The sequence below is a fragment of the Gluconobacter sp. ESL1110 genome, from assembly GCF_058107395.1.
In genome coordinates, this window is record NZ_JBYLUK010000008.1 from 52,376 (window position 1) to 163,140 (window position 110,765).

General features: G+C 55.9%; 119 protein-coding genes, 3 tRNA genes and 2 pseudogenes (2 of these 124 running past the window's edge). 58 read left to right on the forward strand and 66 right to left on the reverse strand.

The genetic code is table 11. The features are described from left to right. Positions 1–98 carry the final stretch of a hypothetical protein gene (locus AC3B6F_RS08815; RefSeq protein ID WP_489824065.1) on the forward strand. The gene continues 220 nt to the left of window position 1, outside the view, so 98 of the gene's 318 nt are visible here — the last part of the coding sequence; the start codon falls outside the window, past its left edge; the stop codon is at positions 96–98. A 169-nt stretch (positions 99–267) separates the two neighbouring features. Continuing rightward, on the forward strand, positions 268–780 hold the full coding sequence (locus tag AC3B6F_RS08820; RefSeq protein ID WP_489824066.1) for a hypothetical protein: 513 nt from the start codon (positions 268–270) through the stop codon (positions 778–780). A 379-nt stretch (positions 781–1,159) separates the two neighbouring features. Here AC3B6F_RS08820 and AC3B6F_RS08825 read toward each other — a convergent pair whose 3' ends face one another. Then, on the reverse strand, positions 1,160–1,495 hold the full coding sequence (locus tag AC3B6F_RS08825; RefSeq protein WP_234931000.1) for a restriction endonuclease: 336 nt from the start codon (positions 1,493–1,495) through the stop codon (positions 1,160–1,162). A 293-nt stretch (positions 1,496–1,788) separates the two neighbouring features. Here AC3B6F_RS08825 and AC3B6F_RS08830 point away from each other — a divergent pair, with 293 nt between their 5' ends. After that, positions 1,789–4,032 (forward strand): hypothetical protein, encoded by a 2,244-nt coding sequence (locus AC3B6F_RS08830; RefSeq protein ID WP_489824067.1) that lies wholly within the window; start codon positions 1,789–1,791, stop codon positions 4,030–4,032. 372 nt (positions 4,033–4,404) lie between these two features. On the opposite strand, the gene AC3B6F_RS08835 is transcribed toward AC3B6F_RS08830, so the two are convergent. The 3 genes from AC3B6F_RS08835 to AC3B6F_RS08845 form a co-directional block, all read right to left on the reverse strand. Then, positions 4,405–4,728 carry a DUF3761 domain-containing protein gene (locus AC3B6F_RS08835; RefSeq protein ID WP_489824068.1) on the reverse strand — a complete coding sequence of 108 codons (324 nt, stop codon included), beginning with the start codon at positions 4,726–4,728 and terminating at the stop codon, positions 4,405–4,407. A 62-nt stretch (positions 4,729–4,790) separates the two neighbouring features. Further along, a complete protein-coding gene (locus AC3B6F_RS08840; protein ID WP_489824069.1) occupies positions 4,791–5,531 on the reverse strand; it encodes a DNA/RNA non-specific endonuclease in 741 nt (246 codons plus the stop codon). A 35-nt stretch (positions 5,532–5,566) separates the two neighbouring features. After that, a complete protein-coding gene (locus AC3B6F_RS08845) occupies positions 5,567–5,872 on the reverse strand; it encodes a hypothetical protein (protein WP_489824070.1) in 306 nt (101 codons plus the stop codon). 149 nt (positions 5,873–6,021) lie between these two features. On the opposite strand from AC3B6F_RS08845, the gene AC3B6F_RS08850 reads away from it, so the two are divergent. Continuing rightward, positions 6,022–6,459: a hypothetical protein gene (locus AC3B6F_RS08850; RefSeq protein WP_489824071.1), complete on the forward strand. Its 438-nt coding sequence runs from the start codon at positions 6,022–6,024 to the stop codon at positions 6,457–6,459. Positions 6,460–6,489: 30 nt separating this feature from the next. Here AC3B6F_RS08850 and AC3B6F_RS08855 read toward each other — a convergent pair whose 3' ends face one another. After that, positions 6,490–6,756: a hypothetical protein gene (locus AC3B6F_RS08855; RefSeq protein WP_489824072.1), complete on the reverse strand. Its 267-nt coding sequence runs from the start codon at positions 6,754–6,756 to the stop codon at positions 6,490–6,492. A gap of 137 nt (positions 6,757–6,893) precedes the next feature. Here AC3B6F_RS08855 and AC3B6F_RS08860 point away from each other — a divergent pair, with 137 nt between their 5' ends. The 16 genes from AC3B6F_RS08860 (at position 6,894) to AC3B6F_RS08935 (ending at position 19,338) form a co-directional block, all read left to right on the forward strand. Continuing rightward, positions 6,894–7,787: a hypothetical protein gene (locus AC3B6F_RS08860; protein WP_489824073.1), complete on the forward strand. Its 894-nt coding sequence runs from the start codon at positions 6,894–6,896 to the stop codon at positions 7,785–7,787. Further along, the gene (locus AC3B6F_RS08865; protein ID WP_429956132.1) at positions 7,784–7,993 is read left to right on the forward strand and encodes an immunoglobulin domain-containing protein; all 210 of its coding nucleotides are present in this window, start codon (positions 7,784–7,786) and stop codon (positions 7,991–7,993) included. The genes AC3B6F_RS08860 and AC3B6F_RS08865 overlap by 4 nt, the downstream gene beginning before the upstream one ends. Continuing rightward, entirely contained in the window at positions 7,990–9,180 is a 1,191-nt protein-coding gene (locus tag AC3B6F_RS08870) for a hypothetical protein (protein ID WP_489824074.1), read from the forward strand. Before AC3B6F_RS08865 ends, AC3B6F_RS08870 begins: the two co-directional genes overlap by 4 nt. Continuing rightward, positions 9,164–9,835 (forward strand): phage baseplate assembly protein V, encoded by a 672-nt coding sequence (locus AC3B6F_RS08875; protein ID WP_489824075.1) that lies wholly within the window; start codon positions 9,164–9,166, stop codon positions 9,833–9,835. The genes AC3B6F_RS08870 and AC3B6F_RS08875 overlap by 17 nt, the downstream gene beginning before the upstream one ends. Next, positions 9,832–10,194 (forward strand): phage tail protein, encoded by a 363-nt coding sequence (locus tag AC3B6F_RS08880; RefSeq protein WP_489824076.1) that lies wholly within the window; start codon positions 9,832–9,834, stop codon positions 10,192–10,194. The genes AC3B6F_RS08875 and AC3B6F_RS08880 overlap by 4 nt, the downstream gene beginning before the upstream one ends. Positions 10,195–10,299: 105 nt before the next feature. Next, a complete protein-coding gene (locus tag AC3B6F_RS08885; RefSeq protein ID WP_489824077.1) occupies positions 10,300–11,439 on the forward strand; it encodes a baseplate J/gp47 family protein in 1,140 nt (379 codons plus the stop codon). Beyond that, positions 11,439–12,047, forward strand: coding sequence for a hypothetical protein (locus AC3B6F_RS08890; RefSeq protein WP_489824078.1), 609 nt, complete (start codon positions 11,439–11,441; stop codon positions 12,045–12,047). Before AC3B6F_RS08885 ends, AC3B6F_RS08890 begins: the two co-directional genes overlap by 1 nt. A gap of 12 nt (positions 12,048–12,059) precedes the next feature. Beyond that, positions 12,060–13,367 (forward strand): glycine-rich domain-containing protein, encoded by a 1,308-nt coding sequence (locus tag AC3B6F_RS08895; protein ID WP_489824079.1) that lies wholly within the window; start codon positions 12,060–12,062, stop codon positions 13,365–13,367. After that, positions 13,367–13,732, forward strand: coding sequence for a hypothetical protein (locus AC3B6F_RS08900; protein ID WP_489824080.1), 366 nt, complete (start codon positions 13,367–13,369; stop codon positions 13,730–13,732). Before AC3B6F_RS08895 ends, AC3B6F_RS08900 begins: the two co-directional genes overlap by 1 nt. Positions 13,733–13,736: 4 nt before the next feature. Continuing rightward, positions 13,737–15,773, forward strand: coding sequence for a hypothetical protein (locus tag AC3B6F_RS08905; RefSeq protein ID WP_489824081.1), 2,037 nt, complete (start codon positions 13,737–13,739; stop codon positions 15,771–15,773). Between the two features lie 276 nt (positions 15,774–16,049). Next, a complete protein-coding gene (locus AC3B6F_RS08910) occupies positions 16,050–16,406 on the forward strand; it encodes a hypothetical protein (protein WP_211568409.1) in 357 nt (118 codons plus the stop codon). A gap of 4 nt (positions 16,407–16,410) precedes the next feature. Then, a complete protein-coding gene (locus AC3B6F_RS08915) occupies positions 16,411–16,920 on the forward strand; it encodes a hypothetical protein (RefSeq protein ID WP_489824082.1) in 510 nt (169 codons plus the stop codon). A gap of 69 nt (positions 16,921–16,989) precedes the next feature. Further along, positions 16,990–17,292 carry a hypothetical protein gene (locus AC3B6F_RS08920; protein ID WP_489824083.1) on the forward strand — a complete coding sequence of 101 codons (303 nt, stop codon included), beginning with the start codon at positions 16,990–16,992 and terminating at the stop codon, positions 17,290–17,292. Between the two features lie 83 nt (positions 17,293–17,375). Next, positions 17,376–17,888, forward strand: a complete 513-nt coding sequence (locus AC3B6F_RS08925; protein ID WP_489824084.1) for a hypothetical protein — start codon at positions 17,376–17,378, stop codon at positions 17,886–17,888. Positions 17,889–17,965: 77 nt separating this feature from the next. After that, positions 17,966–18,724, forward strand: a complete 759-nt coding sequence (locus tag AC3B6F_RS08930) for a C1 family peptidase (protein ID WP_489824085.1) — start codon at positions 17,966–17,968, stop codon at positions 18,722–18,724. Next, the gene (locus tag AC3B6F_RS08935) at positions 18,721–19,338 is read left to right on the forward strand and encodes a hypothetical protein (RefSeq protein ID WP_489824086.1); all 618 of its coding nucleotides are present in this window, start codon (positions 18,721–18,723) and stop codon (positions 19,336–19,338) included. Before AC3B6F_RS08930 ends, AC3B6F_RS08935 begins: the two co-directional genes overlap by 4 nt. A gap of 860 nt (positions 19,339–20,198) precedes the next feature. Here the strand turns inward: AC3B6F_RS08935 and AC3B6F_RS08940 are convergent. From AC3B6F_RS08940 to AC3B6F_RS08950, 3 genes are all read right to left on the reverse strand, one after another. Further along, positions 20,199–21,458 carry a Y-family DNA polymerase gene (locus tag AC3B6F_RS08940; RefSeq protein ID WP_489824087.1) on the reverse strand — a complete coding sequence of 420 codons (1,260 nt, stop codon included), beginning with the start codon at positions 21,456–21,458 and terminating at the stop codon, positions 20,199–20,201. Next, complete coding sequence (locus AC3B6F_RS08945; protein WP_489824088.1) at positions 21,458–21,835, reverse strand: LexA family protein; 378 nt, start codon at positions 21,833–21,835, stop codon at positions 21,458–21,460. Before AC3B6F_RS08945 ends, AC3B6F_RS08940 begins: the two co-directional genes overlap by 1 nt. Positions 21,836–22,401: 566 nt before the next feature. After that, a tRNA-Val gene (locus AC3B6F_RS08950) sits at positions 22,402–22,476 on the reverse strand. A 77-nt stretch (positions 22,477–22,553) separates the two neighbouring features. Between AC3B6F_RS08950 and AC3B6F_RS08955 the strand changes: the two genes are divergently transcribed. The 3 genes from AC3B6F_RS08955 to AC3B6F_RS08965 all read left to right on the forward strand — a co-directional run bounded on the left by AC3B6F_RS08955 (position 22,554) and on the right by AC3B6F_RS08965 (position 25,671). Further along, entirely contained in the window at positions 22,554–23,435 is an 882-nt protein-coding gene (locus tag AC3B6F_RS08955) for an N-formylglutamate amidohydrolase (RefSeq protein ID WP_489824089.1), read from the forward strand. A 111-nt stretch (positions 23,436–23,546) separates the two neighbouring features. After that, a complete protein-coding gene (xylB, locus tag AC3B6F_RS08960; RefSeq protein WP_489824090.1) occupies positions 23,547–25,007 on the forward strand; it encodes a xylulokinase in 1,461 nt (486 codons plus the stop codon). Positions 25,008–25,071: 64 nt separating this feature from the next. Beyond that, positions 25,072–25,671, forward strand: coding sequence for a nucleoside 2-deoxyribosyltransferase (locus tag AC3B6F_RS08965; protein WP_489824091.1), 600 nt, complete (start codon positions 25,072–25,074; stop codon positions 25,669–25,671). Between the two features lie 340 nt (positions 25,672–26,011). Here the strand turns inward: AC3B6F_RS08965 and AC3B6F_RS08970 are convergent, their stop codons facing one another. Beyond that, entirely contained in the window at positions 26,012–27,490 is a 1,479-nt protein-coding gene (locus AC3B6F_RS08970) for an MFS transporter (RefSeq protein ID WP_489824092.1), read from the reverse strand. Between the two features lie 699 nt (positions 27,491–28,189). On the opposite strand from AC3B6F_RS08970, the gene AC3B6F_RS08975 reads away from it, so the two are divergent. Together AC3B6F_RS08975 and AC3B6F_RS08980 are read left to right on the forward strand one after the other, a co-directional pair. Beyond that, positions 28,190–29,023, forward strand: a complete 834-nt coding sequence (locus AC3B6F_RS08975; protein WP_489824093.1) for a GGDEF domain-containing protein — start codon at positions 28,190–28,192, stop codon at positions 29,021–29,023. 22 nt (positions 29,024–29,045) lie between these two features. After that, positions 29,046–29,291, forward strand: a complete 246-nt coding sequence (locus AC3B6F_RS08980) for a diguanylate cyclase (RefSeq protein ID WP_489824498.1) — start codon at positions 29,046–29,048, stop codon at positions 29,289–29,291. Positions 29,292–29,305: 14 nt separating this feature from the next. Here the strand turns inward: AC3B6F_RS08980 and AC3B6F_RS08985 are convergent, their stop codons facing one another. Further along, positions 29,306–29,920: a YitT family protein gene (locus tag AC3B6F_RS08985; RefSeq protein WP_023942366.1), complete on the reverse strand. Its 615-nt coding sequence runs from the start codon at positions 29,918–29,920 to the stop codon at positions 29,306–29,308. A gap of 272 nt (positions 29,921–30,192) precedes the next feature. After that, entirely contained in the window at positions 30,193–30,402 is a 210-nt protein-coding gene (locus AC3B6F_RS08990) for a hypothetical protein (RefSeq protein WP_489824094.1), read from the reverse strand. A gap of 745 nt (positions 30,403–31,147) precedes the next feature. Between AC3B6F_RS08990 and AC3B6F_RS08995 the strand changes: the two genes are divergently transcribed. From AC3B6F_RS08995 to AC3B6F_RS09005, 3 genes are all read left to right on the forward strand, one after another. After that, complete coding sequence (locus tag AC3B6F_RS08995) at positions 31,148–31,423, forward strand: S24 family peptidase (protein ID WP_489824095.1); 276 nt, start codon at positions 31,148–31,150, stop codon at positions 31,421–31,423. A gap of 98 nt (positions 31,424–31,521) precedes the next feature. Then, positions 31,522–31,731: a Y-family DNA polymerase gene (locus AC3B6F_RS09000; protein ID WP_489824096.1), complete on the forward strand. Its 210-nt coding sequence runs from the start codon at positions 31,522–31,524 to the stop codon at positions 31,729–31,731. Continuing rightward, entirely contained in the window at positions 31,680–32,783 is a 1,104-nt protein-coding gene (locus tag AC3B6F_RS09005; RefSeq protein ID WP_489824097.1) for a Y-family DNA polymerase, read from the forward strand. Before AC3B6F_RS09000 ends, AC3B6F_RS09005 begins: the two co-directional genes overlap by 52 nt. Before the next feature lie 95 nt (positions 32,784–32,878). On the opposite strand, the gene AC3B6F_RS09010 is transcribed toward AC3B6F_RS09005, so the two are convergent. The 12 genes from AC3B6F_RS09010 to AC3B6F_RS09065 form a co-directional block, all read right to left on the reverse strand. Continuing rightward, positions 32,879–33,475, reverse strand: coding sequence for a contact-dependent growth inhibition system immunity protein (locus AC3B6F_RS09010; RefSeq protein ID WP_489824098.1), 597 nt, complete (start codon positions 33,473–33,475; stop codon positions 32,879–32,881). Next, positions 33,472–34,785, reverse strand: coding sequence for an endonuclease toxin domain-containing protein (locus AC3B6F_RS09015; RefSeq protein ID WP_489824099.1), 1,314 nt, complete (start codon positions 34,783–34,785; stop codon positions 33,472–33,474). The genes AC3B6F_RS09010 and AC3B6F_RS09015 overlap by 4 nt, the downstream gene beginning before the upstream one ends. 9 nt (positions 34,786–34,794) lie before the next feature. After that, a complete protein-coding gene (locus tag AC3B6F_RS09020) occupies positions 34,795–35,553 on the reverse strand; it encodes a C1 family peptidase (RefSeq protein WP_489824100.1) in 759 nt (252 codons plus the stop codon). Positions 35,554–35,629: 76 nt separating this feature from the next. Next, positions 35,630–36,136: a hypothetical protein gene (locus AC3B6F_RS09025; RefSeq protein ID WP_489824101.1), complete on the reverse strand. Its 507-nt coding sequence runs from the start codon at positions 36,134–36,136 to the stop codon at positions 35,630–35,632. Positions 36,137–36,218: 82 nt separating this feature from the next. Then, entirely contained in the window at positions 36,219–36,521 is a 303-nt protein-coding gene (locus AC3B6F_RS09030; protein ID WP_489824102.1) for a hypothetical protein, read from the reverse strand. A 69-nt stretch (positions 36,522–36,590) separates the two neighbouring features. Further along, on the reverse strand, positions 36,591–37,100 hold the full coding sequence (locus AC3B6F_RS09035; protein ID WP_489824103.1) for a hypothetical protein: 510 nt from the start codon (positions 37,098–37,100) through the stop codon (positions 36,591–36,593). Positions 37,101–37,104: 4 nt separating this feature from the next. Then, positions 37,105–37,461, reverse strand: coding sequence for a hypothetical protein (locus tag AC3B6F_RS09040; protein ID WP_489824104.1), 357 nt, complete (start codon positions 37,459–37,461; stop codon positions 37,105–37,107). 40 nt (positions 37,462–37,501) lie between these two features. Continuing rightward, positions 37,502–39,670 carry a hypothetical protein gene (locus AC3B6F_RS09045; RefSeq protein WP_489824105.1) on the reverse strand — a complete coding sequence of 723 codons (2,169 nt, stop codon included), beginning with the start codon at positions 39,668–39,670 and terminating at the stop codon, positions 37,502–37,504. Between the two features lies 1 nt (position 39,671). Next, a complete protein-coding gene (locus tag AC3B6F_RS09050) occupies positions 39,672–40,082 on the reverse strand; it encodes a hypothetical protein (protein ID WP_489824106.1) in 411 nt (136 codons plus the stop codon). A gap of 466 nt (positions 40,083–40,548) precedes the next feature. After that, a complete protein-coding gene (locus AC3B6F_RS09055; protein WP_489824107.1) occupies positions 40,549–40,782 on the reverse strand; it encodes a hypothetical protein in 234 nt (77 codons plus the stop codon). Between the two features lies 1 nt (position 40,783). Next, positions 40,784–41,527 (reverse strand): hypothetical protein, encoded by a 744-nt coding sequence (locus AC3B6F_RS09060; RefSeq protein ID WP_489824108.1) that lies wholly within the window; start codon positions 41,525–41,527, stop codon positions 40,784–40,786. Between the two features lie 38 nt (positions 41,528–41,565). Continuing rightward, positions 41,566–41,886 (reverse strand): putative phage tail protein, encoded by a 321-nt coding sequence (locus AC3B6F_RS09065; RefSeq protein ID WP_489824109.1) that lies wholly within the window; start codon positions 41,884–41,886, stop codon positions 41,566–41,568. On the opposite strand from AC3B6F_RS09065, the pseudogene AC3B6F_RS09070 reads away from it, so the two are divergent. Next, positions 41,872–42,072: pseudogene (locus tag AC3B6F_RS09070) on the forward strand (DUF4258 domain-containing protein); the annotation flags it as partial. The gene AC3B6F_RS09065 and the pseudogene AC3B6F_RS09070 sit on opposite strands and share 15 nt — an antisense overlap. A gap of 47 nt (positions 42,073–42,119) precedes the next feature. Beyond that, a complete protein-coding gene (locus tag AC3B6F_RS09075; RefSeq protein WP_489824110.1) occupies positions 42,120–42,320 on the forward strand; it encodes a DUF2283 domain-containing protein in 201 nt (66 codons plus the stop codon). Positions 42,321–42,388: 68 nt separating this feature from the next. On the opposite strand, the pseudogene AC3B6F_RS09080 reads toward AC3B6F_RS09075, so the two are convergent. Further along, a pseudogene (locus AC3B6F_RS09080) lies at positions 42,389–42,835 on the reverse strand (phage tail tip lysozyme); the annotation flags it as partial. A 98-nt stretch (positions 42,836–42,933) separates the two neighbouring features. On the opposite strand from AC3B6F_RS09080, the gene AC3B6F_RS09085 reads away from it, so the two are divergent. From AC3B6F_RS09085 to AC3B6F_RS09100, 4 genes are all read left to right on the forward strand, one after another. Next, positions 42,934–43,230 (forward strand): hypothetical protein, encoded by a 297-nt coding sequence (locus tag AC3B6F_RS09085; RefSeq protein WP_489824111.1) that lies wholly within the window; start codon positions 42,934–42,936, stop codon positions 43,228–43,230. Then, entirely contained in the window at positions 43,227–43,397 is a 171-nt protein-coding gene (locus tag AC3B6F_RS09090) for a hypothetical protein (protein WP_489824112.1), read from the forward strand. The genes AC3B6F_RS09085 and AC3B6F_RS09090 overlap by 4 nt, the downstream gene beginning before the upstream one ends. Before the next feature lie 157 nt (positions 43,398–43,554). Continuing rightward, on the forward strand, positions 43,555–44,133 hold the full coding sequence (locus AC3B6F_RS09095; RefSeq protein WP_489824113.1) for a hypothetical protein: 579 nt from the start codon (positions 43,555–43,557) through the stop codon (positions 44,131–44,133). Between the two features lie 295 nt (positions 44,134–44,428). Continuing rightward, complete coding sequence (locus AC3B6F_RS09100; RefSeq protein ID WP_489824114.1) at positions 44,429–44,761, forward strand: tyrosine-type recombinase/integrase; 333 nt, start codon at positions 44,429–44,431, stop codon at positions 44,759–44,761. A 56-nt stretch (positions 44,762–44,817) separates the two neighbouring features. Here the strand turns inward: AC3B6F_RS09100 and AC3B6F_RS09105 are convergent. Continuing rightward, positions 44,818–44,892, reverse strand: a tRNA-Val gene (locus AC3B6F_RS09105). A gap of 122 nt (positions 44,893–45,014) precedes the next feature. Here AC3B6F_RS09105 and AC3B6F_RS09110 point away from each other — a divergent pair. After that, positions 45,015–46,139, forward strand: a complete 1,125-nt coding sequence (locus tag AC3B6F_RS09110) for an acyltransferase family protein (protein ID WP_489824115.1) — start codon at positions 45,015–45,017, stop codon at positions 46,137–46,139. On the opposite strand, the gene AC3B6F_RS09115 is transcribed toward AC3B6F_RS09110, so the two are convergent. Beyond that, positions 46,121–47,995, reverse strand: coding sequence for a hypothetical protein (locus tag AC3B6F_RS09115; protein WP_489824116.1), 1,875 nt, complete (start codon positions 47,993–47,995; stop codon positions 46,121–46,123). The two genes, AC3B6F_RS09110 and AC3B6F_RS09115, sit on opposite strands and share 19 nt — an antisense overlap. An 11-nt stretch (positions 47,996–48,006) precedes the next feature. Beyond that, on the reverse strand, positions 48,007–48,939 hold the full coding sequence (locus AC3B6F_RS09120; protein ID WP_489824117.1) for a mitochondrial fission ELM1 family protein: 933 nt from the start codon (positions 48,937–48,939) through the stop codon (positions 48,007–48,009). A 62-nt stretch (positions 48,940–49,001) separates the two neighbouring features. Here AC3B6F_RS09120 and AC3B6F_RS09125 point away from each other — a divergent pair, with 62 nt between their 5' ends. Continuing rightward, the gene (locus tag AC3B6F_RS09125; RefSeq protein WP_489824118.1) at positions 49,002–50,162 is read left to right on the forward strand and encodes a DEAD/DEAH box helicase; all 1,161 of its coding nucleotides are present in this window, start codon (positions 49,002–49,004) and stop codon (positions 50,160–50,162) included. Here AC3B6F_RS09125 and AC3B6F_RS09130 read toward each other — a convergent pair. Beyond that, positions 50,159–51,223, reverse strand: a complete 1,065-nt coding sequence (locus AC3B6F_RS09130) for a glycosyltransferase family 4 protein (protein ID WP_489824119.1) — start codon at positions 51,221–51,223, stop codon at positions 50,159–50,161. The genes AC3B6F_RS09125 and AC3B6F_RS09130 overlap by 4 nt on opposite strands. Then, complete coding sequence (locus AC3B6F_RS09135) at positions 51,214–52,383, reverse strand: glycosyltransferase family 4 protein (protein ID WP_489824499.1); 1,170 nt, start codon at positions 52,381–52,383, stop codon at positions 51,214–51,216. Before AC3B6F_RS09135 ends, AC3B6F_RS09130 begins: the two co-directional genes overlap by 10 nt. A 205-nt stretch (positions 52,384–52,588) precedes the next feature. Between AC3B6F_RS09135 and argE the strand changes: the two genes are divergently transcribed. Both argE and AC3B6F_RS09145 read left to right on the forward strand, forming a co-directional pair. Next, positions 52,589–53,764: an acetylornithine deacetylase gene (argE, locus tag AC3B6F_RS09140; RefSeq protein WP_489824120.1), complete on the forward strand. Its 1,176-nt coding sequence runs from the start codon at positions 52,589–52,591 to the stop codon at positions 53,762–53,764. Next, entirely contained in the window at positions 53,761–54,810 is a 1,050-nt protein-coding gene (locus AC3B6F_RS09145) for a M14 family metallopeptidase (RefSeq protein ID WP_489824121.1), read from the forward strand. The genes argE and AC3B6F_RS09145 overlap by 4 nt, the downstream gene beginning before the upstream one ends. Here AC3B6F_RS09145 and glyA read toward each other — a convergent pair. Further along, positions 54,807–56,111 carry a serine hydroxymethyltransferase gene (gene glyA, locus AC3B6F_RS09150; RefSeq protein WP_010501708.1) on the reverse strand — a complete coding sequence of 435 codons (1,305 nt, stop codon included), beginning with the start codon at positions 56,109–56,111 and terminating at the stop codon, positions 54,807–54,809. The genes AC3B6F_RS09145 and glyA overlap by 4 nt on opposite strands. 92 nt (positions 56,112–56,203) lie before the next feature. Between glyA and AC3B6F_RS09155 the strand changes: the two genes are divergently transcribed. Genes AC3B6F_RS09155 through AC3B6F_RS09165 form a run of 3 tightly spaced genes read left to right on the forward strand, consistent with a single transcriptional unit; the run spans position 56,204 to position 59,029 of the window. Beyond that, entirely contained in the window at positions 56,204–57,646 is a 1,443-nt protein-coding gene (locus tag AC3B6F_RS09155; RefSeq protein ID WP_489824122.1) for an APC family permease, read from the forward strand. Positions 57,647–57,662: 16 nt separating this feature from the next. Then, positions 57,663–58,661, forward strand: a complete 999-nt coding sequence (gene hemB, locus AC3B6F_RS09160; RefSeq protein WP_167384232.1) for a porphobilinogen synthase — start codon at positions 57,663–57,665, stop codon at positions 58,659–58,661. 56 nt (positions 58,662–58,717) lie between these two features. Further along, complete coding sequence (locus tag AC3B6F_RS09165; protein WP_489824500.1) at positions 58,718–59,029, forward strand: YraN family protein; 312 nt, start codon at positions 58,718–58,720, stop codon at positions 59,027–59,029. A 3-nt stretch (positions 59,030–59,032) separates the two neighbouring features. Here AC3B6F_RS09165 and AC3B6F_RS09170 read toward each other — a convergent pair whose 3' ends face one another. The 9 genes from AC3B6F_RS09170 to purB form a co-directional block, all read right to left on the reverse strand. Continuing rightward, a complete protein-coding gene (locus tag AC3B6F_RS09170; protein ID WP_026017434.1) occupies positions 59,033–59,332 on the reverse strand; it encodes a hypothetical protein in 300 nt (99 codons plus the stop codon). Between the two features lie 191 nt (positions 59,333–59,523). After that, positions 59,524–59,859 carry a Grx4 family monothiol glutaredoxin gene (gene grxD, locus AC3B6F_RS09175; RefSeq protein ID WP_007281919.1) on the reverse strand — a complete coding sequence of 112 codons (336 nt, stop codon included), beginning with the start codon at positions 59,857–59,859 and terminating at the stop codon, positions 59,524–59,526. 89 nt (positions 59,860–59,948) lie between these two features. Continuing rightward, positions 59,949–60,179, reverse strand: coding sequence for a BolA family protein (locus AC3B6F_RS09180; RefSeq protein WP_015074089.1), 231 nt, complete (start codon positions 60,177–60,179; stop codon positions 59,949–59,951). Positions 60,180–60,182: 3 nt separating this feature from the next. Further along, on the reverse strand, positions 60,183–62,387 hold the full coding sequence (purL, locus tag AC3B6F_RS09185; RefSeq protein ID WP_489824123.1) for a phosphoribosylformylglycinamidine synthase subunit PurL: 2,205 nt from the start codon (positions 62,385–62,387) through the stop codon (positions 60,183–60,185). Then, positions 62,384–63,085, reverse strand: coding sequence for a phosphoribosylformylglycinamidine synthase subunit PurQ (purQ, locus tag AC3B6F_RS09190; RefSeq protein ID WP_489824124.1), 702 nt, complete (start codon positions 63,083–63,085; stop codon positions 62,384–62,386). Before purQ ends, purL begins: the two co-directional genes overlap by 4 nt. Then, the gene (locus AC3B6F_RS09195; protein WP_489824125.1) at positions 63,082–63,483 is read right to left on the reverse strand and encodes a Rap1a/Tai family immunity protein; all 402 of its coding nucleotides are present in this window, start codon (positions 63,481–63,483) and stop codon (positions 63,082–63,084) included. The genes purQ and AC3B6F_RS09195 overlap by 4 nt, the downstream gene beginning before the upstream one ends. Next, a complete protein-coding gene (gene purS, locus AC3B6F_RS09200) occupies positions 63,480–63,722 on the reverse strand; it encodes a phosphoribosylformylglycinamidine synthase subunit PurS (protein ID WP_010501728.1) in 243 nt (80 codons plus the stop codon). Before purS ends, AC3B6F_RS09195 begins: the two co-directional genes overlap by 4 nt. Next, a complete protein-coding gene (gene purC / locus AC3B6F_RS09205) occupies positions 63,719–64,483 on the reverse strand; it encodes a phosphoribosylaminoimidazolesuccinocarboxamide synthase (protein WP_010501729.1) in 765 nt (254 codons plus the stop codon). The genes purS and purC overlap by 4 nt, the downstream gene beginning before the upstream one ends. 143 nt (positions 64,484–64,626) lie before the next feature. Then, positions 64,627–65,958: an adenylosuccinate lyase gene (gene purB, locus AC3B6F_RS09210; protein WP_489824126.1), complete on the reverse strand. Its 1,332-nt coding sequence runs from the start codon at positions 65,956–65,958 to the stop codon at positions 64,627–64,629. Positions 65,959–66,048: 90 nt separating this feature from the next. Here purB and AC3B6F_RS09215 point away from each other — a divergent pair, with 90 nt between their 5' ends. From AC3B6F_RS09215 to AC3B6F_RS09225, 3 genes are read left to right on the forward strand one after another with little or no spacing between them, the layout of a single operon-like run. Beyond that, positions 66,049–66,651 (forward strand): YjbE family putative metal transport protein, encoded by a 603-nt coding sequence (locus AC3B6F_RS09215; RefSeq protein ID WP_023942346.1) that lies wholly within the window; start codon positions 66,049–66,051, stop codon positions 66,649–66,651. Continuing rightward, entirely contained in the window at positions 66,632–68,509 is a 1,878-nt protein-coding gene (locus tag AC3B6F_RS09220; RefSeq protein WP_489824127.1) for a lytic transglycosylase domain-containing protein, read from the forward strand. The genes AC3B6F_RS09215 and AC3B6F_RS09220 overlap by 20 nt, the downstream gene beginning before the upstream one ends. Further along, positions 68,496–68,981, forward strand: a complete 486-nt coding sequence (locus AC3B6F_RS09225; RefSeq protein WP_489824128.1) for a CinA family protein — start codon at positions 68,496–68,498, stop codon at positions 68,979–68,981. The genes AC3B6F_RS09220 and AC3B6F_RS09225 overlap by 14 nt, the downstream gene beginning before the upstream one ends. Before the next feature lie 57 nt (positions 68,982–69,038). On the opposite strand, the gene AC3B6F_RS09230 is transcribed toward AC3B6F_RS09225, so the two are convergent. The 12 genes from AC3B6F_RS09230 to AC3B6F_RS09285 all read right to left on the reverse strand — a co-directional run bounded on the left by AC3B6F_RS09230 (position 69,039) and on the right by AC3B6F_RS09285 (position 82,086). Next, a complete protein-coding gene (locus AC3B6F_RS09230; protein WP_010501734.1) occupies positions 69,039–69,353 on the reverse strand; it encodes a hypothetical protein in 315 nt (104 codons plus the stop codon). 93 nt (positions 69,354–69,446) lie between these two features. Next, the gene (locus AC3B6F_RS09235; RefSeq protein ID WP_010501735.1) at positions 69,447–69,920 is read right to left on the reverse strand and encodes a type II toxin-antitoxin system RatA family toxin; all 474 of its coding nucleotides are present in this window, start codon (positions 69,918–69,920) and stop codon (positions 69,447–69,449) included. Beyond that, entirely contained in the window at positions 69,920–70,888 is a 969-nt protein-coding gene (gene lipA, locus AC3B6F_RS09240) for a lipoyl synthase (RefSeq protein WP_489824129.1), read from the reverse strand. Before lipA ends, AC3B6F_RS09235 begins: the two co-directional genes overlap by 1 nt. Positions 70,889–70,892: 4 nt before the next feature. After that, positions 70,893–72,299 carry a dihydrolipoyl dehydrogenase gene (lpdA, locus tag AC3B6F_RS09245; RefSeq protein WP_489824130.1) on the reverse strand — a complete coding sequence of 469 codons (1,407 nt, stop codon included), beginning with the start codon at positions 72,297–72,299 and terminating at the stop codon, positions 70,893–70,895. Positions 72,300–72,302: 3 nt separating this feature from the next. After that, complete coding sequence (locus tag AC3B6F_RS09250; protein WP_489824131.1) at positions 72,303–73,529, reverse strand: pyruvate dehydrogenase complex dihydrolipoamide acetyltransferase; 1,227 nt, start codon at positions 73,527–73,529, stop codon at positions 72,303–72,305. A gap of 6 nt (positions 73,530–73,535) precedes the next feature. Then, complete coding sequence (locus tag AC3B6F_RS09255) at positions 73,536–74,903, reverse strand: pyruvate dehydrogenase complex E1 component subunit beta (RefSeq protein ID WP_415577769.1); 1,368 nt, start codon at positions 74,901–74,903, stop codon at positions 73,536–73,538. Positions 74,904–74,908: 5 nt separating this feature from the next. Beyond that, a complete protein-coding gene (gene pdhA / locus AC3B6F_RS09260; RefSeq protein WP_062025212.1) occupies positions 74,909–75,913 on the reverse strand; it encodes a pyruvate dehydrogenase (acetyl-transferring) E1 component subunit alpha in 1,005 nt (334 codons plus the stop codon). A gap of 170 nt (positions 75,914–76,083) precedes the next feature. Beyond that, complete coding sequence (gene trpC / locus AC3B6F_RS09265; protein WP_034880261.1) at positions 76,084–77,007, reverse strand: indole-3-glycerol phosphate synthase TrpC; 924 nt, start codon at positions 77,005–77,007, stop codon at positions 76,084–76,086. Beyond that, complete coding sequence (gene trpD / locus AC3B6F_RS09270) at positions 77,004–78,095, reverse strand: anthranilate phosphoribosyltransferase (RefSeq protein WP_489824132.1); 1,092 nt, start codon at positions 78,093–78,095, stop codon at positions 77,004–77,006. The genes trpC and trpD overlap by 4 nt, the downstream gene beginning before the upstream one ends. Then, positions 78,092–78,688: an anthranilate synthase component II gene (locus AC3B6F_RS09275; RefSeq protein WP_489824133.1), complete on the reverse strand. Its 597-nt coding sequence runs from the start codon at positions 78,686–78,688 to the stop codon at positions 78,092–78,094. The genes trpD and AC3B6F_RS09275 overlap by 4 nt, the downstream gene beginning before the upstream one ends. A 48-nt stretch (positions 78,689–78,736) precedes the next feature. Then, positions 78,737–80,149: an anthranilate synthase component I gene (gene trpE / locus AC3B6F_RS09280; RefSeq protein WP_489824134.1), complete on the reverse strand. Its 1,413-nt coding sequence runs from the start codon at positions 80,147–80,149 to the stop codon at positions 78,737–78,739. Beyond that, the gene (locus tag AC3B6F_RS09285) at positions 80,149–82,086 is read right to left on the reverse strand and encodes a peptidylprolyl isomerase (protein ID WP_489824135.1); all 1,938 of its coding nucleotides are present in this window, start codon (positions 82,084–82,086) and stop codon (positions 80,149–80,151) included. Before AC3B6F_RS09285 ends, trpE begins: the two co-directional genes overlap by 1 nt. A 123-nt stretch (positions 82,087–82,209) precedes the next feature. Here AC3B6F_RS09285 and tpiA point away from each other — a divergent pair, with 123 nt between their 5' ends. From tpiA to kdsA, 4 genes are all read left to right on the forward strand, one after another. After that, the gene (tpiA, locus tag AC3B6F_RS09290; RefSeq protein ID WP_489824136.1) at positions 82,210–83,010 is read left to right on the forward strand and encodes a triose-phosphate isomerase; all 801 of its coding nucleotides are present in this window, start codon (positions 82,210–82,212) and stop codon (positions 83,008–83,010) included. After that, entirely contained in the window at positions 83,007–83,357 is a 351-nt protein-coding gene (gene secG, locus AC3B6F_RS09295) for a preprotein translocase subunit SecG (protein WP_061510564.1), read from the forward strand. The genes tpiA and secG overlap by 4 nt, the downstream gene beginning before the upstream one ends. Before the next feature lie 62 nt (positions 83,358–83,419). Beyond that, a complete protein-coding gene (gene pyrG / locus AC3B6F_RS09300) occupies positions 83,420–85,051 on the forward strand; it encodes a CTP synthase (RefSeq protein ID WP_015074107.1) in 1,632 nt (543 codons plus the stop codon). Next, positions 85,048–85,872, forward strand: coding sequence for a 3-deoxy-8-phosphooctulonate synthase (kdsA, locus tag AC3B6F_RS09305; protein WP_426066534.1), 825 nt, complete (start codon positions 85,048–85,050; stop codon positions 85,870–85,872). The genes pyrG and kdsA overlap by 4 nt, the downstream gene beginning before the upstream one ends. Here kdsA and AC3B6F_RS09310 read toward each other — a convergent pair. Then, complete coding sequence (locus tag AC3B6F_RS09310) at positions 85,860–86,429, reverse strand: DUF3429 domain-containing protein (protein WP_489824137.1); 570 nt, start codon at positions 86,427–86,429, stop codon at positions 85,860–85,862. The genes kdsA and AC3B6F_RS09310 overlap by 13 nt on opposite strands. A 17-nt stretch (positions 86,430–86,446) precedes the next feature. Between AC3B6F_RS09310 and eno the strand changes: the two genes are divergently transcribed. Both eno and AC3B6F_RS09320 read left to right on the forward strand, forming a co-directional pair. Next, on the forward strand, positions 86,447–87,727 hold the full coding sequence (gene eno / locus AC3B6F_RS09315; RefSeq protein ID WP_015074110.1) for a phosphopyruvate hydratase: 1,281 nt from the start codon (positions 86,447–86,449) through the stop codon (positions 87,725–87,727). A 138-nt stretch (positions 87,728–87,865) separates the two neighbouring features. Next, entirely contained in the window at positions 87,866–88,195 is a 330-nt protein-coding gene (locus tag AC3B6F_RS09320; protein ID WP_034880253.1) for an FtsB family cell division protein, read from the forward strand. A gap of 103 nt (positions 88,196–88,298) precedes the next feature. Here AC3B6F_RS09320 and rpmG read toward each other — a convergent pair whose 3' ends face one another. Then, on the reverse strand, positions 88,299–88,466 hold the full coding sequence (gene rpmG, locus AC3B6F_RS09325; protein ID WP_007281888.1) for a 50S ribosomal protein L33: 168 nt from the start codon (positions 88,464–88,466) through the stop codon (positions 88,299–88,301). Between the two features lie 306 nt (positions 88,467–88,772). On the opposite strand from rpmG, the gene lexA reads away from it, so the two are divergent. Continuing rightward, positions 88,773–89,498 carry a transcriptional repressor LexA gene (lexA, locus tag AC3B6F_RS09330; RefSeq protein ID WP_489824138.1) on the forward strand — a complete coding sequence of 242 codons (726 nt, stop codon included), beginning with the start codon at positions 88,773–88,775 and terminating at the stop codon, positions 89,496–89,498. A gap of 47 nt (positions 89,499–89,545) precedes the next feature. Here lexA and AC3B6F_RS09335 read toward each other — a convergent pair whose 3' ends face one another. The 4 genes from AC3B6F_RS09335 to AC3B6F_RS09350 all read right to left on the reverse strand — a co-directional run bounded on the left by AC3B6F_RS09335 (position 89,546) and on the right by AC3B6F_RS09350 (position 94,206). After that, complete coding sequence (locus AC3B6F_RS09335; protein ID WP_489824139.1) at positions 89,546–90,151, reverse strand: hypothetical protein; 606 nt, start codon at positions 90,149–90,151, stop codon at positions 89,546–89,548. A gap of 101 nt (positions 90,152–90,252) precedes the next feature. Then, the gene (gene pgsA, locus AC3B6F_RS09340; protein ID WP_010501774.1) at positions 90,253–90,855 is read right to left on the reverse strand and encodes a CDP-diacylglycerol--glycerol-3-phosphate 3-phosphatidyltransferase; all 603 of its coding nucleotides are present in this window, start codon (positions 90,853–90,855) and stop codon (positions 90,253–90,255) included. A 108-nt stretch (positions 90,856–90,963) separates the two neighbouring features. Continuing rightward, positions 90,964–92,847, reverse strand: a complete 1,884-nt coding sequence (gene uvrC / locus AC3B6F_RS09345; RefSeq protein ID WP_489824501.1) for an excinuclease ABC subunit UvrC — start codon at positions 92,845–92,847, stop codon at positions 90,964–90,966. Between the two features lie 351 nt (positions 92,848–93,198). Next, positions 93,199–94,206 carry a dipeptidase gene (locus AC3B6F_RS09350; RefSeq protein ID WP_489824140.1) on the reverse strand — a complete coding sequence of 336 codons (1,008 nt, stop codon included), beginning with the start codon at positions 94,204–94,206 and terminating at the stop codon, positions 93,199–93,201. Between the two features lie 80 nt (positions 94,207–94,286). Between AC3B6F_RS09350 and AC3B6F_RS09355 the strand changes: the two genes are divergently transcribed. After that, the gene (locus AC3B6F_RS09355; protein WP_489824502.1) at positions 94,287–95,084 is read left to right on the forward strand and encodes an exodeoxyribonuclease III; all 798 of its coding nucleotides are present in this window, start codon (positions 94,287–94,289) and stop codon (positions 95,082–95,084) included. A gap of 17 nt (positions 95,085–95,101) precedes the next feature. On the opposite strand, the gene AC3B6F_RS09360 is transcribed toward AC3B6F_RS09355, so the two are convergent. After that, positions 95,102–95,836 (reverse strand): response regulator transcription factor, encoded by a 735-nt coding sequence (locus tag AC3B6F_RS09360; RefSeq protein ID WP_010501781.1) that lies wholly within the window; start codon positions 95,834–95,836, stop codon positions 95,102–95,104. 155 nt (positions 95,837–95,991) lie between these two features. Here AC3B6F_RS09360 and AC3B6F_RS09365 point away from each other — a divergent pair, with 155 nt between their 5' ends. Continuing rightward, positions 95,992–96,501 carry a L,D-transpeptidase family protein gene (locus AC3B6F_RS09365; RefSeq protein WP_426066529.1) on the forward strand — a complete coding sequence of 170 codons (510 nt, stop codon included), beginning with the start codon at positions 95,992–95,994 and terminating at the stop codon, positions 96,499–96,501. Here AC3B6F_RS09365 and AC3B6F_RS09370 read toward each other — a convergent pair. Continuing rightward, positions 96,498–98,321, reverse strand: coding sequence for a cation:proton antiporter (locus AC3B6F_RS09370; protein WP_023942319.1), 1,824 nt, complete (start codon positions 98,319–98,321; stop codon positions 96,498–96,500). The two genes, AC3B6F_RS09365 and AC3B6F_RS09370, sit on opposite strands and share 4 nt — an antisense overlap. Positions 98,322–98,419: 98 nt before the next feature. Between AC3B6F_RS09370 and AC3B6F_RS09375 the strand changes: the two genes are divergently transcribed. Then, entirely contained in the window at positions 98,420–98,944 is a 525-nt protein-coding gene (locus AC3B6F_RS09375; RefSeq protein WP_489824141.1) for a GNAT family N-acetyltransferase, read from the forward strand. Here the strand turns inward: AC3B6F_RS09375 and AC3B6F_RS09380 are convergent. The 3 genes from AC3B6F_RS09380 to AC3B6F_RS09390 all read right to left on the reverse strand — a co-directional run bounded on the left by AC3B6F_RS09380 (position 98,892) and on the right by AC3B6F_RS09390 (position 101,993). Beyond that, positions 98,892–100,220, reverse strand: coding sequence for an RsmB/NOP family class I SAM-dependent RNA methyltransferase (locus AC3B6F_RS09380; RefSeq protein ID WP_489824142.1), 1,329 nt, complete (start codon positions 100,218–100,220; stop codon positions 98,892–98,894). The genes AC3B6F_RS09375 and AC3B6F_RS09380 overlap by 53 nt on opposite strands. A gap of 56 nt (positions 100,221–100,276) precedes the next feature. Further along, a complete protein-coding gene (gene guaB, locus AC3B6F_RS09385) occupies positions 100,277–101,770 on the reverse strand; it encodes an IMP dehydrogenase (protein ID WP_489824143.1) in 1,494 nt (497 codons plus the stop codon). Between the two features lie 149 nt (positions 101,771–101,919). After that, positions 101,920–101,993 (reverse strand) — tRNA-Gln (locus tag AC3B6F_RS09390). 157 nt (positions 101,994–102,150) lie between these two features. Between AC3B6F_RS09390 and AC3B6F_RS09395 the strand changes: the two genes are divergently transcribed. The 3 genes from AC3B6F_RS09395 (at position 102,151) to AC3B6F_RS09405 (ending at position 105,512) form a co-directional block, all read left to right on the forward strand. Then, the gene (locus AC3B6F_RS09395; RefSeq protein WP_489824144.1) at positions 102,151–103,275 is read left to right on the forward strand and encodes a Ppx/GppA phosphatase family protein; all 1,125 of its coding nucleotides are present in this window, start codon (positions 102,151–102,153) and stop codon (positions 103,273–103,275) included. Continuing rightward, on the forward strand, positions 103,272–104,072 hold the full coding sequence (locus tag AC3B6F_RS09400; protein WP_489824145.1) for an RlmE family RNA methyltransferase: 801 nt from the start codon (positions 103,272–103,274) through the stop codon (positions 104,070–104,072). Before AC3B6F_RS09395 ends, AC3B6F_RS09400 begins: the two co-directional genes overlap by 4 nt. Positions 104,073–104,156: 84 nt before the next feature. Then, positions 104,157–105,512, forward strand: coding sequence for a sodium:solute symporter family transporter (locus AC3B6F_RS09405; RefSeq protein WP_489824146.1), 1,356 nt, complete (start codon positions 104,157–104,159; stop codon positions 105,510–105,512). Here AC3B6F_RS09405 and AC3B6F_RS09410 read toward each other — a convergent pair. From AC3B6F_RS09410 to hpnD, 4 genes are all read right to left on the reverse strand, one after another. Continuing rightward, on the reverse strand, positions 105,486–106,118 hold the full coding sequence (locus AC3B6F_RS09410; RefSeq protein ID WP_489824147.1) for a hypothetical protein: 633 nt from the start codon (positions 106,116–106,118) through the stop codon (positions 105,486–105,488). The two genes, AC3B6F_RS09405 and AC3B6F_RS09410, sit on opposite strands and share 27 nt — an antisense overlap. After that, positions 106,118–108,073 carry a squalene--hopene cyclase gene (gene shc, locus AC3B6F_RS09415; protein ID WP_489824148.1) on the reverse strand — a complete coding sequence of 652 codons (1,956 nt, stop codon included), beginning with the start codon at positions 108,071–108,073 and terminating at the stop codon, positions 106,118–106,120. Before shc ends, AC3B6F_RS09410 begins: the two co-directional genes overlap by 1 nt. Before the next feature lie 106 nt (positions 108,074–108,179). Next, the gene (gene hpnE, locus AC3B6F_RS09420) at positions 108,180–109,475 is read right to left on the reverse strand and encodes a hydroxysqualene dehydroxylase HpnE (protein ID WP_489824149.1); all 1,296 of its coding nucleotides are present in this window, start codon (positions 109,473–109,475) and stop codon (positions 108,180–108,182) included. 4 nt (positions 109,476–109,479) lie between these two features. Then, the gene (gene hpnD / locus AC3B6F_RS09425) at positions 109,480–110,355 is read right to left on the reverse strand and encodes a presqualene diphosphate synthase HpnD (RefSeq protein WP_489824150.1); all 876 of its coding nucleotides are present in this window, start codon (positions 110,353–110,355) and stop codon (positions 109,480–109,482) included. Between the two features lie 135 nt (positions 110,356–110,490). Between hpnD and AC3B6F_RS09430 the strand changes: the two genes are divergently transcribed. Beyond that, positions 110,491–110,765 carry the 5' portion of a cupin domain-containing protein gene (locus AC3B6F_RS09430; protein WP_426066521.1) on the forward strand. Its footprint extends 169 nt past the window's final position, so the window shows 275 of its 444 coding nt (coding positions 1–275); it begins with the start codon at positions 110,491–110,493; its stop codon lies off the right edge, out of view.

The following is a 110,765-nucleotide window of genomic DNA, read 5'->3' on the forward strand; positions in this document are numbered from 1 at the left end:
TGGCCCGTAAGATCGGAAACACTGGCGTCGTAGAGCTTCAGAAGATTCTTGCTCCTGAAAAGGCCGATGAAGCCGCGAAAGACACGGCAAAAAACTGAGCCGGTCCCCGCTGTTTCAGGAGCTGCTGTTTCTGGCAGACCACGGGATAGCGTGGGACGTGGCTAAAGGCTGGTCCAATGCCCGGAGAATGGCCGCTTGCGTGGCGCTCCGGGAAATGAACGGCGAAGTGTGCGACTGGGACACCATGACATTCCATCGGAGGGGCGGATGAGGCAGTTCAAAGACATTGCTTCGTTTCAGCAGTTCATGCGAGAGCGCGTGCTGCCCTCCCTTCCTAAGGCCGTTCATCGCGGCGTGCAGGATGGCGCGGACCGGATCAAGGTGGAAACGCAAGCACAGCTTGGGCACTATCTGGACGGGCCAGAGAGCGGACTGCCGACTGCCCCGCTTGTTGACAGCACGATTGATGACCGTATTCGCCAGGGATTTACCCCAGACGATCCCGGCTTGCGTACGGGTGACATGCGGGACAGCTACGGCACCCGCGTGTCAGAACCGGCTTTGCGAGTTCACGCTTCTATCGGGTCGGACGACATCAAGGCCGTTGTGTTCGAAATGGGCCGATTGGAGCAGGCCAACTATCAGCCCCCTCGCCCGGAACTATCGGTTGCCGCGCATCGGAATGAGGATCGTGTGGCTCAGGGGGTGGCGAAGGTTATTGTTCGGGTGCTTGAAGGAAGGCCACTACCGAATATGCGCCTTGATGAAGATGAGATTTGAAGGCCTTGCGTCTAAAGCGGAATCCGAGTGTTGGTCATATTCGTTAACAAATAGACATTATTTGTTGCATAGACTCGAAAACCTGTGACCAGAATTGGTTGTCGTCATGAGCGGCAAACAACAAATCAGAGAGTGAACGTCATGAAGAAAAGAATCTTGCTGCTTCAAGTGTTTCTTTTTGCTCTGACTGCGGGCACCCTTATCTCTGCACCCGCTGCGCATGCAGCGGATGAATCTTGTCCTGTGAAACCTTATATCTACATTTGCCCGGAGACTGGAGAGCCGGTCTACCCGCCTGGAAAGCCTCATCCCAATCCCGGATTCTCACAATAAGAGCCCGTATCTTCTCTTAGAAGCCGCCCGCACCGGGCGGCTTTTTTTATGGAGAAGTTTTCAGTTTGACTCCAATACGTGAAGCCATTTGCTCTGCGTGCTTCGTGAACCCTCCGGGGCAGATCACAACGGCATCGTGCGCATTGTAGTAGGCTCTGGCTGCGTAAATCTCTTGAACAGCCCGGTTCCCCGCTCTGCCTCTGTAATTCTTGCATTGGACAGCTACGATCCGGCTCCCATTCCGCACAATCAGATCAGCACCGTGATCCCCCGATGCGGGTGTCGTAGTGACGTGCCAACCTCGAGCGCGGAACGCCGCTGCGCACTCAACTTCGAATGTTAAACCTGAGCGTGTCGCGGCATTGACTGGGCGCGCGCTCATTGGAGCATAAGTTGGCTGCTGACTGCCGTCTTCCCATGCGGAAAGCGCCTTAAAGACCCAAAGTTCGGGGAAATCCGGCCACTTCTGGACCGTAAATTCCGCCCATGTGATCCGGCAAGACCACCACAGTGACTGTAGGGCAATACTCGTAACTGCAACACCTATAGCAATACCCACAAGTGCGATTGCTACGCTGATAGCTGCGGCAATAGCCAGCAGTACAATTAGCCCGGCACCTCCGGCGCTATTTGATCGGTAACGGCGTCTAGCCACGTTTTCTTTCAGGAATCATCATGAGCATCGAAGCCTATCAGATTGGCGTATCCTTTGTCGCGGATGCAACGAAGGTTTCCGGTCCGATTGGCGAAATGCTGCGTGGAATGGATCGTATTCTTGAGCGGCAGAAAGACGTGAACATGGGGTTTGTCTCCATGGTTTCGTCTCTCGGTGGTGCTCGTCGGCTTGCTGGCGGGTTGGCGTCTGATCTGGAGCGGGCCGCCAAAGCCGCTCGGGATGTAGCCTCTGCCTCCGGGCGGTTTCGTCCGGCCCCCGCTGCGTCTGGTGGTGCATCTGACGGTGGAGAGCGTACATCTACGTCCCGCTCCTCCAGCCGTACTTCTGCGGCTGAGATGGCTGCGGCTGCAACCGCTGCGGCTCAGCAAACGAATGCTCGGGGTCAACTGTTACTCCCCGCCCCTGATCTGCGCCTTGCATATGATCCATCGGCCAATATGCGCACGTCTACGGCGGGAATGCCCGGCAACGGTATTCTGGGAGGGCCCGGCATTACTGTTGGGGCTCCATATGGGCCGCTTCCTCCTTCTCGTCCTCAGCGTGGCCTAACTCTCGTTCCTGGCTCAGGATCTGGCGGAGGGGGTATAACCAATCTACCTAATAACGGCTTTGAAATGCCGTTTGATCCCATCCCTGTTGGCTCTGTCTCACTCCCTCGGAATACGAGTCTTGGCAAAGCAGCGACAATTGCGGGTAACATGACGCGCGCCGTAGGGCCGTACGCTGCGTTCGCTGGAATTTACGGTGGGGCTCACGGCATCCACGCCATGTTTCGGCAGGGAGAGGATGTAGGCGACACAGCTGCGATGATGGCGCATGCCTATGGACCCAATGGCCGACTGTGGAGTGACGAGCAGATCAGGCGCGCTCAGGATCTGGCGTTGAACTCTGTTCGGACAGTACCAGGCGCCAGCTATGCGGGAACGCTCGAAATGACCGCGCGTGCCTCTGGCATTACAGCAGACGCGAACGAGGCGCTGGCTTTGACACCAACGCTTGCGCGTGCGGGTCAGATATTCGCAATGCGCGGGGCTGGCCCAAACGCCATTCAGCAGGTCGAGGCAGCAATTCAGTCGGGTGAAATCTCAGGCCTGAATGGTAAGAACGGCGAACTGGACGTCAACAAACTCAACACGTTTATCGACAAATTGTCCCAGACAGCCTTTGCGATGCAGGGCACGTTTGACCTACCTAAGTATTTGACCGGCCTTCGCCAGTATGGCGTTGGTGCCAGTGGGTCCGACATGGACTTTCTGACGGCTCGCCTCCCTTCCATCATGCGGGTTATGCAGGAAAGCCGGGCTGGCACTGCACTGTCTTCACTTGATCAGCTTATGCTGTCGCCCGCGCCGAACACGCGAAATGCGCGATATGCCAAAGAGCAGGCCCGGATTGGTCTGCGTGATGCGAAAGGGAATGTGACCAACCGGGACGAACTGATCCGTGATCCTGCGCAATGGTATTACGACACGCTCGTTCCGGCTCTATCATCCCATGGTTTCACTGATCGCGGATCGGTAATCGCGGAGTTGAGCAATCTTTTCTCTCGTAGCACCGTTCAGAGGCTTGGGGCGTCCCTTTCGGCTGATACAGCGCTGTATTCTCGCGAATACCAGCGGAACCTTGCCCAACAGCAGCAGGGCAATGCGCCCTTGATGGACTATCTGAAGAATGCTCCGGGCGCACAGTTTGCCTCTTTCACAGAGTCATGGCGCGCATTCGAAGCCGTCACATCAACAGCAATGATGACACCTGTAGTGAAGTCCGTTCAGCTAATGACGGGGGCACTTCAGGACATTACATCATACGTCCAGTCTCATCCCGGGGATGTGCGCCAGTTCGGTGATGACGTTCATCTTTTGGTCTCGATTATTACAGGTATCGCAAAGGGAATTGGTGCTGTTTACAGCTATATCCCCGCTCCGCTTCGCCACATGATCGCTGGCGGCGTGGTAGGTGCTGGTGTGGGCGCGGTAGGCGCGAGCGTCGTACCGGGCGCGGGTACGGCCGTCGGTGCGGCGGGGGGATTTGTCGTCGGCTCCGGCCTCGCGGCATTGTCCGACGAAAAGCAATTAGCCAAAGACATCGTGAACAATATTCATGTCTATCTGGACGGAAAGCAGATTGCGACACACACCCAGAAGCTTACGGCAGGCCAAGCGCGGAAAGAAAGCCGCGCCAGCAACGGTATGTATGATTCCTGGGCTGGTATGACGCTGCCGGGGGTTAGTGGGGGACGGTAGAAATGTTTAGCAATCAACATACTTGAAATGTCTGGACGCAACACAATGTGACTAGGAAATAAAATTCCTAGGACTTTCCAATGCTGCTATCTTTTTTCACAGCGAACGGTGGAGCGTTAATTGCTCTCTTATCTGCTCTTTGGTGGGCATTCTCCGCCGTGGCATCCGAGAGAAATTGGGATTATTTCTCGAAAAGGATGAATACTGCAGCTGCATTTGGATCTGGAGCAACCGCGCTTGTTTTGACCATGTCAGATCAAAGCATGCCGTGCTGGATGCACACAGTATTCAATATTCTGATCGTATTCCTTTCGATTACTAGCTGCTTTTTTGCGGGCCACGCCATCTACAAGAAGAACCAGCCTCGCTGACTTATAGCCATTCATCTACGCCACCATGATGCGAGCAAGTCCCGCGATGATGCGTACTGAAACTGTAGGTACCATCGCCGCATTTGGCTGAAGCCCCGGCAGGAACGCGGTTGCCCGTCGTATGGCTTGGGGAGTGGATGCTTTTGCCGTCCACGTTGGTGTAGTGGCCGCCGTCCAGGAGGGTGACGTCTTGGGAGGGTTTTGTCACCTGCGGCTTTGGTTGTGGCGGCTGGAATGCTTGGGCTGTCGGGGTTGTTACGAACAGTCCCGTTGCAATAACAAAAGCGTATAACGACTTATTAACGAAATACCGTAACCGAGACATATTTAGCCCTCCGTAATGGATAGGCTCATTTGTCTTGGATTCGAGTCAATGACCTCGGATAACTACTTTGGCCAACCCTCAATCATTAAATGTTTGTTCTTTTCTGGCGTTATAATGCCGGGAAATGGATTTACGCCGGTAACGCGGATCAGCGCTTCAATAGGCACCTGCCCGCATGTTGGTTGGAAGACGTTTTTGCAGACGATTACCGCGACCGCTCCTTCCGACGGGTCATAAACCGCTTTCCAGATTGAAGTCGGGATACGAACCTTGCTCTGACCTGTTGCGCCGGCATCGCCGCGGAACGCTGGTCCGGTGACGACAAAGACCTCGCCATCTTTGGCGGCCAGGCTGCGCACATCGCGCTCAATTTTGTTCCATAGGCCAGTATTCAGGGCGATGGATTGCGGCACGACGTTTGACAGGGCGTACGTCTCAGCGCGTGAAGCCTTGTCCGGAGCGTCCCCGCTTGGGGTCATGTGACCGCGTGACCAGCCTGAACGTTTGTAGTCCGTCAGTTCGGCGCGCTGGCCAGACGGTAGGCGCAGATCAGCGTGAAAGCTCGCCCTGCCCTGTAATTTCTCTGCTTGTTCAACACCCTCTTCCGTCAAGTGCTCAGCGGACCAAAGGGGTTCTTTGAATTCGAGCGACTGCTGGGTGGCGTAGAACTGATTGCACAGGACCGGGCCTGCATTTGATTGCGTGGGAAGTTGTCCGTTTGGGCTCACGTCGGTGCATGCAGGCGCAGCCAAGGCGGATACGGGCGCAACGGTCAGGAAGGTAAGCAGGAGCGTAAGGCGCATCTGAGCATCTTACACAGTTTCGGGCCGTTGCCATCTCAAGTGAGGTCAGACAGGTCGCACCTCTTGTCGTACTCGTTGATTGCGGCCGTAAGGGCATCAAAGCGGGCGGCCTTCGGCGTTCCGCGAACAGGCTCATTGTCAAAGTACTGTTCGATCTCGCGCAGTGCCCACTCGTAGTCGGCTTCAGTTCGAAGGGAGCGGATACGCTTGACTGCAACCGGGCTCGGGACAACCTGCACGGGTGGCAACATAGCCTGAATGTCAGCGACAGTAAGTTCCGGATTGTCCGCATCCATAGAGATGCCCTGATTGATCAGAGCATCTTCATCATCAGATGGCATGACGATATTATCCTTACGAGACATGGGGCCCTTTCGCGTTTCCTGATCTTTCTCAAATTGATAATACGAATGATCCGGGGCGCAAGACCAAGGGGATAGTGCGACCTCTCCTGCTGGAGTAATAGCGAATAGATGTGTACGCTCACATCATGCGCCTCACTCCTCTCGCCGCCCTGTCGCTTCTTGCTCTGTCTGGATGCGCTGGAATGCACGGCAATCCCCGGCTGAACTGTGATCCGAACCAGATCCAGTGCCAACGAGAATGGGCGCTGTTCAACGCGCATACGAAAAAGGCGCGGATTATGGGAAATCCTGTGTCTGATATTGCCTGTGTCCGGCACAATATGCGCTACGGCGGGGCAAACTGGACCCCTACGAGCTTTACAAGTGCAGCGTCCCAATGCGCCTACTGGCAGTCCGACGACCCCTTGGGAATAACCAACCCGCGCCAGCTCCCGCTCGATCTGCGGGATGATCCGGAATTGCAGCGCATGGCTGAAGACCCGGTCATCAACGATGCGGGGCCAGGGAAAATCTGGGACTACATGCGACGGGATGGCACGTCTACGAACGGATATTATCAGTAGCTACAAGAACTAAAACGCTTTGCGTGCAGCTCATATTTTCTGAAACAGAACGAACTTTTCAGAGCGGATATCTACAAAGTTCGGAATTACTTTGTACCCCCTCTCCCCAGCGAATTTGTCCAAGGCACTTTTATCAATCGCATTGTGTTCGAATGTCAAATGATGCGGACGATCACTTGGAAAAAGATGAGCTAAGATACAGTATTTGAAGGCACCTTCGCCCCGAGTGCCGTCCAGTTCGTCTGCTAAGGCGGCCATAAACATCTCTCGATCATCAGCGGAAAATGAGTTGGTCATCCGATTAATTTCCTTTGCTATTTTGAGTATCAATGAGCGGCAGCGCCTTGGGACTTTGAGCGACTAAATAGGAACGGTCAAAACTCATTGTACTGCCCCTTCCCCTGTACTACGATTCTGCCCTTATCGGAGGCGGCATGAGCAGCACACTTCTCAACATAGAAACGGCACTCAATTACGTTTCCGGCGCGGGCAAAAACACCACGGTCAAGTTGGGGAGTTTGACGCTCAGCGGCCCCGAGGTTCCTGACGCATTACGAGCGGGCGGCGAACAGGTTCTTGTCATCCATAGACTTCCAGGTGGCGACAAGATCATCGACAACGGCGGGAACGATCCTTACCGGCTGTCGCTGACGGGGCGCTTTCAAGGCACGAACGCACTAACCCGCGCACGGTCCGTCGATACGATGCGTCTGGCGGCCAAGACTGTCACGTTCTCCGCTGCTGGCGGAAACTGGCAGGTTCTGATCCGGTCCTACGCGTACACCTACGCCCAAAAAGGGGCGGTCATTCAGTACGAGCTGGAACTGGAGGTTATTCCGTCCGATGCTTCGACCGCGGCATCTGGAACCTCTGCCCTTTCCTCTCTCGTCGGCTCCGGCGTCAATGGCGCACTCAAAACAATCACGAGCACGATTGCGGATGTGTCATCGGTGGCATCCAGCATCACGAGCACAGCCCAGAATGTTATCGGGCAGATCACGCCGATTGCGAACATGATTGGTGTTGGTGGACCACTGGCAAAAGCTCAGGACGCCCTGACAAGCGTATCGGGCATGGCGACGACGGGTGAAAATCTCGCAAACCTGCCGACGGCGCTTTCTGGCACGATTACAGGTTTGCAATCGACTGTTGGTCAGTTGGGCTCTGTCGTTTCTCAGGCGGGCGAGAATCTCGAAAGTATCGGTACGGGCAATGCCGCTTCTTTGCTCGCTATTGCTGGCAATGCTCACCTTGAACTGGGCGCGCTCGAAGCCAGTCAGTCGGCCAGTGTGGCTCTCAAAAATACACAGGCGGTTTCCGGGCAATGAGCAAGACGATTACCGTCACGGCTGGCGACGTCTCGTTGTACCACGTTGCCGGACGCGAACTGTCTGACAGTACGCAGTGGTGGCGCATTGCTCAGGCGAATGGGTTGAGTGATCCGGATCTGTCGTGGCTGACGGGGCCTGTGCCGCTTGTTATTCCGGGCATTGATCCGTCCCTGACGACTGGTCTTCCGGAGGTTACCTCTTGAGCGAGAGTACGATCACGGCTGTTGGGCACCGATCAAGCGGCCCGGTCCGGTCGATCCGGGCACGCCTGCTGGTGAATGGTGTCGAGCATCCGGAGACGCGCGTTGAGCAGGCAAGCTGGAGCCGGACGCGGTATTCGCGGGCCGATACGGCTGATCTGACGCTTGCTGTGGATCGGGTGAAGTTGAATGCTGCCGGGCAGAAGTGGTTCGATCCTGTCACGGCTGATGGGGCACTCCCGCCTGACGTGAAGGTCACGCTTCAGTTGCGAGACGAGACAGTCACGAACGCGACGTGGAAGACGGTGTTTTCAGGGCTTGCTGACCGGGTGCGGTGGTCTCCCACCCAGACGCGGGTTGAGGTTGAGTGTCGGGATATGCTGGCAAAACTGCTTGATCTTCGTGTGCGTGAAGCGTGGATGAACAAGACGGGGCCGGAGGTGATCAAGGCTGTGGCGTCTGCTGCTGGGTTGTCGTCTGATGTGACGTTGTCCGCTGGTATGACCGGGCAGTTCTGGCAGTTGGAGCACAAACGGTCCTCGTCTGCCACGCATCACAAGTTTCAGACGGCCTTTGATCTGGCGCGGTATATTGCGGACGAGTTCGGATGTGACCTCTACGCTGAGGGCGAGACGATTGTGTGCAAACCGGTCGGCTCGCCGTCTGACAGTGGGGCGCATATTCACGCGTTTCATTACAATGATCCGGGGCCCGGTTCTGCGATCCAAGCAGGAGCTCTGAGCCTGACGCTGGAACGGGACTTTCTCACGAGCAAAAATGTGGTCGTGCATGTCATGTCGTGGGATAGCCGGCAGCGGACACGGGCTGAAACGTACTTCTCTGCAGACGGCCACTCACGGACGCTCGCTGAGAACGCTGGCACGCTCTACAGCTATCGATTTCCGGGGCTGCGGCAGGAACAAATTGAACGCAAGGCTGAGGCGATCTATCGGCAGATCATCGCGCATGACCGGACTATCTCTCTCAATATCCCCGGTCGGATCAAGCTTGAACCGCGCCACTTCATGCGGTTTTCAGGCACGGGTAGCACCTGGGATCTGACGGGTAACGATGCATACGCGGTTGATGCCGTGTCCAGCACTTACGGGGCTGATGGGTCGTTCCTGCAGGACGTGACGCTGCGGAACCGTGAAGCCTCGAACGGAGGAAACAGTGACAGCACTGAATGAAGCTCGCCGCGTGGCTGAAGCTGCCGTGGCGCGGATTGGCAAGCCCTGTCATGGCATTGTCACTGCCGTCGATCCGGTTAACCATGCGGTTAAGGTTCTGGTGCAGCCCGATAATACTGAGAGCGGCTGGCTTCCGGTATCGACGATTGCGGCAGGATCTATTCGGATTTGTCGTGTGCCGGACGTGAACGAGCACGTCACGCTTCTGGCGATGGAAGGCGATGCCGAGTATCTGAGCGTAATCGGGGCGCAGTTCGATGCTGTTGTCATGCCGCCTGTATCTCCCGCAACGGGCAAGCCCGCGCAGCCGGGTGAACTGTTAATCCGGACCGGATGTGGCCAGCCGCCTGCCCTGGGGAGCCAGACAGATGGCGCTGCAGATAGTCAGGCGTCGTGGTGGCATATCACAAAGGATGCCATTTATTCGGGCGTTGGCGAGACTGCCGAAACCGTGACCGCCGATGGTCTGACCTGGAAGGCGGGTGACTGCACAGCATCCCTCACCTCGTCTGGTTTTGCGGTCAGTGGTGGCAATATCACGACAGATAAGACTGTGACTGGTGAAGCGGATGTGAAGACTGGCGAGCACTCTCTCAACGGCCACGTCCACACCAACGGGAACGATGGCGGCGATACAGGAGGCCCCGTAGGATGAGTGCTATTTCTCACATTATTGGCGGAGACTTGGCGCTGGATAGCGCGGGTGGCCTTGCAATCGTCGGCACTGCCGAAGAGGCGCGACAGGCGATCCTGAGGCGGCTTTGTACGAACGCGAGCGATTACCCCTGGCATCTCGATTACGGGGTTGGGCTCCCTGCTCGCATCGGCTCTCCAATGCAGGAAAGTGATATTCAGGCAGTCATTCTTGCTCAGTTGCAGCAGGAGAGCGCGGTCGATCAGTCTCAGGCCCCGACGGTCACGATCACGGATCAAGGGTCTGGGCAGTATCTGTGCGTTATCCAGTACGTGGACAAGGAGACACAGACTGTCCAGGGGCTCTCCTTCTCAGCCTGATTTCGCTTGTACTTGTGACACAGACGGCGTACTCCTGATCTATCATTGCCCTCTTTGCGGCAACAAGGCGCTCTTCGGGGCGCCTTTTTAGTTTCTGGCGCCTGTATGTCCCTCAATATCCGTTCGTTTTCAACGACCGTCAGCACGGCTGTGACGGCTGCACAGGCGTCTTGCGCCTCGTTGCTGGATCTATCTGTTGGGACACCTGGACGAGCGCTTCTTGAAAGCGTTTCTGGCGTTGCGCTTTGGCTGCAATATCAGGCCATCCAGATCCTTCTGGTTACACGACTAGCGACGTCTTCCGGGTCTGATGCCGACAGCTTTGTTGCTGATTACGGCATGACACGACTCCCGGGAACGGCTGCAACGGGCTCCGTTATTCTCACGAGTTTTACGCCGTCTCAGTCCTCGGCTGTTGTAGTGCCGGGCGTTCTGGTCCGGACGGTTGCGGGCGTGTCCTACGCAGTTGTGAAGGACAGCTCCGTTTCAACGTGGTCTGATACGTCAGGCGGCTACGTTCGGCCCGTTGGGGCGTCCTCGATCACTGTTCCGGTTCAGGCTGTAACGGCTGGATCATCTGGAAATGTGGCTGTCGGGGCAATTTGCCTGTTGGGCACCAGTGTTTCCGGCATTGATACGGTCACCAATGGCGCAGCGCTTACGAACGGGGCTGATCAGGAAACGGACGCGGAATTGCGCGCTCGCTTTCCGGTCTGGCTGGCCGCGAAAGCGACGGCCAATCGGGCATCCGTTCAGAATGCTGTTGCTGGTGTACAGAACGGCCTGACGCAGGAACTGATTGACGGCTACACACCAGATAACACGTTCACGCCGGGATATTTCACCGTCGTAGCAGACGATGGCTCCGGAACGCCGTCTGATGCTCTTCTGAGCAGTATTTACGACGCAATCTCTGATGTGAAAGCCCTTGGTGTCCAGTACGCGGTTCAGGGTCCGACAGATGTGATTGCAAATGTCTCGCTGACGGTTCTCGTGCCTGTAGGTACGGACGTCTCTGCTGTCACGACGGGTGTTTCAACCGCGATTTCCGCTGACATCACGGCCCGTGCCGTGGGTGCTGGCTACGAATATTCACGCCTCTCCTATCTGGCCTACACGAGCGCTGGCGTGACGGTAAATGGCGTGACGAACGTCCTGCTTAACGGGGCGCAGTCTGATATTGCGGCTTCTCAGAAAACCACAATCCGTCCGGGAACGATCTCGGTCACAGTGAGTGCAACCTAGTGAGTACGGGCGATCAAAGCGATTTCGTTCGTAGGCTGCGGGGATTGCTGCCGCGCGGGTGGTTTCCTGACCCAGTCGCAACAGGCTCGACTGAGCAGGCCCCGGTTCTTGTCGGCATCCTGTCAGGTTTTGGCAGCGCTCTTGCCGGGACGTGGACTCTCCTTCAGCAGGTTCGATCCTCTACCCGCCTGAGCACCTCGACAGGCTCCGTTTTGGATCAGGCTGCCAACGATTTATTCGGTGTTGGCCAGTTCCCGCGAACAAGTGGTGAGGCAGATGCCTCCTATCTGGCGCGCATCGAAGCCGCATTAATTGCCAAGAAAAACACGCGGTCGGCCCTTTCCGCGGCGCTGACTGCCGCTGGAGCTGCTCAGACCCAGATCGTCGAGTGCTGGAACGCTGCGGACTGCGGCGTACTCCTGCCTGCGGGGGCTGCTCGTGGGCTAGGCGGATATGGCGCGCCAGCGCTGCGATATTCGGGACGCCCGGGGCAGTTCTTTCTTGAGACTGCCGTCACGGCTGACGCCCTGTCAGTCGTCCGTAAATCAGTCGTGCAGACCAAGGCAGCCGCTGTCGTCGCCTGGATCCGCAACACCATCCCATCATAATGGAGGCCTGAATTGGATACTCATATCGTTTATCCGGGCCAGATCCCGCAAGATACGGACCTGCTCCTTGCTCAGAAGCTGATGGCGTTGAGCGTTGGTGGTCTAGGTGATGCTCTGTTCGGCCGCACAGTCGCTGCGTGGGGTTTTTCTCCGACGCTAAGTCCGGAAGCTCTGACTGTTTCGATCGACGCGGGTGTTATCCTTGCTTCGGGGCCAATCTTGCCGACTGCGCTTGGCGGCCAAGGCGGTGGCCTCCCTGCTGACGCAACGGTCACGACCAAGCAGTATCTTCTCCCTTCGGCACAGACGCTGACCATCCCTGGAACAGGCGGCACATATACCCTTTATGCGCTGTGTTCGGACGTGGATACGGACAACACACTTCTCCCGTTCTGGAGCGCTGACAATCCCACGCAGACGCAGGCAGGCCCTAACAATGCAGGCACTCAGCTTGCAACGCGGCGGACCTCGCAGGTTGTACTAACGCTGGCACAGAGCGCCCCGGCCGCTCCTGCGAATGGAAGTGTCATTCCGTTGATGACGTTCGCAGTTCCTAGCGGCGCGACGAATGCGTCTGGCGTGACGTATTCCAAGATCGCGGATATGTTCTGGATGACAATTCCTGAGATCCAGAACCTTGTTCTTGCTAATGAGCCGGGCCGCTTTCTTGGGTCGGAGATTATTACGGAAGATGGTTCCTACACGATACCGACTGGTGCAAAACTGCTTAAAGTCATGGGAGTTGCCCCTGGAGGGGCTGGTGGATACGCAGAAGGTGGTGGAAGCACTCAGGGCGCAGTTTCTGCGGGCGGCGCGGGCGGTGCGGGTTCATTTATAGAGTTTGAGATGGACCTAACCAAATTTGCAGGGCTCACTTCTATTCCTTTGACTGTGGGGGTCGCAGGCGTAGCCACGTACACCACCCAATCTGGGTCGGCGACGAACGCGACATTTAATGGGACAGACATTGTTCTTGAGGGGGGGCATGGAGGGTACTACGGCCCCCTGACAACATCCACGGCCGTTAATGCGAGTGGTGCAGGCGGGCAGATCAGTATTGGCTCACAGCTCTACAAGATCAGGCGGCAGGTCAGCGGTGGATTTGGGCAATCTGGTATGGCGCTGAATGGCACGACATGGCCCGCAACCGGCGTTGGAACTCCAATGGGTGGAGGCACCGGCAACGCGGCAGTTGGACGGGGTGGTAGTGGACAGGGCGCCGGGGCGTCTGGTGCTGGTGGAGGCTCGGGTTACGGGCAATCAAATTATCTTGGCGGCGATGGAGCCCCGGGAGCCTGGATCATTGAGGCATATTCCTGATGAGTGATACGACGATAAACAATCTGGTCCCTGTCACTTTGAACGTACTCGCCAAGCAGATCGTGCCTCTCCTTTTGGCTGCGCAGCTTGAAGGGATTAATATCAGCGGCGCTGAGATTGATGGCGTTGCGGTCTCTGACGCCATTTTAGACGCATCGAAAACAGCGTTGGACGGGCAGAAAGACATAGCAAGTGGCGTTGCCGCCCTTTCGGCTGATCTGGGGCTGATGCTGAATGGCGTTGAAGTCATGGGCACATCTACAGATGGCCACCTGCTTATCAAGGCCGATCTGCCAACAACTGACCCCGGCATCTCCGGCGCACTTTGGAACAACGGTCAGTACGTGATGGTATCGGCGGGATAATCCGATGAAAAAGTTATTCCTTTTGGCGGCTGCGGCCACTTTTTTTGTGTCTGGTGTTCGGGCTGCTGACGTTGTTCCAAACCATATCCGGCATCCTCTCCATGCTTCGGCCGTGAAGGCGTTGGCGCCAAAGTCTGTGATTCGCATGGGGGCGACTGCATCAGCAGCGGCCAGCGCGGCTACTCCTGTCCCAACGCTGGCCCCAGGCGGTCTATCTAACGCCAATATAATCGCTGGCCTGTCGTGGTCTGCCCTTTTGGGTGATACCGCCACCTATGCGGATAACTCTGTCCAGCAGGCGGATATTGGCTCCACGGTTGCGGGGCTGGATAGTAATGGAAACGTCACAGCCCCGTTGTCAGACAATGTGATCCACGCCCCTAATACAACACTTGATGGCAAGACTATTACCTGGTGGGGGGCGGCAATCGACGCCAACTCCACGACTGCCGGTGCCGCCGTTCCGAAAACGTGGATTGGTGCGAACACGACCAGTTCAGTGATGGGTGTTGCGCCTTTGGATGCTTCAGGTAACGTTACCGCACCCTTATTGGATAACGTACGCACAGGCGGAAGTGATACAGGAACTGACGTGAGCGCCGCTACTTCACAGGCTTCGGGTGCAACTTCTTCCCGTTCCATTGCCTCACATTTTGGAGATTTCTTAACAGCCACTGACTTTGGGGTTGCGCTTGATGGCTCAGACCAGCAGACAAACCTAAGCACATACCGGGCAAGTCTTACCTCGCCAGGATTTCTGTTTATTCCAAGCGGGAATTTATGGTCTTCTTCTCCGCCAACCGGGGGCTCTGAATACTCGCAAATTTGGTTTACTAACAATTCTCTGTGGTCGGGCACGGCTCCCTTTACGCAATTTTATGAAGGGGCCAATACAAACAACAACAAAGATACTGTTATCTCCAACAATAATGGCGCTTTATACATAAATAGAGCCAATAATGTTGGATCAGATGCAGGCGATCAGCCCGTCATAAAACTGGACTACGGAATATATAGAAGCAATTCCAACTACCACCAAGAGGCCGGAGTGTACTTCAACTGCACTAAAGGGGCGATTAGTACGAAAGAAAGCCATTATTGTATGCAAAGTTTTATGACTTCCGACGCGTATGGCGGTCCTATAGATGCCGCTGCCAATGTGTTCGGGATCAGGAATGCTTTCAGTGACGGTAACGGGCCGAGAAACATGCTTGCTGGCATGAATGTTGGTGTTATCGACAACACAGGATTGAAGTCCAGTGAGTCAGGAGCCATTAACGCTTTTGAGGCTGACCTTTACGCCACTGGTGACGATGATGCTGGCGACTGGCGAACGGTTGGAATGTTCAACCTTGCGCCTTCCTCGGCCGCTGCCAGTGGGTCATCTGTTCGCGCATCTCAGGGAGTAATTATCACCACCCAAGGCAACGCCACGTACGGCAGAGCATTGGCCTTTTACAGTCAGTGGGATACAGCAGGAATTGATTTATCAGTTGGAACGTCTGTCAATAATGCGCCTGCGCTTAGAGTTGGGACAAATAAAACCATTGATTTTAGTGCAAACTCAAAGGTTATGGCATCGGCAGATTCCTCAAATGATCTTTTAATAAACACTAATGGTGCATTTGCATTAAGCATTGGTGCGGATCAATCTCTAAATCCCCAAGGCAATGTTAATATCACAAGTGGGAAATCGATCTTTTTTTCGGGTGGCGAAAGGATAAATGATGCTTCAGGTTCTCTTGTTGTGACAACTTCAAGTAACACGATTGCATTATCTGTTGGACAAGATGGAAATCTGCACACCGATGGGTCTGTTTATGCGTCGGGTGCGTTAAGTGGTTCAATGGTTAAAACATCATCACCATCCAAAACACTTGCGACAATTAAATCTGAAAGCCACTCAGAAGGCGATCAAGTGTGGTGCCATGATTGCATTGTCGGCTCCGAGGTAAGTGGGGCCGGAACAGGTTCTTGGATTGTACTTGGATCGGACGCCACGTGGCGCAATCAAGGGGGCAGCGAGGCAGCAAGTAACTAATGCCGCCGCTAATGCAACAGAGGTTTATACTACGAATACAAAGACCGTTGTGTTGCTCGTGGATGGAACATGGCACCAGATTGCATTAGGGGACGCCCTATAATCCATAATCAGATAATATCTGATTACTCACGGAAACAGGTGGAGGGTTCGAACTGATGTCCTTTGATATCCAATCCAAACTAGACAGCCAGAACAATACTATGGCGAACTAATCCGACAGACAATTTGACTGACACAGCCGCCCGATGAGGCGGTTTTTTATTGGAGGGGCGGATGCCCGATGAAGTGCTTGAGGCACCTGAAACGATCTCCACGCTTCAACGTCGCCTCAGAGCTGCTGAAGATACCGCGCTGCGTCTGGAGACCCGGCTCGATGCCGTTGATGCCAAGCATGATGATCTGAGAGCTGAGCTCAAGGCTGAGCTGCTGGACGTCAGGCGGGAGATTAACCTGATGCGGGACCAAATTCTGATCAGTGTGCAGGATCTCGGAAAAAAGCTGGATGACACGCGCTCGCTTCGTAGCTGGCTGATCGGCGTCCTGGCTGCAGGAGGCGGAAGTGTCGGCGCAGGTGCTGCCGTCTCGTTCTGGCACATTCTCAAGACAACCTATCCGCAGTGGCTGGGATGATGTCATGATAATCAATTCTTCTTACGGCCTTGATCCCGGGCAGGTGAAGCAGTTCATCGTCGTTCCGACACTCACGGCCATGGGTAGCCAGTTCGCAAGTCTTTCGGCCATCAATCTCTGCCTGGGAATTGCCATGGCTGAGAGCCGGTTGCGCTATAAACGCCAAATCACGAACTCCGGCTTCGGTCCGGCTCGCGGACTTCCTCAGATGGAGCCGGAGACCCACGACGACTGCTGGACCAACTGGCTGAATTTCCCGGCTCAGGCTCAGGTTGCGAAGGTTATTCGAAATCTAATTGGCAACCTGGCACCGAATGCAGATCTGATGATCGCCAACGATTCCTATGCGTTCGCATTGGAGCGGATCAAGATCTACCGGGACAAAGAGCCGCTTCCGGCATGGAATGATGCGGCAGGGATGAGCTGGTATCACAAGCGCGTTTATAACACGTCGTCCGGGGCTGCTGATGCAGACGCCAACGTCGTGCATTTCAAGGCCGCGATCGCGGCTTGACCTGATTTCCTGCTTGGTGCGTGCGCTCGACGCTGGCTAAGCCGGATACTCTCTCAAGGAAAACAAGACATGGATCTCTCGACGCTTCTCAGCGCAGTGCCGGACAAGTACGCCCTGTACGTGTCCGCCTTCATTATCCTCTGCAAGCTCGTCACGGTGCTGGTGAAGCCACCGGCCTCCACGTCAAAAGTGGCTTGGCTGTACCAAATCGTCAGCCTGATCGGACTAAACGTGGGCTGGGCAGCCAATCGCCTGCAGGTCGGAAAGACGGGTGTGATGGTGGCTCGGTCTGATGCGGATGAAGCCAAAGCAGCTCTTGCCCAGGCGAATATCCCGCTGGCCTCTCCCAAGCCAACTGACCGCCCTTCCTGACCGGAGGAGGCAGATTTTCCTGCCAGACCGCCCGTCTTTCTTGCCGCCCTATGAGGCGGTTTTTTCATATCTGGAGCTTTTCCATGCGTCTTCGTAATCGCTTCGCCGTTCTCGGTCTTTCCGCCATTCTTCTTGGCTCCACTGCTGCCTGCTCGAATGACGCAGCTAGCGGTACCACGACGTTCGACACATCCGCCCTCAATAAGGATGCCACGGCCATTGCCTATGCGGTGCAGGTCATCGAGACGATGCCCGGTGTAGTCGATCACCTGTCTGACGCCGACAAGGCCAAGTTCGACAACCTGGTCGCTCAGATCAAGAGCGTCACGGCGTCCATTGAAGCCAGTTCAGACGGCTCCATCACTGTCAATACGGGTAAAGACTGGGCCAAGAGCCTTGGCACCGACCTCAATACGCTGCTGACAATCGCGTCTCCGATTGTGTCCGTCTACTACCCGTCCGCGTCCACGTATCTGAGCACGGTTCAGGCGATGATTCCGCTCGTTGAAACGCTCGCGGGCCTGACGGCTGCTCCGTATGCGGCTCCCGTGGATAGCCCAGCCCTGCTGCGGGCCCGCATCTATCAGGGCGTTTAAGTGCTTCAGCCATAACTAACGGCAAAGGGGAGTGGCTTCGGCTGCTCCCCTCTTTTTTTTGTTTCTGGAGCAAGTGAATGACGCTCAAACTCGGAAAAGGTGCTGTTAAGCACGACACACGCACCTACAAACTCGGCCGGGTTCTCGCGGTGCGTCTGCCGGATGTGCCTGCAAGCAAGGACTGGTCGCAGGACGTTCCCTATCAGATGTGGGGCAATGATCGCTTCGGCTGTTGTGCCTTTGCGGCCTATGCGGCTCTGACCGCAACGTGGACGAAGGCAGCTCAGGCGCTTGTCCTTCTGACGACAACGACGGTTCTGTCTGCCTACGCCGAAGTCACCGGGTTCAACCCGCAGACCGGTGCGAACGACAACGGTACGATCCTTCTGGATCAGCTCAATCATTGGCGCACTGCCGGACTTCCGCGTCCGGGCCAGCCGGGACGCGATTACCTGACAGCGTTTGGCGCGATTGCTCCGACGGACGTTCAGGGAATCAAGCGCAGTATTTGCTATCTCGGCGGCGTTCTCGCGGGCGTTCAGGTGCCTCGCGGGTTTATGAACCTCGGTCTTGGCGATACGTGGGATCTGTCGAAACTGTCTGGCACTGATCTGGCCCCGGAAGGCGGCCACGCCATCGCGTTAACCGGCTACACCGCTGCCGGCGTCTTCTTCAATACATGGGGAACGCGGACGTTCATGCCCTGGGCAACGTTCACGCAGATTGCGGATGAGGCATACGGGCTTCTGTCTCGCCAGAACTGGCTTGGTATCCGGGGTTTTTCCCCGAATGGGGAAGAATTCGATTCCCTACTGGCGGAAGTGAGGGCGGCGTGATTTGCGAACTTGCGCAAATTCGCAAGCTGGCGCTTTTCGGGTTCCTGTCCCTCTCTGCCTGTTCGGCCGGGACAAGTGCCCCGACCACGATCAGTGCCGCGATCGCTGGCGTTCAGGCCGATCTAACAAAGGCAGGTGTCGTTAGTGTCTCGGACGTACAGGGCTGGTCGGCAGCACAGATGAGCGCGTTCGATGCCAACGTGCGTGCGCTCCAGTGTTCGCAGAAGACCGCAGATCCGGTCGTGGCCATGATTGCCGGTCCAGTCACGATGAACCTGACAGGCTCGTTCACGCAGTCCGGTTCATTCTCCGTGTCTGCATCCGCCTCAAGTTTTGCCCCTGTTTTTGGCTTGCAGGCCGATGCCTCGCGTATGCATGCGCAGACGCTTTCCCTGCCAGTTCAGTTCGTCCCGCTATCCGCATTGCCGGATGCGGAGATGGGGCGTGCTATCGGATACGCAGGCGACCTCATTAAGCAGCGACAGGACGTGACAGATCGGATTGTCTCGGATCGGGACGCGCTGGCCGCGCATGTCCGGCTGCTCACGTCCGGTTATGATGGGGGCGGCTGTTCTGGTGGTGTGCATCCGTTCGTGGGTATGCGCCGTGAATAATTCTGCTGCGAAGTTAGTTCTCTGATATGGCCAACTTGGGGGGAAGCGGTCCGTCTGCTTTTGGACAAATTTCATTCGAAGAAGACGTTTTGTTGCGATGTTGACACGGCGTCTCGCCCGTAAGAGCATCAGGATTGTTGCAATAGAGCGAGCGGACGCTGAGTAAAATGAAGTTGATCCCGTGCTTGATGACTATTCTAATCCTGCCAAGCAGTGCCGTCTCTCAGACACCCAAGCAGATTTCCTGTAACGCTCGCAGCTGCAATGGAACCTTGTTTGAGGTTTTCAACGCCATACGTACTGAAATGGAGAAACCTGCTCCCCGACTTGCGAATATTTTCTCACCTCCGCTCCAACAGAAGCTTCGGCACGGAGGTGATATAGAGACCAGTATCCGCACACAGGATGCCTATATAATTCGCGGAATCGAAGTACGTCCGTTCACACTTGGGCGGCATGGTATGGTTTATCTTCGCCTGAGTAACCGCGATGAAGGCCGCTGCCTTGAAAGAGACAACGTGGAAAAGTATTATAAATTTACTAATAGAAATATTTTTATAGACGCTGCCGATCCACCGCCCCCGCAAGGCTGGGGGTACAAGAAAAAGTATTCGTCAGCGACTATCTACGTTAGTTTTTCTGACGGGCCGGCCAACTGTGCGAACGGGCTATCTGTTCACTTAGGCGAGTAGTACTCACGTTTGCATCTTTAGATGTAGTGTCCCTCATTCTCTGAGGTAACCTTTGCGGTGAGTTAACCGCCCGGGATTGGCGAATACTAATTGCGCCCAAGAAATTGCGTCGGCTTTGGAGAAGAAAAAGACTACTCATTTACGTCCGACTTGAGGCGAAAGCAGTCTTCACCAACTTCGAGCCCGAACGATCTCATCCAATCGCGTCGTATAGCGGGCAGATAACAATGATGCCCTTGGTGCCCATGTGCGACATAGCCCTGTCGATGATGGCCGTAACGCCCCACTTCCAAACCGCGCGTTGATGGCGTCCATGGCGGCCATTGCTGCGGTGGATGGCTCGGGCGCTCGAGCAGTAAATAAAGCGCCTTGGCCATCTGCTGGCCTAAGATCAGTCAACACAACTCCAGCTTTGAAATACCTGTACCCCGGCAACCAAACGGCCTGAGCCAGATTGGTTGCATGACGGATCAGATCCCGGGTGTCCGAGGTTGGCTCAATGCCCGCGCCTACATGTTTGGCGTACCAAGGATCTCCATTGTGCGGGTTGGTCTGCATAAGGATGGAGAGGTGTGCTGCTTCCAAATGCTCCGCACGCAGCTTTTCTGCTGCTCTGGCAGCATAATGAGCAACAGCTTCACGGATTTCGGGCCATTCCGTGAGTAGCCGACCAAACGTCCGGGTTGATGCAATGCTCTTTCGCGTGGCTGAGATCTCGGACAGGGCCAGGCACGATTGCCCGCGGAGCTCGGCCTGCACGCGGGCTCCGACAACAGTCAGTATGTTGCGGATCGTTTTGGGATCGAGGGCCACGAAATCCGCCACGGTTTCAATGCCCATGGCCCGCAGCTTTTGTGTGGTCTGTTTTCCAATCCCCCAAACCTCATCAATGCTGGTGACGGCGTACCACTCAGCCCGGATATGCGGATCTGTCAGATCACACAGACCCTCCAATCTTGTGTGATCTTTGGCTAGGCCGTTCGCGAGTTTGGCGATCGTTTTGGTCGGGCCCCACCCAACGCAGGTTGGAATTTTAGCCTGCTTCCAGACTGCGTTTTTGATTTCGCGGCATAGTCCGTGAAGATCCCCTGGGAGGCCGGTTAACTCGAGAAACATCTCATCGATCGAATATGGCTCGACAGACGGAACGCGAGACTGAAGAACTTCGTACATGCGCCGCGACATGTCAGCATACAGGGCGTAATTGCTGGAATACCAGACGACCGGCTTTGCCTCGGGACGCTTTCGGGCGAAGTGCCAAGGGTCGCCCATCTTGATACCAAGCGCCTTTGCCTCCCGCGTGCGGGCAATCGCACATCCGTCATTATTGCTGAGAACCACAACAGGCTTACGCTTCAAACCAGGTTCAAATGCACGCTGGCAGGAGCAATAGAACGAGTTTCCATCGATGAGGCCGAAGGTCGGCATCAGACGTCCGTGCGAACTAGACCGGTTGCCACAGCCCAGATTGAGACGTCCGTGTCATCATCAACTTGAACTGGGTGAGCTGCACCAGATGGTCGTAACCACCAACCGTCAGACCTCTGTGTCAGCTCGCACACGCGCAACTCATCACCAACGCTCGCAACGACGACGACACCTGCACGCGGTGCCAAGGCAGAATCAACAACCAAAATATCGCCGTGCTTGATTCCCCTTCCCGACAAGGCATCGCCCTCAACGCGCACCGGGTAACGGCTTGGCTGGCGCAGATCCAGAGCAGCCGCCATCAGGTCGATCGTTCCCTCGATATTGTCCGCCGCTGGGGACGCAAAACCCGTTGTGCGATCGCCTTGATAAGCCATGTTCTCCTCCCGATATAACGGAACAAAAAGAGAACAAAACAGGCCGCGTCAAATGAAATCTGAGAGCGAATAATCTTCTTTGGCGATTTCAGGTAGTTACGATTTCAGCTTTCCGCCGCCGAGAGATCACTGCAACCTGACACCCTCGGCGACTACGCTGCATCGCGTGCAGATACACTGAGGCCACCTGCGGTCATCCCGCAATTAATTATGTCTTTATATTTCTGACGTGTTTGGGAGTGCGAACTATTGAGGATTACTCAATGCTTCGCCTGTCAAGGGATCCTTGACGGCTGAACTTGTAACAAATGCTGATGAGTTGCTGCAGACAAGACCGCCCCGCTGCTGAAGTGTCAGGGTCCTGCGGCGCCCATGGAGTCCCGTGCAATTGATAAGCGATTCGGCCTGATCTCAATTTCTGCACGGATTTTGCACGGATTTCATCGGTGCAACGCGATTCTACATGATAGAGATCGGCGATAAATGGCAGCAGAAAGGATCGGATCGGTTCCGAATTCTCTCTCTAAAAACTGCGATTTTATAAGGAAAATTCTGACCGGATCGGGTGGTGGGCGCAACAGGGATTGAACCTGTGACCCCTACCATGTCAAGGTAGTGCTCTACCGCTGAGCTATGCGCCCCCGATCCGGTGAGGCGGTGTTTAGCTGTATCAGTTCGGGGTGACAACCCCCAAAAATGAAAAAATTGCATTGAGGTTATGACGAGCCTTCCCTCCTATCCTGCTGTTATCATTAAAAAACCTCAGAAAACTGCCATTCCGATTGTGGTTTCCTCTCCCCATTCTGGAGAAAAATATTTCCCTGATTTTCTTCAGATGACCCGATTGTCTTTACGGGAGCTTCAGCAGACAGAAGACAGGTTCGTTGACAGATTGTTTGATTATACCTCTGAGGTGGGCGGTACGCTGCTGACGACAGAATTTCCGCGTGTCTGGTGTGATGTGAACCGGGATTGTCGGGAACTGGATCCGGGAATGTTCCGTCCCGCACTGTCGAGTGAAGGTCTTGTGCAGAGTGCGAAAGTCCGGGCGGGATTTGGTGTTATTCCGCGCTGTGCTTCCCAGGGGCGGCCGATTTACACTCATTGTCTTCCTGTCGAAGAAATTCATCGGCGGCTGCAGTTGGGATGGATTCCTTACCACGAGAGCCTGAGCAGATTACTTGAAGAGCTAAAGCAACAGTTTGGCTTCGTGATTTTGCTGGAGGCACATTCAATGCCACCTCTCCCCCAGAGCCGTGCGTGTGACATGGTGATTGGAGATGTGCATGGAAAATCCTGTTCCCCGCACCTTACGGACATTGTGCAGCAATCTCTGTGTCAGCTTGGATATGAGGTTCGGCGGAATGTTCCTTATGCAGGCGGATACATTACAAGTCATTATGGTCGTCCCCATGAAGGAATACATGCCATCCAGTTGGAGATCTGCCGCTCGCGGTATCTGAATCCTGCGACTTTACAACCATCGCGTGGTTTCCAGCAGGTTCAGAGCGATATGGCGGCCCTTCTGGAGACGCTCTCTCACTTTGTGGAAGACCGTCTATCCTCGCACGCCCCTTCCAGAGTGCAGTCAGCCTCGTGATGGCTTTTCTGTGGCATCCGGAAGATTGGGACAGTCACTTAAAATTGCGGTGAGTAGCAGCCGGAAGTATGCCCTAAAGGCGTGTTTTTGAATCTGAGTTTGGACAAGTGCATGTTTCTGGGAATTGACGTCGGGACATCCGGAATCAAGGCTTTGCTGGTGGATGAAAACCAGCATGAAGTTGCATCCCATACGGAGAGCCTGACGGTGAGCCGGCCTCATGCGGGGTGGAGCGAGCAGGATCCGGAAGACTGGTGGAAAGCCGCTTGTCGCGCCATTGATAAACTGCACGGTCAGCATCCTGAAGCAGTTGCGGCGATCCGTGGCATTGGTCTTTCAGGACAGCAGCATGGCGCGGTTCTGGTTGACGCATCTGGTGAAGTCTTACGCCCGTGTATTCTTTGGAATGATACGCGTGCAGAAGCGGAATGTGCACTCTTTGAGGAACGGTTCCCGCTCAGTCGTGAAGTGACGGGCAATATTGCCATGCCGGGCTTTACCGCTCCAAAGCTGCTCTGGGTAGCACGGCATGAGCCCGAAATTTTTGCCAGAATCCGTCATGTTTTGCTTCCAAAAGCATGGCTGCGGTACCGGATGACTGGCGAGATGATCGAAGACATGTCGGATGCCTCGGGGACGCTCTGGCTGGATGTTGGAAAGCGTGCCTGGTCGGCCGAGGCTTTGAAGGCCACGGGTTTAACGCTGGCCAATATGCCAACTCTCTGTGAAGGAACGGAGCCTGCCGGTGTTCTGAAGGAAGATCTGACGCACCGTTGGGGCATGACGTCTGCGCCTGTATTTGCGGGAAGTGCCGGAGACAATGCTGCCGGAGCGGTAGGCCTTGGCGCTATTCGTAATGGGGATGCTTTCGTTTCTCTGGGGACTTCAGGCGTTGTGTGGGTGACGACTAATGAGTTCAGGCCTGAGCATCAGTCTGCCATTCACGCTTTCTGCCACGCTGTACCGAAAACCTGGCATCAGATGGGGGTGACACTTTCTGCTGCTGCGTCTCTCGCCTGGTGGGCAAAAGTGTGTGGTGTGACGGAACGCGAGCTGTTGGCTGAGTTACCAGAGCGCCCTACCCGCCCATCATCTGTTCTTTTTGCGCCTTACCTGTCCGGAGAGAGAACGCCTCATAATGATGGGACCATCCGGGGCGGATTTGTTGGATTGTCTCATGATACGAGCCGGGCAGAATTGACGCAGGCTGTTCTTGAAGGGGTCGCGTTCTCTTTTCGTGATGCTCTGGAAGGTTTAACGGCTTCCGGGTCCGTAATCACCGAAGCCGATGTAATTGGCGGTGGGTCTCGTAGCCCGTTCTGGATTGCTATTCTTGCTTCGGTTCTTGGTTTGCGGCTGCACAGCCTTGCACATGGGGAGCATGGAGGTGCGTTTGGTGCGGCGCGTTTGGCCCGAATTGCTGCAACGGGTGAAAGTGTGGAGAGTGTGTGCACACCGCCGGAGCGGGTTTCTGCCACTGATCCTGTCCCCGAAATACAGAACGCCTACGATCAAGCCTATAGCCGCTATCGTCGTCTTTATTCTGCTCTTCGGGGAATTCAGGACGCCTGAATGCACCAAACAGGCCGAAAAGAAGATGTTTTGCCTGTGATGCCGGTATGATAATCCCGGTCATATGCAGGCAAAATTTCCTTCCGTTTATCTGGCCGGTGATTTGGTGTTTCGGCCGGATGCGCTCTCCCTTTTTGATCGTCTTAAAGCCATCTGTGCAGAGGTAGGCCTTGAAGGTATCGCCCCTTTTGACGGGCAGGCTGAAGCAAGGCTGATGCCGCCGGGACGCGAGACCATTCTGGCTTTTGTTCGTGCGGATCGCGAACTGATGGATCAATGTGATGGCGGGTTGTTTTGCGTAGATCCATTCCGTCGTTCAGCGGATATGGACCCTGGAACTGCGGTGGAAATTGGCTACATGCACGGTATGGGAAAGCCGATGGAAGGCTACACTGTGGATGGTCGGCTTTATCCTGAAAAGGTCGAAGCTTACTGGCATGAAGCCTGGGGGGAACCGCTTCGTGCACGGAAAGAAGATGGGACACCCGCTTCGGGGAGTATGGAAGATCCGGACGGAATGCTGGCGCATTCCGAAGGGTTGTATCAGAACGGCATGATTGATGGATTTATCGGGTTTTCCGGCGGACAAATTGCGGTAGATGCCGATTTTTATGAAGCGTTTCGGAAGGCTGCAAAACGTCTCTCTGAGCGTCTGGGCCGTTAAGAGATCACAGCCCTTCTGGTAGGATAAATGATAATCAGGCTTGTTTGTGGGGCTGATGATCATTGTCTTTGCATGAAGGAAATCGCGGTGCGCACGTCTGGTCTGATGCTAATTGCCATACTGGGGCTGTCTGCTTGTGCAGTCCCGCAGCGGAAAGATACCCGGGCAGATCTTTTGAGGCCCGTCAAAAGCGACCGCTCGGGAACAGATCCCTCATCTGCTTTACAGAAAGATGGAAAGGTCCATGGGGCCATGTCGATGAGTTCCGGTTTCGGGGCTGGCTCAGGGATGGGCACTGGGGCCGGCCCTTCTTCTCTGAGTGGCCCGGGATGGTAGCCGTTTATTGCATATGGGATCGAAAACTCGATAGCGGCGGAGCCACCTCTTCGAGAGATTTATTCTCGGCATCAACGCCGAAAATCCACGCGACAATACTGGCGCCAATCATAAGAACGGCTGCAAAAACATATCCTGCAACAACGGAATCAAGTTGACCCGTTTCAATCAGGTATCCGAAAAGCACGGGGGCTGCCGCGCCGCCAAATAATGTTCCCAGTGCATAGAAAACCGCGATCGCGAAAGCGCGCATTTCAAGTGGGAAAAGCTCGCTGGCGGTCAGATAGGCAGAAGAAGCTGCTGCAGATGCAAAAAAGAAGACGGCGCTCCAGCCCAGTGTCTGGCTAATTGCAGTCAATATTGAGGCGTGCATGGCCCAGGCCACCATCATCATGAGCAACCCCGAAAGCGCGTAGCTTGTTCCAATCATGCGACGGCGACCGATCGTATCAAACCATCGTGCCAGAAGAAGTGGTCCGAGGAGGTTTCCAAGAGCCAGAGGAAGAATATACCAACCCACATGCCCTGTAGGGACGGACAGGTAAGTGGTTAGAACCATTCCATAGGTAAAGAACACAGCATTGTAGAGAAAAGCCTGTGCAATCATCAAAACAAGAACGTAAAATGTTCTGCCGCGATAATCCTTCAACATGATCCGGATCATATCCAGTGGCATGAAAACGCCTGCGGGATAGATCAGAACTTTTGGGAGCGTACTGTTGCTTTCAAGGTCTGATGAGTGGGCCTCCATTTTGGAAACGATGGCTTCGGCTTCCCGTATGCGGCCATGTGTCATCAGCCAACGAGGGCTTTCAGGAACAAAGGCTCGCAGAAAAAGAATGATGAGGCCAAGCATGGCTCCGATGGCAAAGGAGACCCGCCATGCAATGGCAACGGGGAAAACAGTGGTGTTTAGAAGGGCTATGGATCCCAAGGCCCCAAGGGCTGCACCTGCCCAGAATGTTCCATTGACCATGAGATCAACACGCCCGCGCAGACGGGCGGGCACCAGTTCATCAATGGCTGAATTGATTGCGGCATATTCTCCGCCAATGCCGAGACCTGTCACCATGCGGGAAAGAGCGAAGCTAACCGTCCCCCATGCGCAGGCGGATGCACCTACACCAAGGACATACAGTCCGAGTGTCAGGAAGAAAATCTGTTTGCGTCCCAGTCGATCTGTCATCCAGCCAAAAACAAGAGCCCCGAGGACTGCACCTGTTACGTAGGCAGAAGAGGCAAGACCAACGCCTTCGGCGCTAAGGTGGAGCGTATCTGCTCTTTGTAGGGATGGTCCGAGAGAACCAATGACGGTTACTTCCAGCCCATCAAGGATCCATGTGATCCCCAGAGCGATGACGATGAGCATATGAAACCGGGACCAGTGCAGCCGGTCCAGACGCGCAGGGATATTTGTTTCCAGCGGTTTTCCATTCTGAAATGCGCGGATGGAGGAATGAAAGTCCTGAGTATTTTTCTGCAAGTCCGCCTCCTTTATGGTCTGTCATTCAGATTTTCGACTTGTGCAGCAGGAAACGCGGGGACTTTGACGTTGCAGTGGCAAAAAATGCTCTCAACACTCACATTTTCTCGACCGACCTACTCCTGTAGAGGTGGCGATGAGCAATTGAGAGGTTTTTTATTGCTGCTTCAGAGGGAGCGTGAATTCAGGATTCATTCGTTAAGATTTATTTTTCTTTATGTTAAGATTCTGCAACCTATTATGTAGCGTGAAATGTCGGTTGTTTATGTTGATCCAATACTTTAATGTTTTGAAAACTTTATTGGCATGTATTCGATCTGTTATTCGTTAATCTCAGGAATAATTTAAAGCCGTATGTTGTCCCGCATCGCAGAAAAATATACTCCTGCATTGCTTGTTGGTGGAATTGTATTCTCTGCTGCTGTAATGGGCATTTATTCCAGACATTTTGGTCAGCTTGCCCAGATATGGCCAGCAAATGCGCTGTTGCTCTGGATCATGATTACCTATCGCCAGCTTGACCGATTGTCTGGTTGGCTGGGAGCCTGCGTTGGCTACCTGTTGGCTGGTTGGGTCATGGGGGACAGATTTCTGATCAATGTCTGGCTTGGAACTGCCAATCTGGCGGGTGTCTGTGCCGGATATCTGCTTTTTGGAATTTTTAGGAAGGATGGAAATGGACTGATCGGCCCTAAATCCGTGCTTTCTCTTCTGCTGGTGTGCAGTGGAGCCGCAGCGGCATCTGCTTCGGTCGGAACGCTGCTTGCAATGTCTCTTCCCGGAACTACGGCATGGAGCCGTTTTATCCTGTGGTTTAGCAGTGAACTTAATCGGCACCTTGTTCTGCTGCCCGTATGTTTTTCAGGGCGGGAATGGTTTTCCAGACAGACCTTTTATCAATGGCGTCAGATTTTCGCTCTGCGAAAGATGAATATCGCACCGGTGGCAAGTTTGGTCATATCCGTTGTTCTGGCAACAATTACGGGCGGCCCGGGAGCCATAGCCTTCCCGGTTCCTGCTCTTCTTTGGTGTGCCTTGAGTTACACGGTTTTACCGCTGTGTCTGATCGTCCTGATTTTCAATGTCGCGGTAATGGGGATCGTCGAGGCCGGATTTCTGAACTTTGGTCAGATGTATCCGCATCTTGGTGGCATTGTTTCTTTCCGCCTGGGATTATCTTTTCTGGTTCTTGGTCCGTTAACAGTCACTGCGATCATGACAACACAGCGAGCTTTGGTGGATCGCCTCAATCAATCAATTACCTGGGACAGTCTGACAAAAGTTCTCAGTCGTCAGGCGTACCTTGAGCAAAGTCAGTCCTTTATTGAGAGTAAAAGAAAAAAATCGGCGTTAGGGATTGCTGTCCTGATGTTGGATATTGATCAGTTCAAAAGGATTAACGATACATACGGTCATTTTGTGGGCGATAACACTCTGGAAGCCGTTGCAAAAGCAATTTCGGATATTTTGTCTGATGATCAGATTTGTGGTCGTTTAGGGGGGGGAAGAGTTTGCGATTACCATTTCAGTTGAAAGGGGTGAAGAAGCGACCTGTCTGGCTGAAAAGATCCGATTGTCTGTTGAGAAAATTCTCATCCCGGTAAACGGGGATACGTTCATTCATATGACTGTCAGTATTGGTGTTGCGTTCCAGCTGTTTACGGATGATGTGAAGTTTCGCGTTCTGTTGGCCCAGGCAGATGTGGCCCTCTATCAGGCTAAAGCCAACGGACGAAATCGGGTGGCACTCTCATCGACCGTATTGGAGAAACAGGAGCGCCCTGCTGTTCATCTTTCCTGAAAAACCAGTTTTTTCTAATGCCCAATGTAGCGGCCGGGCCTGTGAAAGACCATGAGAACACTACTCATGGCTATGGCACTTACGGCAGAGAGCAATGCTTTTTCCCACGGCAGGAAGAATGCGGATGTAGCCAGAATGGCAGCATCAATCATGATTTGCACCCGACCGGCATTGAAGCCGCGGCTTTTCTGAAGCCAGAGCGTAATAACGCCTGTCCCGCCGACGCCCGCTTGATGGCGTGCCAGAGACAAAATTCCCATACCAATCACGGTTCCTCCAAAAAGAGCTGCAAAGAGAGGCTGAATGGAAGAAAGCGTCATGACGCTGGGGATCAGGCGGGCAAGTGCTGTAATCCCAAAGCTCGCAATCGTTGTCTTTAGCGCGAATTGCGGCCCCATTGCCCGGATGGCAAACAGAAGAAATGGGATATTGATGGCTGTAAACAGATTTCCTGGTGTCACAGGTAGAAGATAAGACAGTAGCAGGGCAATGCCTGCAACACCTCCCGTGACAAGACCCGCCTTGTGAAGGCACATCAGTCCCATGACGATCAGGGAGCAGCCGATCAGAAAGGCGTAGACGTCCTCGGCATAAGAATGACGTAGCCCAGGCCCATATGGCGAAGTCATAATCGGAAAACCCAGTCGTTCAGCAAAAGATCCAGTCCGCCAGACTGGAATAAACCATAAGATTTTGAGCCAGATAATTCAGCTATGCCGCATTGCCCAGCCTCATTCATCATTGGAAAATATTGTTTCAAGAAGGCCGTTCCCAGCTTGCTTGATGCTACTGTCAGGCGAGGCTTGATCGGATTTTTTGTACAGTACGGCTCAGATTGCGATTCTTGAAAAAGCTGACTTTGAGGGTAAAAGAAAACCCGGCTTGAGCCGGGCTCCTAAAATCACATTCTGTCGCCTGAGCCGCCATTGCCCATGTTGTCATTTTGGCCGCCTCTGCCATCACCTTGATTATAATTGTCGGGCCCATCCATGCCACCTTCATGATGATCATGATAGCCGCTGTAGCCCATATCACCTGGCCCCGGCCCCCAACAGGCGGAAAGAGCGAGAGATAGTCCGATAACCGTACCGATTTTAACGACTTTATTCATATGGTCCTCCTGCGGATAATAACGCTGGAGTGGGAAAGCTGAATCAGGGCAATATTAAAACAAAAAGAAACGAATTTTTAGAAAATACAGAAAGTTTGGGAGAAAATTGAATTTTCTATTACATTTGAAGGTATTTGAAACATAAAATTTTATAAACGGAGCGATATCTGCCGTCACTTTGAACAATACATGATCTGTAAATATAGATCAGAAGAGTATGTTCTAAAAATTACTACGGACTTTAGGAGAATTCGAATGGTGGGCACGACAGGGATTGAACCTGTGACCCCTCCCGTGTGAAGGGAGACAAGTATCATATATAAATAGCTGTTTTCGTTTGGTTTATTGGAGTGATAGTTTCAAACTTGCGCAGTTATTGCAATTCTTAGTTCCTAAGAGATGTGAGACTTGCCTAGCCCACGGCAACTCATCAGCATCTCTTACAAGTTCAGTCGTCAAGGATTCTTTGACCGTTGAACTATTGAGAAATCCTCAATAGTTCGCGCTCCCAAACACGTCAGAAATATAAAGACATAATTAATTGCGGGATGACTGCAGGTGGCCTCAGTGTGGCTGCACGCGATGCAGCGTAGTCGCCGAGGGTATCTGGTTGCAGTGATCTCTCGGCGGCGGAAAGCTGAAATCGTAACTACCTGAAATCGCCAAACAAGATTGTTTGCTCTCAGATTTCATTTGACGCGGTCCACTTCGTTCTCTTTTTGTTCCGTTATATCGGGAGGAGAACATGGCGTATCAAGGCGAGCGGACGACGGGTTTTGCGTCCCCAGCAGCAGACAATATCGAGGGCACCATCGACTTGATGGCGGCTCTGGATCTACGGCAGCCAAGTCGCTACCCCGTCCGCGTCGAAGGTGATGCCCTGATCGGACGAGGGATCAGGCACGGCGATATCCTTGTCGTAGATTCTGCCCTGGCACCACGAGCCGGTGTCGTCGTCGTTGCCAGCGTCGGGGATGAACTGCGCGTCTGTGAATTGACACAACGTCCTAACGGTTGGTGACTACGCCCGTCAGGCGCAATGCAGCCTGTGCAAGTGGATGACGATGCGGACGTTTCGATCTGGGCCGTGGCGACCGGCCTGGTTCGCACGGACGTCTGATGCCCATCTACGGCCTGATCGACGGGAACTCATTCTATTGTTCATGCCAGCATGCGTTTGAACCTGGCCTGAAGCGCAAGCCTGTCGTGGTTCTCTCGAACAATGACAGGCTTGCGCGATTGCCCGCACGCGGGAGGCAAAGGCGCTTGGCATCAAGATGGGCGACCCTTGGCATTTCGCCCGAAAGCGCCTCGAAGCAAAGTCCGTAGTCTGGTATTCCAGCAATTACGCTCTGTACGCCGATATGTCGCGGCGCATGTACGAAGTTCTTCAGTCTCGCGTTCCGTCCGTCGAGCCATATTCGATCGATGAGATGTTTCTCGAGTTAACCGGCCTCCCAGGGGATCTTCACGAACTATGCCGCGAAATCAGAAACGCCGTGTGGAAACAGGCAAAAGTCCCAACCTGCGTTGGGTGGGGGCCGACAAAGACCATCGCCAAACTGGCAAATGGCTTAGCAAAGGATCACGCAAGACTGGAAGGTCTATGTGATCTGACAGATCCGCATATCCGGGCTGAGTGGTACGCCGTCACCAGCATTAATGAGGTTTGGGGGATTGGAAGACAGACCACACAAAAGCTTCGGGCCATGGGTATTGAAACCGTGGCGGATTTCATGGCCCTCGATCCGAAGACAACGCGCAACCTACTCACTGTCGTCGGGGCCCGCGTGCAGGCTGAACTTCGCGGGCAATCGTGCCTGGCTCTGTCCGAGATTTCAGCCACTCGGAAATCTATCGCATCCACCAGAACGTTTGGCCGGCTGCTGACGGAATGGCCCGAAATCCGTGAAGCTGTGGCGCACTATGCCACCAGGGCTGCGGAGAAGTTGCGCGCCGAGCGACTGGAGGCTGCACACCTCTCCATCCTTATGCAGACTAACCCGCACAATGGAGATCCTTGGTACGCCAAACATGTAGGCGCGGGCATTGAACCGACTTCGGACACCCGAGACCTGATCCGTCATGCAACCAATCTGGCTCAGGCCGTTTGGTTGCCGGGATATCGATATTTCAAAGCCGGGGTTGTGTTGACTGATCTGCGGCCAGCAGGGGGCCAGGGTGGGTTATTTGCAGCACGGGCGCCGGAGCTATCCAATGCAGCAATGGCTGCCATGGACGCGATCAATGCGCGATTTGGGAGCGGCTCATTGCGGCCATCATCGACGGGGTTAAGTCGCACCTGGACGCCAAGGGCGTCGTTGCTATCTGCACGCTACACGACGCGACTGGATGAGATTGTTCGGGCTCGGAGTTGGTGAAGACTGCTTTCGCCTCATGTCGGTCATTAGATAGCTGTTACGTTGCGCCGAAAGCAGACATTGTTTTTTGAAATAGCCGACCAACCACAGGACCATCAGCGCTTGAGCATATTGACTGTCTGCCGCTTGGGGACTTCACATCGGGAGAGTGCCTCCTGAACCGCCAGTCCCAGGTCTTCATCTGAGACAGACAGAGGGACATGCATGACTTTTTCTTTATGCTGCTTTGTATTGGATGGCCAGGCAAAGTGTCCGCCAGTGGTTCGCTTGCTGGGCGTGAGAATAACAAAATCGTCCACAAGATAGTGCCACTGGGCAAAGACCATATCGCAGCAGGACCCTGCCTGTTCACGTTTCTTATAGCCGTAAGTCGAGGCAACCTCTTCCCAGAAAGCCAAACGGCGCACGTTAGAGTCCTTCTCCATTACAGCACGATCCGCAGGGTCTACCGGCGGATCTTTCGCGAGATTGGCGAAATACTCACTGGATAAAAGAGCTCTGCGAAAATTCTCTCCAATCCAGTGAGGAGAAGCATCTTTGGGAGCATGCGTACTCCAACCCGTACGTGAAAAATAGCCGCCACCCCAGACTTCTATGCACTCAATCACCAAAAATCTCGGGGACATAATGATGTTGACTTGCTTACTATGAAGCCACTGGATGCGTTCGGGCGTAAAATAGGTCTGGGTCATTTGATTTCATCAATCTCAAAAGTGAGAGGCTTCGCGCCGTTCGGAGTGTAGGCTGCCATCTTGGCCGCTGCGCCACGATAGGCCTGACAGATCTGCTCCCACTGGGCTTCGGTCGTGTCCTCAGACCGGACAGCCAGCTCAAAACGATAAGACTTAATTTGATCTTGAGTAAACCGAACATATGAATTTGAAGACGTCCTGCTATTCCCTGTTTGATACAGGGTCATTTTCTTCATGTCGGCCCAGATCTGCCACTTAATTTCTGGGGGGTGATCCTGGTAGCTGTCCCTTTTTGTGTTGAGGGTCTTATCGCTGACAGCGTCAAAAGTGTCTTTGTTCCAATGATCGAATGTTGGCCAGTTCCCGCGATGATCCTGCAGCCAGACATAGCCGCCATCCGGACGCCAGTTGTTCAGCTTCTGCTGAACATAGGCTTCGTAAGGCAGACCCTGTTTGGACAGGTTGTTACCAGCGCCAGCATCGTTCCAGGTGATACCATTGGTCTTATACGTATCCGGCCAGTCTTTCTGATTTACAAGCGACCAGAGGACATTGGCTGACGTAACTAGACCGATATTGTCGACCGGTTTCGGAATTGTCGTGCGGAATTTGTTTCCATCATTACAAGGCGGGGTCGGGTCGTCTTTGTCCAGCTTCTGAACGGTCTTGATAATGGCCTGATTTGTGGCGGCAGTCAGGACGGCTTCTCCCCCTTGCGAGGAGAGATTATCAACGTCCGCAACGGTATCGGCTTCCTCCATCATGGGCTCTGCGCGCATGCTGGCTGTCAGATCCGTTGCCTGGTCCTGAGAGACAGCAAGCGCGCTGATATAGTCCTGGAACGTCGCCGCTGCAGGAAGCGCCTGATATTGCTGGACTTCAGCCTGAAGCTGCGCAGATGTCTGCGCCTGCGTCATGACCCAGGCTCTCTGAAGATGAAACAGGGCGGTTCCCACGATCTGTAGCTGACTATCGGTGGGAGGGACCTGGCCCCAGTCTGCATAAAGGTTCCGGTACTGGGTGTAGGCTTCAGAGGACTGTGAAAGGGGATTATAAATGCCCTCGAGACTTATGCCGGAAGCGATCGTCGCCTGTGCTGTCGAAAGCTCACTGGCGGAGACTGGCCTTCCGAGGAAGAAGCTGTAACCTTCTCCGAGTGCTGCTGTGACTTCATTTCCATACGCGTAAGAGACGGTCATGGCCTGAAGAGACTGAACGCCAGCGATTGCCGCACTGATTGTGGTTGGCGCACTTGTCCCGGCCGAGCAGGCAGATAGGGACAGGAGCCCGAAAAGCGCGAATTTGCGCAAGTTCGCAAATCACGCGGCCCTCACTTCCGCCAGGAGCGCGTCGAAGTCCTCGCCGTTCGGAGACGTGCCGGGGATCGACAGCCAGTTCTGGCGAGACAGGAGCCCGTACGCCTCGTCTGCAATCTGCGTGAACGTCGCCCAGGGCATGAATGTCCGCGTACCCCATGTGTTGAAGAAGACACCGTCAGCTGTGTAGCCGGTCAGTGCAATCGCGTGGCCACCCTCCGGATCCAGATCAGCGCCAGATAGCATTGCAAGATCCCACGTCTCGCCAAGACCGATCGACATGAAGCCGCGCGGAACCTGCACGCCTGCCAACACACCCCCGAGATAAGCAATCGCCCGCTTGATTCCCTGAACGTCCGTCGGAGCAATCGAGCCGAACGCCGTCAGGTAATCACGCCCCGGCTGTCCCGGACGGGGCAGACCTTCACGCCGCCAGTGATTGAGCTGGTCCAGCAGGATCGTGCCGTTGTCGTTCCCACCGGTCTGCGGATTGAACCCCGTGACCTCGGCATAGGCTGACAGAACCGTCGTCGTCGTCAGTAAGACAAGCGCCTGAGCGGCTTTGGTCCACGTTGCCGTCAGAGCCGCATAGGCCGCGAACGCACAACAGCCGAAGCGGTCGTTGCCCCACATCTGATAGGGGACACTGGCAGACCAGTCTTTGCTGGCAGGAACATCTGGCAGGCGGACCGCCAGGACGGGGCCGAGTTTGTAGGTGCGGGCGTCATGTCGAGGCGCGCCTTTGCCGAGTTTGAGCGTCATTCACTTGCTCCAGAAACAAAAAAAGAGGGGAGCAGCCGAAGCCACTCCCCTGTGCCGTTGGTTATGAGTGAGGCGCTTAGACACCCTGATAGATGCGAGCCCGCAGCAGAGCTGGACTATCCACAGGAGCGGCGTACGGAGCAGCCGTCACGCCGGCCAGCGCTTCCACCAGCGGAATCATTGCCTGAACCGTGCTCAGATAGGTGGACGCGGACGGGTAGTAGACAGACACAATCGGGGCCGCGATCGTCAGCAGCGTGTTGAGGTCCGTACCAAGGGATTTCGCCCAGTCTTTGCCTGTATTGACCGTGATGGAGCCGTCAGAGCTGGCCTCAATCGAGGCGGTGACGCTCTTGATCTGAGAAACAAGATTGTCGAACTTGGCTTTGTCTTCGGCAGAGAGGTGATCGACCACGCCCGGCATCGTCTCGATGACCTGCACGGCATAGGCGATTGCGCTCGCATCTTTATTGAGGGCCGCTGTGTTGAACGTGGTCGTGCTGCCAGTCGTGGTGCAGGCAACAGTAGAGCCAAGAAGAATGGCGGAGAGGCCGAGAACGGCAAAGCGATTACGAAGGCGCATGGAAAAGCTCCAGATATGAAAAAACCGCCTCAAGGGCGGCGAGAAAGACATTCGGTCTGGCAGGAAGACCTGCCTCCTTCGGTCAGGAAGGGCGATCGGTCGGCTTGGGAGAGGCCAGCGGAATATTCGCCTGGGCAAGAGCGGCCTTGGCCTCGTCAGCATCTGTCCGGGCGACCATCACACCGGTCTTACCGACCTGCAGGCGATTGGCCGCCCAGCCTACGTTCAGGCCGATCAGACTGACGATCTGGTACAGCCACGCTACTTTCGAATTAGACGAAGGCGGCTTCACGAACACCGTGACCAGCTTGCAGAGGATGATAAACAGGGCCACGTACAGCTCGTACTTGTGCGGCACGGCGCTGAGAAGCGTCGAGAAATCCATGTTTTGTTTTCCTAGAAAGAGTATCCGCCTTAGCCAGCGCTGAGCGCACGCGCCAAGCGGGAAATCGGGTCAAGCCGCGATTGCAGCTTTGAAATGCACCACGTTGGCGTCTGCATCAGCAGCTCCGGACGACGTGTTATAAACACGCTTGTGATACCGGCTCATGCCTACTGCATCATTCCACGCCGGAAGCGGCTCTTTGTCCCGGTAGATCTTGATTCGCTCCAATGCGAAATTATAGGAATCATTGGAGATCATCAGATCTGCATTCGGTGTCAGGTTGCCAATCAGGCCGCGAATAACTTTTGCAACCTGCGCCTGAGCCGGGAAATTCAGCCAGTTGGTCCAGCAGTCATCGTGGGTCGCCGATTCCATCTGGGCAAGTCCGCGAGCAGGACCGAAGCCCGAGTTCGTGATCTGGCGTTTATAGCGCAACCGGCTCTCGGCCATAGCAATTCCTAGGCAGAGATTGACGGCCGCGAGGCTCGCGAACTGGCTACCCATGGCCGTGAGTGTCGGAACGACGATGAACTGCTTCACCTGCCCGGGATCAAGGCCGTAAGACGAATTGATTATCATGACATCATCCCAGCCACTGCGGATAGGTTGTCTTGAGAATGTGCCAGAACGAGACGGCAGCACCTGCGCCGACACTTCCGCCTCCTGCAGCCAGGGCGCCGATCAGCCAGCTACGTAGCGAGCGCGTGTCATCCAGCTTTTTTCCGAGATCCTGCACACTGATCAGAATTTGGTCCCGCATCAGGTTAATCTCCCGCCTGACGTCCAGCAGCTCAGCCTTGAGCTCAGCTCTGAGATCATCATGCTTGGCATCAACGGCATCGAGCCGGGTCTCAAGACGCAGTGCAGTATCTTCAGCAGCTCTGAGGCGACGTTGAAGCGTGGAGATCGTTCCAGGTGCCTCAAGCACTTCATCGGGCATGGCCCCTCCAATAAAAAAACCGCCTCTGAGGGCGGCTCTGTCAGTTGATCTCGTTCAGCGCCACCTTTTTGTAGGTCAGCGCGCTGGTGCAGACGTAGAGGTAATTGTCGTCCGAATGCATCTCGCCTTGCTTGCAGGCAGTCGACGAGGTGGGCGTTGTTGCGTCAGTCGCGATCAAGTCGGTACCCGTAACAGATCCAGTCACCGTTACAGGTTCGCGCGCTGTTATGCCATTGGTGCGGACAGACAAGATCGCACTACCGGCAGCTTGCTGAATCGATCCGCCAGACGACGCCGTGTAAAAATCAAACCCTCCGTTCGCGGAAGAGCCGATCGTGTCAATAAAATCGACTTCCGCGCCAGTGCTGTGGTTCCAGCACGTGCCCAACCCTTGAGCTCCTGCGATAGAGCATGAAGAGTTGAGTGAAAAATTGACATTGCCGGAAAACCAGGAATCAGCTGCTGCAACGTGAAAAATGTTATTTATGACTGAAACGTCTTTGGCGAAAGAGTCCTGTATATTACCATAAGTCGCCACAGATGTAGATTTTATACATGAGGAATTGCTCCCTCCGGTTGTATTGAGCATGTTTCCACCTACAGTCATTTTGCCGTAAATAGAAGATGCGTAAATACCGCAAACATTTGTCGCTTGTACAGAATTACCAGAGACGGAATTTCCCCATTCGTAAGTCGGACCAGAAATAGTCGCCCCAGTCGAATCAGTAAGTGCGGAATCGTAGAAACCTATCCCAATGCTGGCCTGATCCGAGCGCAGAAAACCATAAAAATCTGAACTCGACACGCTAGAACTACCGCAGTTCATGCACCATACTCCACCCCATGCACTGGAAGCACCGGACAGCATCCCCTTAACAGTAGAATAGTTTACTGGAAGTATTGCAGAAGACGCTGGCGTGTAACTCCCCGTGGAATAGAGCAATGAATTAACAATTTTGATATCTGAACCGTTCTCGACATAGGCACCGGCAATATAATCATTCAGATGGGAACTCGTGATGCTGAGCCATAGGAGACCACCACCGCCAATCCGCGTTGGTGAATAGACACCATACGAACTTGCGAGATTGGTCGCATCCGTAATGTGGACGCCCTCGACATGGTTATCCGTCCTGAGAAGAGCGAATCCCCCAACCTGATTTATAGAGTAAAAATTATTATCGACTGAATAATTAGTGCCACCAGAAGGATCTGGAGTCGTATAAATCCAAATATCTGTTCCCTGACTTGGTATTCCTGTACCATTACTTAGACCAGTGTTGCTAACATCTCGAACGCTTGCATTTGAAACGTCTGAAAGTTTCACACAAGAATAAAGCGTGGACCCACCTTTCGTATTAACACATCTAATGTCATGGATGGACGGTGCAAAACCTGACCCGCCGGATGCGCGCGGTGTTGCAACAATCTCCGCTCCGTTTCCGCCCGAAACTTGTGGGATAATTGTAAAGTTTGCGGAAAACGCATGTCCGCTTTTACCATCAGTTGAGGCATCGTGTATCGACAAGGGACTTGTCGTCGTCGTCAGTTTTAGAATCGCATTTCCTTCGCCACCAACGATACCCGCAGTAAGGCCATCCGGAACGCTGATGACAGGCACCGATCCAAGCACATATGTCCCGCGCGGGTAAAGGATCGTCACGGACGATCCTGATGCAAGCAGAGCATTTGCCTTGGTATAGGCCGCAGTCACAGCAACCGTATCGTCTGTGCTCCCATCGCCAGTCGCGCCAAAGTCTTTGACATTGATGGTGTCGACAGCGCGGGTACTCAGGCTCCGCGAGAAGGTTGATCCCGTCGCAGTCGCCTTCGCCGCGCTCACATCGCCCGCCACCGGTGCGGTGACATTCCCCGAGCTATCCAGCCCCGCAACCGTCGAGCCAACGTCCGCCTGCTGGACGGAGTTGTCCGCGTAGGTAGCAGTATCGCCGAGTAGCGCTGCCCATGAAAGACCTGCGATTGCGTTTGTATTGGATAGACCGCCATTGGCATACAAAGGCACATATGATCCGGCGCTCGATGCGGTTGCCGCGACCCCCATACGAACAACAGATTTTGGGGCCAGCACCTTCACGGTCGAAGCATGAAGAGGATGTCGGATGTGGTTTGGAACCACGTCGGCCGCCAGAACACTAGACACAAAACAAGTGGCCAAAGCCGCCAGAAGGATACGCAGGGAAAACTTCATGTCAGCTTCCTTCAGACATATGCACGAAGCCATCGCCTGGCTTGAAGACTTCGCCAGCTACGCCCGGATCAGATCCTGGCACCACAGGATAAAGATTACGAAAAGACTGCTGCAGCGCGGTGGCGGATAGAGGGGTACCGGACACCACACCGCCTCCCGTTGTTCGACGAAGTGTGTTGACATCCACCCAGAATGGAGAGTTTGTACCATCCTCCGTTGGTAGCGCATCCCAGATCGTCGCTAGTGCCGTCAAGAACACTGAAGAGAACCAATCGGCCGTAGTTATATTTTGCGGCGCGTAGGTCGTTTGCCCGGTACTGGCCAGAACGGGACGTAGAACCACAAGCAGATCTGTCAGCTCGCCTGTTTTGATATTTAGCGCCGGATCAGACGCCAGTTGTGCGGTCGACATTGTTCACCCCAGTATCAGAGGTTGTGCTCCCGTCCCGTCTTGGACGAAAACTGAATTAGAAAGGAGAAAGGCATTGGGTGGCAGCGCAGAAGTGTCGGGAGAGAAAAAGCAAAAACTCGCTAGCCCCGCTATTGAAACGTTTTCTGTATATGTTGCCCCGGTATCAGTTTTTACCGAGACCGCAACAATTTGATCTCCAAATGAGGTCAATATTAACCAGACGGTCACGATGTTATCGCAAATCGAAACCCAGACCGTTGATGCCCCCAAAGCCTGTGCGGCTGCTTGAACAACTCTGCAGCCCGCGCCAATTTTCCTCGAGAAGTCGATGCTGTAATCGGCACCCGAGTTTAGGGCTGCTGAAGGCCAACGTAGATTCAAGGGCGGGAAAAGACCCCTAACTTGAAACGACACTGGAGGAATCGTGCCGACAGTCCTTTCGGGCGCCGAGATTTTCATGACTACCTCACTGAGCCGCGAAATTGCTCTCTGCAGTTACGGTAGAAAGATCAACAATGGCACCCGAGGGGGTAACAGCCTGGGGCGTCCCGTCGCTTGCCGCCTGAATTGTTGCACCTCGTGCATTCGCCAATAAAAGGGCCGCATACGTCGTATCGGAGATGTCGATTGCGTCCGCCGGCAGTGTGCCCGCGTAGCCTGAATCGGGGTAAAACCCGCTAGTGGATTTAGAGAATTTCATTTTATTTTCCTACCGCAATCCAGTCAAACGTGACCGTTTTCCCGCTGAAATAAGTTACAGTCGGGTTGTTACCGGATGCAGATACTTGGATTACAGTCGTAAATAACTGCATCTGAGATGGGATAACGTGAGAATTTCCGACTAATACCGCAAAAGTCCCAAGAGCCCAGTTGGTTGCTGCGTTAGAATCCTGTGCATTTTGGTAAAGCACCCCAGCCGGGAATGTGTAAGGGAACGTTAAGACCAGGTTTCCGCCTGAATTTGTATTCGCTCGTCCCCCCTGCGTTATTCGCCCAGAAAGATCAATGTTATACCAAGAGTCGCCGTTCACGACGAAAGTCCCGCTACAGAATACCTGCCACTTGGTCGCATCTTCCCCAGGAACGGATAAGTTCTCATCCACAAGAGACTGATAATTTATCCCACCGTAATTAATGACGGCGAACTTAGGGTATCCTCCAATCTCAGATGCCAAGGTAGAGGAATACGCCCCTATCAAACCCAGCTTCTGCGCAGCAATCCTGACCTGCTGCCAATTCGTTCCGCCCGGAGTGAGTCCGGCTGCCAAGATCAAATTGTAGAGCTCCGCAATGACCATGTTGTAATGGTACGCTGGAAAATCTGTTGCGGGGATTGACGGACTGGCAGACGGGTTGCCGTCCGTCGCCCATTGAGGCGTTCCTGTCGTGGGCATGACATCGCGCCCAGACGCAGGAACGGTATTAGCGCCAATGATGAGGTCCATTTTTTCTCCGATACAGAAAAAACATAGAACAAGTCGCCTTAAGCGTCGTCTGTGCTGTAATTAAAAAGAAGAATGGTATGCGCTGGCTTTAATCGGTTTAGTTCACATTGAAGAACCGTAGTTCCCCACGATGCAAAGGCCTTTCCGAACACGTCACCGAACTGGAGATGACTGATGGAAAACTCCGGGACATTAATCTGCCAAGTATAATTCCATGAATCTTCACCAAATCTGCTTCCAATTTTTTTTCCGAAGCGTGAAGAGGTGAATTCCGTGATTGTGACAGTGTACCCCAGAGTTGCCGCGTATGCGGTGTAATAGGCTATCGAACTGCCGCGTCCCTGATTTTTCGGCCTCATGCCCTAGAAGCCATGGAGCGTCGCGGCATCAGGGTAGAATGGGTGGAAGACACTGTTGCTGACCCCGAATGGCGAGAAGTCGACCCCGTTCACCCTGCCCGCGTCCGCTCCTACCGCGCTATTCCGGAGTTGGGTGGCCGAATTCTTCGTGTTGTCCATTGGCCTGAAGGATCTGATATAGTGGTGCTTACTGTTTTCCCGGACAGGGATGCTGAGAAGAGGAGACCGAGGCCATGGTCAGAATCAACTACGATCCGGAAACCGACGCCATGTTCATCTGGGTCGGACCCGAAGGCGCAAAATCGGCCGAAACCCGAGAGGTCTCGCCCGGTGTGATGCTCGATTACGATGCCAAGGGGTCGCTGATCGGGATTGAAGTGCTGGACGTTCGCGAGCGCACGAGCCAGTCCCTCCCGACCGCCGCTGTATCCTGATCAACCCACTCCGGATACCCTAAAGACTAGTTAGGGCATGGGTGTCGCCAGTGACGATACCCTACTAGTTACCAACAGCCGAGTTCAGCGGGTCCAGGAGAAAGGGCATCAAACCGCCGCCCCCACTTTTCGGCCATGTCACCACGGATCGAGGCCTCATTGTCCCGATCCTTGGGACTTTCGTAGAGCTTGGAGACGATAGCTGCGGCCTCACGATCAGATCGTGCGCCCCGCAGCGCCTTCCCCGCACCTGCATAACCACCGTTCGTCAGCTCCCACTGGACAAAAGCCAGCTGCTCGTCATCGGTAGATTGACGGATGTCATGCCCGTACAAACGTTTGAACTGGTCCTGCCTCGGCTGATGCCACTGCGCTAGACCGTAAGCCTCATACTGGCCCGTCTTCTTGTTCTTATCCCCAGGGCGGTTAGAGACGAATGCGCTCTCACGGTCTAAATTGGCGACAATCCCTGATGCCTGCTGTGGCGGCCATCCTTGGCCCCGGAAATATTGCCATGCTTTTTGAGCGGGCTCAGCATCCTAACCCAAAAACCTTCTAACTCCGGTGGCAAACTTATTTTCCGGCCCTTGCTTAGGGTCCTTGATAGACTTCCATGTTTCGTACCCGACTACCGCCGCAGAAATTGCCGCAAACCCTGCTACTGCTACAGGACCCAACGAAGCAGCTATGGCTTGATGCTGACGCGCGATGGAGGGGTATGATGCGAGATAAGAATGTTATGGAAGCTGCTACCAGAGCTATCCGCATCCAAATCGCAGATGAACAGCGGAATATATTGATGGCTCAAGAGCGCATTAACGCTCTAACAAAAGCAGAAATCATGGTCGAACAAGCCATTGACCAGTTCGAGAAGTCTCAGGCGCTCAAGCCCGCAGGAGACCCGGCATGAGCCAGAGGACGGATACCGAGCGCATGAACTGGCTTGAGCGTAACGGGCGCGATATCTGGCGCTGCACTACCGGATTTTTGGTCATGACCCAAAAGGACACCAAGCGAAACAGCGGTGCCATGGGAGATACGCTGAGAAGCGCCGTGGATGCGGAGGAACGGCGATGAGTGAGATCGCGCCCCTACCTCAGGTATTCACCCTTAAGGACATCCTCATCCACCTGAAAGCCGTTCCATCATGGGACAACGGTCCAACACATCGGCGCTGGTCCAATCGCTACATTTTTCATAGTGATGATTTTAACCGCTTACTGCTGAGTCTCGAATGTCCCTCAAAATCGTCAACCGTTACGGTACGTCCTGCCTCTACCTCAGCGGCACCGTCGGCGGAAAACGCGTTAGCGAGAGCACAGGCACTTCTGACCCCAAAAGGGCAGAAGAATATCGCGCCAAAAGAGAAGCCGAACTCTGGCAGGAGAGCGTCTATGGCAAGAAGTCGGTCGTTACATTCGCCCATGCGGTAGCCGCCTACCTGGAAGCCGATGAGCGTTCAGAGAATACAAAACGTTATCTACGGCTCTTGCTACAGCATTTCGGAACCAGCCGCCTGATCCACATCGACCAGGGCGCGCTGGACGAAGCATATCGGAGAATCCTGCGGGACGGCATCAACGCCAAGCCCGCAACAAAAATGCGAGGCGTTCTTACTCCCCTGAGAGCCGTACTCGAGTTCGCCGCGATCCGTCGCTGGTGCGACCGGCCCGTGTTCGATGCCCCGAAAATTCCCAAGCCTCGCACAACCTATTTGAAGCCAACAGAGGTGGAGCGCCTAATTGCATCCGCCGCCGCTCACCTAAAACCAATCCTGATTTTCCTGGTCGGAACCGGAGTAAGAATGTCCTAGGCTCTCGACCTGGAGTGGAAAGACGTCGACCTCCCCCATCGCCAGGCCGTTGTCTGGCAAAAACAGCAGACACAACGTCGCGTCGATTTTACCAGCCGTTGTCGCAGCCGCCCTTCAAAAGCTTCCGCATCGAAGCGGTCATGTTTTTCGGCCCATGCAGATAAGGCGCTTAACGCCAGGAGCAGATCCTCAGCAGGTCATTGGCGAGCGCTATCACAACAACGGGCGAACGAGCGAAGGTCAGATCAAATCAGGATGGGCATCCGCCCGCCGTCGAGCAGGACTACTAGGGCAGATGAGAGTATGGACCCCCAAGGGCCCTACCTCTACCCGCCATACCTTCGTGCCAGAATTCACCCCCCACGATCTCCGCCATACATGGGCGACGTGGCATTACTGCCTGCACCGCGACATTCTTCGACTGAAGGACGAAGGCGGATGGGAAACGATTGGAATGGTCATGCGGTATGCAAAGCAGATGCCGCAGACGTACAGAGACCAGATCACTGCGTGGCTCTCGGGGGGGCAGACGAACCTCTCAACGACTCCTGAATGGGACTGTTGCAAAACTTGCAAACTCTGTCCGAGTCGCAGGGAGATTATAAATGCACCGAGATGCATCAGATGAAGACAAAGGCGATCTAAGAAGTACCTTAAAACCGGGAGAATTCTGGGGGTTTCGAATGGTGGGCACGACAGGGATTGAACCTGTGACCCCTCCCGTGTGAAGGGAGTGCTCTACCGCTGAGCTACGCGCCCATTCGATGGACGGGCTTTTATCAGTGGGCCAACTCCCTGACAAGACGCTTTTTTCGCCACGCGCTCGCCTTTCTTTGAACTCATTGCCCTTCCAGAAACACTTTGTCTGACAGGGAATGGCAATGAAACGGAATGCGGCTCTGGATTGTATGCGCGGCGCTGCAATCCTTCTGGTGCTTGGAAACCATCTCGGTATCCGAATTCCCCTTGTTCATACGGCCTTGGGTGATTTCCTGCCGCACTGGTTTTTGGTTGGCATGAACTACAATGGTGGCGAAGCTGTCAGCATCTTCTTTGTGCTGTCGGGCTTCCTGATTGCATCGCGCGTCATTCAGCGCTTTGGATCGCTGGATCAGATCCAGCCTCTGCCCTTCATTGCTCATCGGGCTGCACGCATCCTGCCCTGCCTTGTTGCACTCGTCACGGTATTGGGACTGCTCGACTATATCGGCTTCGAGGATTACCGATTCGTTAAGTCGGGTCAGAGTTTTTCCGGTGCGACACTGGCTGCGTTCGGCCTGTACTTCAATGTCTGGCAAGCACGGCATGGCTGGAGCGTGGCAGGTTGGACTGTGCTCTGGTCCCTCTCGATTGAAGAACTGTTCTATCTGTTTTTCCCGTTCTTCTGCCGCCTCAACGCCCGTATCCGAGTTGGGGTTCTCGTTGCTCTCGCCATCACCGCGCCGATTTACAGGGCAACATTGCATGGCAATGAAATCTGGCGCGAACAGGCAACGCTGACGGGCGTCGGAACCATTGCGATGGGCGTCCTCATGGCGATTGTTGCTGCCAACTACCGACCCAAGGGGCGTTGGCCTGTTGTCATGGGTGCTGTCGGCTTAGTCATGATGCTGGCGGAGATGTGGGGCCCCATGTCTTGGTGGCGCCTGCTTCCGAATGGCCTGATCGCTATCTTTTACGCCGGGATTGCCATGCTGGTGCTGGCCTGTGGCTGGAGGTCTTTCGAAGGAGGCGCAGGAAGCTGGTGGATCCGCCGAATGGGGCAGTTGTCCTATGAGGTTTATCTGACACACATGTTCGTTGTTATGGCGGCTGTGCGGATATGGAAACACAATCATTGGCCACAAAGTATGGGCTGGATCGTCTATCCGATCTGTCTGGTACTGATCTGGGGATTGGGAGAAGCGGTATCTCGTTTCTTCTCCCGCCCGGTTGCCCTCCTGCTGGACCGGGAAGTTGCCTCCCGGTTCCGGCGGCGGGTGCTGGTTCAGAACCCGAACATGTGATCGAGAGAAAAGCCGCCCTCGTCATTTTCGAGGCCATGATAGCCGAACAGTCGGCACGTCAGATCGCGGATCAGAACATATCCGCCAACGCCAGCCCGCTCCAGATGCGCGCCTTCGAACAGGTCATGTGGACGGACCATGAAAGAACCTGACGGCTGAATGTGGATGGTGGTCTCCGCGATGAGGCTGCCATCTGCGGCATGAAGCAGCAGAACCGTTTCGGACGGACTGGTGCCTTCGATGGAGGCCGGATGGATCAGGCAGCAGAAACTCTGCAGTGCATCATGGCCGAGTTTCAGGAACAGTCGCGTTGTCAGGCCCGGCGGCGGTCCGGAATAGGACTGCGGCTCGGAGCGCCACGTCATCAGCGTGTTGAAGATGTGGGCGCCAAAGCTGGTCTCGGCGGCGTGATCCGTGTCCCGATTGCGGTAGCGCATCAGGGCATGAAGCCAGCCATCCGCCTCCCCGCCATCGCGAAAATCATAGACCAGATCAGCGTGGCCCGGACGATCGGTCAGGTCATGCAGGGCAATCGCCGTGGAATGGTCGCGGGGCAGATTTCCGAGGAAATGCGAGCCGACGGGCTGGCCAGCCTCATCGAAAATATCGAGCCGAACGGGGAGTGTTTCCAAAGCTTCGGACATCGGGTTGGGTTGAACGAAGCTCTCGAACTTCGCCGGGTCGAGAATGGGGAATGGCAGAAGGAACCCACGGCCCAGCGAGGGTGCAAAGTTCCGGATAGCCGGGTCTGGACGGATATTGTCCCGCTCGACGTTCAGATGGGCGATACGGGTGCGGCCACGCTGCTCGATTTCGTAGCGGGGACGCACAAGATGGCGACCAGACCGCATTTCAAGCTGCGCTGGCCAAGCCAGATCCGGAAAAAGGGCTCCGACATTTACGGCCACTGTCTCAAATGGCCCGATCGTACGATCCACGCCCCGATGATCGTCCACGCCCATTGGATTGAACGTAATGGCACCAGCCGGAATGGTCGTGGCGTGGCTGTTCTGTACCCAGACCGTTAGGGTTTCGTCGGCTTCGGGAGCGGGAAGCGTCGCATAGCGCACGGACGGCCAGGCGTTGGCATCGTGTGTGACCGAAAGGCTCGGATCGCCGTTCTTGCCCCAGACGTCGAGCGCATATTTCACCACGTCATGGCCACGGGCACCAATGACATGGATGAACAGCTGCCCCATGAAGGCAGGTAGACCAAAGCGTTTACGGACATCCGCACTGTCGATGGTGATGCCAGCGCCTGCATGTTCAACGGGCTGTTCCCACTGCGCGATGATTTTCCCTGCCCCATCATAGAGACGCAGCCAGTAACGCAGGTTCTGCGCTCCGTAATTGGACCAGTAGTTTGCCGTGACAATCCGTGTAGAGAAGCGGTCATCGTCGCGGAAGAATGCAAAATTCGTCGCAAAGTTCAGCTTGTCGAGATATGGACGGCCACGAACGATCATGTCGTCCGGCAGGCGTGCAGGCGCGAGGGTGTAAAGGTCACGCCCGTTCAGAAGAGACCCTAACCGGCCGCGCATTTTTGCATCGTCGAAGGACAGCGCGAGAATGATATCCGCATCCATATGCGGCAGGTCCACGAGGGCTTTTCGATTGCCGCCAAATCCGTCCGGCTGGCCGACCTGTTCCGTATCATGAACCAGAACGACCGAAGGGCGCAGGTCAGGATAAAGGGCCACCAGCGTCCGGACCGTATCTTCGGGATCGTAAATGGCGATCGTCTGCCCGGCGAAGTGCTGCTCCATCCGCGTCAGCGCCTCGGCGGCAAGCGGGTGGGCCAGCGCCTTGTAGAGCACATTGCCACCCTGTGGACCGAACGTGCGGATATCGAGCATAGAGGGCCCTTTCAGAGCTTCAGTCGTTGGCGCATTTCTCTCGCCGTAGCAGGGGTGTCGTCAAGCGGGTGGACGGACCAGGGTTCAAGGTCGGGGCTAAAGGGCCGGATACGCCCGGCGTTCTGGAGGGTTTCGATAAACCTGCCAATCCGGGTGGACTTGCCGGGCAGCGGCAGGATCATGACCGGAGCGGTCGTCGCCGCTGCCTCCGAAATCATTGAGACACTGTCTGTCGTGACGGCAATAACGTCCGCGCAGGCTAGCATTCCCAGATAGGGGTTATCGTTGCCCTGCCCTTCCAGAATCCGTATTCCCGCCGGGATGAGCTTTTCTTTCAGAACAGCCAGTGCGGCGTCATCCGTTCTGCGGGATGGTGTCAGAACGGCCTGCATCCCGGTGCGGCTGGCGAAAGCGATCAGTCCATCGGCCATCTCTGCTGCTTCGGCGGCTCCAAGAGAAAAACGTCCATTCGTTCCGCCGATCAGGATAGACAGGAGTGGTCTGTCATCCAGTTTCAGGCGACTTTCCCACGCGGCGCGTGCTGCCTCCAGCTTGTGCGGTGTTACGGGGTGAAGCGCATTGCGAGAAGTCAAAACATTCTCGCCGGTGATGCCATCATGTGTATTGGCAATTACGAGATTGAACTTGGCCAGCGCTGTTCTCGGGTTCTGGATCTGGACGACTGGCAGCCCTTCTCGTCTGGCAACAGCAGCCCCGGCAATCCCGCCCGTTCCGCCAATGCTGATAATGAGGCGGCTATCAGGCGAAATGCTGATCGGGGCAATCCGTTTCAAAGGAGAAGGCCAATAGCGGGCTGGAAAATGGCCCCAGGGTTTGCGGATCAGAACGGGCCGGAACTCCCACTCAAGATCTGCCTTTTCGGCCAGCCCTGCCCCTTGTGCCCGCATGCCGGCGAAGTCTTCTGCGATGATTGTTGCCTTCATGGCGGGCCTCCTGAAAAAAAGAGCTATTTCCCGAAACGGAAGAAATTTGGCAAGAAGCGCATATGACGATGCCAGAAACACCCTCGACTGACACTCCTGACGGCTTTGCCGCTTTTGGGCTGATCCCGCCTCTTCTCGCCACATTGGAACAGGTGGGGCACAAGCGGCCCAGCACGATTCAGGTTCAGGCCATCCCGCCTTTGCTGAAGGGGCGCGATGTTCTTGTGGCATCCCAGACAGGCAGCGGCAAAACGGCTGCTTTTGTCCTTCCCATGCTTCAGATCCTCTCACAGGGTGAAAGTGCTCCTGGCCCGCGTGCTCTGATTCTGGAGCCAACGCGTGAACTGGCTGCGCAGACGGCTTCGGTCTGCCGTCAGTTAGGCCGTCGCCTGCCCCTGAAGACGCGTGTGATCTGTGGCGGAACATCACGTGAACAGCAGGTTCGTTCCATTGTCGATGGCGTTGATATCGTTGTCGCGACGCATGGTCGTTTGCTGGATCTTGTGATGCAGGGTGATCTGGTTTTGGAGTACCTGAGCTATCTCGTTCTGGATGAGGCTGACCGTCTTCTGGATGAAGATTTCTCCGAAAGCATGACGGCTCTGACGCCTTATTTCCCGGATGTTCCGCCCCAGACGGTTTTCTGCTCCGCTACACTGCCGGAGCCAGTCATGGATCTGGCCAAGCGTGTGACGCGTGATCCTGTTCGGGTTGAGGTGGCTGCAGAGACGTTCACGCCCAAGAAGATCCGCCAGCGTGCGATGTTCGTGGAAAAGGAAGACAAGCCTGAGACGGTAGCGCGTATTCTGGAGCGTTTTCCGGGGCGGAGTATGGTGTTTACCCGCACGAAGGCGAATGTTGATCTATTGGCGAGGGTTCTGCGCAAGCACGACATCAAGTCTGAAACCCTGCACGGAGATCGGACGCAGGGCGCGCGAAACAAGGCGCTGGATCTGTTTCGTCAGGGGCGCGTTCCAGTGTTGGTCACGACGGATATTGCGTCCCGGGGGCTGGATATTTCCGATGTGGATCTCGTGATCAACATGGATATGCCCGAGACGCCGGAAGCTTATGTTCACCGCATTGGGCGTACAGCCCGTGCTGGCAAGAAGGGGGCCGCCTTCTCGCTCATCAATATCGACGAACGCCTGTCCCTTCGTGATATCGAGAAGCACATTGGCTATCGCATCCGCATTGCAACGGAAGACGCTCTCGATACTTAACCCGCGACACTGAGGATTTTCTGCCCCAGGTCCTGCCATGCTTTAGCGCTGTCAGGGACCGGGGCGACAGGGGGTGGAGCGTTGAGAAGTTGAGCGATGGTTCTTGCGATGGACGCTGGGTCAGGCTCGCAGAGCATGGCCTGGGAATGTTCGGAGAACTGTTCAGACAGTCCACCAACATTGGTAGCCACCACATACCGCCCGCCCGCAACGGCCATGGCGCCGACACCGCTTTGTGAGGCTTCCCGATAGGGAAGAAGCAGTACGTCTGCCCAGGCAATCAGTTGTGACAGTTCGTCTTCCGGAACCCACCGGTTTTCGACGATTACGCCCTTCATTCCAGATAAACGAAGCAGCTCCGGGCTTTGAGGGCCTCTTCCGATCACTCTGCAATCTACTGCGATTTCGAGTTGAGGGAGGGCATCGGCCAGAAGGTCAAGACCCTTGTAGGGGAGCAATCGCCCGAACATCAGCAGTCTGGGTTTTTCGCCATGACTGAAAGGCAGAGGTGCCTCTGTTCCCACGAAGGGTGGATGTAACAGGGAGACTACGGGTTTCCCGCGACAGATGGCATCCCCCGACAGCACCGTGGCAACGTGCTGGCTGAAAGTCACCAGAAGGGACGACTGGCTGATAAGCGCCTTTTGCAGAAACATCTGAAACGGATAACCGTCTCCCGGATGTGTCCTGGCGTCATGAACAATTGTCACGACCTTGACGCCTGCCCTGCGGAGAGCATGAGCCATCAGAACATCAAGCGGGGCTGGCATCGCGCAGATGGCGACGTCGGGCTTGTTCCGAAGCATCAGCAGGAACAGCTTTGAGATGATCAGTGGGGCCTGAAGAAACCTGCCGAACAGCCCAAAGGCGGATCTGTAGGCTTGGAGCATCAGAGCATCCTGTGGAGCATGATAGCTGTGAAGAATCTCTGCTTCTTCTGACAGGCACAATCTCACGGAGACGTCTGGTAACGCTGTCAGCCCATTGGCGAGGTCGACCGCAATGCGTGGTCCTGCTCCTCTTTTGCCCCATTGCCAGACAAGGACAGTCTTTATCGCCACGCTTCAACTCCTGCCGCGTGGATGGCTTTCAGAAGGCTGGTTCCGTCAAGATGCTTTGCAACGCGTTCCTGAGCCGCAGTTCCAAGGCGAGCTCGAAGATCAGGATGGTCCGCTGCCAGACGAAGGGCTTGTACAGCCGCTTGTCTGTCCGGGAGCGCCCAGCATGTCTGCGGCATGTCCAGCACGCCTCGGGGATCATTGGCGGGGATGAGGTTGTAATCGATAGGAAGCCCGCAGGTGCTGTCCATAAATTCTGCTGTGGCAGACCAGTCGGTTGCAATCACGCATCGCCCCAGAGCCATCGCTTCGGCCACGACAAGGCCGAAACCTTCACTGCGATGCAGGGACAGTACGATATCGCAGCATCGCATCAGGGCCAGGCGATCGGCCCCGTTGTAAAGATGTGTCTCTATCTGGATATTGGAAGCGCCGTTAACGGCACTCCGAATGGCGGCCATATCCTCAGGATAATGGTCTGTATGGCTGATTTTCAGAATCAGAACCCTGTCCTGACGATCTCCGAATGCTTCACGGAACGCAGCAATCGTATCAATCGGGTTTTTGCGCACCATGCTGGACGCCAGATTGAACGAGACAAGAACCGTAACGGTTTTTTCTGGTAATCCGAAGAATGCCCTATCTCGTGTAGAGGGGGCCTGTCCCACAAGGCCGACGGGATGTTCCACAACTCTTACCGGACGCCCCAGCGAAACCAGTGCATCAGCCGTGAAGCGGGATGGCGCCCAGATTTCATGAACATGCCGCCGTGCGTGCGTCCATGTGTCAGGCACGACCGGAAGCTCCCAGGCCCAGTAACCAATAATTTTTCGCCCGGTTCGGAGTGTACGCGGCATTCTGAGCAATACGGCGGGAAGCATCGGTGCGTTCACATGTACGATCAGCGGTGCGCCAGGACCGACAGAGTCTCCATCCAGTCGGTGTGTCTCAATGTCCCATGTGGCACAGAGAATGCCGAGTTTGCGAAGAGCTGCCACCATAAGGCGTGCCCCCTCTCCCAGACCGGAACCTCGACTGAATTCACCTGCGATGATGACACCAGCGGCGTGTCGAGGGTAACTGGCTTTAACGCCGGGCGTCACACCCGCTGTTGCCCACGCAAAGAAACGCCGTCTCTGTTGCTGGGGAAGTTTTCGCCACATTCTGTGAAAAACAGAGAGGCCCGCACTGCGACTCACAGAAGTTCCTTCAAGGCGTTTTTGGAAAGAGTCGGAAATTGTTGGAAACTAAAACCACAATTTTCGTGTCTCATTTTTTACAACATGTTGCGGGCGCACACATCGTCATCCTCTCCCCCTTTCAAAGGGCCTATGGTGAGAGATGAGGAACGTGCTTACAGTACAATCTATGACGGATCAGCGACCCATTTCCCTCACCTTGGAAACGATTCTTTCGGCATTGATATCGTTTGATACAACGAGCAGCCGGTCCAACCTGCCGATCATCGAATGGATTGAGGCATACCTCGTGTCCCATGAGGTCTCTTTCGTTCGTTATCCGGGTGGAGATGAGGGGAAATGGAATCTTCATGCCATCATCGGCCCGCAGACTGCTGGTGGCATAGCGTTCGCAGGGCATGTGGACTGCGTTCCTGTTGATGGGCAGGATTGGTCCTCGGATCCATTTGTTCTTCGTGAGGAGAATGGGCTGCTTTACGGGCGTGGTGCTGCAGACATGAAGGGATATGTAGCCTGTATGCTGGCCGCTGTGCCTGATCTCAAGGTTATGGAGCTTCCCAAGCCGGTTCATCTTCTCTTCACGTGTGATGAAGAAATTACCTGCGATGGCGCACGATATTTGATTGCGGATATCCGTCGTGCCGGCCATCTGCCTGAGCTTTGTGTCGTCGGCGAGCCGACCATGATGAGCCCTGTGATTGCTCATAAGGGTCGTTTTGCTGTTCGAGTCCAACTGACGGGAAAGCCCGGTCACTCCTCCCTTCCGGAAGGTGGTCGAAACGCGCTGCATGCGATGGGACGGGCTATTGCTTTATGTGCAGATGAAGCTGACTGGTTCGCTCTTAAGGGCCGTAAAATTGAGGGTTTCGCCCCTTCTTACACCACCATGCAGGTCGGGTTGGCCTCAGGAGGGAGTATTCTTAATATCATCCCCGAACAGGCGCAGTTCGACGTGGAGTGGCGAAACGTACCGGGCGATGAAGGTGCCGAAGAGTTTGAGAAGCTTAAGGAGGCTCTGGCGCCTCTGGATGAGGATCTCAGAAAGGATAATCCCGAAGGCGGTATCAGCTATCTCCAGTTGGTAGACCTCCCTCCTCTCGCCTTACCTGCGAATCATCCTCTGACTGAGATGACATGTCAGATCACTGGTCGGAACACTCCTGGCATGGTTTCCTACGGCACCGAAGCTGGCATCTATCAAAGGGGTGGGATGGACAGCATTGTCTGTGGGCCGGGCGACATCGCGCAGGCTCATCGACCGGATGAATTTATTGCCAGAGAACAACTGGAGCGTTGTGGGAAAGCACTGCGGGACTTTGCACGAAGGGTGAGCGGGACAGCATGAGTTGCAAGGCTGGTCAGAGACATCATCCGATCAGGGTCCGTCAGCCTCGCTTGACGGAAGACCTGCCTGGATGTGGCCGTCCGGTTTATCCTCTGGATGTGTGTCTGAAGGCTCCGGACCTTTCTGCCTGGCGTAATACGGCCTCTGGCATTCCTGGTGTACAGATTTTTGACTCCGGTTTGAACGGCCCGGACCTTGTCATTGTCGGCATGGTACACGGTAACGAATATGCAGGCGGCCACGCTCTCGAAACCCTTCGTCGAAACAACCCGGTTCCGCGCGCCGGACGACTAACTCTGATTCTTGCGAATCTGACAGCATTTGGTTGCTTCGATTCAACCGCGCCGATGGCCTCTCGGTATCTGACCGAGGATCTGAACCGTCTTTGGCATCCGTCACGACTGAACAGTAGTGAACGGTCCAGTGAACTGGATCGAGCTCGACAAATTTTACCTTTTATTGAGCGTGCGGACCTGCTGCTGGATCTTCATTCTACACTATGGCCGTCTGAGCCCGTCTTTATTGTGCCTCCGCGACGGCGCTCCAGTGATTTTGCCTGTGTTCTGGCTTCCGAAGAGCAGCCTGCACCGTTGGTTGTGACGGATCTGGGGCATCAAGGTGGCTCGCGTCTCGTCGAGTATTCCCGATTTATGGCGGTTGGAGGGACCGGCCGTGCCTGCCTTCTGGAAGCCGGTCTGCACTGGCGACCAGAAACCGTGGATATGATGGTGAAGGTTTCCGAGCGTTTTCTGAAAGACGCGATGCGGATTCATTTTCAGGGACGCGAAACGGATACGAAGCAGCCCGCAGAGATGGCCGTCGTGACGGATAATGTTCTGGCGCGAAGCGCAGACTTTAGATTTGTGGAGCCATGGGTTGGCAATACCTGCATCCCGAATGCGGGAACCGTTATTGCTAGGGACGGTCATGATCTGATCTGCACACCTTATGACAAGTGTTTACTGATCGTCCCGAATTTGCGCCCCAGACTGGGGCAGCTTGCGGTGCGCCTGGCGAGACGCACCGCAGTCCACCTCAACGCTTAGGCGGAAGCGCGATCATAGATCGGGAAGCGACGGCAGAGCGCTTTCACTTCTTCATGGACACGGTTGGTCGTGTCATTGACGTCGCCCTCTTCCAGAGCTGCCGTCAGAACTTCGTCCATCATGCGGGCAATGGTGCGGAATTCTTCTTCGCCGAAACCACGTGCTGTTGCAGCAGGGCTGCCCAGACGAATGCCGGACGTTACGAACGGCTTTTCCGGATCGAACGGAATGGCGTTTTTGTTGGCCGTGATGCCAGCGCGCTCCAGAATCTCTTCCGCAAGCTTGCCCGTCACCTTCTTGGGGCGAAGATCAACCAGCACCAGATGGCTGTCCGTGCCACCTGTCACGATGTCGAAGCCGCGAAGCTGAAGTTCATCTGCCAGTGCCTTCGCATTGGCGACAACGCGCTTCTGGTAGTCGCGGAAGTCGTCCTTCAGGGCCTCACCGAACGCCACAGCCTTGCCAGCGATAACATGCATCAGTGGGCCGCCCTGAAGGCCCGGGAACACGGCAGAGTTAACCTTCTTGGCCAGCTCTGCGCTGTTCGTCAGAATAATGCCACCACGGGGGCCGCGCAGCGTCTTGTGTGTCGTGGACGTCACGATGTCCGCGTATGGAAGCGGGCTTGGATACAGGCCAGCTGCGACCAGACCGGCAAAATGCGCCATGTCCACCATCAGATAAGCGCCAACTTCGTCAGCGATCTTCCGGAAGCGCGGGAAGTCGATGACGCGCGGATAGGCGGAACTGCCTGCGACGATAATCTTCGGCTTGTGCTCGCGGGCCAGCTCTTCCATCTGATCGTAATCGATCAGGCCGTCCTGCGCGCGCACGCCATACTGAACGGCGTTAAACCATTTGCCAGAATAATTCGGAGCCGCACCGTGGGTCAGATGTCCGCCAGCCGCGAGGCTCAGACCCAGAATGGTGTCGCCCGGCTTCGCCATCGCCATGAAGGCTGCCTGATTGGCATTGGCGCCGGAATGAGGCTGCACGTTTGCAAATTCTGCGCCGAACAGCTTTTTAAGGCGTTCGATGGCGAGGGTTTCAACGCGGTCCACGTCAACGCAGCCACCATAGTAGCGCTTGCCCGGAAGGCCTTCAGCGTACTTATTGGTCAGAACAGAGCCCTGCGCTTCCATCACGGCAAAAGATGCCATGTTCTCGGACGCGATCAGCTCGATACCATCCTGCTGACGGGTCAGTTCGTCGTTCAGGATTGCGGCAACTTCGGCATCAGCCTCTTTCAGAGGCGCGTGGAAAAAAGGATTCAGCGTGGACTGGCTGGCGTGTTCCGACATCGTGGTCCATTCTCCAGGGTGAGTTCGCCCCGTCACTACCGCAGAATGCGCGCGTCGGCAAAAACAATCCGTGTTTCCAACGAGGATCTTTCATGACCAATCCGCTCTGGCGGACCAAGCCTGTGTCTTCCGCTGCGTCTGACAACACAGGCCTGAAACGTGTTCTTGGCCCCTGGCACCTGATCGCTCTTGGCGTTGGTGTGACCATTGGTGCTGGCCTGTTTTCACTAACTGGCGTTGCGGCTGGCCAGAATGCAGGCCCTGCCGTCACGCTGTCCTATCTTATTGCCGCCCTCGCCTGCGGATTTGCCGGCCTCTGTTACGGCGAACTGGCTGGTATGATCCCGTCAGGCGGGTCGGCGTATTCCTATGCCTATGCATCCATGGGCGAGTTGATCGCATGGATTATCGGCTGGGATCTTGTGCTGGAATATACAGTGGGAGCCGCTGCTGTCGCCTCAAGCTGGTCGGGCTATGTGGCCTCCTTGCTCTCGGGTTGGGGCATCACGATTGATCCGAGGCTTCTGGCTACGCCCATGACGCCCGTGACACTTTCGGACGGATCAGTCGTCAGCGCCTGGTTCAATTTCCCGGCGGTTCTGGCTATCTGGGTCGTGACGGCGTTGCTGATGCGCGGTGTCAGCCAGTCCGCTGCCGTGAACAATGCCATCGTGGTGATAAAGCTGGCAGTGATCGCGTTGGTGCTGGTGTTCTGCATTCCGCATATCAAGCTGGCCAATTACCATCCCTATATCCCACCAAACGATGGCACCTTCGGGCATTTTGGCTTCTCTGGCGTGATGCGTGCCGCGGGGATGGCCTTCTTTGCCTATCTGGGATTCGATATCGTCTCCACCACCGCGCAGGACAGCAAAAACCCGGCTCGGGACATTCCCGTGGGGATTATAGGAAGCCTGCTGATCTGTGGTGTCGTCTATGCTGTGTTCTCGGCGGTTCTGACGGGCGTTGTGAACTATAAAGGCATGGCGAATGATCCAAGCCCGGTTGCAACAGCGATCGATGCTGCGGGTGCGCCCTGGCTCGCCAGTCTTGTGAAGCTGGGGATTACTGTCGGGTATGTTTCTGTTCTGTTTGGGCTGCTTCTAGGGCAGGCACGCGTATTTCTGGCCATGTCACATGACGGCCTGCTTCCGAAAGTTTTTGCGAAGCTGAACACACGCACACATACACCGTGGACGTCCCATCTTTGTTTTGCTGCGCTCACAAGTGTTCTGACAGCCGTGTTGCCTATTGGTGAATTGGGCAACATGACATCCATTGGAACCCTCCTTGCATTCATCATCGTCTGCGTTGGTGTTCCGCTTTTGCGGATGCGTGAGCCTCAGGCGCCACGTCTCTTCCGTGTGCCAGGTGGCCCGATCATTCCGGTTCTGGGCGTGCTGTCCTGCGGTGCGGTCATGGTATCTCTGGACCTGCTGACCTGGGTTCGGCTGGTTGTATGGCTTGCAATCGGACTGGCGATCTATTTCTGTTACGGAGTACGTCACAGCCTGCTTTCCAGATCAAAAATATAGGAGCATGATCGGGGGCATGACGAACGCATCATTCCCCCTCTTCCGCCCGCGGCGTAATCGCCACGATGCCTTTACACGTCGGCTGGTTCAGGAAAATCGACTGCACGTCGATGACCTGATCTGGCCGATTTTCGTTTGTGAAGGCGAAAACCAGCGCCAGAAAGTGTCCTCCATGCCCGGTGTTGAGCGCGTCAGCCTCGACAATCTCGTGGAGCATGTCCGCCCGGCTGTTGAGCTTGGCATTCCGGCGGTTGCCATCTTCCCCATCACGCCAGTTGAACTGCGGGACGCAACGGGTACTGAAGCCCTGAACCCGGACAATCTGATGTGCCGCGCGTCGCGCGTCATCAAGGAAGCCTTTCCCGAACTTGGTGTTATTGGTGATGTGGCGCTCGATCCCTACACGGATCACGGCCACGACGGCGTCATCAAGGATGGCCGCATCCTCAATGACGAGTCTGTTGAGATCCTGCGTCAGCAGGCGCTTAATCAGGCTCGCGCTGGTAACGACATCATTGCCCCGTCCGACATGATGGATGGTCGTGTGCAGGCCATCCGCGAGACGTTAGATGCCAACGGCTTCGAGACCGTCCGCATCATGGCCTACACGGCAAAATATGCTTCCGCTTTCTACGGCCCGTTCCGCGATGCGCTGGGATCGGGTGGTCTTCTGACGGGTGACAAGAAAACCTACCAGATGGACCCGGCCAATTCGGATGAAGCTCTGCGTGAAGTGGAGCAGGATATTCGTGAAGGAGCCGATATGATCATGGTCAAGCCGGGAATGCCCTATCTGGACATTATTCGCCGCATCCGTGACCGTTTCTCGGTGCCGACCTTCGCCTATCAGGTGTCAGGTGAATACGCGATGCTCGCCGGTGCGATCCAGAACGGCTGGCTTGAGCGGGATCGTACCATTATGGAGAGCCTGATTGCTTTCAAGCGTGCAGGCTGTAACGGCATCCTGACATATTTTGCGATTGATGCTGCCCGGCTTCTGAAAGAAGAGCACTGATTAACCGTCGCGCGAAAGGCGTTCAGGCATATTACGGTGGCCTGAACGCCGAGGAGATCGCCAAACGCCATATGGTGGAGGCAGGGCTGGACATTCTGGCTCAGAGGCTCAGAACACCCTATGGCGAGATTGATCTTCTGGTCGCGGATGAGAACTGGATTATTGGGGTGGAAGTCAAAAGCCGCTCTACGCTTCGAGATGGCGCAGAGGCTCTGGCTTCTCGTCAGGCAGAACGCCTGATGGCGTCATTCGGTTATGTTCTGGAAACCAGACCCGAATGGTGTCGTCCCAATACGCGATTCGACGTTATTGTCGTCGATCGCATGGGGCAGGCGAGACGCATCATGGATGCGCTACGCCTTACATAAAGATCAGGTACGGCGGCTGCGTGTATGACGATGAGCTGCCGTCGCAACAGAAGCGTGCGGACGGTAAGCCACGTTCCGGATCACAGCGCGATGCCCGCTCCATGCCATGGAATGGCTTGCAGAGTGACGAGCGAAATGAACAACAGGGCGGTGATAGACTGGCGTGGCCGTCAGAGCGTCGAATGTCAGCTTGCTGGCTTCAAAATCGGTAATGGCTGCACGGGCATGAGCTTTTCCGGCTCCCATGCAAAGTCCAACTCCCATAATGCCGAGAGCAATTCGGCCAGCCCACTGTCGCGCCATTGATGTGATCCCATCCCTGTTCTGATGAGTTCACCGTATGACGTAAACGCAGAGTTCGACAACCCCGTTTGGGTAAGTTTTAGAAAAAATCAAGGTCTTGCCATTTTTGGGCGCAACATGGCTGAATTGTGGCAGCCGCAGACCTTGCAGAGTGTTGAATTCCGGCCATTTTACAGGCCGGAATTAACAAATTAGGCATTCGCCGTAGCGATTCCCTTTTCAGTCAGCAGCGTTTCAAGTTCGCCGCTCTGGTACATGTCCGTGACGATATCGCAGCCACCGACGAACTCACCCTTGACGTAGAGCTGAGGAACGGTCGGCCACTGGGAGAAATCCTTGATGCCCTGACGGAGTTCAGCGCTTTCAAGAATGTTGCAGGTCTCGAACGGAACACCAAGATGCGTCAGGATCTGCACAACGCGCGCAGAAAAGCCGCATTGTGGGAAGAGTTTGTCACCCTTCATGAACAGCATGACCGGGTTTGCGTCGATCAGGTTCTGGATGTGCTGGAACACGGTCTCGGACATTGGGTTTTTCCTCTTATGGGCAGAAGAGAGGGGGCAGCCCCTCTCCCACTGTCAGCAGTCACTTCAGAAGGGAATGATTCCCTCGGAGTTCAAGGGGTCAGGGTTTTGAGAGCCATTGCGTGGAGCTCTGTGCCCATTCGATTTCCGAATGCATCATAAACCAGTTTGTGCTGTCGTACACGCGAAAGCCCTTGAAAGGCTTCACTGACGACCGTGCAGGCATAATGATCGCCGTCTCCAGCAAGGTCCTGGATCGTAATTTCAGCATCCGGAATCGCTGCGAGAATCGTGCGTTCGATTTCAGCGGCACTCATCGGCATAACTCAGACCTCCTCACCCATGAATTTCGGGAAAAAGGCAGCGTTGATGGTGCGCAGCCTGCTGGCTTCCAGGGAAATCCCGTCAGCAAGGTTCAGTGACGTGCCGCCAGAGCGACCCAGCTTGCGTGCCGGAACATGAGCTTTTTCAGCCGCGGCAATAAGCTTCTGGGCATCGGGTGTTGCTACAACGTAGCAAGCCTGATCTTCACCAAACCAGAACGCATGCAGAGGAAGATTGGACGGAGGCGGATTCAGCGTACAGCCAACGTCCCCAGCCATGACCATCTCGGCAATCGTGACCAGAAGGCCGCCATCTGCGATGTCATGACAGGCTGTCACAGCGCCGGTTTCGATCTGCCCACGGACAAAATCGCCATTCCTGCGTTCGGCCACGAGATCAACATGAGGTGGAGCGCCTTCTTCGCGATGGCAAATCTCACGCAGCCACAGGGATTGACCCAGTTCGCCACGGATTTCACCAATCAGGACAAGACCGTGCGCATCAGGCATGGCAAGTCCAATCGAGCGTGAGGCATCTGCCAGTACACCAAGCGCACCAATGGCCGGCGTCGGAAGAATGGCCTGAGCCAGACCTGTCGGGGAGCGCGTCTCGTTATAGAGTGAGACGTTGCCGCTCACGACCGGGAAATCGAGCGCGCGGCACGCATCGCCCATGCCTTTGATGGCGTCTGCGAACTGCGCCATGATTTCCGGGCGTTCCGGATTGCCGAAATTCAGGTTGTCCGTCACGGCAAGCGGCTTCGCACCTGTCGCCGTGATGTTGCGCCATGCTTCGGCAACAGCCTGTGCCCCGCCAACTTTTGGGTCCGCCTGACAATACCGCGGTGTGCAATCAGTCGTGAGGGCGAGACCCAGACGGGTGCCTTCCACACGAACCACCGCAGCATCAGCCGCACCAGGACGACGCGCCGTGTTGCCACCGACAGACCCATCATACTGGTTCCAGACCCAGGCACGGGAGGCCAGATCCGGGCAACCAATCAGCGTCAGGAGAGCATGTTCGACACCCACTGGATCAGCCGGAGGCTGAATGTGGCGTGGTTTTTCCAGTGGCACAGTCGGACGGTTATAGATCGGAGCTTCATCGGCCAGCGGTGCCAGTTCGATGTCAGCTTCGATCACGCCTTTGTGCTTGACCGTGATGCGTCCGGTATCGGTCAGATGCCCGACAACAGCAAAATCCAGCTCCCATTTTTCGAAAATGGCACGAGCCTGTTCGGTGCTTTCCGGCTTGAGGACCATGAGCATCCGCTCCTGGCTCTCAGACAGCATCATCTCATAGGCGGACATGTTGGGTTCGCGCTGCGGAACCGCATCAAGATCCATCTCGATGCCGACGCCACCCTTACCTGCCATTTCAACGGCAGAAGACGTCAGGCCAGCAGCGCCCATGTCCTGAATAGCCACGATCGCATCCGTTGCCATCAGTTCGAGGCACGCTTCAATCAGAAGCTTCTCGATGAACGGGTCTCCGACCTGCACGGTCGGGCGCTTGGATGCGGCCTCTTCGTCAAACTCCGCGGAAGACATGGTGGCACCATGAATGCCGTCACGTCCTGTCTTGGAGCCGACATACACGACCGGATTGCCCACACCAGCAGCTGCAGACAGGAAGATCTTGTCCTGCTTGGCCACGCCAACCGTCATGGCGTTGACGAGCGGATTGCCGTCATAGGCCTTGTGGAAATTGACTTCGCCGCCGACTGTCGGAACGCCAACGCAGTTGCCGTAGCCACCAACGCCGCGAACCACGCCATCAACAATACGGCGTGTCCCCGGTGTTTTCGGATCGCCGAAACGCAAGGCATTCAGGTTGGCGACCGGACGGGCACCCATGGTGAAGACGTCACGTAGAATACCACCCACGCCTGTTGCAGCGCCCTGATAAGGCTCGATGAAAGACGGGTGGTTGTGACTCTCCATCTTGAAGACAGCAGCCAGACCCTCGCCAATATCCACAACACCTGCGTTTTCGCCCGGTCCATGGATAACCCACGGAGCCTTGGTTGGCAGCGTCTTGAGGTGGATGCGGGAAGATTTGTAGGAGCAGTGCTCCGACCACATGACCGAGAAAATTCCAAGCTCCGTAAAGCTCGGGGTCCGACCCATAATGGTCAGGACCTTCTCATATTCCTCGACCGTCAGACCGAAGGACTGAGCCAGTTTGGCGTCGATTGTCACACTCATCCGACGAGAGCCTCCACAAGGCCTTTGAAGAGCGGCACACCATCGGTGTCACCGATTTCCGGGTCAGTCAGGTTTTCCGGGTGCGGCATCAGACCGCAGACACGGCCGTTTTCGCTCAGGATGCCAGCGATGGAGCGAGCGCTGCCATTGGGGTTCACGTGACGGTCATCATGCGAAACCTCGCCCTTGGCACCACAGTAGCGAAACGCAACTCGGCCCTCACCTTCGAGACGTGAAAGTGTCTCGTCAGAAGCCGTGTAGTTGCCATCTCCATGAGCCAGAGGCGCGCGGAAAACGTCCCCAGATGACCAGCCCTGCGTGAAGGGAGACGATGCGTTCTCGACCTTCAGGTGACAATCCTGCGACAGGAATCGCAGACCGGCATTCCGAAGCAGTGCACCCGGCAGAAGATGGGATTCCGTCAGGATCTGGAAGCCGTTGCAGACGCCCAGAACGTGACCGCCCTTCTCGGCGAAGGCTTTGACCTCGCGCAGGATGGGGGAATGAGCCGCCATGGCGCCACTGCGCAGGTAGTCCCCGAAGCTGAAGCCACCCGGCAGAACCACGAGATCCAGATCACCGAGAGATGTCTCGCGATGCCAGATCATTTTCGGGGTCTGGCCTGAGATCAGCTTCAGGGCATGCACCATGTCGCGCTCCCGGTTCGTACCGGGGAAAACGACGATACCGGCCTTCATTTCTGGCCCTCCGCTGGAGCCGATGCTGCGGCATGACACGGATAAGCCTCGTGCAGAGCACGATAAACGGCCTTTCCACCGGGCTGCGTCAGGGCATCAGTGTGCGCGTGCAGCCATGAAATCAGCTTGCCACGAACCTGCGTGGTGGTCTCACCCGTCGGAACGCAGAATGCGACCGGAGCACCTGCATCGTCCGCATAGCTGTCGTATTTCTTGGCCCAGACTTCGCTATCCATCATGCCTGCGAGATAGGCATCGCACAGAGCGGTGGACTTGCTGGCAGAGCACATGTTGCCAAGAGCTTTGCCGGAAACTTTGGAGACGCGTTGTGCGTGAGCCGGAGCGGCGGTTACGGCCAGAAGGCCGCTTGCCAGAAGAACTGCGGAGAAAAGCTTCATTCTGCCACCTCGACGCTGAAATCCTCGATCACTTCGTTGGCCAGAAGCGCACGGGCCATGGCTTCACCCTGCTGGATCGCCTCGGCCTTGTCCGTTGCAGGAACGTCCAGTTCGACAACGCGGTTCACACGGACTTCGCCGATACCCTTGAAGCCAAGAGACTCAAGTGCATGGCCAACAGCCTTGCCCTGAGGATCAAGAACGCCGTCTTTCAGGGAAACAAAAACGCGGATCTTCACTGTACTGCCTCCGGACCCTTGAGGTCTCCATTGCTGGCTTCGGGAAGGATCCCGAGACGCCGTGCGACTTCCTGATAAGCTTCCTCGACGCGGCCCATGTCCCTGCGGAACCGGTCCTTGTCCATCTTCTCGCTGGTTTTGGCGTCCCACAGGCGGCAGTTGTCTGGAGAGATCTCGTCAGCGACGATGATCCGCATCTCCTCGCCTTCCCACAGACGGCCGAATTCCAGCTTGAAATCAACAAGCGTGATGCCGACACCCATGAAAATTCCCATCAGGAAATCATTGGTGCGGAGGGCCAGCGTGTTCATGTCATCCAGGTCCTGCGGAGAGGCCCAGTCGAATGCGGCAATATGCTCTTCAGAGACCATCGGGTCTCCAAGGGAGTCATTCTTGTAATAATATTCAATGATGGTGCGTGGCAGGCGCGTTCCCTCAGGAATGCCCAGACGCTTGGCGATGGAGCCAGCCGCGACGTTGCGGACCACAACTTCCAGAGGAATGATCTCGACTTCCCGGATCAGCTGCTCACGCATGTTCAGACGGCGAATGAAGTGCGTGGGGATGTTGATGTCATGCAGCTTCATCATCAGGTGTTCGCTGATGCGGTTGTTCAGAACACCCTTCCCGGTGATGATGCCACTTTTCGCACCGTTTCCGGCGGTGGCGTCATCCTTGAAATACTGCACGAGTGTTCCGGGCTCTGGCCCTTCAAAAAGAACCTTGGCTTTGCCTTCGTAAAGCTGGCGGCGGCGGGCCATGAGCAATCCTTACTGCGTTGCGCCGTCCCGGTTCATAGGGATGCGGAAACGGCTGGTCCAGCGACGGTTTTCCGGTTCCATAGCATTACGGAACCGGAACCGCGAGAGTGCGGGAAAACTATTCCCGCCCAGATTTGTCGAGATTAGCCGAAAACGCGGCTGTAGATACGATCAATCTGCTTGAGATGCTGGGCCGGATCGAAAGCGCGATCCAGAACCTCGGCACTCACACGACCTGACACTTCCGGGTCGGTCTCCAGATTTTCGCGGAACGTGCGGAAGCCCGGCTTACCCAGCTTCGTCCATGTCTCCATGGCATTGCGCTGCACAATCCGGTAGGCATCTTCACGGGAAATACCGGCACGGGCCAGAACCAGCAGAACTTCACCGGAATGCACTACGCCACCAAGGCTTTCCATGTTGGCAATCATCTGATCCGGATAGATCACCAGCTTTTCCATCATGCCAGCCAGACGGATCAGGGCGAAATCAAGCCCGATCGTACCGTCCGGGCAGATGTTACGCTCCACGGAAGAATGGCTGATGTCCCGCTCATGCCACAGCGCCACGTTCTCAAGTGCGGGAACGACGTGAGAGCGGATCAGACGGGCAAGGCCGGTCAGATTCTCAGAAAGAACCGGATTCCGCTTGTGCGGCATCGCGGAACTGCCCTTCTGCCCCTTGTGGAAGAACTCTTCCGCTTCCCGGACTTCCGAACGCTGAAGATGACGCACTTCAACGGCCAGACGCTCGATGCCGCTTGCAATGACGCCAAGCGTGCAGAAGAACGCAGCGTGGCGGTCACGTGGGATGACCTGTGTGGACACGCTCTCGGCAACAAGGCCGAGCTTGTCGGCGACATATTCTTCAACAGCCGGGTCAATATGCGCATAGGTACCAACGGCGCCAGAAATGGCGCAGACCGCGATTTCCTTGCGAGCCTGAAGCAGGCGCTCTTTGTTGCGGGCAAATTCAGCGTAATGACCAGCCAGCTTCAGGCCGAAGCTCGTTGGCTCTGCATGGATCGCGTGGCTGCGGCCGATCGTGACAGTCAGCTTGTGCTCATAGGCGCGTGTTTTGAGGGCTTCCAGAACGCGATCCAGATCTTCCAGAAGAAGATCGGCGGCCTGAGTCATCTGAACAGACAGGCAGGTGTCCAGCACGTCGGAAGACGTCATGCCCAGATGAACGAAGCGGCTGTCCGGACCAACTTTTTCCGCAAGCCAGGTCAGGAACGCAATCACGTCATGGCGCGTTTCAGCCTCGATCTCGTCAATTCGGGCCAGATCAGCATCGGAGAATGCAGCCATGGCAGCATCCCCCTTCTCACGGATGGTTTTGGCTGATTCGACAGGCATGGCGCCCTGTTGAGCCATGGCTTCACAGGCCAGAGCTTCGATTTTGAACCAGATCCGGTAACGGTTGGCGGGCGACCAGATCGCGGTCATCTGGGGGCGGCTGTAACGCGGAACCATGAGAACTCCGGAAGCGAGTGGGGCTTTACGAGGGCTGCTTAGACCAAATACGAAGAGATTGCACGGACCCCTTTTGGAAGAAATGACCCTTTGACCCCCGATACCCTGACCCACGCCTTGATCGCGCTCGCGCAGGTAACGCTGATTGACATTACCCTTGCCGGAGACAACGCGGTTGTCATCGGGATGGCGGTGCGTAGTCTCCAGGGGCGTCAGAGACGGCTTGCCATCCTGATCGGGACAGCTTTTGCAGCTCTCCTGCGTGTGGGATTAGCCCTTGTTGCCGCACGCCTTCTGGCGGTTATCGGCCTGACACTCGCCGGTGGTTGCCTGCTGCTGTGGGTCTGCTGGAAGATGTACCGGGAGCTTCGGCACAGCGATGCCGAAGCGGAAGTGGAGGCTCCGTCCCGACTGGGGGCCGCCATTCTCAAGATTGTCGTGGCCGATCTTTCCATGAGCCTGGACAATGTTCTGGCGGTTGCGGGTGCTGCTGTCGGGCACCCTTGGATTCTCGTTGGCGGCCTGGCTTTTTCCGTATTGCTGATGGGAATTGCGGCGTCGTTCATTGCAGGGCTCCTTGCCCGCTATCGCTGGATCGCCTGGTGTGGTCTGCTTGTTGTGCTAGCCGTGGCGATTGAACTCATCATCCGCGGCGGAGGAGAAATCTGGCATCATGTTGTGCTGCCGAGCTAAACGTCCCGTTCTGCTGGCTGCTGCTCTTTTTATGGGAGCCGCAGCGCCTGTCCCGAACGTAACGCCCCCCGTCCGGGACAGGCTCGTCCAGTGGCTTCAACTGGTGTCACCTGGCGCAGGTAATCTCCCTGCAGAGACCTATCAGGCATTTCTGGTGCAGACGCCGACTTGGCCGCAGCGGGCAAAAATGATGTGGCGTTACCAGACCGCCCTCGGCCACACATCCGATCCGGCAATGCTTGACCGACTTTGCCCAACATTGCCGCTGACAATGGTTTCAGCGTTTCTGACATGCTCCGACCATATGTCTGATTCCGCTGCAAAGGCTCGTAATCTCTGGATTGCTGGCGCTGGTAATGCGCAGGAGGAAGTCTCGCTTCTTGGGCTTTACGCTGCAGATTTTACGCTCGATGACCAGTGGCATCGCTATGAGCGTCTTGAAAGCTCCGGACAAATTTCGGCTGCAAGTCGCCAGATTGATCGCCTTCCTGCGGATCGGCAGGCATTAGCGGAGGCCCGCCTCGCCGAGCGTGCAGCGTCTCCAGATGCCGACACGGCTTTCAATACTCTTTCATCTCGTGATCGGTCAGACCCCACGCTGATCCGTTATCGTTTGAAGGCGCTGCGGCGTGGAAATCGTCTGGATGAAGCATTAGCTCTCTGGGCATCGGCAGGCTACGCCCTTCAGGCTGTTGCCCCATCCCACGACTGGTCGAGCGAAAGAGCCAGTCTTGCGCGAGCCTTTCTTCTGGCAGGCCGGACGCAGGACGCTTATGCACTTGCCCAGGATATGACGCTGCCTCTCACGGAAATTGATCGTCAGGAAGCGCAAAATCTTTCGGGTTTCATCGCTTTGCGACTGCTTGAAGACCCGCAAAAAGCCGAGCAGTTTTTCAGTCCTTTGCAACAGGCAACCTCGCTCGCCATGCAGGCGCGAGGTTGGTACTGGACCGGGCGAGCCCGGCAAGCCCTGAAAGACGATGGTGGTGCACAGATGGCCTTCCAGCAGGCCACACGCTTTCCCACGACATTTCATGGTCAGCTCGCTCAGGCTGCACTGACTCAAGAACTGTCCTTGCTTGTCTCAGGTGCGTCGTCACCTGATTTCGATCATGCCCTCCTACAGGATTTGCAAACACTCCCTGCTCTGAATGCGGGGGTATTGCAGAGACAGGATCTGGTTGAAGCAGCCTCCGAACTCGCGCAGTCGGGCGATCTGGAGCATGCAAAAGATTTTCTTCTTCTGCTTCAGATCGCAAATCCATCACCAGAAGGGCAGAAAGCAGTCGCTGATCTGGGGGGACGTTTGAATGTTCCGGCTGCTGAAGTTTTTGCAGCACATGCCCTGTCTCGAAAAGGGGTGGCTCTTTATCCGCAAGGGTTTCCTGATCCTTGGCCTGCAGCCTCTACAGTCCCTGTGGGCCTCCTTCCTGCTATTATTCGGCAGGAAAGTGGGTTCGACCCTTCTGCAATCAGCAGTGCACATGCCATTGGTTTGCTACAAATCCTTCCCGCAGCAGCGAAGGATGTTGCCCGTCGTGCGCATCTCGGTGGAATGAATGTTTCGGCCGCAGCTTTGCTCGACCCGCAGACCAATCTGACCGTTGGAAACGCATATGTATCGCAGCTTCTGGCACGGTTTGAAAATACCATTCCCTATGCACTCGCTGCCTATAATGCAGGTCCACACAGAGTGGATCTCTGGCTTAAGGCAAATCCTCCGGCTGATCCGCTGACGGAAGATGGGCTTCTGGATTGGATCGAGCGTCTGCCTTACCGGGAAACGCGGATGTATATCGAGAATATCGAGGCAAACATGATGGTTTATCGGGTGAGTGCAGCAAATGTCGGAAACTGACTTTCAAACCCTTTCGGAAACCGTGCTGAAGCACCTTTCTGACCGAAAAATGCGCCTTGTCACCGTAGAAAGCTGTACAGGGGGAATGATCTGCGCGGCATTGACAGATATCCCGGGATCTTCAGCTTTTATTGAGGGCGGCTTTGTAACGTATTCCAATGCTCTTAAAACAAGCGCCGCCGGTGTTCCTGAGGATATTTTGTCTCGCTATGGGGCAGTCAGTGAGGAAACTGCGCAGGCTATGGCGGAAGGTGCATTATGGCATGCGACGGATGCTACGATCGCCATTTCGGTTACAGGCATTGCGGGGCCTGATGGCGGAACGCTTACCAAGCCTGTTGGAATGGTTTGTTTCGGGTTGTCCATCTTTCAGGGGGCGAGTTTTACAGAACGCCATGTTTTCCCAGGTAACCGCTCAGATATACGGCGAGCGACGGTGAGACATGCTCTGGATATGATCCTGAAAGTCTGAAATAAAAAAATCCCCGCTGCCGAGCGGGGATTTTTTATTAGCCAAACGATTGGAAACTTACTGTCCGTCGTTTGGAGCAGTCGCAGGCATTGTGGAAGCTGGCGGGACTGATGGCGCAGGAGCCGTAGGGACGACAGCAGATGTCGGAACCGTTGCAACCGGTGTCGGCGGTGCTGGAGGCTGGACCTGAACCGGGGTCTGTGCCTGCTGGAGAGAACGTGCGTTCAGGGCATCAGTGGCTGAGACTTCATCGGATTTCTGGGCATGCGCACCAGACTTCTTGTGATGGTGGCCGTGATGTTCGGCCATGGCAGGAGAAGCAGCAGCAATCAGAGCCGAGAGAGCAAATGCGCCGAAGGAAAGCGTCTTCATTGCGTAATCCTTTCATGACACCATTCGGTGGTTGGGCCTGAAACGGCCCATGGCCCAAATAGTTCATAATATATTACGGTATTTCTTTCTCGGTCAGGAAAGTCCTGGCTGTTGAGCTGCGCGGCTCTGAGCTGTCTGTACCCCATAGGTATCCCGCGCTCTTTTGATGAACGCGGAGACCATCAGGCGAACACCTTCGTTGAACACCACGCCCATGGCATTTTGCAGCAGACGCGAACGAAACTCGAAGTCCACGAAGAAATCGACCAGACAGCCCCGTGGGTCCGGCGTGAACGTCCAGACATTGTTCAGATATCGGAAAGGCCCCTTTTCGTAGCGGACCCGAATACGTGAGGGACGCTCGAGCGTAACGCGGCTGGTAAACGTCTCGCGAAAAGGTCCAAAACCGATGGTCAGGTCTGCTACAAGTTCCTGCTCTGTCTGGGACTTGATGGCGGCTTTGACACACCACGGCAGGAACTGCGGATATTTCTCCACATCTGCCACCAGATCAAAAAGCTGTTCCGGTGTGTAGGCAATCAACCGTTGCTCGGCATGTGTCGGCATCAGAGACTTTCTTTCAGACGGCTGTTCCGCGCGGCCTGGAGCTTCGCGAAATCGCTGTCCGCATGATAGGAGGATCGCGTCAGAGGGCTTGCGCTGACCTGAAGAAATCCTTTCGAACGGGCAGCCGCAGCATAGCCATCAAACTCTTCCGGCGTAACAAACTTTTCGACAGCCGCATGCTTTACGCTTGGCTGAAGGTACTGCCCCAACGTCAGAAAATCGACATCGGCGACCCTGAAATCATCCATGACCTGCCATACTTCCATCTTCTCCTCACCAAGGCCCAGCATCAGGCCAGACTTGGTGAAAATGGATGGATCAAGCCTCTTCACACCGTCCAGCAGACGCAACGACTGGTAGTATCGCGCGCCTGGGCGAATTGTGGGATAGAGACGCGGTACAGTCTCGATATTGTGATTGAAAACGTCCGGCCGTGCCTCCACCGCAGTCTCCAGTGCGCCTGGTTTCCGAAGAAAATCAGGCGTCAGGATCTCAATGGTTGTTTCCGGGGAGGCTGCACGGATCGACTGAATGACATGCGCAAAGTGACGTGCACCGCCATCCGCAAGATCATCACGATCAACCGATGTGATAACAACATGCTTCAGGCCCAGTTTCGCGACAGCTTCGGCAACCCGGCGCGGTTCATCGGTATCCAGCGCCTTGGGCAGGCCTGTGGTCACATTGCAGAACGAGCATGCCCGTGTGCAGATTTCCCCCATGATCATCATGGTCGCATGGCGCTGGGACCAGCATTCCCCGATATTTGGGCAGGCTGCTTCTTCACAGACCGTAACCAGATTCGCCTCCCGCATCAGAGCCCGTGTCTCGTGATACACGGGATGATTGGGCGCCTTTACCCGGATCCAGGATGGCTTGCGCTGAATCGGGTTGTCAGGACGATGTGCCTTCTCCGGGTGGCGGAGAGCCGACATCTCACGATGATCTATGGTGATGCGCTGGGACATGGCGTCAGATATGGAGCGGACCGTCGAAGGCCGCCAGAGTGGCTTCGTGCATCGTCTCGGAAATTGTCGGATGCGGGAACACTGTCTCGATCAGCTCTGCCTCCGTCAGTTCACCCGTGCGGGCAATGACGTAGCCCTGGATCATTTCCGTGACTTCCGCGCCAATCATGTGTGCGCCCAGAAGTTCCCCGGTCGTGGCATCAAACACGGTCTTGACCATGCCTTCCGTCTCACCCATTGCGACGGCCTTACCGTTCGCCATGAATGGGAAGCGCCCGACACGAACCTTGTGGCCTGCGGCAATAGCCTTTTCCTCGCTCAGACCCACCGAAGCGATCTGTGGGCGGGAATAGGTGCAGCCCGGAATGTTCAGTGCATGCAGAGGCTGTGGGGAACGGCCGGCAATCTTTTCAACGCAGAGAATGCCTTCATGGCTTGCCTTGTGAGCCAGCCACGGGGCGCCCGCAACGTCACCGATGGCATAGATGCCCGGCTCTGCCGTACGACAGAAGCCGTCCGTGACAATATGAGTCCGATCGACCTGAACCTTGGTCCCTTCAAGGCCAAGATCCTCAACGTTTCCAACAATGCCGACGGCGCAGATCACGCGATCCACTGTCAGATCAAGCGTGCCGGATGCGCTTTCAATGGTGGTGGAAACCTCGTTTTCACCCTTTTGAAGCGGGCCAACCTTTGCGCCGGTGATGATCTTCATCCCCTGCTTCTCAAAGGCCTTGCGAGCGGCGGCGCTGATCTCGGGGTCTTCGGCAATCAGAATTCGGTCCGCAACTTCCGCAATGGTCACTTCGCTGCCCATGTTGCGATAGAAGGACGCAAATTCGATACCAATGGCACCAGAGCCAATGACCAGCAGGCGTTTCGGAAGCTCGGTCGGGGTCATGGCTTCACGCGCACCCCAGATCAGCTTGCCATCTGTCTCCAGACCCGGAAGCTGACGGCCACGTGCGCCAGTCGCCAGAATGACGTTGGGCGACTTGATGACCGCCACTTCGGCGCCATCCTTGGTGATGGAAACCTTGTGCGCTTCCCCTGCCCGACCAGCCAGTTTTGCCCGACCGTCAAAGGTCGTGACTTTGGCTTTCTTGAGCAGATGAGCAATGCCACCGCCCATACGGCGTGCAATACCGCGGGAGCGCGCAACAATCTTGGGGAGATCAAAAGACACATTTTCGGCCGAGAAGCCGAAGGTGCCCAGATCATGCAGGAGGTGATGAATCTCGGAAGACCGCAGGAGCGCCTTGGTCGGAATACAGCCCCAGTTGAGGCACACACCGCCAAAATGCGTGCTCTCCACGATGGCAACGCTCATGCCGAGCTGGCTTGCCCGAAGTGCGGCAACGTAACCGCCAGGACCGCCACCAACAACGATCAGATCGAAAGTATCGGACATGGATCAGACCACCAGAGTGTAAGGGTTCTGTACGATGTCGCGCAGGGCGTTCAGCCACTGTGCGCCGAGCGCGCCATCAGCGGCACGATGATCAACAGAAAGTGTCGCCGTCATGACGGTTGCAATTGCAAGTTGGTCTCCCCGCACAACAGCGCGTTTCTCGCCTGATGCAATGGCCAGGATACCAGCCTGCGGCGGATTGATGATCGCCGCGAAATCCCGAACGCCAAACATGCCCATGTTCGAGATGGAGAACGTGCCGCCCTGAAATTCTTCCGGCTTCAACTTGCCTGCACGGGCGCGCTTGGCCAAATCCTTGGCTTCACGGCTGATCTCACGCAGGGACTTCTGGTCCGCATTGCGGATAATCGGCGTGATGAGGCCTTCCGGGATGGAGACAGCCATCGAGATGTCCACATTCTCGAAATGCAGTGTTTCGGCATCGGTAAACTGAACATTGAGACCGGGCTGCTTTTTCAGTGCGAGCCCGACCGCCTTGATCATCATATCGTTGACGGAGATCTTGAAGCTGTTGTCCTCAGCCGTGGCGTTTAGTTTCGAACGCAGGGCCAGCAGAGCATCAAGTTCGATGTCCACGGATACATAGAAGTGCGGAACCTGTGTCTTTGATTCCGTCAGGCGCCGCGCAATAACCTTTCGCATTGTGGAGTTAGGAACACGCTCTACATCCCTGTCTGTAGCAACCGGGGTCGCGGGGGTCGTTTTCGGCGCGACCGGTGCAGCGTTGCCGCCCTTCTCAACATCCCGCTTCAGAATACGACCGTTCGGGCCGGTCCCGTTGAGGGATCCAAGAGCAATTCCGCGGTCTTTAGCCATACGTTTTGCCAGTGGGGAGACGAAAATACGCTCGCTGCTCTCCTCTTTCGGCGCGGCTTTGGTACTTGCTGGAGGTATACTTGCAGCAACAGGCTCAGCGGCTGGAGCAACAGCAGGAGTTTGTGCTGTAGATGCATCAGGTACATCTTCGCCTTCCTCAACCAGAATGGCGATGGGTGTGTTGACTGCAACACCCTCTACGCCTTCCTGAACAAGAATGCGACCGAGAATACCCTCGTCCACAGCCTCGACTTCCATCGTGGCCTTGTCGGTCTCGATCTCCGCGATCACATCGCCGGCTGAAACCTTATCGCCCTCTTTTTTGAGCCAGCGGGCCAGTTTGCCTTCGGTCATTGTCGGCGACAGGGCCGGCATCAGGATATCGGTTGCCATTGTTGGTCAGTCCCCGAACTGCTTGCGGACTGCTTCCACAACCCATTCGGGTTTCGGAAGTGCCAGTTTTTCAAGATTGGAAGCATAAGGCAGCGGCAGATCAAGGCCGCAGACGCGGGCTGGCGGTGCATCGAGCCAGTCGAACGCCTGCTCAACGGCAACCGTGCAGATTTCTGCACCGATACCTGCAACCGGCCAGCCTTCCTCAACGGAGACAATCCGGTTCGTCTTTTTGACGCTCTTGATGATGGTCTCGGTATCCAGCGGACGCAGAGTGCGCAGGTTGATGACTTCGGCCTCAATGCCTTCTTCGGCAAGTTTTGCCGCAGCATCCAAAGCCACGCCGACCATGATGGAGAACGCGACCAGCGTAACGTCCTTGCCTTCACGTTCGATCTTGGCCTTGCCAATTGGCAGGATGAAGTCTTCATCCGTCGGGCATGGGAACTTCTGTCCGTACAGGATTTCGTTTTCCAGCACGACAACCGGGTTCGGGTCGCGGATAGCCGCGCGCAACAGGCCCTTCGCATCAGCGGCAGACCAAGGAGCCACAACCTTCAGGCCCGGGATATGAGCATACCAGCTTGCAAAGCACTGGGAGTGCTGTGCGCCCACGCGCGCTGCGGCACCATTAGGACCGCGGAATACGATGGGGCAGCCCATCTGACCGCCGGACATATAAAGTGTCTTGGCAGCAGAATTAATAATATGATCAATGGCTTGCAGAGAAAAGTTCATGGTCATGAACTCAACGATCGGCTTCAGCCCTGTCAGTGCTGCGCCGACTGCCATTCCCGTAAAGCCATGCTCGGTGATTGGCATGTCGATGACGCGCTTTTCACCAAATTCGTCCAGAAGACCCTGACTGATTTTATACGCACCCTGATACTGGGCAACTTCCTCACCCATCAGGAAGACGTCTTCGTCGCGGCGAAGTTCTGCGGCCATTGCATCCCGCAGTGCTTCACGAACAGTGATGTTCTTCGTTTCGCCCCAGTCCTTTTCCTCTTCCGCCTGTTTGAGCGCCGGAGCCTCAACGATGGCAGGAGCAGATGGGGTTTCAATCGCAACAGGTGCGCCAGCAGCCGGATCGGCAGGACGTGTTACGTTGTCTGCTGCCGCCGCATCTTCACCGTCTTCAAGCAGAACGGCGATAGGTGTGTTGACGGCGACACTCTCGCTGCCTTCGGGAACCAGAACCTTGCCGAAGACGCCGTCTTCAACAGCTTCGACTTCCATCGTGGCCTTGTCGGTCTCAATTTCAGCGATCACATCGCCCGACTTTACAGCCTCGCCCGGCTGACGGAGCCAACGCGCAATCGTACCTTCGGTCATGGTCGGCGACAGGGCCGGCATCAGAATCAGAGATGCCATGGAACTCAGGCCTCCACCAGAATATCAGTCCAGAGCTCGGATTCATCCGGCTCCGGGCAGGTCTGTGCAAATTCGACAGCGTCAGCCACAACGGCCTTCACGTCAGTTTCAATGTCTTTGAAGACGTCTTCGCCAATGCCATTCCGCAGCATTTCAGCCTTCAGATTTTCGATCGGATCGCGCGTGCGACGCATTTCCTCGACTTCAGTCCGCTGACGATACTTCGCCGGATCGGACATGGAGTGCCCGCGATAGCGATAGGTTTCCATTTCCAGCAGGAATGGTCCCTTACCTGCGCGGCAATGCTCCATGGCTTCCTGAGCGGCCTGATGCACGGCGAAAACGTCCATGCCGTCAACCTTGCGGCTGGGGATACCCCATGGTTCTGCATTGCGGGACAGATCCCGGGATGCAGACGCACGCTCAATGGACGTGCCCATGCCGTAGCGGTTGTTTTCGATCACATAGATGCAGGGCAGCTTGTGCAGGGCGGCGAGATTGAAGCTCTCGTAAACCTGCCCCTGCGCAGAAGCCCCTTCGCCAAAATAGACGATCGAGACTTCGTCCGTGCCACGATAATGGTTGGCAAATGCCAGCCCCGTTCCAAGTGCAACCTGAGCACCGACGATGCCGTGGCCACCGTAGAACTCCTTCTCACGGGAGAACATGTGCATGGAGCCGCCCTTGCCGCGGGAATAGCCACCGGAGCGACCTGTCAGTTCGGCCATGACGCCACGGGCTGTCATGCCGGCAACCAGCATCTGGCCATGATCACGATAGGACGTGATGGACTTATCGCCCTGCTTCATGTTCAGGCCAATGCCGACCACAACAGCTTCCTGCCCGATATAAAGATGGCAGAAGCCCCCGATGAGCCCCATTCCGTAGAGCTGCCCAGCCTTTTCCTCAAAACGTCGGATCAGGAGCATGTCCTTGTAGGCACGCTTCATTGTCTCCGGCGAAAGGGCCGGACCGTTGCTCCGGATGGAAGCGGACGTTGTCTCGTCCATGGCGGTCTCCTGGAAATGCACAAATCTGGGGAAGCTCTTACCGATACTTGGCCTCGAAGGCCAGAGTGACCCCAGTTACATCTCAGAAAGGAGAGGCAGGGTCCGGAAGCTTAACGGAAACACCCTGTTGAAGAGAGACGCGAAAACGTCCCCTTCAACAGAGCCGGATGTCAGGTAAAGCCAAGAAGGCGACGAGCTGCTGCTCCCGGATCATCTTCGCGAAGCAGGCTCTCTCCAACCAGTACGGCGCTGGCTCCTACCTCACCAACCTTGAGAAGGTCGTCCTGCGTTTTGATGCCACTTTCAGAGACAACCAGACGATCAGGCGGCACCATAGGAGCCAGATCAAGTGTCGTCTGAATGTCTGTTTTAAGCGTGCGAAGATTACGGTTGTTGATACCGATCAGCGATGTATCAAGAGCCAACGCACGGTTCAGTTCATCTGCGTCATGCACTTCCACCAGAACGTCCATATCCAGACCACGGGCGATACCGATGAGTTCGGATGCCTGCGTTTCTGTCAGTGCCGCCATAATGAGGAGGATACAGTCCGCACCGATCAGGCGGCTTTCATGCACCTGCCATGGGTCAAGAATGAAATCCTTGCGGAGAATCGGGAGGCTGCAGGCCTCACGAACAGCGCGAATATCGTCCGTGCTGCCATGAAAGCACGACCCTTCCGTCAGAACGGACAGACAGGTCGCGCCCGCTGCCTGATAGGCCTGAGCAATACCGACAGGATCGTATGTCGGGCGAAGAACACCTGCGGACGGGGAAGCTTTCTTGATTTCGGCAATCAGACCGACCTGTCGGTCTGCCGTCAGATGCTGGAGAGCCTGTCCAAAGCCGCGTGTGGGCGTCGTAACTTCACGTGCCCGGAGCGTAATGTCCTTGAGCGACATGATCTGGGAGCGCTGCTCTACGTCCACACGGGTGCGCGCGCAGATGCGGGCCAGAACATCGCTCCGGTCCGTTGTTTCGACTGAAGGGTCCTTGATGGGCGGCGTGGTCGTTTCCGGCACTTCCGGGTCAGGAAACTGCTCTACCCCTTCAGGTGCATAGGTCATCGCTGGTCGCTGATGCATGAAGGTCATGATAGTCCTGCATTTGTCTCTATAAGGGAGGCCATGGCGTTACGTGCCCGCGTCAGGGCCGTGCGCGCGTGTCCATAGTCGATGGAACGGGCTGCTATTGCCATATTGTTACGGAACGCCTGAGCGTCAATTGTGCCATTATGCACAACATTTCCGCGTCCAGCCACATGAAGCGCAGCTGCGGCATTCAAAAGAACGGTATCACGGTAAGGTCCATGCGCTCCCTCAAGGAGTGCAGTCAGAGCCTCCGCATTCGCATCCGAGTCTCCGCCCCGCACGGCAGAGATGGGAGCTGACGCAACGCCCGCCATATCGGGGTCGAAAGCCAGTTGGCTGATCGTTCCATTTTCAAGGCTGACGATCTCAGCTGGGCCAGCAAGGGTCAGTTCATCACTCCCCCCCTCGTCTGTCGTGCCATGAACAGCCCAGACATGAGTGCTACCAAGGCTGCCAAGCGTTCGAACGACCGGTTTGCACCAGCGAGCGTCAAAAACACCAATAAGCTGACGCTGCACCTGAGCCGGATTGCAGAGCGGTCCCAGCAGATTGAAAAGTGTTCGAAATCCTAGTGCTTTGCGGACAGGAGCCGCGTGGCGCATAGCGGGATGATGGAAAGGTGCTGCAAGGAATGCCAGATGGTTCTCCCGCAGCTGTGCGCTCTGGAAAGCAGGATCGTCGATTGGCGGGACACCAAGCTTTTCCAAAACATCTGTCGCGCCAGATCGGGATGAAAGCGCGCGATTGCCATGTTTGGCCACCGGAACACCCAGCCCTGCCAGAACGAACGCAACAGCGGTCGAGACATTCAGCGTGCCAAGTCCGTCGCCGCCCGTTCCACAGACGTCCAGCGTATCCGCCGGAACATCTGGCAAAACCGTCATATAACGGCGCACGGCCAGCACAGCCCCTGTTAGTTCATCGGGAGCTTCACCACGCATCTTGATCGCTGTGAGGAAGGCTGCGAGCTGGGCAGGTTCAACCTCTCCCGCCATGATTGCTGAAAATGCTTTTTCTGCGGCGTCTGCGGTCAGAACAGAACCGTCTGCAACGCGGCGTAGAAGAGTCGGAAAATCAGCCGCCGCCGTCATGCCGGTTCTACAGCCTTATGCGGAATACCAGCGATCGTCAGGAAGTTCGCCAGTAGTTCGCGGCCTGCCGTAGAGGCAATGCTCTCCGGATGAAACTGAACGCCATGCACATCGTAGTCCCGGTGACGGACGCCCATGATAATGCCATCCTTCGTGGACGCATTAACGATCAGTTCCGGGGGAATGCTTGCTGGCTCCAACGTCAGACTATGATAGCGCACGACGTTCACCGGATTAGGAAGGCCAGCGAAAACACCGGTGTCGTCATGGTCAACCGGGCTGATCTTGCCATGCATTGGAACAGGTGCCCGGACGACCTTCGCGCCAAAAACCTGCCCGATTGCTTGATGCCCAAGGCACACGCCGAAAACCGGCACTTTTCCGGCTGTGGCCCGGATCAGATCACAGCAGATGCCAGCACCGTCGGGCGCACAGGGACCAGGGGAAATCACGATGGCGGAAGGCTTGAGAGCAAGAGCTTCCTCGACGCTTAGTGCGTCATTGCGCCGCACATCACATTCAACACCCAGCGCGCCCAGATGATGCACGATGTTGAATGTGAAGCTGTCGTAGTTGTCGATGAGCAGGATCATGGCAACAGGATGGCCTTCACGTTTCGTTACGTCAAATGCAACATTGTTTCAGGATTTTGCTGCGTTGGAGACAGCGACTTCCGCGGCCCGGAAAAGTGCTCTCGCCTTTGCCTGCGTTTCGCGGAACTCCGAGTTCGGATCACTGTCTGCCACGACGCCGCAGCCTGCCTGAACATACATCTGACCATTCTTCAGAACAGCCATCCGTAGCCCGATGCAGGTATCCATTTCCCCATCCGCACCAAAATATCCAACGCAACCGGAATACGGCCCACGACGGGTCGGCTCCAGTTCGTCGATGATTTCCATGGCACGGATTTTGGGCGCGCCTGTCAGCGTTCCGGCTGGAAACGCAGCAACAAGCGCGTCCATGGCGGTCTTGCCAGCCTTGATCTGCCCCGTGACTGTCGAGGAAATGTGCATGACGTGGCTGTAACGCTCGATGACGAACTGATCGGGCACCTGAACGGTTCCGAGTTCCGAGACGCGGCCCACGTCATTCCGGCCCAGATCAATGAGCATGAGATGCTCGGCGAGTTCCTTCTGATCCGCGAGCAGCTCTTTCTCAAGCTCTAGGTCATGTGCCCGGTCGTTGCCACGCGGACGGGTGCCAGCGAGGGGGCGAACTGTGACTTCCCCTGCCCGTAGCCGAACAAGAATTTCCGGCGACGAACCAACCAAGGCATAATCTTCCAGTTCCATCAGGAACAGGAACGGAGCCGGGTTAATGCGACGCAGGCTCCGGTACAACGCAAGCGGAGACAGCGGGAATGGTGTTGTGAAACGCTGACTTGGAACGATCTGGAATGCGTCTCCGGCCGCGATGTAATCCTGCGCGGTTCGGACATTCGCTTCGAACTGCTCCTGCGTCATATTCGATGATGGTGGAGCAAGTTCAGTACCAGCAGGTAGAGTTTCCGTCGCATCTTCTAGAGGAGCAGCCAGTGCAGCCCGTGCCCGATCCAGCAGGGCATGAGCTTCTAAGGTGGTCATGGCCCCGCGAACTGGCACAGCCAGTGTCAATTCATCACGGACCGAATCAAACACGGCAAAAAGCTGAGGACGGATCATGATGCCTTCCGGCAGATCCACATCATTGACCGGAGCGTTCGGCAGGAACTCCATCTGGCGGACCATGTCATAACCCAGCACACCAAACACACCGCCGATCATCGGTGGCATATCAACAGGAAGATCCATCTGGCTCTGGTCGATGATGTCCTTCAGCGTGTCCAGCGGTTTGCCCTGAAGCGACGTTCCATCAAGGGTTACCTCCCCGTTCCGGCACTTCCAGACCAGATCCGGCAGAAGGGCAATCACGGAATAACGGCCTCTCGCCGCGCCGCCTTCCACGCTTTCCAGCAACATCCGGTAAGGATCATCGGAAAGACGGGACAGGCGCAGATAGGCTGAAACCGGGGTCAGGAGGTCTGCGGCTTCGATACTGTGAACAATCGGCATCACTGCGCTCCGTTAGCGGCTGCGGGGGATGTCGAGGCCACAACCTGATTGAACAGGTTAATGTTCATGTGTGAGACGGGAACGGTTTTTTCCAACGCTGCGTCCAGAGCCATCGGAATGTCAGCCTGCAGGGACTGAACATACTGAGCGTCCAGATCGTGGCGCAGAGACTGGCTGTCACCGGCATCGCCTGGCTTCTGCGCCGTCACGTTGACTAGCCAGAACGCGTCCGGGCCTTCATACATGCCGGTTGTGCCAACCTTCAGGCCGAAGGCAGCCCGCAGAACATTCTGTGGCAGGGACTGATCAGGATGAACGCGGGAAACAGCAACGTCCTTGCGCAGGTTCGAAGCTTCTGGCTGGTTTTCAAGAGCCTTGGCCAGAGTGCTCTTCTTCGCTTCCGTGAACAGAGCCGTGACGCGTGCATCAGCGGCATGACGCTGCTGGTCTGCGGTCCAGGCCTGAACGACCTGATCGCGGACTTCCGTGAAGGGACGCAGCGTACCTGGATGGATTTCGTCAACAGCAACTGCGAAAGCAGAACCGTCCGGACCATTCACAACAACCGGCTGTGCATCCTTTTTCTGGGAAAAGATGTGCTGGATGATGGACTGACGCAGATTGGCATCCCCCGGGATCGGAGCGGGTACGCCGTCCTGCGTCATGCCGCGGGCATCAAGGGAACCTGCTGCTGGAACCGCGCCAAGATTGGATGGAATTTTTTCAAGCGTTGTTGAGCCTGCAATCGCGTCCTGAAACTGCGCAAGGCGCGCCTGAAGAGCCTGCGGGGCTTCCTGCTTCTGGACCTGATCGCGCAGATCGTTCTTTGCCTGTTCAAAGCTTGTCTGATGCGGTGCGACAACATCGGTGATGTTGAAAACCACCCAGCCTGCTGCCGTTTTGGTCGGGCCAGTGATCTGGTTTGCCTGAGCTGCGAATGTGAGCTTGGCCAGTTCCGGGTTCGGGATGTCACTCTGGCGCACATGTGGAAGAGCTACGGCTGCCGCGTCCGGGTAAGCCTTTTGGATAGCGTCCCACGCATTCGTGTTGCGCCATGCCGTTGCGGCAGCGTTGGCTTTTGCCTCGTCCTGGAAGGTCAGAACCTGAAGTGTCCGTGTTTCAGGAACGTTGTAGGTGCGGGCCTGGAAATCATACAGTTTGTGCAGGACGTCATCCGGAACTTCGATCGTCTTGGCAACACTGTCTGCCGTCATCACAACCATCTTGGCATGACGATATTCCGTAGTGCGGAAATCCTGCGGGTGATTGTCGTAATAGCGGTGAAGCTGTTCGTCTGTCGGTGCAGCAGCAACCGTACCAGCCGTGAACGGTACGCGCAGAACATCCAGAACGCGCTGGTCTGCATCAAACGCAAAGAGACGATCCATCAGGGACGTCGGTGCCTGTACGGATGCGCCCATGCCCTGAAGCAGTCCACGGGAAATGATGTCCTCGCGAATCATCTGGATCAGACGCTTTTCAGTAATGCCGATGCGCGTCAGGCGATCATTGAGCATCGCGCGATCGAACTGGCCCGCAGCATTATGAAACGCCGGGATCGCGAAAATTTCTTTGCGGATCAACTCGTCTGGAACATTCATCCCTGCCCGTTCACCAGCAAGCTGAACTTCGTTCTGGATCACAAGATTGTGAAGAACCTGACGGGCGATCTGCTGCTTGGTGCCATCGGGAAGATGGGAAGCATCCGCCAGACCCATCTGCTGCGCTGCGGCTGGCAGTTGGGTGGAGAGCGCCCGTGCCAGATCGTCTGGTGTGATGTTGCGGCTACCGACCTGCACAATCGTGTTGGAGCCGCTGGTCCCCATATTGGAGTAAACATCCCCTACGCCCCACCCGATAAAGGCCAGGAAGATCAGGATTGCGGCGGCGCGGCCGGCCCAGGAGTCAACGAGAAGATGGCGTAGGGTGGTAATCATAGGGTCAGGACGGATCCGGATGGCGGGATGGTGCAGGCGTGGAAGGCCCGCTAAACTTGCGGCACCATAATGTCGTGAGCCGCGCTTGACCAGTAAGCGGACGGCTCACCCTCAGGAGGAAGCATGGACGTATCGCCGAAACTCGTAATCGGTAACTGGAAGATGAATGGCTTGCGGGACCAGACCGTACAGCTTGCAACTGCCGTAGCCGAAGGCGCACGCTCCCTGCCTGACGACGTGAAACTGGTCATCTGCCCGCCCTTCACCCAGCTGGAGCGCGTGTCTGATATTCTCGAAACAGCCGGTCCTGACCCAAAGCTCCAATTAGGCGCGCAGGACTGTCATACTGCATCATCCGGCGCGCATACGGGCGAAATTTCAGCGGATATGCTGGCTGATGTTGGTGTTAAGTACGTTTTGCTGGGGCATTCCGAGCGGCGCCAGAACTGTGGAGAAACGGACGCTCTCATTCGTCGCAAGGTGCAGGCAGCTGAAGCTGCTGGGCTGGTGCCGGTTGTCTGTATTGGAGAAACCATGGTCGAGCGTCAGGATGGCCGCGCGGCGACCGTTCTGGCTAGCCAGATTGATGGCTCTCTCACCGATAATTTCAGCGGTGTGCTGGCTTACGAGCCCGTCTGGGCTATCGGAAGTGGCGTTACGCCGTCCCGTGATGAACTGGAGCGAACGCTGTTTCTTCTGCGCGGATTGTTGCAGTCCCGCCTCAAGATGGATGACATTCGCGTGCCAATCCTGTATGGCGGCTCCGTAACACCGGCCCAGGCGCCGACCATTTTTTCCATCGGGGTGCTGGGCGGGGTGCTGGTTGGCAGTGCGAGCCTGGACGCGAAAAGCTTCCTGCGCATTGCTGAAGCCGCATCGCTCCGCCTGTCCTCCCAACCATTGTCCGGACCCTATCGTTCATGACCACATTCCTGCTTGTCATCAATCTGCTGGTCACACTGGCCCTGATCGGTACGATCCTGATCCAGCGCAGCGAAGGCGGCGGCCTTGGTATCGGCAGCAGTCAAGGCATGGGCTCTTTCATGACCGGCCGTGGAACGGCAACGCTTCTGACGCGTGCGACTTCCGTTCTGGCTGGCGTTTTCATGCTGCTTTGCCTCGTTCTGGCCCTTCTGAACCGTGGCGCCTCCTCTGGCGTCGGAGGCCATGACATTCTTGCTGATCCGCCGGCTCCGGCTGCTGCCACGACGGCTCCTGCTGCACCCGCAACTCCCGCCGCTCCAGCTCCTGCCGAGACGCCTGCTCACTAACTGAGTCGGGAAGCATCTCGACGCTTCCCCTCGCCCCCACCTTCGGTGTATGAGGAGCGCCCATGACGCGCTTCGTATTCATCACCGGCGGTGTGGTATCTTCTCTCGGCAAGGGTATCGCTTCTGCGGCTCTTGCTGCTCTCCTCCAGGCACGCGGCTACAAGGTCCGCATGCGCAAGCTGGACCCCTACCTGAACGTGGATCCGGGCACCATGAGCCCGTATCAGCATGGTGAAGTGTTCATCACCGATGACGGGGCTGAAACAGACCTCGATCTCGGTCATTATGAGCGCTTTACGGGCGTTCACGCCCGCCGTGCTGACAATACCACGACAGGCCGTATCTATTCCGATGTCATCGCCCGCGAACGTCGCGGCGACTATCTGGGTGGAACCGTTCAGGTCATTCCGCACATCACGGACGCCATTAAGGACGTCGTGGTGGCTGGAACGGAAGACTATGATTTCGTTCTGGTGGAAATCGGCGGAACGGTCGGCGACATTGAGAGCCTTCCTTTCCTTGAAGCTATTCGTCAGCTTCGCAACGATCTGGGCCACAACCAGACCATGTGCGTTCATCTGACGTTGCTGCCCTATATTCCCTCAGCAGGCGAACTGAAGACGAAGCCGACGCAGCATTCCGTTAAGGAACTGCAGAATGTCGGTATTCAACCTCAGGTTCTGCTGTGTCGTTCCGATCGGCCGATTCCGGAAAACGAACGCCGCAAGATCGCGAATTTCTGTAACGTTCGCCCGGAAGCCGTGATTGCGGCGCTGGATGTCGATACGATCTATGCGTGCCCGATTTCTTATCATAACGAAGGCATGGACCGCGAAGTCCTGCGTTATTTCGGTCTGCCGTTCGAAGGCTCACCGGATCTGACACGATGGGAAAAGATCGTCCATGCGATTCGCGAGCCTGAGGGCGAAGTGAATGTTGCTGTCGTGGGCAAGTACACGGCCCTTCTGGATAGCTACAAATCGCTGGCCGAAGCCCTGCTGCATGGCGGGATCGCGAACAATGTCCGTGTGAAGCTCGATTGGATCGAATCGGAAGAGTTCGAGAAAACGGCTGACATTGCTGAGCGTCTGAAGGATGCGGATGCCATTCTGGTGCCGGGCGGCTTCGGTGAGCGTGGTGCAGAAGGCAAGGTTCAGGCCGTTCGCTATGCCCGTGAAAACGGTATCCCGTTCCTTGGGATCTGCTTCGGCATGCAAATGGCTGTGATCGAATGTGCGCGTTCGCTTGCTGGTCTGCCCAAAGCCTCTTCAACTGAATTTGGCCCGACGAGCGAACCGCTGGTTGGTCTTATGACGGAATGGGCAAACGGCAATGAACTGATGCGCCGTCGCGAAGGTGGAGATCTTGGCGGCACGATGCGTCTGGGTGCTTTCCCGGCCAAGCTTGCTCCCGGCTCTCGCGTTGCGGAAATCTACGGCAAGACGGAAGTGCGGGAACGTCACCGTCACCGTTGGGAAGTGAACCTGCATTACAAGGATCGTCTGGAAAAGACGGGTCTGCGTTTCTCCGGCATGTCTCCAGACGGCGTTCTGCCGGAAGTCGTGGAATACCCGGATCATCCGTGGTTCATCGGCGTGCAGTACCATCCGGAACTGCTGTCCAAGCCATTTGATCCACACCCTCTCTTTGCAGGCTTCATCGGTGCAGCCCGCAAGCGGACGGAAAGTAAGTGAGCTTGCGGGTTGGCAATCTCGAGATCGGTCAGGACCGGCCCTTCACCCTGATTGCAGGGCCGTGTCAGATCGAATCCCGGGAGCATGCTGTGGAGATGGCGGATGCCCTTTCCACAGTGTGTCGCGAGCTTGACATCGGTCTGATCTACAAGAGCAGCTACGACAAGGCGAACCGCAGTTCCGTGAATGCGGCGCGCGGCGTCGGTATGGAAAAGGGGCTGGATATTCTGGCCTCCATCCGTGAGCGCTTTGACGTTCCGGTTCTGACGGATGTTCATTCTGCCGATCAGTGCGCTATCGCGGCGCAGGCGGTGGATGTTCTGCAGATCCCTGCATTTCTGTGTCGGCAGACGGATCTGCTGTTAGCTGCGGGTCAGACGGGTCGGGCCATCAACGTCAAGAAGGGGCAGTTTCTGGCTCCCTGGGATATGGCGAATGTTGCGGCCAAGCTGGCTTCGACGGGGAATGAGCGCATCATGCTCTGTGACCGTGGAACGAGCTTTGGGTACAACACGCTTGTTAGCGACATGCGCGGACTGCCGATCATGGCGCAGACGGGTTATCCTGTTGTTTTCGATGCTACCCACTCGGTTCAGCAGCCGGGCGGCCTGGGGGCTTCGACGGGTGGACAGCGGGAGTTCGTTGAACCCCTCGCCCGCGCTGCGTTGTCCATTGGTGTTGCTGCTGTCTTTATTGAGGCGCATCAGGACCCTGACAATGCTCCGAGCGATGGCCCCACAATGGTTCCTCTTTCGGAAATGAGAGGCCTTCTGACGCGCCTTAAGGCGTTCGACGCGCTGGCGAAGTCTTACAGCGTATAATTCTGCAACGGTGCGAGGGCTGCCATAAGGAGACTTATGACGGCTCCCGCTGTCAGCACGCCCCGTAAGGGCATGTAACCGGGTGGCAGCGCGCCATGCTTCCAGGCCACCCGTTCCACAGCAAACGTGGAAATGAAGCCGATGACCTCCAGCAGGTATCCGGCACGCAGGCCCCCCAATAGTCCGACGCAGAGTGAAAGCCATGCCCAGAGCGCAGGGCAGACTCCCAGAAGGAGTCTCTGACGATCACGATCTGCCGTTCCCTGAACTGTGATGATGTCAGGCCGCTCCATGGCTAACCCCCAATGGACAGCCCCCAAAAAGGACAGGATACACGCGCCGTACGCCAGAAGAATGACGGTCAGGTGCGGCAGTGGGGAGAAGAGCCCTGCCAGAAAAATCCAGCCTCCCAGCGTCAAAAACGGGAGGAGTCCCGCGAGACCAAGGATCAGGGCGAGAAAAGGAAGACGCATGTCGTCGATTGACCTTATGTTCTGATTTTGAGACGAAACGGTGATCCGTCCCGAACGGTTATGAGCCACACCCGGTTCACGCATATCCAGGAGAGCTTCCATTGAGCGCCATTGTTGATATCACTGCCCGCGAGATCCTGGACAGCCGCGGTAACCCGACCGTTGAGGTCGAGGTTGAGCTGTCATCTGGTGCCCGTGGTCGTGCCGCTGTTCCCTCTGGTGCTTCTACTGGCGCCCACGAAGCTGTCGAGCTGCGTGACGGGGACAAGTCCCGCTACAACGGCAAGGGTGTTCTGAAGGCCTGTGGGTTCGTTGAAGACGAAATCCTTGAAGTGCTGCAGGGCGCCGAATCTGAAGACCAGATCGCCATCGATAACGCGATGATCGAACTGGATGGCACGCCGAACAAGTCCCGCATCGGTGCGAACGCCATCCTTGGTGTTTCCCTTGCGGTTGCTAAGGCGACGGCCGAAGAGCTGGAACTGCCGCTCTACCGTTATGTCGGTGGCGTGTTTGCACACACCCTGCCCGTTCCGATGATGAACATCGTCAACGGTGGTGAGCACGCAGACAACCCGATCGACATTCAGGAATTCATGATTCAGCCCGTTGGTGCGCCAACGATCGCTGATGCTGTGCGCATGGGCTCTGAAATCTTCACCGCGCTGAAGAAGGGCCTGTCTGCTGCTGGTCACAATACGAATGTGGGTGACGAAGGTGGCTTCGCGCCGGGTCTGAAGTCTGCTGACGAAGCCCTGAGCTTCATCACGAAGTCCGTAGAGGCTGCTGGCTACCGTCCGGGTGATGATGTCACATTCGCGCTCGATTGCGCTGCGACAGAGTTCTACGCCGATGGCCGCTACAACCTGAAGGGTGAAGGCAAGGAATTCGATTCCTCGGGTATGATCTCTTACCTGGAAGAACTGACGAAGAAGTACCCGATTGTCTCCATCGAAGACGGTCTGGCAGAAGATGACTGGGAAGGCTGGGCAGAGCTGACCGCACGTCTGGGTGGCAAGCTTCAGCTGGTTGGTGACGATCTGTTCGTGACGAACCCTGAGCGCCTGCGTCGTGGTATCAAGGCTGGCACGGCTAACTCCCTGCTCGTAAAGGTCAACCAGATCGGCACGCTTACGGAAACGCTGGAAGCTGTCGAGACAGCTCACAAGGCTGGCTACACCTGTGTGATGAGTCATCGTTCTGGTGAGACCGAAGATGCCGTGATCGCGGATCTGGCTGTTGCGACCAACTGCGGTCAGATCAAGACGGGTTCCCTTTCCCGCTCTGATCGTACTGCCAAGTACAACCAGCTGATCCGCATCGAGCAGCAGCTCGGTAGTGCAGCCCGTTATGCAGGCCGCAGCATTCTCAAGAGCGCCTGATCAGAAAGCCGGCCCTCTCCTGGGCCGGCTTTTTTTGGCAAAATAATCTGGTGTCTTTTGACATGAATGATTGTTTCGCTCTGTCTCTCTGCGGTAGGCTGGCGGAACGTTTGTAAGCCAAGGGAGACTGTACCCCGCGTGAGACCTCTTCGACTCATCAAGCGCGCCATCCGTACGGTTGCGCCTCCAGTCCTTTTTCTGTCATTGACGGCTTATTTTGGCTGGAACGCTCTGCACGGAGCGCATGGTATTCGCGCGTATCAGGATCAGCTCGTTCTTCAGCAGCAGGCTCTTCAGGCTCAGCAGGATGCCAAGGATGAGCAAGCAGTCTGGCACCGGCGTGTGCTGGCTCTGAAGGAGAAGGCACTTGATGCTGATATTCTCGATGAGCGGTCACGGGCCATGCTAAATCTTACCAAAAATGGCGATATCGTTGTGCCCTACGGTCCGCACGACAAGCTTTTCTGAGGTCAGTTTTTGAAAGAACCGCTTAATCGGTTCTTTTTTTGTGGGTGCAACAAAAAAGGCGACCGTAAGGCCGCCTTTTTAAACTCGTATGATCCGCGAGGTCTTACTTGATCTTGGCTTCGCGGAAGGTCACATGCTTGCGAGCGACCGGGTCATACTTACGGACTTCCATCTTGCCCGTAGCAGAACGTGCGTTCTTCTTCGTGACATAGAAGTAGCCGGTGTCAGCCGACGAAACGAGACGGATCTGAATAACGTTGGTTTTTGCCATGATACCCTCGGGCTTGCGCCGTCCTGATGCCGCTCGCAAGTGTCAAAGCAGCAGGTTGATCTAGTTCGGCGCACCATGCTGATTTGTCTGTCTCAGGTCAAGGCTTTCTCGTGAAAATCCGCTGATAACGTGTCTTTTTTCGGAAAAATAATCAATTTTAGCCGCTAAAACTCATGTTTTCAGGACGTTGATGTCCTTGTGGTCCGGTAAAGAGGAACCTATAAAGAACAAAAGGGAGATACATGTTGGTCATGTGTTCTGCCTGTTTCAGATTATGCCTCCACCGAGGCGCACGGGAGCGCCTGTATGCTGACGCGCAAGCAGCACCAGCTTTTGCTATATATTGATGAGCACCTTCGTCGGACTGGGTATTCTCCCTCTTTCGACGAAATGAAGGATGCACTCGAGCTTCGCTCCAAATCAGGTATCCATCGCTTGATTTCCGCTCTTGAGGAACGGGGTTTTCTGCGTCGGCACCATCATCGTGCCCGAGCGTTGGAGGTTCTGCGTCTTCCTCATATGGGAATGGATGCGCCACATGCCGAGAACACTGTTGCGCAGGCTCCATTCGTGCCGACAGTTGTGGAAGGTGGTCGTCAGACTATGGAGGGGGCTTTTTCGGAAGCTCCGCGCTCGCCCGTCGAAGATGTGAGTGTTCAGATTCCTCTTTATGGGCGTATTGCGGCTGGCCTTCCGATTGAGGCGCTTCAGGATGAGAGTGCCCATATTCAGGTGCCCTCGTCCCTGCTCGGAACGGGCGAACACTATGCCCTGACCGTTGCGGGTGATTCTATGATCGAAGCCGGTATTCTAGATGGAGACGTAGCGATCATTCGTCGTGGCGAATTGGCAGATAATGGCCAGATTGTTGTGGCTTTGATTGATGATCAGGAAGTGACACTCAAGAAACTGCGTCGTCGTGGGTCTACGATTGCTCTTGAGGCGGCTAATCGGGAGTATGAAACTCGTATTCTTCCCGCATCACGCGTACGTATCCAAGGTCGTCTGGTAGCGCTATTTCGCCAGTATTGACGACGTGTTTCCTGCAAGTCCTTAAGGCTTGCAGGAAACGTAGAGTATTACTGTTTGGGTGATGACGGAACGCCGCGGACGACCCGGACTGTTCCGTCAGGCGCGATGAGTGTGCTCGTGCCATCCCCGTTCGGGATAATGATAGTCTTGTCAGGATTTTTTGACAGGAAATGAGGCGCATTATCGGGAACGCTTGTTGGAAGCGTTGGGACAAGATTGCTCCGGTCCAGAGATACTCCATGATGTGTATCGGAGCTTTCGCCAGCCGAGATGCTGTCTCCCGGTTTCATCTGATGACCCATAGCGCCCAAGGCGCCAGACCCGGCGATGCCACCCATAAACGTTTTATCAATGGAGGCGCCCCCGAAATAGGTTGCGGGGTCGCCCAAAGCGCGATTGAACACGCTGTCGGGGTTTTCAACATCTTTCAGGGTTGGGAGAGGTTGGGGAGAGCCAGGCCACATATTTCCGCCTTCCGGAAGGATCGGCGTGGAGGCAACTGTTTCTCCGCGAGCGCGGCGCAAGTTCTCGCTATCCCCACGTGGTGCGTTGGGATTGCCGCCTGACCATAGGGCTGTGTCATTAAAAAATTTGCCCATGCCCGAACAGCCACTCAGGGCGAGAGGTAATGCCAATAGAGCGGCCTTACGCATTGCATACTCCCATAAGGTCGATCCTTGACCTTTAGCGGTCATTGCGTGAAAGCGCCAGATGATGGGATGATAACTGCAATAATAATCGTGCACAGTCCGGATCAGGATACGATCTTCGAGGACTTGCGCGGATCAGATGCCATCATTCTGGAGAGGCCAACTGTAAGGTAGCCCCAGCCACTGAGAACTGTTGGAATAACAGAGATCCACAGCAGAATACCACCAATCAGCGTGGCGGGCAGAAAGGACAGATGAAGAGCGGCAGCGGCCTTGTCTCCACCAATCAGGAAGCCGATGGCGACCATCTGGATGCCGGTCTTCCATTTTGCCAAACGGGTAGAAGGAAGGGTTTCCCGCTGGGAAGCCATGTATTCACGCAGACCGCTCACGAGGATCTCGCGCAGCATAATGATGATCGCGGCGTAGAGCGAGAATACCGGAAGAACCGTCAGGCCAGCCAAAGCCAGTAGCAGGGCTCCTACCAGGAGCTTGTCCGCGATAGGGTCCATCATGCGCCCCAGTTCGGACAGCATCTGCCACCGGCGTGCCAGAGCGCCATCCAGATAATCCGTGATGCAGGCCGCCGTATAGACAACACAGGCTGCTACATTCCCCAGTGCGGAATGCAGGGCTAGCAGAGCGACCAGAACTGGAATGGCCGCTATGCGAAGCAGGGTCAGGACATTTGGCAGATCAGTGAGCATCGAAGGCAGTCTAGAACAGTTTGGCTGGTTCCGGTATGCGCCAATCTGATCGGGATGTGTGTATTTTTTGTGCCAAAAGGAGATGGAGCCCCGATCCTCACGGAAATGTCAGCTTTGCGTCCTAAGCCATTCAGGATGAAAATGTCCGTATATGGCCCTGGCAATGCCTGAACTTATTCCTGGCGCTGTTTCAAGCTCTTCAAGGCTGGCCTGTCTCACACTTTTTGCAGAGCCAAAGTGATTCAGAAGAGCTTTCTTGCGAGCCCCACCGATTCCCGGAACGTCATCCAGTTCTGATTTTCGCAGTCCTTTGGAGCGCCCTGCCCTGTGTGTTGTGATGGCAAAGCGATGAGCCTCATCGCGTAGGCGCTGGAGGTAGTAAAGAACCGGGTCTCGCGGTGGAAGCTGGAATGGGGGCTGGGTTTCCGTAAAGAACCATTCTCTGCCCGCGTCCCGATCCGGCCCTTTGGCAATCGCCACGATGGGAATGTCCGTCACGCCCAGATCATTCAGGACCGCGCGGACTGCATTGAATTGTCCCAGCCCGCCATCAATCAGCAGAAGATCCGGCCAATCTTCCGGTCTCTCGCCGTCTTCCTTGTCCTTGCCGAACCGACGTTCCATGACTTCACGCATCATGCCGAAATCATCTCCGGGAGTAACAGGCCCTTTAATGGCGTATTTCCGATAGGATCGTTTTTCAAACCCTTCCGGGCCGCCCACGACCATGACACCATAAGGTGCCTGCCCCATGATGTGTGAGTTGTCATAAGTTTCGATGCGTTTGGGCGTTTCTGGAAGGTTGAAAACCTTCGCTACCTCTTCAAGTAGCTTTTTCTGGCCCGTATTTTCCGCAAGCTTCCGTTCCAAGGCTTCGCGCGCGTTTAGGGTGGCGTGATCGACGACATTCTTTTTTTCGCCACGTTGTGGAAACGAGATTTCAACCTTCTGCTCACGCCGGATGCTAAGGGCTTCCTCAACAAGTTTCTGTTCTGGCAAGGCATGATTCACCAGAATGGACGGTGGCGGAGGTTTGTTGTCGTAGAACTGCAGCAGGAATGCTGACAGGACATCCGCAGGAGCCTCCTCTTCGGCATGGACGGGATAGAACGCCCTATTGCCATTATTTCGGCTGCCTCGGATGAAGAAAACCTGAATGCAGGTCTGGCCTGCGTCCTGCCAGATCGCTACGATATCGGCATCATTGATGGACGCCGGATTGATAATTCCCGAGTTCTGGATGCTGGCAAAACCGCGGATACGATCGCGGATCGCCGCAGCCTTCTCATATTCCATGGCCTCGGAAGCCCGCTCCATTTCGATCGCCAGTTCCTGTTGTAGCTCGGTATTTTTGCCTGACAGGAACTGCTTCGCCTGCATCACCAGTTCGGCGTAATCAGGCTTGGAAATGCGATCCACGCAGGGTGCGGAGCAGCGTTTGATTTGAAAAAGCAGGCACGGGCGGGTTCTGCTGTTCAGAACAGAGTCCGAACACGAGCGGAGAAGGAAGGTCTTCTGCACAAGGTTCAGGGTCTGGTTCACAGCCCAGGCCGAGGCAAACGGCCCCCAGTATGTCGCACCTTTAACCGGTTTGCCGCGCTGCTTGGTGATCTGCGGGAACTCGTGATTTTCCGTCAGCATCAGCCAGGGGTAGCTCTTGTCGTCCCGCAGCAGGATGTTGAAGCGCGGCTTCATGCGCTTGATGTAGTTCGCTTCCAGCAGAAGCGCGTCTGCTTCCGTTCTGGTAATGACGATCTCCATTGAGACCGTCATGGACACCATACGGCGAAGGCGTTCAGGAAGCTGGTTGATCCGCGTATAGGACGACACGCGTTTCTTGAGGCTCAACGCCTTGCCGACATACAGAACCTCTCCCTTCTCTCCCAGCATCCGATACACGCCAGAGCTGTAGGGAATGGTCTTCAGAGCCTCGCGGATTGCGTCCACGCCCTGTTTTTTAACAGTCGGAACAGGGACTTCCTCACCCATCATTCTTGTTTTCATCTCCTTGGGCGTGAGGTCATTCATGCCGGTTCTTCAGTCATCCACTGAACCTGTGGACAAGTCTGTGGGTTGCTCCATGACAGAATCATGAAGGCCAAGGTTTGCAAGCCCTGCCGTCAGATTGCCTATTTTTTAATCATTAAACGTAAATAATTGAAAAGACTTATAAATTCTTTTCGTTGCATGAATGGGCGAGAAATTTTTCCCATTCTTGGCTTTGGTTGAACGGGACCTCTTGACTCTTAAAAGCATGGTGGACGAGTGCACTTCGCTTTAAGTCTTCATGGTCCCGTTCTGTTCCCGTTTGAGAGAACTTTTTTACTGAGCTGAGGGCGATTTTCAGGCTGAAATTGATGCTTGTTCGGCCTTTTCCATCAGCCGCAGCATGTTACCACCCCAGATGGCAGAAAGATCGTCCGGTCCAAATCCAGCAGCTTCCAGAGCACGGGTCACGTTTCGCGTTTCTGTTGCGTCTTCCCAGCCGGGAATGCCACCGCCACCATCGAAGTCAGACGAAACGCCCACGTGCCTCACACCGATGCGCTCGGCAACGTAAGCCACATGCCGGGCCAGATCTTCGACGGTTCCACCGCCTCCTTTGCGGAGGAAAGACCCCATAGCCGTAATCTGGATCAGGCCATCAGTCTCTTTAAGGCGATCCAACTGTTCATCATCAAGATTACGGGGATGATCGCAAAGGCTGCGGACGCAGGAATGGCTGGCGAATACAGGTGTCGTGGAAAGTTCGGACGCCTGCATCATTGTAGATTTCGCAGTGTGCGACACATCCACCAGAACGCCATGCCGGTTCATTTCACGAATTGTCTCTCGGCCAAGTTCTGACAAGCCACCATGAAGCGCGGTGACATCGTTCAGGCTTTTGAGAGGAATGGCTGCATCCGCCAGCACATTATGCCCGTTATGGGTCAGCGTCATATATCGAACGCCATAGTCCCGTGCCAACTGGCCGATTCGGGCGGGGACACCACCAAGGGCATGACCATTCTCAATGGCTGGCACGATGGCGAGAGCGTTGTTCTCGAACGCTGAGCGAACATCCTGAGCTGTCCGGCAGACACGAGCCACCAGCCCGTCCTGCTCTCCTCCCAGAGAAACAATGACCTTCAACATGGCCTGCACACGCTCCCAGGCCTCTTCATGCCCTGCCTCATCGCGTGGTCCTTGTGGGATGTAGGCTGCAAGGCAGACGGATCGCAGTTTGCCCTGATGGCACTTCCGAACATCCACTTTCCGTGGGTTATCCGAAGACCAGGCATCGTTCATGTCGGGCCAGGGAATGTCGATATGAGTGTCGAAAGTGAGAAGCGTGTCGTGAAGGTCAGTCATGATACGTCCTAGATCGGGTGCAGGGTTTCTTGACGCAAGAGGTGCTTGTCAAAGAGGGCAATTCAGTCGATCCAGAGGTGATGCGTCTGATTACATGGAACATCAACTCCCTCCGACTTCGCTTGCCGCTCTTGAAGAAGCTGGTTGAGGAGGAAAACCCGGACATCGTCTGCCTTCAGGAGACGAAAGTTCCCGATCCGCTCTTTCCGGCTGAAGCGCTAACGGCGCTCGGACTGCCCCATCAGCTTTATCGCGGCATGAAGGGCTATAACGGGGTGGCGATTCTTTCGCGACTGCCCCTGACGTCCGTTGCGAACACTCCAAACTGGTGTAGCCGCGAGGATTGCCGGCATATCGCGGCCTCCATCGAGACCCCTGGCGGTCCGGTTCTGCTGCACGATTTTTACGTTCCGGCCGGCGGTGACATTCCTGATCCGGAAGCAAACGAGAAGTTCGCCCACAAACTTGCCTTCGTGGAAGAAGCCGCTGCCTGGTTTTCGGAGACGCCCCCTGCCCGCAGCATCGTGGTCGGAGACCTTAACATTGCACCACTGGAGCATGACGTCTGGAGTCACCGTCAGCTTCTGAAGATTGTCAGCCACACACCGCCGGAGACAGAACGGCTCAATGCCTGGATGGCGACAGGTTTTCAGGATGCCATGCGGCGTATCACGCCTGAACCGACCAAGCTCTATACGTGGTGGTCTTATCGAAACAAGGACTGGAACAAGTCTGACCGTGGGCGTCGTCTTGACCATGTCTGGATGACGCCTGACCTGATGCCGGGATTACGGGATATCCGTATTCGTCGGGATGTGCGGGACTGGGAAAGCCCGTCAGATCATGTGCCGGTCGTGCTGGATTTTGATCCAGCCTGACCAGCTTGCTCCCGGCTTCAGGCCGGGAGTGATTCCGCTGTAGCGACTGTTTTGCCTTCCGGATCAAGGCGATAACCGCCCCCTTCCGTGATGAGCAGGGATGTCTTGGTCGGATCCGGCTCGATCTTCTGACGCAGACGATAGATATGCGTCTCGAGCGTATGGGTTGTGACGGCCGCGTTGTAGCCCCAAACCTCGTTCAGAAGAACCTGACGTGCCACAGGGCGATGCCCTGCACGATACAGATACTTCAGGATCGCTGCTTCCTTTTCCGTCAGACGGATACGGCGGTTACGCGCGGTCTCGACGAGGAGTTTTGCGGAGGGACGGAACGCATAAGGCCCAATTTCAAAAACGGCATCTTCGCTGTTTTCAAAAATCCGGAGCTGTGCGCGAAGTCGGGCCAGAAGTTCGCCAATCCGAAAAGGCTTGGCCACGTAATCATTGGCACCGGCATCCAGGCCGCGAACAATATCGCTTTCATCATCTGAGCCGGTCAGGATGATGATTGGCATGCGAACGCCCTCACGACGCAACTCCGCACAGAAATCGCGTCCATCCCCATCTGGAAGGGTGATGTCCAGCAGCATCGCATCATAGCGTGCCCCCGGCTTCTTCAGCAGTTCCCGAGCAGTCGCGACAGAAGTCGCTTCAATTGTCTCAAGTTCGCCACCGTGCTGAAGCTGTTCTGCCAGCAACTGCCGGAGTGTGTCGTCGTCATCAACTACGAGGATGGGGCGGGGACCTGCCATAATACCTGTCTCGTCTTATCTGAGCGGAAGCGTCACATCCGCGTGGGTTCGCGTTGATAAGCCACGCATCTAATTCTTCTCTCCCCATTGCTGGAAAGCGAAGCAAACTTGCAACATGAGGTATGACAAATGCAAATTGAAAAGAAAACAGCCTGATGACTAAAGCTAATTTGAGAATCGCTGAAAACCGCGCTTTTCTCCACTTTCGAAATGAAATCATTCCGGCTTTGATTGGATCAGGCGGCATACGCCTTGACAAGCGCGAAGGTGATCACGCGACGCCGGTGGGAGAATTACCGTTGCGCCGTATTCTCTATCGTGCTGACCGTACGCAAAGGCCGGTTTCCGGCGCCGGCTTGCCTATTGAGCCAATCGCTCCATCAGATGGATGGTGTGATGACGTGGGCTCTTGCGATTACAACCGTCCGGTTACTCTTCCCCACGCCGCCTCATGCGAAAAAATGTGGAGGGAAGACCATGCTTATGATCTCTGCATTGTGATGGGATGGAACGATCTCAAACCCGATTCGGGGCGTGGATCAGCAATTTTCCTGCATCTGCCGACTGTGACGGGGTTTACGGAAGGGTGCATTGCTTTACAGGAACGCGATCTTCGCCGCGTCCTAGCGCAGGGGCTAACCTCGATTATTGTGGAAGCGCCCTAAGACGCTTCCCCATCCCCTTTGGTCTGATCGGTAGGTGGGACCATGGAAATCATAAGATCTCCCGGCATCGGTACGATCGTTGTCGGGTCTTCGGCGGATCGAATAAGGATGGCTGTCCGTCGACTGACGAGGATATCCAGTCGGTTATCATCCGTTCCGAAACCGCCTGCATTCGCGTCTGTTGCAACGCGGGACGTAAAGCGCCACCCCTGTTCGAAAAGCGTATCGAACAGGGTGTAGTTCCACGCAGGTTCTCCAAGAACCTTACCACGCGAGTCACGAGACAGACCGTGATAGAAATCCAGTCTCGCCACGCCAGGGCTGATCTGAAATACGCGTTCCCGCCCCATAGCCGGAGCCAGATGGCCACAGATCATGCCGTTATAAATACCATCACCCGTCGTCGCGATCAGGTAATCAGCAGGACGCTCCTCAAGGGCCTCCTGTCCGTGCTGAGACAAGAGTTCAGTGCGCAGAACCGGAATATCCATCTGCGCTGCCGGCATCAGGGCGCTCGATCTGTTGTCGACCAGAAGGACTGGAATACCTTCCCGGTGCAGGCAGGCTGCAAGATCAACAGACCATCCGCTGGCGCCCAGAATGGCAATGGCCGGATCGTTTGAAAGGGTGAGTTTCAACGCTCTTGCAATGGGCCGGAGCGAGAAACCATGCAGGATCATTGTCACAGCGATAACAGCGAACACGGCTGGCATGATGAGATCGGCAGACTGGTATCCTGTTTCCTTCAGGCGAATACCTGCCGCCCCAGCAACGGCGGCAGCCACGATACCGCGAGGCGCAATCCATCCGACAAAAAGCCGTTCTTTCCACGGCATGCTCGTTCCAAGCGTGGAAAAGAAAATCCCCACAGGTCTGACAACAAACAGCACCACCAATGTCAGCATCAGAATCGGAATGGAAAGATGCTTGAGCACCTCACGATGCAGGTCGGCCGTCAGCAGGATAAACAGAACTGACACCACCAGAACCACCATGGATTCCTTGATGCGGCGAAGTTCTGCGACGCCGGGAATATGAAGGTTGGTCAGCGCCATTCCAAAAATCGTCACCGCGACCAGCCCTGCCCCCTCCATTTCCAGATTGCAGGCTGTGAAGATGACCAGCGCCATGGAAATGAGAACCGGCGTTTTGAGGATTTCCGGCATCATGTCGCGCGTGAAGAGATAGCGGATCAGATAAGCCGGAAGGATGCCTGCCGAGATGGACTCGGTTGCGGCGGCCAGAAGGTCTGGCAGCGTGTGGGTAAAGAAAACGCCGGTATGCAGATCCACATGCAGGAGCATGAGCTGTAAAACTACAGCCGCAAGAATCGCTCCCAACGGATCATTGACGATGGCTTCCCATCGCAGAAATGCGGCCACTTTAGGTTGTAGCTTCGCGCTGCGCAGAAGCGGGAGAACCACCGTCGGTCCTGTCACGACGATTATGGCCCCAAACAGCATGGATGTGCCCCATTCGAGATGGGCAACATAATGCGCAGCGAGTGATCCCAAGACCCAGTTGATGGGCAGCGCAAGCATCGTCAGGCGTGCGACACCTTCTCCGGCTTCCCGAAGCTGGCGAATGTCCAGCGCCATTCCCCCTTCGAACACCACGATCGCCACCAGGAGCGACACCAGTGGACGGAAGACCCATCCCATCGTTTCGGATGGATGGAGAATACCGAGCCCAGGCCCGAACAGCAGTCCTATGGTGAAGAGGAGGACGATCGCTGGGAGGCGAAAGCGCCAGGCGACCCATTGGGCCAGCATTCCGGCCCCGAATGTCAGGGCTATGCCAAGGAAGATATCATATTGCATGTGTAAGAGCGCGTCTGTCCCGTGCTGACTTGGAAACGGGCATCATAACCCGGATCATGGTCCGGGCCTAACCGTCTCACTTTGCAGGGAGTATCTGCGTGTCAGAATCGAAACTGGTCATCCGCCCTGCGCAGTCGCTGGATCGGGACGGCATCTGGCGTGTTCTTGCGCCTGTTCTCAAGGCTGGCGAAACCTATGCCTTTCCGAGGACATGGGGCCGTCGGCAGGCCCTCGGATATTGGATGGCTGCCGAACACCGCGTGTTTGTAGCGGAAAGCCCTGACGGTGAGATCGTCGGAACTTTTTATCTTCAGGACAATCAGTCAGGTGGCGGTCGACATGTCGGGAATGCATGCTTCGTCGCGTCTCCCGGATATGCTGCTGGTCGTCAAATGGGTGAATTTGCCCTGAAAGAAGCGCAGGCTCTGGGCTACCGGGCTATGCAGTTCAATTTCGTTGTCAGCACCAATGACCGCGCCATCGCACTCTGGGCGCGTCTTGGTTTCCGGGTGGTTGGAACACTCCCTGAGGCGTTCCACCACCCGCAAAATGGCTATGTGGATGCTCTTGTTATGTGGAAGGAGCTTCTTCCGTCTGAGCAACAGGCTCAAGACGCTGCATGACGCAGGCGAAGAATCCGTCTGTTCCGTCCCGAAGCGGCGTCAGGGAGAACTGGGCCTTTTCGCGGAGTTCAGCCGGAAGAAGATCAGGCAGATCTTCCGTCGGAACCCGAACAAAGTCCGTCCTGCGCTTCAGGAACGCATCAATCTGCTGCCCGTTTTCAGCAGCCAGAAGAGAGCACGTTGCGTAGATCATCCGACCGCCGGGTTTAACCAAAGATGCTGCACGATCAAGGATTTCCGACTGTTTGATAACAAGTTCCTGAATGTCCTCTGGCGTCAGGCGCAGGCGTGCATCCGGGTTGCGGCGCCACGTGCCTGTGCCTGAACACGGCGCGTCTACCAAAACACGATCGAAGCTGGCAGCACGACGCTTGGCCCATTTGTCGCCTGTCACCAGAAGGTGGCGTTCAACGTTGTGAACACCTGCCCGACGCAGACGCTTCACCGCACCTTCAAGGCGTTTCTCGTGAACATCGCAGGCAACAATATGGCCCTTGTTTTCCATGGTCATGGCAAGGGCGAGCGTCTTGCCGCCTGCGCCTGCACAGTAATCCAGAACGCGGTTGTCTGGGCGCGCATCAGCCGCCGCGACAACCAGTTGCGATCCTTCATCCTGAATTTCGACCAGACCATCCTTGAACGCTTGTGCGGCCGTGACGGGCTGACGCCCATCAAGGCGCAGACCCCACGGGGAAAGCTTGGTCGGAACAGCGTTTAGCCCTTCCCGCTTCAACGCGCGTAGAGCGTCTTCCCGCGTGCCCTTCAGAAGGTTCACGCGCAGATCCAGTGTGGGTGCGCCCAGCATGGCTTCCATCTCGTCCGCCATGCGGGAACCGAAGGTCTCGCGAAGCGCGGGCTCGATCCAGTCCGGATATTCCAGGCGGATGGCGATTGGTTGCTTCTGGCTGGAAAGTTCTTTTCCTTCCAGATGCTTGAGGTTGATATCCTCACGCGGCGTCAGAGGGTTCTGGGCATAGCGCTCCCCGCTGAACATCATCCGGACCTGATCCATCGTCGTGCCAGACAGCAGCATGGAGGCTGCGCAGAGCAGACGTGGAGAAATGTCGCCCTGGCTGCCTTCCAGATGCCAGTGCAGTCGTCTCCAGCCACGAAGCACATCCCAGGCCAGTGTGGAAATGGCGCGTCTGTCTCCGCCACCAATATAGCGGCGTTCACGGAAGAAAGCGTTGGCAGTAGCGTCTGCGGGACGGCGGGGCGCATTCTGGATCGCACAAAGCAGATCAATGGCGCCGGAAAGGCGAGCTGCGGGGGTCATATCGCCCCCGTAGCCGGTTTGGCCTCTCAAAGCGAGAGGCCAATGCATATGAAATGTCAGTCCCGACGGTAGTTCGGGGCTTCACGCGTGATTGTCACATCATGAACGTGGCTTTCACGCAGACCAGCATTCGTGATGCGACGGAACATGGTGCGGACCTGAAGATCGGCAACCGTGGCAGATCCGGTGTAGCCCATGCCGGCCTTCAGACCACCAACGAGCTGATGCACGACGGGAGCCATGCCCCCCTTATAAGGAACCTGCCCTTCGATCCCTTCCGGCACAAGCTTCAGCGTATCACGGACTTCTGCCTGGAAATAACGATCCGCAGAGCCACGCGCCATGGCTCCGAGAGAGCCCATGCCACGATAGGACTTGTAAGCACGTCCCTGATACAGGAACGTCTCGCCCGGGCTCTCATCCGTGCCAGCCAGCAGCGAGCCAACCATCACGACGTCAGCACCGGCACCGATAGCCTTCACGATGTCGCCGGATGTCCGGATGCCACCGTCCGCAATGGCCGGGACGTCAAGCTCATGACAGGCCGCAGCGGTTTCCATAACGGCGGAGAACTGCGGGACGCCTACACCAGCAACAACACGCGTGGTGCAGATGGACCCCGGACCGATACCTACCTTGATGCAGTCGGCGCCGGCTTCAATAAGTGCGCGTGCGGCCTGAGGCGTGGCGACGTTGCCCGCAATGACCTGAAGAGCGGGATGACGCTCTTTAAGGGTTCGGACGGTGTTCAGAACGCCATGTGAGTGGCCATGCGCCGTATCCACAACAATGACGTCTACGCCAGCTTCCACGAGAGCCGCAGCGCGAGTCAGCCCGTCTTCGCCAACGCCAACAGCCGCAGCACAACGCAGACGGCCCTGATCGTCCTTGATGGCAAGCGGATGAGTTGTGGCCTTGTCCATATCCTTGACGGTAATCAGGCCAATGCAGCGACCGCCCTCGTCAACAACCAGAAGCTTTTCAATACGGTGGCGATGCAGCAGTGCGCGGGCTTCTTCAGGCGGCGCACCGTTCAGAACCGTGACGAGATTCTCTTTCGTCATCAGATCGCGAACACGAGTATTCAGATCCGTCGTGAAGCGGACGTCACGATTGGTCAGGATGCCAACAAGGATGCCTGTCCCGTCTTCCACAACGGGCAGACCCGAGACGCCATGGCGGGCCATGATGGCGTTGACGTCTGCCAGTGTCTGGTCCGGGCCAACGGTGACGGGATTGACCACCATGCCGGACTCAAAGCGCTTGACGCGACGAACCTGCTCGGCCTGCTCTTCGATGGAGAGGTTCTTGTGAATGACGCCCATACCGCCCTGCTGAGCCATGGCAATGGCCATGCCATCTTCCGTTACCGTATCCATGGCGGAGGACATCAGGGGAATATTCAGCTCGATGGTGCGTGTAAGGCGTGTACGTGTCGACGTCTGGGCCGGAAGCACGGACGATTCAGCTGGCTCGACGAGAACATCGTCAAATGCCAGTGCCTCGCGAATGCGTGCGCTTAGATCAGTTGTGCAGGAAGAAGATGTCATGCCCGCTGGCCCCCGTTGGTCATGCGTCGTGAGACGCTGAAATCAGAACCGGGAGCCCAAAAGGCCCGACCGGCCGTTGGCGGGTCCTCATAGACTAATTTCCCCCTGGAGGGGAAGTCTCTTTTTGCGGTAGATTTTAAGGAATTTTTTGGCTGGGAGACCTGGATTCGAACCAGGGCTGACCGGGTCAGAGCCGGTAGTTCTACCGCTAAACTATCTCCCAAGCGGTGAGTGGGTGTTTACCCATCACGGCTGGGTGACGCAAGGGGGCATTTTCATTTTTTTTAGAAAAACTGATATTTTTCTTGCGGTCAGACGTTTTCCCGTCTCATGCTGCTTATCCAAGGTCCCAAAACGGGCAAATCGGGAGCCTAAACAAGATGATGAGGCAAGGAACGGAGCACAGGCTATCAGGTCAGGCGTCAGTACGGACGTCTAGTACCCGTCAGGCCGGACCGTTCTTTGGCGCCATCGACCTTGGAACCAATAATTGCCGTCTCATGATTGCTGCCGGAACAGCCAATGGTTTCCGTGTGGTTGATAGCTTCAACCGCTCCGTTCGTCTTGGCGAAGGGCTACGTCTGAGTGGCCGTCTGGCGGAAGAGTCCATGACGCGCGCACTGGATGCTTTGCGGATCTGTGTGGAACGCATGAAGCAATGGCCCCTCTCCCACGTTCGGGCCGTTGCAACGGAAGCCTGCCGCAAGGCGGTCAACGGTCGCGAGTTCCTTGAACGTGTTCAGAGCGAAATCGGCCTGACGATCGACATCATTACTGCTCGCGAAGAAGCCGAGCTGGCTCTTGAAAGCTGCTCTCCGCTTTTCCGCGTGCCGTCTCATGCCCCTGCCCGGGCTGAGCGTGGCGTTCTGTTCGATATTGGTGGTGGGTCAACCGAAGTTGCATGGGTCCGGGTGGATCAGGCTCGCAAGTCCCAGACTCTGATCGGCACAACCAGTATGCCTGTCGGCGTCATTACCCTCCAGGAAATGTTCGGCGAGGGGCACGGTTCTTCTTATGAGGAGATGGTGTCTTACGTTCAGAGCCATCTGGCCGATTTCGAGAATATTCACCGGATCCGGAGGGAAATCACGCAGGGAAATGCCTGCCTTCTGGGAACCTCCGGGACTGTGACGACCCTTGCTGGCGTGGCTCTTTCTCTGCCCCGTTATAATCGTGCGGCGATTGATGGCCTGACGTTGCCGGGTGACGTCATGCGCGAAGCCATCAATACGTTACGCGGGCTTTCGAGAAATCATCTTTCCGCCCATCCATGCGTGGGAGAGGATCGTGTGAAATATGTTCTCCCGGGTTGCGCAATTTTCGAGGCAATTCACCGCGCATGGCCTATAGAAGAGGTCACGATTGCCGATCGGGGGTTGCGTGATGGCATGCTCCTGCGTATGGCCCGCGATCATGGCCAGCGTTTCACACGGGAACGCCGCAGGCCCTATCGTCATGTCACGCCCCGTTCAAGGGGCCCTCTCGGGAATTACGCCACGATATGAAGCCGCCCAGATCCCGCTCCGGTTCTTCTAAAAAGGATACGGGACCCAAGCGCATCCCTGGAAAAGCTCTCAAGAGCGCAGCCGCCCCCGGGGCTGCTGATGCCACACAGGACGCCTCTACATCCCAGACAGCCCGTAACAAGGTCGTCACGCTCCGTACTGCCCGTGGCCGCACGACGGCCCAGCAGCGCTGGCTGAACCGTCAGTTGAATGACCCTTATGTGGCTGCCGCCCGGAAGCAGGGCTGGCGGTCTCGTGCCGCCTTCAAGCTGATCGAAATTGATGACCGCTTTCACATCATCAAGCCAGGCGCGCGCGTCATTGATCTTGGTGCAGCGCCAGGTGGTTGGTCACAGGTGGCCGTCAAGCGTGGTGCAGGGCATATTGCGGGCGTTGACCTCCTGCCCGTCGATTCCGTGAGTGGAGCCGAGATCATTGAAGGTGATTTCACCGATCCTGAAATGCCGGACCGCTTGAAGGAAATTCTTGGCGGCCCTGCTGATCTGGTGATGTCTGATATGGCTCCCAATACCACCGGTCACGCAGCGACCGACCATATGCGCATCATGGGGCTTGCCGAAGGTGCGCTCGATTTTGCCATGCAGGTTCTTGCCGAAGGTGGCAGCTTTGTTGCCAAGGTTTTCCAGGGCGGCTCTGAAAAGCAGATGCTTGACTCCATGAAACTGGCCTTCGCTTCCGTCAAACACGTCAAGCCGCCTGCTTCCAGAAAAGAATCAAGCGAGCTGTACGTCATCGCTACCGGGTTTCGTCCCGAACGTCTGACCGAAGAAGACTAACCTCCCTTCTGATGAGTGCTTTTCAGAAGCGCTCATCAGTTTGCACGCTTGACCGAAACATGTTGCGGCTACAGAACGGACAGGATGATCCAGAGCCTGACCGTAATCCTGCTGTACTTGGCCTCCCTGCCCGTCTTCGCGCTAATATTGGCGCGGCAGCCTCACAAGGATTTGCCGCCCTGGGCCATATGCCTATCACTGGTGGCCACAGAAACATCAACACTCACAATCGTTAGTGTTCCCGGCGTTGCCTTTCTACATGGCTATGTCTTCTTGGGGCTGGCTCTGGGATACCTGTTTGGGCGCATTGCCGTTGCGATATGGTTTCTGCCGCTTCATGAACGCGGCGCCACATCCATTTATCGGTATGTCGGGCAGCGTTTTGGGCATCGTCTTCAGAAGCTCGTCTCTGGCACATTTCTCCTGACACGTCTTCTGGCGGAGGGGGTGCGCCTCTATGCAGGCATGCTTCCCGTCTCCCTCCTGTTTGCGAGTATCGGATACCCCGTCCCTGACTTCGTTTTGCTCATGGGCATCGTCGTGCTGACATTGGCCTACACGTTGGCGGGTGGTCTGAAGGCTGTGGTGTGGTCCGATACGCTCCAGCTTGTTCTTTATCTGGGCGGAAGTGCTGCCTGCGGCATTGTGCTGTTTGACCGTATTGGTCCTGCCGTCTTTCATGCCGCCCCACTCTTCACATCCGGTTTGCCCGCTTTCACCAACCCGTTCTCGGTAACGGGTGCCGTGGTGGGGGGAGCGATCCTCTCCCTGGCGTCTCACGGGACGGATCAGTTGATGCTACAGCGCTGCCTTGCCGCCAGAACTCTTGGAGGCGCCCGTGCTGCGATGATCGGAAGCGTCTTTGTCGTGGCGCTTCTCTTCGCATTGCTTTCTTTTATAGGCGTTGGGCTGCATGTTCTCTGGCCAGAGTATCAGGGCGCGCCAGATGCACTTTTTCCGAAGTTTATTCTGACGTTACCGCCAATTCTGCGCGGATTGCTGATCGCGGGTATCTTAGCCGCGACAATGGGATCGCTTTCCAGCGCCATGAATTCCATGGCCGCGGCAACTAGAAGTGACTTCTTTCCTAAAAACACGCTCTCCCTGCGGGTGGCGACATCGTTCTGGGCTGTTTTGCTGGTCGCAACCGCTTTGCTGTTCTCGCACCCGACCGGCTCTGCTGTCGTGTTCGGTCTCTCCATAGCATCTTACAGCTACGGTGCGACGTTAGGCATTTTCCTGCTGGCCATGCTTGCACATTCGCGGGACGAAGTAAGCGGAATTGCTGGTTTTCTGGTATCGATTGCCGTGTTGGGTCTGTTGGCGATGGTGCGTCTTGATGGGCACCCCATCGCCTTCCCGTGGCTCGTTCCGGCAGGTGTTATCGCTGCATTCGCCGGTGCGACCGTTTTCTCAAAACTGCGGCGGATAGGTTTTTAGAAATAAGGCAATGGCTTTCTGGGCCGCTGCGGCATCCCGTCCCAGTTCCATGAGGGCTGGGATCTGCCGTGGGTGTCTCAAAAGAGAACCAAGCAATCCGGGCAGATAAATGGCTCCGTCTTTTAGGCCATCACGAGCTGCAGGTGGCAGATTCCGGTCCGAATCATCGCAAACCACCCTTAGAACAGCAAAGGGTTTGCCCGTCTGAGCAACCGCGCCGCTTTCCATATCGACTGCAACGCAGCGGGTCTGGTCGTACAGACGGCTTTTTTCTTCTGCTGTCTCGATCAGGGTGTCGCTGTGCAGAAGACCTCCACGTCGCGCATGATCGGCCCCGAAGCGTCTGCTCAGGGCAAGGTTCGCGTCGTAGGACGTGCCTTGAACAACAACCCGGTCTGCAACGATGATCGTTCCCGGCATAACGCTGGAGGATAGACCTCCGGCACAGCCAAAGGATAACAGCCGGCTTGCACCTGCTTGAACAAGCCGTGCAGCACCTTCCACTGCGCCAGATGCTGTTGCATTGCTCAAGGCAATGGGGGCATCAGGAAGGAAGCGGCGAATAATGCGCGCTTCCTGCTTCATTCCAACCAGAATACCGAGCATCAGAAACCGTATTCCACTCGGCCCGTGTTGCTGGTGCCCAGATTGCGATATCGGGACAGGGCCTGGAGCGGAAAGAACTGCTTGTAGCCGTGATAACGAAGGTAGAAGACTTTCGGAAAGCCAACGGCGTTATAGGCTTCTTCCTGCCATTCCCCGTTCCCATCCTGCTGGGACATCAGGAAGTTGATGCCGCGCTTGACGGCTTCACTGTCCCTACGTCCCACAGCCATGAGGGCCAGAACGGCCCAAGCCGTCTGGGATGGCAGGCTTTCCTTGTAAATGCCCGGAGGTGCACCTTCGTAGGTCGCACAATCCTCGCCCCAGCCGCCGTCCGAACGTTGAATATCTTCCAGCCAGTTCACAGCGCGCTTCACCATGGGGTCATCGTATGTAATTCCCGCAATGTTCAGCGCGCACAGAACGGACCATGTGCCGTAGATATAATTCGTCCCCCAGCGTCCAAACCAGCATCCTTCCTTTTCCTGCTCTTTGCGCAGGTATTCCAGCGCCTTGTCGATCACCGGGCGATCTTCCGGATGGCCAAGCTGGCATAGGAAGGAAATGCACCGGGCCGAGACGTCTGCCGTAGGGGGATCAAGGAGTGCACCATGATCCGAGAACGGAATATGGTTCAGCATCTCAAGGTCATTATCGACGTCGAACGCGCCCCAGCCGCCATTTGTGCTTTGCATCCCGATGATCCATTCACGGGCGCGTTCAATCGCTTCGCGGTTTTCTTCAGGGTCAACACGATGAAGCAGCATGCCGACAACAGCTGTGTCATCCACGTCCGGGTAGTAATCGTTTTCGTACTGAAAAGCCCATCCGCCTGGACGCAAATCCGGCGTGTTGACTGCCCAGTCTCCCTTGACGTCGAGGATCTGACGATCTCTCAGCCACTCGGCACTTTTCTTCAGTTTAGCCAGTGTTTCGTCACGTTTCGTTGGATGCGCGCCGGACGCGGCTTCCATCATGGCCAGACCGGACAATCCTGTATCCCAGACAGGAGACACGCAGGGCTGGCAGTAAATTTCGTTATCCTTGTGAACCAGAAGATCCTGAATGGACTCCCATGCCGTTACAACACGCGGATCACTGTCCGGCACACCAAGGGCACGATACATCATGACCACATTAGCCATGGCAGGATAGATTGCACCGAGGCCGCCCCGGCTCAGGCGCGGCTCGATAAAGCTGATGGCCGCCTTGAGGGCTTTGTCATGAACTGTCTTGGGGATGAGTGGCAGGACTGGTCGTAACGCCGTATCCAGATGCTTGAACGCGCGCCCCCAGATAGAGCGGTAAGGCCCGCGTATCCAGTCTTTGACCTCAGAAGGCGGTTTGACGAACAATTCTTGTATATGAATGCCGCGCGGGTTGATGGCCTGGGGCTTCAAAGCTCCCACAGCCAGCATGGGAGCGAGCACCGCGCGAGACCAGTAAGACATGTTCCAGACAGAGAAGAAAGCCTTCCTGGGGAGGAGCATCAACTCAACCGGCATAACAGGTGTCGCGTCCCAGGGAACTTCCCCAAACAGCGCAAGCTGGATACGCGTAAAGACGTTGGAGCGAGCTGCGCCACCATGGTCCAGAATGGCTTCACGTGCGCGCCGCATATGCGGCGCGTCAATGCTGTCACCAATGGCCTTCAGGGCAAAATAAGCTTTGACCGTTGCGGAGAGATCAAAGCCGCCACCGAAGTACAGGGGCCAACCACCATGCTCGCCCTGAATGCGACGGAGATAAACGCCAATTTTGTCCTGCTTTTCCTGATCGATCCGATCCAGATAGTGCTCCAGAAGAACGTATTCAGCAGGAATGGTGGCATCGGCTTCAAGCTCAAAAACCCAATGCCCATCGTCCTTCTGACGTTTGCCAAGAGCCGCATGAGCCCCCTCGATCGCACGAGTGACGTCGTCTCCCTCAATGGGCTTGTGGGAAAGGGTCTCGCTCATGCGGTCTTCTTTTTCGTCTGGATAGATCAACATTATTCAGGTCTTCCGGGACATGCAGCCCTCATCAAGGGGAGTGGTGTTACAAGCATAGCTTTGTGAGCGCGCCTCACGATTCCGTGTGTTTTATGGCTGAACGGAAACCCAGGGCACTCACTGCCGCCAATCCTGACTGGATTGCCCCTTCAATGGTCGAAGGAAGGCCTGTGTTCGTCCAGTCTCCGGCAAGCGCCATGTTTGCCGTATCGGTTTTGGCAGTAGGGCGACGGCGGTTTTGCTCAGGTGTTGCGGCAAACGTAGCCCGTTTCTCACGCAGCAGGCGTGCTGGAGGCATCGCAACAGGCAGGGGCTGAGGCAGAACGGGATCAAGCGCGCGTCTGATTTCAGACCAGATCGTAGCCAGCATTTCGTTGCTGTCGCGGTCGGCGTAGCGATTGGCGGCGCTGACTGTTACGGACAGGACGTCACCCTTCAGGAAGATCCATTCCGAAATACCCCCGACAAGCCCGACAAATCGTGCCTGCGCGACGACGCCCCGTGCTTTGACGGGAGCCGAGAGCTTGAAATGCGCATTCGCGATGCTTTCGAAAGCATCAGGAGCAATGATTTCCGGAAGCAGGGTTTGTGCCACAGGTCCGGGTACAGCCACGATGACATGATCTTCCGGGCCAAGCTCAATTCGCCCTTCTGTGGTCTCGATGGCTGTAACACGCCCTTTTTCACGCTCGATTGCGCTGACCCGCACACCGGTACGGATTTCTCCATGATAGCGCCGCAGGTAGGCAAGAGCCGGGTCCACCAGCGTTTCGGAAAGTCCGATTTCAGGGAACCAGGGACAGCACGCCATCCCACCTTGCGCCAGAGACTTGCGGATCACATTTCCCAGGAGCAGCGCGCTTCCTGTGTGCAGGTCTGTGTTCAGAACCGAAATTGCAAAGGGTTCTAAAAGACGGCGGCTAAGTTGACCCGGTTTGAGGCAATCTTCAACGACCGTATTGTCATTGGCTTTCAGAAAGCGTCCCAGAGACGCAAGTTCTGAGAGCTTCATGCCAGGCACGCGACGACCACCCGGAAGTGCCCAGAACGGTATCTTTCCCTTGGACAAACGCAGTGTCCACGCCAGATCGTCCTGCAGATCATAGTAGGGAAAAATTGGAAGACCCGGGCCGCTCAATGTGTGACGGGCGCCAAGAATATCAAGATAACGAAAGGTCAGACCATTTGCAGACAGGATCAGATGATTGCCGTTATCAATCAGGGCATCGAGTGTCTTGTCATGAAATGAACGTGCTCGTCCCCCACAGGCCGGACCTGCCTCGTAGATCGTGACCTTTGCCTGTGCGGCAAGCTCGACGGCTGCGGAAAGACCCGCCAGGCCGCCACCAATGATATGAACGTGGCTCATGGGCTTATTTCACATATGCCGCCAAAGCGCGGACCGCACGCCAGCCTTTGCTGACTTTTGCTACCGCCTCAGGGTTCTTCCACCCTCTTTTTTCCAAAGCATTCAGAACCGGTTCGTAGGATGCTGCCATCATACGCGCCGGACGCATCGCCTTATGGTCACAGTCCTTCATGGCACGGCGTGCCTCCCGGAAATGATCATGGGCGCGCCGGGCAAGGATGCGGCCTACGCCATCGAGACCATGAGCGTACAGGGCTTCTTTCGGATCGCTGGGAACATTGAAGCGTTCGAGCAGTTCTGACGGCAGATAGAGACGGCTGCGTTCGGCATCTTCAGCAATATCTCGCAGGATGTTCGTAAGCTGAAGCGCTCTTCCCAAATGCTTAGAGACAAGATCGGCAGCCGGCGAAGAGTCGCCGAACGCCCGGACGGACAACCGGCCAACTGCTGACGCAACGCGATCACAATACAGATCAAGCGTTTTTTCATCTGGTGCAATGATGGGATCACCGCAATCCATGGCCATTCCATCAATGATGGCGTGGAAATCTTCAGCCCGCAGATCGAAACGGAAGATGGTCGCTACAAGCACGCGGTCCAGAGCATCGCGCGTTTCACCCTTATAAAGGCGCTCAATGCGGTCATGCCATTCCTGCAGAGCCTGCAGCGGATTTGCAACGCCAGCATCACCGTCAGCAATATCGTCTACCTCGCGGCAGAAGGCATAGATTGCGAACATGGCCTGACGTCTTGCTGCCGGCAGAACCTTCATGCCACGGGCAAAAGACGTGCCGGATGCAGTGACGATATGCTCCACATGGTCAAGATCGGCCTGTGCGCAGGGAAGACCGGAAGAAGCACGCGCCCTGCTGAAAACCATGTCTGTCCCCTGTCCTGTTTCAGAAATGCTGCGTTCTAACGCCAAATGGGCCTGTCACAAAGTCGGCTCGAACGGAATGGGATGCCATACGTTCCTATGATGCCAAAAGGCAACACCCTTCCATCAGGAGGTCCCATGAAGTTCAGTCTCTTCCTTGCCACTATCGCTATGTGTTCGAGTTTTTCTGTGGCTCAAGCAGAATCGTCGTCAGCCAAAGCTCATGCCGATCATCTTCTGAAAGCCACGCATTCATGGAACGGCGTAGCCTACGCGCCCTATACGACGTCCCAGCCGGAACTCAGCATGATTCGCCTGACAATTCCGGCACATACGGCCCTGCCCTGGCATAAGCACCCGTTTCCGAACGCGGGATATGTTTTGCAGGGTTCTTTGACAATTCAGGATAAGGA

Excerpts from the sequence above, each read along its gene's own strand:
- AC3B6F_RS08900 (WP_489824080.1), top strand. The coding sequence starts at position 13,367 with ATGAGTGATACGACGATAAACAATCTGGTCCCTGTCACTTTGAACGTA.
- AC3B6F_RS09335 (WP_489824139.1), bottom strand. The coding sequence starts at position 90,151 with ATGCGTAAGGCCGCTCTATTGGCATTACCTCTCGCCCTGAGTGGCTGT.
- AC3B6F_RS09095 (WP_489824113.1), top strand. The coding sequence starts at position 43,555 with ATGTCCCTCAAAATCGTCAACCGTTACGGTACGTCCTGCCTCTACCTC.
- xylB (WP_489824090.1), top strand. The coding sequence starts at position 23,547 with ATGTTTCTGGGAATTGACGTCGGGACATCCGGAATCAAGGCTTTGCTG.
- AC3B6F_RS09045 (WP_489824105.1), bottom strand. The coding sequence starts at position 39,670 with ATGAAGTTTTCCCTGCGTATCCTTCTGGCGGCTTTGGCCACTTGTTTT.
- glyA (WP_010501708.1), bottom strand. The coding sequence starts at position 56,111 with ATGTCGGAACACGCCAGCCAGTCCACGCTGAATCCTTTTTTCCACGCG.
- AC3B6F_RS09360 (WP_010501781.1), bottom strand. The coding sequence starts at position 95,836 with ATGGCAGGTCCCCGCCCCATCCTCGTAGTTGATGACGACGACACACTC.
- AC3B6F_RS08940 (WP_489824087.1), bottom strand. The coding sequence starts at position 21,458 with ATGCCGACCTTCGGCCTCATCGATGGAAACTCGTTCTATTGCTCCTGC.
- pgsA (WP_010501774.1), bottom strand. The coding sequence starts at position 90,855 with ATGCTCACTGATCTGCCAAATGTCCTGACCCTGCTTCGCATAGCGGCC.
- AC3B6F_RS09075 (WP_489824110.1), top strand. The coding sequence starts at position 42,120 with ATGGTCAGAATCAACTACGATCCGGAAACCGACGCCATGTTCATCTGG.
- AC3B6F_RS09405 (WP_489824146.1), top strand. The coding sequence starts at position 104,157 with ATGATCCAGAGCCTGACCGTAATCCTGCTGTACTTGGCCTCCCTGCCC.
- tpiA (WP_489824136.1), top strand. The coding sequence starts at position 82,210 with ATGGACGTATCGCCGAAACTCGTAATCGGTAACTGGAAGATGAATGGC.
- AC3B6F_RS09380 (WP_489824142.1), bottom strand. The coding sequence starts at position 100,220 with ATGACCCCCGCAGCTCGCCTTTCCGGCGCCATTGATCTGCTTTGTGCG.
- AC3B6F_RS08955 (WP_489824089.1), top strand. The coding sequence starts at position 22,554 with ATGACGAGCCTTCCCTCCTATCCTGCTGTTATCATTAAAAAACCTCAG.
- pyrG (WP_015074107.1), top strand. The coding sequence starts at position 83,420 with ATGACGCGCTTCGTATTCATCACCGGCGGTGTGGTATCTTCTCTCGGC.
- trpD (WP_489824132.1), bottom strand. The coding sequence starts at position 78,095 with ATGACGGCGGCGGCTGATTTTCCGACTCTTCTACGCCGCGTTGCAGAC.
- AC3B6F_RS09235 (WP_010501735.1), bottom strand. The coding sequence starts at position 69,920 with ATGCCGACACATGCCGAGCAACGGTTGATTGCCTACACACCGGAACAG.
- lexA (WP_489824138.1), top strand. The coding sequence starts at position 88,773 with ATGCTGACGCGCAAGCAGCACCAGCTTTTGCTATATATTGATGAGCAC.
- AC3B6F_RS09365 (WP_426066529.1), top strand. The coding sequence starts at position 95,992 with ATGACTAAAGCTAATTTGAGAATCGCTGAAAACCGCGCTTTTCTCCAC.
- AC3B6F_RS09040 (WP_489824104.1), bottom strand. The coding sequence starts at position 37,461 with ATGCCCGATGAAGTGCTTGAGGCACCTGGAACGATCTCCACGCTTCAA.
- AC3B6F_RS08865 (WP_429956132.1), top strand. The coding sequence starts at position 7,784 with ATGAGCAAGACGATTACCGTCACGGCTGGCGACGTCTCGTTGTACCAC.
- AC3B6F_RS09195 (WP_489824125.1), bottom strand. The coding sequence starts at position 63,483 with ATGAAGCTTTTCTCCGCAGTTCTTCTGGCAAGCGGCCTTCTGGCCGTA.
- argE (WP_489824120.1), top strand. The coding sequence starts at position 52,589 with ATGACGGATCAGCGACCCATTTCCCTCACCTTGGAAACGATTCTTTCG.
- AC3B6F_RS08985 (WP_023942366.1), bottom strand. The coding sequence starts at position 29,920 with ATGACTTCGCCATATGGGCCTGGGCTACGTCATTCTTATGCCGAGGAC.
- trpE (WP_489824134.1), bottom strand. The coding sequence starts at position 80,149 with ATGCCGATTGTTCACAGTATCGAAGCCGCAGACCTCCTGACCCCGGTT.
- pdhA (WP_062025212.1), bottom strand. The coding sequence starts at position 75,913 with ATGGACGAGACAACGTCCGCTTCCATCCGGAGCAACGGTCCGGCCCTT.
- lipA (WP_489824129.1), bottom strand. The coding sequence starts at position 70,888 with ATGTCCCAGCGCATCACCATAGATCATCGTGAGATGTCGGCTCTCCGC.
- AC3B6F_RS08885 (WP_489824077.1), top strand. The coding sequence starts at position 10,300 with ATGTCCCTCAATATCCGTTCGTTTTCAACGACCGTCAGCACGGCTGTG.
- AC3B6F_RS09255 (WP_415577769.1), bottom strand. The coding sequence starts at position 74,903 with ATGGCATCTCTGATTCTGATGCCGGCCCTGTCGCCGACCATGACCGAA.
- AC3B6F_RS08840 (WP_489824069.1), bottom strand. The coding sequence starts at position 5,531 with ATGCGCCTTACGCTCCTGCTTACCTTCCTGACCGTTGCGCCCGTATCC.
- lpdA (WP_489824130.1), bottom strand. The coding sequence starts at position 72,299 with ATGTCCGATACTTTCGATCTGATCGTTGTTGGTGGCGGTCCTGGCGGT.
- AC3B6F_RS09125 (WP_489824118.1), top strand. The coding sequence starts at position 49,002 with ATGACGATGCCAGAAACACCCTCGACTGACACTCCTGACGGCTTTGCC.
- AC3B6F_RS09120 (WP_489824117.1), bottom strand. The coding sequence starts at position 48,939 with ATGAAGGCAACAATCATCGCAGAAGACTTCGCCGGCATGCGGGCACAA.
- AC3B6F_RS09005 (WP_489824097.1), top strand. The coding sequence starts at position 31,680 with ATGGGCGACCCTTGGCATTTCGCCCGAAAGCGCCTCGAAGCAAAGTCC.
- AC3B6F_RS08965 (WP_489824091.1), top strand. The coding sequence starts at position 25,072 with ATGCAGGCAAAATTTCCTTCCGTTTATCTGGCCGGTGATTTGGTGTTT.
- AC3B6F_RS09410 (WP_489824147.1), bottom strand. The coding sequence starts at position 106,118 with ATGCTCGGTATTCTGGTTGGAATGAAGCAGGAAGCGCGCATTATTCGC.
- AC3B6F_RS08930 (WP_489824085.1), top strand. The coding sequence starts at position 17,966 with ATGACGCTCAAACTCGGAAAAGGTGCTGTTAAGCACGACACACGCACC.
- purB (WP_489824126.1), bottom strand. The coding sequence starts at position 65,958 with ATGGTTCCGCGTTACAGCCGCCCCCAGATGACCGCGATCTGGTCGCCC.
- AC3B6F_RS08850 (WP_489824071.1), top strand. The coding sequence starts at position 6,022 with ATGCGCCTCACTCCTCTCGCCGCCCTGTCGCTTCTTGCTCTGTCTGGA.
- AC3B6F_RS09115 (WP_489824116.1), bottom strand. The coding sequence starts at position 47,995 with ATGCTCGATATCCGCACGTTCGGTCCACAGGGTGGCAATGTGCTCTAC.
- guaB (WP_489824143.1), bottom strand. The coding sequence starts at position 101,770 with ATGACATCTTCTTCCTGCACAACTGATCTAAGCGCACGCATTCGCGAG.
- AC3B6F_RS08905 (WP_489824081.1), top strand. The coding sequence starts at position 13,737 with ATGAAAAAGTTATTCCTTTTGGCGGCTGCGGCCACTTTTTTTGTGTCT.
- AC3B6F_RS09355 (WP_489824502.1), top strand. The coding sequence starts at position 94,287 with ATGCGTCTGATTACATGGAACATCAACTCCCTCCGACTTCGCTTGCCG.
- rpmG (WP_007281888.1), bottom strand. The coding sequence starts at position 88,466 with ATGGCAAAAACCAACGTTATTCAGATCCGTCTCGTTTCGTCGGCTGAC.
- AC3B6F_RS09035 (WP_489824103.1), bottom strand. The coding sequence starts at position 37,100 with ATGATAATCAATTCGTCTTACGGCCTTGATCCCGGGCAGGTGAAGCAG.
- AC3B6F_RS09145 (WP_489824121.1), top strand. The coding sequence starts at position 53,761 with ATGAGTTGCAAGGCTGGTCAGAGACATCATCCGATCAGGGTCCGTCAG.
- grxD (WP_007281919.1), bottom strand. The coding sequence starts at position 59,859 with ATGTCCGAGACCGTGTTCCAGCACATCCAGAACCTGATCGACGCAAAC.
- AC3B6F_RS09170 (WP_026017434.1), bottom strand. The coding sequence starts at position 59,332 with ATGGCGCGACAGTGGGCTGGCCGAATTGCTCTCGGCATTATGGGAGTT.
- uvrC (WP_489824501.1), bottom strand. The coding sequence starts at position 92,847 with ATGATGGGTGAGGAAGTCCCTGTTCCGACTGTTAAAAAACAGGGCGTG.
- AC3B6F_RS09395 (WP_489824144.1), top strand. The coding sequence starts at position 102,151 with ATGATGAGGCAAGGAACGGAGCACAGGCTATCAGGTCAGGCGTCAGTA.
- purQ (WP_489824124.1), bottom strand. The coding sequence starts at position 63,085 with ATGAAGGCCGGTATCGTCGTTTTCCCCGGTACGAACCGGGAGCGCGAC.
- secG (WP_061510564.1), top strand. The coding sequence starts at position 83,007 with ATGACCACATTCCTGCTTGTCATCAATCTGCTGGTCACACTGGCCCTG.
- AC3B6F_RS09100 (WP_489824114.1), top strand. The coding sequence starts at position 44,429 with ATGAGAGTATGGACCCCCAAGGGCCCTACCTCTACCCGCCATACCTTC.
- hpnE (WP_489824149.1), bottom strand. The coding sequence starts at position 109,475 with ATGAGCCACGTTCATATCATTGGTGGCGGCCTGGCGGGTCTTTCCGCA.
- AC3B6F_RS09010 (WP_489824098.1), bottom strand. The coding sequence starts at position 33,475 with ATGACCCAGACCTATTTTACGCCCGAACGCATCCAGTGGCTTCATAGT.
- AC3B6F_RS09090 (WP_489824112.1), top strand. The coding sequence starts at position 43,227 with ATGAGCCAGAGGACGGATACCGAGCGCATGAACTGGCTTGAGCGTAAC.
- AC3B6F_RS09020 (WP_489824100.1), bottom strand. The coding sequence starts at position 35,553 with ATGACGCTCAAACTCGGCAAAGGCGCGCCTCGACATGACGCCCGCACC.
- AC3B6F_RS08990 (WP_489824094.1), bottom strand. The coding sequence starts at position 30,402 with ATGAATAAAGTCGTTAAAATCGGTACGGTTATCGGACTATCTCTCGCT.
- AC3B6F_RS08915 (WP_489824082.1), top strand. The coding sequence starts at position 16,411 with ATGATAATCAATTCTTCTTACGGCCTTGATCCCGGGCAGGTGAAGCAG.
- AC3B6F_RS09065 (WP_489824109.1), bottom strand. The coding sequence starts at position 41,886 with ATGAGGCCGAAAAATCAGGGACGCGGCAGTTCGATAGCCTATTACACC.
- AC3B6F_RS09050 (WP_489824106.1), bottom strand. The coding sequence starts at position 40,082 with ATGTCGACCGCACAACTGGCGTCTGATCCGGCGCTAAATATCAAAACA.
- AC3B6F_RS09275 (WP_489824133.1), bottom strand. The coding sequence starts at position 78,688 with ATGATCCTGCTCATCGACAACTACGACAGCTTCACATTCAACATCGTG.
- AC3B6F_RS08845 (WP_489824070.1), bottom strand. The coding sequence starts at position 5,872 with ATGCCATCTGATGATGAAGATGCTCTGATCAATCAGGGCATCTCTATG.
- hemB (WP_167384232.1), top strand. The coding sequence starts at position 57,663 with ATGACGAACGCATCATTCCCCCTCTTCCGCCCGCGGCGTAATCGCCAC.
- AC3B6F_RS08995 (WP_489824095.1), top strand. The coding sequence starts at position 31,148 with ATGGCGTATCAAGGCGAGCGGACGACGGGTTTTGCGTCCCCAGCAGCA.
- AC3B6F_RS08855 (WP_489824072.1), bottom strand. The coding sequence starts at position 6,756 with ATGACCAACTCATTTTCCGCTGATGATCGAGAGATGTTTATGGCCGCC.
- AC3B6F_RS08860 (WP_489824073.1), top strand. The coding sequence starts at position 6,894 with ATGAGCAGCACACTTCTCAACATAGAAACGGCACTCAATTACGTTTCC.
- purC (WP_010501729.1), bottom strand. The coding sequence starts at position 64,483 with ATGGCCCGCCGCCGCCAGCTTTACGAAGGCAAAGCCAAGGTTCTTTTT.
- AC3B6F_RS08825 (WP_234931000.1), bottom strand. The coding sequence starts at position 1,495 with ATGAGCGCGCGCCCAGTCAATGCCGCGACACGCTCAGGTTTAACATTC.
- AC3B6F_RS08835 (WP_489824068.1), bottom strand. The coding sequence starts at position 4,728 with ATGTCTCGGTTACGGTATTTCGTTAATAAGTCGTTATACGCTTTTGTT.
- AC3B6F_RS09030 (WP_489824102.1), bottom strand. The coding sequence starts at position 36,521 with ATGGATTTCTCGACGCTTCTCAGCGCCGTGCCGCACAAGTACGAGCTG.
- AC3B6F_RS09250 (WP_489824131.1), bottom strand. The coding sequence starts at position 73,529 with ATGGCAACCGATATCCTGATGCCGGCCCTGTCGCCGACAATGACCGAA.
- AC3B6F_RS09400 (WP_489824145.1), top strand. The coding sequence starts at position 103,272 with ATGAAGCCGCCCAGATCCCGCTCCGGTTCTTCTAAAAAGGATACGGGA.
- AC3B6F_RS09025 (WP_489824101.1), bottom strand. The coding sequence starts at position 36,136 with ATGCGCCTTCGTAATCGCTTTGCCGTTCTCGGCCTCTCCGCCATTCTT.
- AC3B6F_RS09135 (WP_489824499.1), bottom strand. The coding sequence starts at position 52,383 with ATGTGGCGAAAACTTCCCCAGCAACAGAGACGGCGTTTCTTTGCGTGG.
- AC3B6F_RS09370 (WP_023942319.1), bottom strand. The coding sequence starts at position 98,321 with ATGCAATATGATATCTTCCTTGGCATAGCCCTGACATTCGGGGCCGGA.
- AC3B6F_RS09000 (WP_489824096.1), top strand. The coding sequence starts at position 31,522 with ATGCCCATCTACGGCCTGATCGACGGGAACTCATTCTATTGTTCATGC.
- AC3B6F_RS09085 (WP_489824111.1), top strand. The coding sequence starts at position 42,934 with ATGTTTCGTACCCGACTACCGCCGCAGAAATTGCCGCAAACCCTGCTA.
- AC3B6F_RS08925 (WP_489824084.1), top strand. The coding sequence starts at position 17,376 with ATGCGTCTTCGTAATCGCTTCGCCGTTCTCGGTCTTTCCGCCATTCTT.
- AC3B6F_RS08910 (WP_211568409.1), top strand. The coding sequence starts at position 16,050 with ATGCCCGATGAAGTGCTTGAGGCACCTGAAACGATCTCCACGCTTCAA.
- AC3B6F_RS08945 (WP_489824088.1), bottom strand. The coding sequence starts at position 21,835 with ATGGCTTATCAAGGCGATCGCACAACGGGTTTTGCGTCCCCAGCGGCG.
- AC3B6F_RS08830 (WP_489824067.1), top strand. The coding sequence starts at position 1,789 with ATGAGCATCGAAGCCTATCAGATTGGCGTATCCTTTGTCGCGGATGCA.
- AC3B6F_RS09155 (WP_489824122.1), top strand. The coding sequence starts at position 56,204 with ATGACCAATCCGCTCTGGCGGACCAAGCCTGTGTCTTCCGCTGCGTCT.
- AC3B6F_RS09310 (WP_489824137.1), bottom strand. The coding sequence starts at position 86,429 with ATGCGTGAACCGGGTGTGGCTCATAACCGTTCGGGACGGATCACCGTT.
- AC3B6F_RS08820 (WP_489824066.1), top strand. The coding sequence starts at position 268 with ATGAGGCAGTTCAAAGACATTGCTTCGTTTCAGCAGTTCATGCGAGAG.
- AC3B6F_RS09220 (WP_489824127.1), top strand. The coding sequence starts at position 66,632 with ATGTTGTGCTGCCGAGCTAAACGTCCCGTTCTGCTGGCTGCTGCTCTT.
- AC3B6F_RS09225 (WP_489824128.1), top strand. The coding sequence starts at position 68,496 with ATGTCGGAAACTGACTTTCAAACCCTTTCGGAAACCGTGCTGAAGCAC.
- AC3B6F_RS09350 (WP_489824140.1), bottom strand. The coding sequence starts at position 94,206 with ATGACTGACCTTCACGACACGCTTCTCACTTTCGACACTCATATCGAC.
- hpnD (WP_489824150.1), bottom strand. The coding sequence starts at position 110,355 with ATGGTTTTCAGCAGGGCGCGTGCTTCTTCCGGTCTTCCCTGCGCACAG.
- AC3B6F_RS08880 (WP_489824076.1), top strand. The coding sequence starts at position 9,832 with ATGAGTGCTATTTCTCACATTATTGGCGGAGACTTGGCGCTGGATAGC.
- AC3B6F_RS09055 (WP_489824107.1), bottom strand. The coding sequence starts at position 40,782 with ATGAAATTCTCTAAATCCACTAGCGGGTTTTACCCCGATTCAGGCTAC.
- shc (WP_489824148.1), bottom strand. The coding sequence starts at position 108,073 with ATGAGCGAGACCCTTTCCCACAAGCCCATTGAGGGAGACGACGTCACT.
- AC3B6F_RS09285 (WP_489824135.1), bottom strand. The coding sequence starts at position 82,086 with ATGATTACCACCCTACGCCATCTTCTCGTTGACTCCTGGGCCGGCCGC.
- AC3B6F_RS09230 (WP_010501734.1), bottom strand. The coding sequence starts at position 69,353 with ATGAAGACGCTTTCCTTCGGCGCATTTGCTCTCTCGGCTCTGATTGCT.
- AC3B6F_RS09060 (WP_489824108.1), bottom strand. The coding sequence starts at position 41,527 with ATGGACCTCATCATTGGCGCTAATACCGTTCCTGCGTCTGGGCGCGAT.
- AC3B6F_RS09180 (WP_015074089.1), bottom strand. The coding sequence starts at position 60,179 with ATGCCGATGAGTGCCGCTGAAATCGAACGCACGATTCTCGCAGCGATT.
- AC3B6F_RS09110 (WP_489824115.1), top strand. The coding sequence starts at position 45,015 with ATGAAACGGAATGCGGCTCTGGATTGTATGCGCGGCGCTGCAATCCTT.
- purL (WP_489824123.1), bottom strand. The coding sequence starts at position 62,387 with ATGAGTGTGACAATCGACGCCAAACTGGCTCAGTCCTTCGGTCTGACG.
- AC3B6F_RS08920 (WP_489824083.1), top strand. The coding sequence starts at position 16,990 with ATGGATCTCTCGACGCTTCTCAGCGCAGTGCCGGACAAGTACGCCCTG.
- trpC (WP_034880261.1), bottom strand. The coding sequence starts at position 77,007 with ATGACCTTCATGCATCAGCGACCAGCGATGACCTATGCACCTGAAGGG.